Here is a 113268-nt window from a genome sequence, read left to right on the forward strand (position 1 = left end):
CCATGACGGGCGATTTGCGCAGAAGACCAAGGGGCGCGGCGTGCAATGGCAAGATTTGATCCACGAGCCGCTGATTGCCAACCCGCTTTGCGATCTGGTGGATCACCCCAGCGTGACCGAAGGATTGCAAGATTGCCGCATTGAGGCGCGCAATACCACGGCACTTTTGGCATTTGTGCGGGCGGGTATCGGGATCACGATTTTGCCCCAAACCGCAATGGCCGAAGCCGACCCCGCCTTGCGCTTCTTTGCCCCTAATGATCCGCATAGCCGCCGTGAGCTGTGTAAAATAAGGAACTGCGCCGCCCATCTTAGCCCTGTGGCGCAGTCATTTTGGGACTTGCTTGCACCCCCTGCGCCAAGCCCTTAGCCTTTGACAAAACGACCATAGGGAGGGCGGCCATGGCGCAAGTGGCGATCAGCGAGATTGAAACCGTGACCAAAGCCGCGCTCATGGCCCATGGGGCGGGCGCATGGCAGGCGGGGGAGGTGGCCCGCGCCACTGCCCATTCCGAGGCGCATGGCAATGTGATTTGCGGCCTGCAATATGTCGAAAGCTATTGTGTGCAATTGTCCTCTGGGCGTGTTGATGGGCAGGTCATGCCTGTTGTTAGCCGTCCAAAGGCGGCTGCGATCTTGTCGGATGCGCGGCTTGGTTTTGCCCAACCCGCCTTTGCCGCGGCCAAAGATCAATTCTGCGATCTGGTGGATGAAACAGGCGTGGCCATGCTGGCCGTGGCGCAAAGCCATACCTGCACCTCGCTTGGTTATTTTACCGAACAAATCGCGCAAGCGGGCAAGCTGTGCATCGGCTTTACCAACGCCTCGCCCGTTGTGGCGGCGCCAAATGGCAAGCGGCGCGTCATCGGCACCAACCCCATCGCCATGTCCGTGCCTGATGGGCAAGGGGGGCTGTCGGTGCATTTTGATTTCTCAACCTCGGCCGTGGCTTTGGGGAAAATCACCATGGCGAAATATGCAGGGGAGGAGATCCCATTGGGTTGGGCCGTAGATGCCGAAGGCCGCCCAACAACCGATCCCGAAGCGGCCTTGCAAGGCGCATTGTTGAGTGCGGGCGGCTATAAGGGGTGGGGGTTTGGCATTATGGCCGAGGTCTTGGCCGCTGCGATGACGGGCTCGGTCAATTCGTTGGATGTCGGGGGGCTGAAATTGCCAGATGGGCCGCCGCATAGATTGGGGCAATTCTATTTTGCGATGGATGCGAGCACATTTAGCGATCAGTTTGGCGCGCGGATCGCGCGACTGTTGGAGGCTGTGGCCGAAGAAGAGGGCGCGCGTGTTCCAGGCCAAGGGCGGGTGCGGGAGACATCGGTGGATGTGCCTCAGGCCCTTTGGGATAAGATCACAGGATTGGCAGCCTAGCGCGCCACGAGACAGGAAGAGAACCCATGGATTTAACAGTTTACCTTTCGGGCGAGATTCACACGACATGGCGCGAGGAGATCATCGCCGCCTGTGCCGAAGCGGGCCTGTCTGTTCGCTTTACCGCGCCCGTGACCGATCACGCCGCTAGTGATGATTGCGGCGTGGCCATTTTGGGAGCTGAGGATCAGAAATTCTGGCACGATCACAAAGGCGCAAAGATAAATGCCATTCGCACCCGTAAGGCGATTGCAGATGCCGATATCGTGGTTGTGCGCTTTGGTGAGAAATACAAACAATGGAACGCCGCCTTTGACGCGGGATATGCTGCGGCCTTGGGCAAGTCGCTGATTGTGGTGCATGGAGCAGATCATCAACACGCGCTAAAAGAGGTTGATGCGGCGGCCTTTGCCGTTACTGAGACGCCCGCACAGGTTGCGAAAATTCTGGCCTACGTGATTGACGGCACCCTTTAGATGCTTTTCTACGCTTGGCAGCGCCACGGTGCTTTCGTATATGGGCTCCAAAGTGACGCTCGTGCCGTGCACATTCCGTGACGGGGGCTGCGCATTTTCTGGAGTGAATAAATGGATTTCATGACGGCGGAATTCGCCATCGTGGCGGTAATGCTGCTTGCAGCGGGTGCAGTGACGGGCGTGCTCGCGGGGCTATTCGGCGTAGGTGGGGGCGCGATGATTGTGCCTGTGCTTTATGAGGTGTTTGGCTTCTTGGGCCTCTCAGATGAGGTGCGGATGCCGTTGGCGGTTGGCACCTCACTCGCCATTATCATTCCTACCTCAATCCGCTCTTATATGGGCCACCGGGCACGCGGAGCGGTAGACGAGGCGCTGTTGAAATCATGGGCGCTGCCCATTCTGGCAGGTGTGCTGATTGGCGCGGGTTTGGCCCGTTTTGCACCGCCATTCATCTTTCAGATCGTTTTTGTCGTGGTGGCGGGGGCCAATGCGATCAAGATGATCTCTGGTGCAAAGAAATGGGATTTGGGCGCTGATTTGCCCACGGGGGCCGGGCTTTATTCCTATGGTGGTTTGATTGGCCTTTTGTCGGCCCTGATGGGGATCGGTGGGGGTCAGATTTCGAATATGATCATGACATTGCATGGCCGCCCCATTCATCAGGCGGTGGCCACATCGGCAGGGATTGGGGTTTTGATCTCGGTCCCCGGCGCGATTGGCTATATGATCGCGGGCCTCGGCCAAGAGGGTTTACCGATGGATGCCATCGGATATGTCTCTTTCTTGGGGATGATCCTGTTTGTGCCAACCACCTTTCTGACTGCTAATTTGGGTGTGAAATTGGCACATAGCCTGTCGCGGCGGCATTTGGAATTGGCCTTTGGCCTCTTCCTTGCGTTGGTCTGTTTGCGCTTTGTTTATGCGATTGTAACGGGCTAATCGGGTACCACCAAGGGTAGCAGCAATGCAGCATAAATACGCTTCTATAAGATAGGTTGCAGATCTCATGCCCCTTGGCAGTGTTGAAAACGCTATCATATTCATAGAGTTGCGTATGGATGATTTCACTTGATAAGAAAATTCTATCTTGGTCTTTCTTATTGCATGGGTGACTTGGCCTAAGGGGCAAAAGCGGCGCAAATAGGCCATTAGAGGTCGCAGGGCGTGCATGATTTATCACAAAACCCCCGCAGCATAGATGGTAATCGCGATCACGCATGGGGCCCTTGGCCATGGAAGATGTGTTTGACTACACTATTGCACCTATTTTGGGGCGGCGTGCCGTGTTGGGCATGGTTGTGTTGCAATCCGATGAAACGCTAGAACACGATCTGCGCCGTATCTTGCCTCAAGAGGAAGTGGCCCTGTATATCAGCCGTGTCCCCAGTGCTGAAACCGTCAGTTCAGACAGTCTTGCTGCGATGGAGGGGCATCTAAGCGATGCCGCCGCCCTTATGCCGCCCGCTTTGGATTTTGATGTATTGGGATATGGTTGCACCTCGGCGACATCGGTGATCGGGGCGGGGCGGGTGGCTGAATTGCTGCGCAAAGGATGCCCCGCAACCCATGTGACCGACCCGCTTTCGGCGCTCGTGGCGGCCTGCCGTCATATGGGGATCATGCGCTTGGCGTTTTTGTCGCCCTATGTGCCCGAGGTCTCAAGCCGCCTGCGCGCCGCAGTCGCGGCACAAGGGATAAAAAGCCCCGTGTTCGGAACCTTTAACGAGGCGCGCGAACATGCAGTTGCGCTCATCGATGGCCCGTCTGTCACCCGCGCGGCAACGGCGCTGCTGCAACGGGGTGGGGCCGAAGCGGTATTTTTATCCTGCACGAATTTGCGCACCTTAGATGTCATTGATGCCATCGAGGCCGAGACAGGTGCCGTTGCCCTGTCGTCCAACCAAGTGATGGCATGGCATATGTGCCAATTGGCGGGGATTAGGCCCGCCTTGCGCGTGGGGCGCTTAATGGCTGAGCCCCTATTCGCCCGAAGTGCCGAATAGGGTGATCGCCCCACCCAGGAGGGCCATCGCAAAAAAGAACAGGCGCTTTGGCCAATTGCCCGCGCCTGCCGCCGCAATCGCGGCTTGCAGCGCGTAATAAAAGGCAAAGGCGCGGGAGGCATAGCCGATGATGGAAAACACATCGCCCACCCATGTAAGGATCAGCGCAACTGCGCCCAAAATGACATAGCCGTGGCGCGCACCGATGCGGTCGCGGGTCAATTCTGCCAGCAGCCCGCCTGATCCGCCCGTATCGGCCAAGGCGGCGCTGAACTGGGCACTCAGCGCTGCAATCATCAAAAGCGGAGCAAGGATTGGGGCCAAACGGCCCATCATGTCGATAATGGCTGTTTCAATGACAGCTTGCGGGGCGGGCGTAAAGATTAGGCTGAGGGGCAGAAGATAGGCCATATAGATCAGCGTGGCGATAAGCAGCGCCATATGCATGGCGCGGATCCGTAACGCGGGGGCATACTCTGCCCCCATATACCGCACCGTTTCGAAACCTTGCACGGTCACAATCAGCCCAAACACCAAAAACAGGGCTGCGGGGCCCGTTTCTGTCGCGGGGGATAGGATCACACCCTGCCCATCGAGCATATCTGTGCCAAGCGCCAACAATAGCGCGCCAGAGGGTCGATTTTGCCAAGGGTGGCCAGATCAACAGACCCGCAACAGCCAAAGCAATGATCAGTATAAGTGCCGTTTGCATGCGCCTAGGGCTAGCAGGCAGGTCTGGTCTGTAAAAGATAAAAAACGCGCGCCCTTTTGGGGCGCGCGCCTGTCTTTTCTTACCTGCCTGCTTTATGCGGCCGCGTCAAAGCGGTCTGCATTCATCACCTTTGTCCACGCAGCGGCGAAATCATGCACGAATTTCGCGGCATTATCGTCTTGTGCGTAAAGTTCGGCATAAGCGCGCAGGATTGAGTTTGAGCCAAAAACCAAATCCACACGGGTGGCTGTCCATTTTGTTTCGCCTGTTTTGCGAGACACGATGTTGTAGAGGTTCGACCCTGCAGGTTCCCACTTATAGGCCATGTCGGTCAGCGCCGCGAAGAAATCGGTCGACAATGTGCCAACACGATCCGTAAACACCCCATGCGCGCTGCCGCCATGGTTGGTGCCAAGCACACGCATACCGCCAATCAATGCGGTCATTTGGGGCGCTGTCAGACCCAAAAGCTGCGCACGATCCAACATCAGCTCCTCTGGTTGCACGGTGTAATCCGCTTTCAACCAGTTGCGGAACGCGTCATGGACGGGCTCTAGCACTTCGAAGCTGTCGATATCGGTTTGCTCTTGGTTGGCGTCACCACGGCCTGGCGTGAAGGGCAGGGTGATCTCGACACCTGCCGCTTTGGCCGCCTGTTCGACACCGACATTACCCGCCAGAACGATCACATCCGCAAGGCTTGCGCCCGTTTCCGTGGCGATGGGTTCCAATGCGGTCAGCACCTTTTGCAGGCGGGCAGGCTCGTTACCTTCCCAATCCTTTTGTGGGGCCAGACGAATGCGCGAGCCATTGGCACCGCCGCGCATATCAGACCCACGGAAGGTGCGCGCGCTGTCCCATGCGGTCGCGACCATCTCGGAGATGGACAGGCCCGTTGCCGCGATTTTCGCCTTGACCGCATCCACATCATAAGTCGTGGAGCCCGCAGGGATCGGGTCTTGCCAGATCAAATCTTCGGCAGGCACATCTGGCCCGAAATAACGCGCCTTTGGCCCCATATCGCGGTGGGTCAGCTTGAACCATGCGCGGGCGAAGGTTTCCGAGAAATATTCAGGATCGGCATAGAACTTTTCCGAAATCTTGCGATATTCGGGATCCATCTTCATCGCCATATCCGCATCCGTCATGATCGGGTTGTAGCGGATAGATGGGTCTTCGACATCAACGGGCTTGTCCTCTTCCTTGATGTTAACAGGTTCCCATTGCCATGCCCCTGCGGGGGATTTCTTCAATTCCCAGTCATAGTTCAGCAGCAAATGGAAATAGCCGTTATCCCATTTGGTGGGGTGGGTGGTCCAAGCACCTTCGATGCCCGAGGTGACAGTGTCGCGGCCCACGCCACGGGTGGTGTGGTTGTTCCAGCCAAGGCCCTGCTCATGCACATCGGCACCTTCAGGGTCAGCACCCAAATTGGCCGCATCGCCATTGCCATGCGCCTTGCCCACTGTGTGACCGCCTGCGGTCAGGGCCACGGTTTCTTCATCATTCATCGCCATACGGGCAAAGGTCACGCGCACATCATGCGCGGTGCGCAGCGGATCGGGCTGACCATTCACACCTTCTGGGTTCACATAGATGAGGCCCATTTGAACCGCCGCAAGCGGGTTTTCCAATGTCTCAGACCCGCGATCTTCGGCATAACGCTCAGACCCCAGCCAATCTTTTTCTGCGCCCCAATAGATGTCTTTTTCAGGATGCCAAATATCGGCGCGGCCAAAGGAATAGCCAAAGGTTTTGAGGCCCATGGATTCATAAGCAATGTTGCCTGCGAGGATAAACAAATCCGCCCAAGATACTGAATTTCCGTATTTTTTCTTGATTGGCCACAGCAGGCGGCGGGCTTTGTCGAGGTTGGTGTTGTCGGGCCAAGAGTTCAAAGGCGCGAAACGCTGGTTGCCAGTGCCGCCGCCGCCGCGACCGTCAGCGGTGCGATAGCTGCCCGCCGCGTGCCAGGCCATGCGGATCATCAAGCCACCATAATGGCCCCAATCTGCAGGCCACCAATCTTGGCTGTCGGTCATCAGCGCGTGCATGTCTTTCTTCAGCGCATCGATATCGAGCTTTTCCAATTGCTTGCGGTAATCAAAAGCCTCGCCCATCGGATCGGTCTTGCGATCATGTTGGTGCAAAATGTCGAGGTTCAACGCATTTGGCCACCAATCGGTAACAGTTGTGCCAAGCGCGGTTTGCGCGCCATGCATCATGGGGCATTTGCCAATGTTATTTCCATCCATGGGGGCAGTCTCCTTTTGGGTTGTCTCATGCAGGCCCCATCATCGGGGTGCGGTTCTTGGTGATCAGAGGGCCGTTGCACGGATTCGCATGCAAACGGCGCTTAGGCTTGTTTTAGCATCAGTGAGCGATTAGTTTAATTTTGATTTTCTGATGTAGGCGATCAGGTTTTGTTATGGCTAATATCACCTTGAAACAGTTGCGATATGCGGTCGCGGTGGCCGAGCATGGTCATTTTGGACATGCGGCCGCCGCATCCGCGATCTCGCAGCCCGCTTTGTCCATGCAAATTCAAGCCTTAGAGGATGGTTTGGGTCTGGCCCTGTTCGAGCGCGCCGCCCGCCATGTGCGACCCACCCCGTTTGGGGTTGGGTTCTTGGCGCGTGCGCAGCGGATATTGGCCGAGGTTGACGATTTGGGCGATAGCGCGCGTGCGGCGCGCGGTGATGATTTGGGCCGCCTGCGTCTTGGTGTGATCCCCACCATTGCGCCATATCTTTTGCCCCGTGTGGTGGGCTTGATGGGGCAGTATTACCCGCAGGCCAATTTGGCGTTGCGTGAAACGATCACCCCGCGCTTGATCTCGGGATTGTCCGAAGGGCGGTTGGACGCGGCGATTGTGGCCCTGCCCATATCTGAGCCCAGCTTTGAGGAGGTGGAGGTGTTTCAAGAAGATTTCATTCTTGTGCGGCCGCCCGAAGATGCGGGCAAGCCTGTGCCCGATGCCAATTCCCTGCGGGAAATGAAACTGCTTTTGTTGGAGGAGGGGCATTGCTTCCGCGATCAAGCCCTGTCTTTTTGCGCGCTTGGCGCAAATACCCCGCGCGAGGTGATGGATGGCTCATCACTGTCAACGCTTGTGCAGATGGTGGGGGCGGGGATTGGCGTGACGCTTATCCCTGAAATGGCTGTGCCTGTTGAGACACGCTCTGCGAGCGTGGCCTTGGCGCGGTTTCGCACCCCTGCGCCTGCGCGCAAAATCGGGGTTATTTGGCGGCGCACAAGCCCGCTTTCCAATCAGTTGCGCAAATTGGCCAATGTGGTGCGCGAGGCGGCAGAAACGGGCGCGTCCGAGGCCATGACAGGCGGGCTTATGCTCAAAATCGTATAACCAAAAAGAAAAAGGCGGGCCAAAGCCCACCTTTTCCAATCCAAACTGGATGAGGCTTATGCCTTAAACCAGCGTGATATTTACGGCGCTTTCGCGGCCATCACGGCCTTTTTCCAGCTCGTAAGTCACTTTCTGGTTGTCGTTGAGGCCTTTGAGGCCAGAACGCTCAACACCAGAGATGTGAACGAATACGTCTTTGCCGCCTTCATCAGGTGCGATGAAGCCGAAACCTTTGGTTGCATTGAACCATTTCACGGTGCCATTGGCCATTTCCGTGTCTCCTGTCATTATGCTGCCCACACCATGCGGCAGCTTGGCAATCGTCATGCGAGATAGGCTGCACTGTTGCCTTTAAAGAGGGACAGAAGAGCGATATCAGATAACTAGCGCGGCCCGTGTCGCATGAAATGGGCTTCGCGTAAAGATAAATCGTTGGGGGTAAAAGATGCTGTTCAAATTGTTCATATCCGTTGCAACGCTTTTTGGTATCGTAATTTTTGCGGCGGTGGCCTTTCGCGTGATGCCAATGGATGCCGCGCGCTATCATATTCGCCCCGCTTTGGCTGTGCCGCCATCAACCCCCAATTTCGCCCTAATGGTGGGGGATGAGGCCTTGGTGTTGCCGCGCAATCTGGCGGATGTGGCGGCAGATGTCGCGCTGAAGGCCGCCAGCGATGGCGCCGTTCTGTTGGCAGGCCAACCAGAGGATGGCTTTGTCACTTATGTCTATCGCAGCCGTTTGATGGGCTTTCCTGACGCGCTCAGCCTAACGCTTGATCCCACCGATGAGGGGGGGACGCGGGTTCAGATCTTCTCGCGGTCTAGCTTTGGTTATAGCGATTTGGGGGTGAATGCGGCACGCGTGGCCGATTGGGTCGCTGCGTTGCAGGCCGCGCGCTGATCAATCAGGCTTGACGCGCCCGCGCCGCTTCGCCAAACCCTGCCTATGTTGCCAGCAGAACCCCTTCGCCAAATTGTCGAGCGCTTCGAGTATCTCGAGGCGCAATTAAACGCAGGCCCCGCCGCTGATGCGATTGCCGCAATCAGTCGCGAATATGCGCAGCTGAAACCTGTCGTCACGCAGATTGACGAATATCAGCAGATCAAATCTGACCTTCAGGAGGCCGAGGCGATGTTGGCTGATCCTGAGATGCGCGCCTTGGCCGAAGAAGAATTGGCATGCCTGAAAATCGCGCTGCCTGAGGTTGAATATGCTTTGCGCATTGCGCTTTTGCCCAAAGATGCGGCCGATGCCCGCCCTGCCATTCTTGAAATTCGCCCTGGAACTGGCGGCGATGAGGCGGCCCTTTTTGCGGGCGACTTGCTGCGGATGTATCAACGTTACGCCGAGGCGCGGGAGTGGCAATTTGAATTGATCGAGCAGCAGCTCTCCGAGCTTGGCGGTGTGCGTGAAGTGACCGCACGGATAGTGGGCGAGGGAGTTTTTGCACGAATGAAATACGAGTCTGGCGTTCATCGCGTGCAGCGGGTGCCAGAAACGGAATCAGGCGGGCGTATCCATACATCCGCCGCGACTGTGGCTGTTCTGCCCGAAGCCGAAGATGTTGATATCAATATCCCCGCAACCGATATCCGTATTGATACAATGCGCGCCTCAGGCGCGGGTGGTCAGCATGTGAACACCACAGACAGCGCCGTGCGCATCACCCATTTGCCCACGGGGATCATCGTCACCTCATCGGAGAAGTCACAACACCGCAACCGCGAGATTGCAATGCAGGTCTTGCGCGCGCGGCTTTATGATCTGGAGCGGCAAAAGGCCGATGATGCCCGCGCTGCTTCGCGCAAAAGTCAGGTGGGAACGGGCGATCGTTCCGAGCGTATCCGCACCTATAATTTCCCCCAAGGGCGCATGACAGATCATCGGATCAATCTGACCTTGTATAAGTTGGATCAGGTCTTGTCGGGTGATTTGGACGAGATCATTGACGCGCTGACCGCCCATGATCAAGCCGCCCTATTGGCTGAGATGGACGGGTGAGCGCGCGCTATCGGGATCTTTACGCCGCCGCGCGCGCGCGTTTGTCTCAGCGCTTGCCCCAAGATGAGGCTGAGCGCGATGCACGCCTTTTATTGGCGCATGCCGCAGGCCTGTCAGGGGCGGGGTTGTCAGCCTGTCTCAATGATCTGGCCGCCCAAAATCACATCACTGATTTTGAGGCAGTGGTGGAGGCCCGCCTTGCTGGACAATCTGTGGCCCATATCATTGGGAAATCTGCATTCATGGGATTGGATTTCGCGGTTGGGGCAGGAGATTTGGCCCCGCGGCCTGATACGGAAACCTTGGTAGAGGCCGCACTCTCGCATGGCTTTACGCGTTTTCTTGATCTGGGCACAGGCACGGGTGTGATTGCAATCAGCCTGCTTGCCGCGCGGCCAGAGGCGCAAGGTGTTGCAACCGATTTGGACGGGGGGGCATTGGCCCGCGCGCGACAAAATGCAAAGACCCATGGCGTGGCGGGGCGTTTGCAGTTCTTCACGGGCCCATGGTTCGCGGCGCTGCCAGAGCCCGCGATGTTTGATCTGATCCTATCCAATCCGCCCTATATTGATCAGGCAACTTATGCAGGTCTACCCGAAGAGCTGCGCTTGCATGAGCGCGCTGCGGCGCTGACCGATGGTCATGATGGGCTGAGCGCATATCGCGTGATCGCTTCGCAGGCAGGCGCCTATCTTGCGCGCGATGGGGGGGTCATGGTCGAAATCGGCTATGATCAAGGCGAAACGGTGCTGCAAATCTTTGCTCAAGCAGGGTTTCGGTCTGTGCGCGTCATCCATGACTTGGCAGGCAAGCCGCGTGTTGTGGTGGCGCAAGCAATGCGTTCCTAGGCGAAAAAGCCGATAATTTCGCCGTTTTTGCAACTTTCCGCTTGTAAGCGCCCCTCAGCCATGGCAAGCGGGGATTACGGGAGAGGAATTATTAAGACATTCCCCCGAAATAACAGCCACGATATTCTGGACAAAGGCACAGATTGCACAGGCTGATCGTGGATATTGGCACGGACTTGGCATTAGGCCGCCTGACACCCTGCCGTGGATGGCTTCAACACTGGACTATATAAGAACAATGAGATCATCAAAGAACCGCTCGCGGTCAAAGGGCAATCGCAACCGCTCTGTTGGCAATATCATCAATCGGGTGTTTGACAGCTCTGGCCCAGAGGGCAAGGTGCGCGGCACACCGCAGCAGATCATCGACAAATATCAGCAATTGGCCCGTGATGCCCAGTTGAGCAATGACCGCGTGGCCGCTGAGAATTTCTTGCAGCACTCCGAGCATTATTCCCGCCTCCTAAGCGAGGCGCAGCGCGAGATGGACGCGCGCCGCGAAGAGCAGCAAAGCCATAATGGCGGCCAGAATGGCCATGATCGCCGTGGGTATTCGAACGAGTACGAGGCCGAGACTTCGCAGGATGCAGGCCACGAGGTCATGCCCAGTGAGACGGATGGTTTGGCGATGGCCGCCGATGGCGATGGGGAGGAGGCCAGCATCTTGGTCGACACGCCCGAAAGCAAACCTCGCGCGAAACGCGCGCCGCGTGGCCCCCGCCGCCCGCGCAAATCTGACGAGGCAGGCAGCGATGCCGCCCCAATGGTTGCAGCCCCAAGCGAGGCGCAAGGCGAATAATCGCGCGTGACCTTGTTGCATGACATTGCCCCCGTGCCATCCTTGGTGCGGGGGTTTTTCTTGCCTTAATCGGCCGCGACAGCGCGGGCGAGGGCGCAAAACCCCTCAAGGCTGACTGTTTCTGCGCGGTCAGTCGGGCGCAGCCCTGCGGCCAAGATGCGATCCTCAATATCTGGGCAAAGCCCCTTCAGCGCGGCGCGCAGCATTTTGCGGCGTTGATTAAAGGCTTTAGCAACCACGCGCTCCAGCACCTTTTGATCGGCGGGAAATTTCGGTGCCTCAAGTGCTGTTAAATGCACCACCGCAGAGCTGACCTTTGGCGGCGGGGTAAAGGCCTCGGGTGGCAGGTTCAGCGCAATCCGCGCCTCACAGCGCCATTGCGCCAAGACGGCCAAGCGGCCATAGGCCTTGCTGCCCTCGCGCGCCACAATACGTTCGGCCACTTCGCGTTGGAACATCAAGGTCAGGCTTGACCATTGTGGTGGCCAGACAGGCGGGATCAGCCAACGGATGAGCAATTCGGTGCCCACATTATAGGGCAGATTGGCGATGATACGGATCGGCGGTTTCAGATGCGCCGCCCAATCCACGGCCAAAGCATCGTCATTGAGAACGCTCAGGCGGTCGGGATAGGCGGCGGTGATTTCTGCCAACGCAGGAAGGCAACGCGCGTCTTTTTCAATCGCCACCACGCGCCGCGCCCCTTCGGCCAAAAGGCCACGGGTCAAACCACCAGGGCCAGGGCCGATTTCCAGAACATCACATTCGCTTAAATCCCCCGCGATGCGGGCGATTTTTGCGGTTAGGTTCAGATCAAGCAGGAAATTCTGCCCCAAGGATTTCTTGGCGCGCAGATCATGGGTTGCGATCACCTCGCGCAGGGGGGGGAGGGGATCAATCATGCCGCGCGCACCTGTGCCATTTGATCCGCCATGCGCAACGCCGCGACCAAGCTTGTGGCATCTGCGCGGCCCGTGCCCGCGATGTCAAAGGCTGTGCCATGATCGGGCGAGGTGCGGATAAAGGGCAGGCCAAGCGTCACATTCACCCCCCCTGAGAAATCAAGCGTCTTGATCGGGATCAGCGCCTGATCATGATAGGCGCAGATGGCCACATCATACCGCGCGCGCGCCTCAGGGTGGAACATCGTATCTGCGGAGAGCGGCCCCGCGATCTGGTAACCTTCGCCGCGCAACCCCTCCAGACAGGGGATCATCCATGCGATTTCCTCGCGCCCCATGGCGCCATTTTCGCCCGCATGGGGGTTGAGGCCCGCCACCGCAAAACGTGGGGACTGCAGACCGATATCACGCTGCATTGCGTCCGAGGTCACGCGGATCACATCGCGCAATAGATCGGGGGTAAAAGTCGCAGGAACCGCGCTGAGGGGGATGTGGATGGTGGCAGGCACAACGCGTAATTCTGCGCAGGCCAACATCATGACTACCTTCACCCCACCCGCCAAGGCCGCGAGATATTCCGTATGGCCTGGATAGGCAAAACCCGCGCCTTGTTGCAGGGCGTGTTTATGGATGGGCAGGGTGCAAATTGCGCGCGCCGCACCCGATTGGGCAAGCTCTACGGCCTCCGCGATTGCGTCAATGACGCCTTGCGCATGGGCGGCTTGGGGGTGGCCTGCCACACGGGCGGGGCCAAAGTCGCGGTGCAGAACTGGCAACCCATCGCCACAGGCGGCAAAGGCGGCACTTGCCTGAGATATTTTGATGATAGGTGCGCCATGCCCGTTGAAATGATCCGCATCCCCGATGACAAAAAAAGGAACCGCCCCCCGCAATTCATGCCACGCTTTTGCGGCAATCTCGGGGCCAATCCCCGCAGGCTCCCCACAGCTGAGCGCAATGGGGCCGGTCGTGCCCGCACCCATGGGATCAGTCCAAATCACGGATGATGGCGTCCGCGCGCAATTCCTCAAGATAGCCAGAAGCATAAGTCTCAAGGCGCTGCGAGAACAAGGCTTGGCGAATTTCCTCGCGCGCGCCATCTTCAAGCTCAACTGTGCGATTGCACAGCCAAACCATCAGAAGGTCGGCGCCATTGTTGCGGCGCAGGGCGGTCGAGCTTTCATTCGGGTCAAGCTTAGCAAGCTCTGCCGCAATATCTGCGGGCACTTCGGCGCGCGGGGCGCTGATCCGTTCAAACTGACCTTCTAGGGTGCCATAAAGATCATCGCAGCGGTCATTTTGCGCGGCGATCTCAGCGGCGCGCGCGGCGGCATCTGGCCCTGAAAGCAGAATGGTCGCGTAATCATAACTGCTCGGCGTTGGGAACTGATATCCCGCCTCTTCAAAGCCCAGCATTTGAAAAATCCCAATCCCAGGCCCCAAAGGGACGGGTTCGGTGACGTCACCTACATCCAAGGTGATCAACATGGCACTCAGGCCTTGGGGCAGGGATGACAAGGGGCGCCAATCCAACGCACCGCCATCCACCGCGGTAGGGGCGGCTGAACGGGCGCGGGCGGCATCAGCAAAAGCCGTCAGATTTCCATCCACATCTTCGGCAATCGTCAGCAATTCTGCGCGCAGTGTGTCAATATCGTTGCCTTCAATCGGCAGGATCAATTCCGCCAAACGAATTTGCGCCCCGCCCCCACTGGAGCCAAGCGCAAGTGCGCGGTTAATCTCAGCCTCAGAAACTTGGGCGCGTGCCCCAAACCGACTGCGCAATATCTCGCGCCATAAAAGGCCTGCATTGATAAAATCGCGTAGGGTCTCATAGGCGACCCCCTCGTTCTCAAGCGCATCAATCAACCCTTGGCCGTCCAAATTTGCGCGGGCGGCAAATTCGTCAATTCCGATCATCAACTGGTCTTGGGTGATTGTGATCCCCGCTGCTTGGGCGGCGGCCATTTGCAAGCGTTCCTTCACCAAAACATCGCGCGCGTGGGCCTGTAGGTCACCTGGTGCATTCAAGATGCCCAAAAATGTGGCGCGTTGATCCACCTCATATTGGGTGATCACGGTATCATTAACCGCAATTACAGGCGTGAAATCGAGCGATTGCGCGCGCATTTGTGCAGGTGCAAGCGCCAAGGCGCATCCCATGATCACACCAAAACACTGGTTGCGCGCGGCACGCGCGCCCAAGAATTTACCCAAGATTGGGGAAGATACGTGATGTGAACTCATCTTGTCCTTCTTCGGTCACTCTTGCGAGGGGCGGCGTGAGAGCGCCCGTTTTATATTTGTGCCAAGCCTACAAGAGGCGGGCAAGCGAAGCGAGGGGAAATTCATGCCCCCCGATGTATTGGGCCGATCCATCACTGTCTTAGCCATCTTCCATATGCAAAATCACCCCAAGCGCCAAAAGCGACCCCGCAAGGGGCGGTGTCCATGCAACGATAAAGGCGGAAAGCTGACCATTCTCACCCAAAACTTGGGCAAAGCTGCGCAGAAAATAGAGGCCAAAACCCAACAAAATAGCGGCGAGCACCAAAGGCCCCGTGCGGCCAAAACGGGTGTGACGCATCGTGAGGCTTGCACCGATCAAGACCATGCTCATCAGCATCAATGGGTTTGCCAACTGCATCTGGAACCAGACCCGATGCGACAGGCCCGCAAATCCCGCCTCCTGCAACTGCGTAATGAAATCGGGAAGGGCGTAAATCGAGATATTGCTCGGATCCCCAAAGGAATCGAGAATTTGTTCCCGCGTCAGCGTTGAAGGAACGGCATAGCTCTCAAAACTTTCTGCACTGGCCTCGGGGTTGGTTTGGGTTAAGTCCCAGATCTTGGTGCGGGTAAGATCCCATGATTGCAGTCCAAGGCGCGCTTCATCTGCGTCAATGCGCTGTTCAATTCGGCCAAATGTATCGAAATTATAGAAGGTGACGTCAAATAACTGCGTGCCATTGCTATTGGCGCGCAGCGCGTTGATGACGGTTTGCTTATCGCGCGTGCCTTGGCGCAGCCAAAGCCCTTCTTGCGTGATGGCCAATGTGCGTTCCTGTGCGCCACGCACCTGCGCCAACCTACGCTCATGCGCGATCTGTGTGTCGGCCACGATTGGGTTGATCACCAAAAGACCGATGATCCCGATGAGGGCGGCCACGCCAATTGGGGCCATCGTGGCCCGCAAAGCCGAGCGCCCCGATGCACGCACCACCACCAATTCCGAACTGCGTGCCAGTGACAGGAAAAAGACCAAGGTCGCCAGCATGACAACCAGCGGAAAGAGGGAATAAAGCGCTGACGGCATATTAAGCAGCGCAAGCGTGAGCGCATCGCCCAAATCCCCGCCGTTGAGCGCGATTTTTCGCATCTGTTCGGTCAAATCCACGACCATGTGGATCACCGCAAAGATCGCCAACACGGTGAGGAAGTTTTTGAAATAACGCTGCGCGAGGTAAAGTTGCAGGATCATGCGCCGCCCTCAACCAGATCAGGCTGCCGCATCAGGCGCCAATGTGCGGTTTTATATACGGCCAACAGCACCGCCCCGAACACCACGGCGCAGAGCAGTGGCTGCACATAGGCCAATGGTGCCAAATGCGGCGCGTTGATGACCTGAGCGCTCAAAAGGTTCTTGCTCATCTGCAACGGAATCACCAACCCTACGGCCAGCATGATCTGCGCCCATAACCCAAGCCGCGAAAAATTGCGCAGCATCAGGCAACTGGCCGCAATCAAAGGCACAAAAAACGCGAACATCGCCTGTGCGAAACGATAATGCAGTTGCCATTTGATACGATCTAGGGGAATGCCCGCGCGGTTGGCAAGATCTTGATCCGCCGCAATCAGCGCAGGCGTGGACATCCCGCGCTCGTTCTCGGGCTCTTCGTTACTGCCTGATCCAGTCGGGCTTTGTGCCTGTGTGATATCATAGTTCAATCGCTCAAAGCTGAGATCGCTCAGGCGGTTTGTGACCCGATCCAAGCTGATACTGCGCCCTGATAACAAGATCATCCGCGCGTTTTCCGCATCGCGCAAAAGATACCCGCGATCCGCGCGATAGGTCACTTCGCGGGTCTCGCTGCGCCGATCATGGATAAACAGACCCTGCAACTCACCTTCGGGTGAAATATCGCTGATGTAAATCGTGATGCCCGAGATCGGGGATTGGAACACCCCCGCGCGCATCAACTGAGCGACCAGATCATTGCCCAAAATGTTTGATCTTTTGCGAAATTGTGCTTCGGCCTGCGGGGCCAAACCATTGCTAAGGCCCGCAACCAAAAACGCCATAATCGCCCCGAAATAGAAAACGGGCCGTAACAGGCGCAGCGGCGAGATGCCGGCGGTCTGCAAAATCACCAATTCACTATCGGTGATCAGGCGGTTGAACACATAAAGGGTCGCCACAAACCCCGCCACAGGCAGCACCATCATGATAATCGGCGGCAGCGCCAATGTGGTCAGTTCGAGGAAGGCCAAAATGGTTTGGCCGTCTGAGATTAATTGTCCGAACAAATCAACCCCTTGGTTGATCCAATAGACGGACACCAAAACAAGCGCGAAGAAGCCAAAGAAACTGAGGCACATGAGCAAGATATAACGATCATATCGTGTCAAATTCGCAGCCTTTGTAAATTTGGCCCAATATCTTTGGGGTGCAAGCGGGCCTGATTGCCCACAAGTTCTTTTGGTTTTGGGGGTTTTTGGGGCTTAATGCAAGGCTTCCGCGCGAAGGGCACGGGTTCGTGTAATCGTCCATCTGGTCAAGCCGCAGTTTGCGCCCTAGTGTTGCCGGTAAATGACGCTTTCAACCAATGTGAGGATCTTCATGACCCGTCCATCCGCGACACAGTTTTGCGAAATTGATCTTGATGCGCTTAAGGGGCTTTCGGGAAAGATTGCCTGTTTGGCCACGCCAGAGGGTGGTTTGGATGCGGCGGGGCGGCGGTTGAACCGCCTGAGCAAAGGCGCAGTGGATCGGGCGCTTGGCAGCCCTGCATGGGAGGGATTAAACGCGGGCGATGTCATGGTCTTGGCCTATCCCGCGGGCATGTCAGCAGAGGCCGTGTTGCTCCTCAAAACAGAGCGCCGCGTCACCGCACAAGCGGCACGCCGCGCGGGCGCTAAATTGCGGGTCGCGGCGGGCAAATCAGAGTTGCATATATGTGCGGGCAATTTCGCACGCAGCGCGGATTTGGCGCTTGGGGTGGTCTTGCGGGGCTATGAATTTGGCGATCACAAATCCAAAACCCCCGAAAGCTATGGCAGCGTCACGCTCTATTGCAGTAAACCTGATGAGATTACCGCAAAGGCCGCGCCGCTTTTGGCGGTGGCGGAAGGGGTGTTTTTCACCCGTGATCTGGTCAACGCCCCTGCCAATGTTCTGACGACCACCAGTTTTGCCGAACAGCTCAGCGATTTGGCCGCGCTGGGCGTCAAGGTCGAGGTTCTTGATGAACCCGCGCTCGAAAAATTGGGAATGCGCGCCCTTTTGGGGGTTGGGCAAGGCTCGGAAAGCCCGTCCAAGGTTGTGGTGATGGAATGGATGGGCGCAGGTGATGCGCAGCCCTTTGCCCTCGTGGGCAAGGGGGTTGTGTTTGACACAGGCGGCATCAGCCTAAAACCCGCCGCAGGCATGGAAGATATGACCATGGATATGGGCGGCGCAGGTGTTGTTGCAGGGGTGATGAAAGGCCTTGCCTTACGCAAGGCGCGCGCCAACGTGGTTGGTCTGGTTGGCTTGGTTGAAAACATGCCCGATGGTCGCGCGCAGCGTCCTGGCGATGTTGTGGTATCAATGAAAGGGGACACAATCGAGGTTATCAATACCGATGCCGAAGGGCGCCTCGTTCTGGCGGATGTGCTGTGGTATGCCCAAGAACGCTTTGCCCCACGCGCGATGATAAATTTGGCCACGCTGACAGGCGCAATTATCATTGGTCTGGGCCATGACAATGCAGGCGTTTTTGCAAATGATGATGCGCTTTGCGCAGCCTTCCTAACGGCCGCGAAAGCCGAAGATGAAGGCGCATGGCCGATGCCATTGGATGACAGCTATGATGACCTGATCAAAAGCCGCACAGCCGATATTAAAAACACAGGCGGGCGGCCTGCGGGCTCGATCACAGCGGCCAAATTCCTGCAGCGTTTTGTCAAGAAAGGCATGCCTTGGATTCACCTCGATATTGCTGGCGTTGCTTCGATGGCAAAGGACAGCAAATACGCCCCTGCAGGGGCAACAGGCTGGGGCGTTTTGGCACTGGATCGGTTGATCCAAGATATGTTTGACGAAGGCTGATGTCCGAACTGTGGTTCTACCATCTGACCCGCTCGCGGCTTGAGCAAGTTTTGCCCATGCTGATTGAGCGCGCTTTGGCGCAAGGGTGGCGCGTGGCCTTGCGCGCGCCCGATGCGCAAAGCGTGGCGCGGATGGATGACCTTTTATGGGCTGCGCATCCGCCCGAGCGTTTTCTGCCCCACGGGGTTGAGGGCGGGGCGGATGCCGAGCTTCAACCCATTCTCATTGGCACAGGCGATCTGCGCGCCAATCGCCCCGATTATCTGGTGGCGATTGGCGGGGCCACGATCACACCTGAGGACTGCGCAGGCCTGACCCGCGCTGTTTTGGTTTTTGACGGCCAAGATGAGGCATCCGTCACCCATGCGCGCAACCATTGGCGCAGTTTTGCCGAGGCGGGCCTGCGTCTTCAATATTGGTCGCAGGCCTCAGGTGCGTGGAAAATCGAACGCGAACATCCACAACCTTCGACAAAAGATTGATGTTTCGATGAAAAACCAAATTGCTTTGACGAATTATTAGGACTCTATCCTCTAGAACCCTCGTCACCTTGGGCCATGATTGCGCGCCCATCAGTCGTTGAGGAGAGGGTCTGGCCCATGGTTGCCTATGAATTTGATCAACATCTGCCCGAATTCAATTTGGTCGGGGACGACCTAAACCTATTGGCCAATGTGGGCACGCTTATTGTGCCCGAGATTGATGCCGTTCTCTCGGAATTCTAAGCCCATGCCGCGGGTCAGCGCGACAAAGATCGGCGCCAAACCGATGGGATCAATAATGACAAAAAGCGCCACAAAAACGGGGATGAGGGTTGCGAATTCCATGCCCTATCCCTGACCTTTGAGGGGGCAAAGGTCAAATGAAATCGGGGGGAGGCGCTATTCTTGCAACGCCGCGTCAAGCCGCGCCTGTGCTGCGACCCAAAGCGCCTCGGCGCGCGCTAAACCTTCTTCGACTTCAGTGAACTTCGCTTGCCATTGTGCCAATTCAGATGCTTTGGCAGCCTCATAGAGCGCAGGATCAGCCAGTTTCACCGAAAGTTTCTCATGCATCTCCATAATCTTTTCGACCCGCGCTTCGGCACGGCGCAATTCGGCGCGTATATCTTTGATTTCATCATGGCTTGGGCGGGGCGCAGTTGGCGCGGGCTTGTCTTTGCTGGGTTTGTCTGGCCGCGCCCGCAAGAGGGTGGCGCGATATCTGTCCAAATCGCCCTCATAGGGGGCAACCCGCCCGTTTGCGACCAGCCACAACCGATCGGCCACTAGCCCCAAAAGGTGCATATCATGGCTGACCAAGATCACTGCCCCCGAATACGCCGAAAGTGCCTCGACCAAGGCCTCGCGGCTTTCGATATCCAGATGGTTGGTCGGCTCGTCCAAGATGAGCATATGCGGCGCGTCCAAAGTCGCGAGCAACAAGGATAAGCGCGCCTTTTGCCCGCCCGATAATTGGCCAACTTTGGTTTCGGCTTGCGCCGCCGCCAGACCAAACCCCGCAAGTCGTGCGCGGTGGCGTGTCGGCGTTTCCTCGGCGCGCGCGCGGCGCAGGTGGTCAAGCGGGGTTTCGTCCAAATGCAATTCGTCAACCTGATGCTGCGCGAAATACCCGACCCGCAACTTGGAGGAGGCGGTCACACTGCCTGCCATTGCCGCCAATTTGCCTGCAATCAATTTGGACAGGGTCGATTTGCCCTCGCCGTTGCGCCCAAGCAGAGCGATGCGATCATCTAGGTCAATGCGCAAATCCAGCTTTGACAGCACTGTACGCCCCTCATAGCCAACACTTGCCCCGTCCAGCCGCAAAATAGGCGGCGAGAGCGTCTCAGGTTCGGGGAAGGTGAAGACGGTGCGGGCTGCGTCTTCGGGGGCGCGGATGGGTTCCATCCGTTCCAGCATCTTAAGCCGTGCCTGTGCCTGCTTTGCTTTCGAGGCTTTGGCGCGGAAGCGATCCACGAAACTTTGCAAATGCGCGCGCCGCGCCTCTTGTTTTTTGGCTTCTGCCGATTGCAGCGCCCGCTGCGCCGTGCGGGTTTTGATGAAATCATCATAGCCGCCCGCGTAAAGGGTCAATTTTTGATCGCTTAAATGCAAGATATGCCCCACCGCGCGATTGAGCAGTCCGCGATCATGGCTGATGACAAGGACAGTGTGCGGATATTTGGCCAGATAGGCCTCAAGCCAGAGCGCCCCCTCAAGGTCGAGATAGTTGGTGGGTTCGTCTAAGAGCAGGAAATCAGGTTGCGAGAACAGAACGGCGGCCAAGGCCACGCGCATCCGCCACCCGCCCGAAAAATCGGAACAGGGGCGGGCGGTTTCCGCATCGGTAAAGCCCAAACCCCGCAGGATCGTGGCGGCGCGCGCCTCGGCCGACCAAGCATCAATATCGGCAAGCCGTGTTTGCACCTCGGCCATACGTTCGCCCGTTGCGGTTTCCGCCTCGGCCATGAGGGCGGCGCGCTCTGTATCGGCGGCCAAGACAGTGTCGAGCAGCGACACCGCGCTGCCAGGCACTTCTTGGCTGACGCCGCCGATGCGCGCGCGCGCGGGGATCTCAATCCTCCCCCCATCAAGCGATAATTCCCCCTTGATCAGGCGAAACAGCGTAGTCTTGCCCGCGCCATTGCGCCCGACAATGCCCACCTTATGCCCCGTGGGGATGGTCGCGCTGGCCCCATCAAACAGGGGACGACCCGCCATAGAAAAAGAGAGATCAGATATGCGCAACATGCGCGGCTCATGCACGGCTTGGCGCGTGCTGTCAATCGCGGCTTCCCTATTCTGATCCCTCATGTTATGGCCGCGCCAAATTCACCTTCCCATGGAGAGATCAATGGCCGTGCAACGCACATTTTCCATCATTAAACCCGATGCAACCAAGCGTAACTTGACGGGTGCAATCAACGCAAAGATCGAAGCAGCGGGCCTGCGCATCATCGCGCAAAAGCGCATTCACCTGACCCCCGCGCAGGCAGGCGTGTTCTATGCCGTGCATAAAGAGCGCCCTTTCTACGGCGAGCTGTGCGAATTCATGGCGTCTGAGCCCGTTGTTGTGCAGGTTCTGGAAGGCGAAAACGCGATTGCGAAATATCGCGAAGTCATGGGCGCCACTGATCCTGCTGAAGCGGCAGACGGCACAATCCGCAAAGATTTCGCGCTGTCTAAAGGCGAAAACTCCGTTCACGGGTCAGATGCCCCTGAAACTGCCGCGGAAGAGATTGCCTATTTCTTTGCAGGCTTGGAATTGGTCGGCTAAGCCGATCACCACAGTCCTTGAATGAGGGCCGCATAGCCAATCGGCTGTGCGGCTTTTATTTTGCGCGCAAGCCGAGAATATCCATTTGGCGTTCAAATTCGCTGTGGTCTGGATTGTGGTGGTCATTGCAAATCTGATTAAAACTTGCGCGCAATTTGACTTTTTCAGCCCCTTTGCAATCGTTCCAAGCGCGACCTTGAAGTGCCATATGCAGAACGTTATACATGATAAAATGGGGTGATACCCCTGAGTGTAACAGCGCGATATAGGCCTGATCTGCCCCCAGTTCGCGCAAATTTGAGGCGCTTTTGATCCCAGCCTTGCGCAGGCTTTGCGCCATATCGAAGACCGTCCCGCAGATCACAAAGCCCCCGTGCGCCCCGTGCCACGCGGCGCAGCCGGCCGCCGCTTGGTCGAACGCCACATCCGCAATCAAAAAGAATTGGTCATGCGCGCATAGGCTTGGGCACGGCTTTAGAACGCCGCCCTGCAACGCGTCTGCCAATTTAAATTTCAGGAAAAATTGGCTCCGGCGGTAGGGATCGAACCTACGACCAATTGATTAACAGTCAACTGCTCTACCGCTGAGCTACGCCGGAACACGATGGGCCGTATAGCAAGACGAATTTTGCGCGTCCAGTGCTTTGGGGCGAAAAAATCGTTCTTTGGATCAAATTCTGGAAAAACCTGACTCGGCGCTGAGGGGGCTGTCTGCTTTTGCCTGGTTTTCTTCAATCAATCCAATGAGATGCGCCAAAATGTTGCGCTCAGCCATCGGGTGTAGCAGGGTCTGAAGATCGGGGTAGATTTCCGCGCGCAGGCTGTTGAGACTGCGCGGGGTTGCTGTGAGGGCTGAAAGAATCTGGCCATGTCGCATCGCGCGATGGGCGCGCAACTCGGCACAGCGCGCGCGGGGGCTCTCAATCGCGGCCCCATGGGCGGGCAAAAGCCGCTTTGGCCCGCGCGCCTCGATCGCGGCGAGCGAGGTCAAATAGGCCCCCAAATGACCATCAGGCGGGGAAATCAAGGTGCTTGACCAATCCATGACGATATCGCCGCAAAATTCGACATCTTGCCATGCGACATTCATATGATTGCTCATATGGCCGGGGCTGTGATGGGCAGTGATGCGCCAGTCTTCTGTCTCGATCACGGCCCCATCGGGCAGGGCAATGTCGGGGATGAAGCCGTGATCGACCCCCTCGCCACCGCCCAGATCAGGCAGTGTGCTGCGCCCCATATCCCATGGGCCTGCCGCCAAAATGGGCGCCTGTGTCGCCGCGGCCAAGGGGCGGGCGAGGGCGCTGTGATCTAAATGCGCATGGGTGACAAAAATATGGGTGATCCGCCCGCCCTGCGGCACGGCTGCGAGGATCGCGGCCAGATGCTGATCTGATGCGGGCCCGGGGTCAATCACGGCGATAGAGGTTTCCCCCAGCATATAGGTCAATGTGCCCTCTGCCGTCATGGGCGAAGGGTTTGGGGCGCAGATGCTGCGCAAAAGTGAGCCATGCTCGGTCATCATCGGGCGTGTTTTTCCTTTGGCGCTTTGCGCGGGCCGCGGCTATAGATGGCCTATGTTTACGCGATTGATCAAGAAAATGCTGCCACGCGGCCTTTATGGGCGGGCTGCGCTGATCATGCTTGTGCCGATTTTGACGATCCAGCTTGTGGTTTCTGCGGCGTTTTTGCAGCGCCATTTTGACGGGGTGACGCGTCAGATGATGGAGGGGTTGGCGGTTGAGCTGCGCTTTATCATCCAAGAGATTGAGCGCGGTGGGATTTGGGCAGGTCGCAGTGTGGCCGCCCCGCTTGAGATCAGCCTTTTTGAGGGTGGGGACAAGCCATTTGAGGGCGACGGACTGGAGGCGCGCGCCTTTTATGACCTATCGGGGCGCAGTGTGATTGAGGTTTTGCGCCGTGCGGTGCCTGAGGTGACATGGATTGATCTGATCACCGATGATAGCAAAGTGATGATCGGGCTGCGTCTTGCCGATGGCACGCGCGTGGATGCCGAGATTGCACGGCGGCGTGTATCGGCCTCGAACCCGCATCAATTGTTGGTCTTGATGGTGTTTACGGGCATTTTGATGACCACTGTGGCGTTTCTCTTTCTGCGCAACCAACTGCGCCCCATTCGCCGCTTGGCGCGGGCGGCTGAGGATTTCGGCAAAGGCCGCATCGTGGATTACAGCCCCGCAGGGGCATTGGAGGTGCGCAGTGCGGGCCGCGCCTTCCTCGATATGCGCAATCGCATCGAAAACCAGATCGAGCAGCGCACCATGATGCTCTCAGGTGTCAGTCACGATTTGCGCACCCCGCTGACGCGGATGAAATTGGGTCTCAGTGTCATGGAGGAAAGCGAAGATGTGACGGCCCTGCGCCGTGATGTCGAGGAGATGGAAACCCTGCTCGAGGCGTTTCTTGATTTCGCCCGTGGCGATGCGTTGGATGATTTGGCGGAATTGGATATTGATAAATTCCTGCGCGAGATTGTCTCGGATGCCACGCGGTCAGGGGCGCAGATCAGCTTTGCCCATTCTTCGAACAGTGGGATGCTTCAGGATTATACGGCCACATTCCGACCTGCGGTGCTGCGTCGTGCGCTTGGCAATTTGATTTCAAACGCGCAGCGATATGGCAGCGAGGCGCGTGTGACCTTGTCGCTTACGCCGCGTCAATGGCGCATTTCTGTGGAAGATGACGGGCCAGGCATCCCCGCAGATCAGCGCGAGGAGGCGATGCGCCCCTTCGTGCGGTTGGATGTGGCGCGAAACCAAAATCGCGGCTCGGGCGTTGGATTGGGTTTGGCAATTGCGCAAGATATCGCACGGCGGCATGGCGGGCGGCTGACTTTGGGGCAAAGCGCCGATCTGGGCGGATTAAAGGCAGACATTATTCTGCCGCGATAGCCGTGCTGGGGGGAAATGGTAGGCCCGGCAGGACTTGAACCCGCAACCAAAGCGTTATGAGCGCTCTGCTCTAACCAATTGAGCTACAGGCCCCCGTAGGGCTTGAGTTACTGCGCCAATGCGAGGGGGTCAAGTATTGGATCACTCGCTTATGGACGAAGGCGGCGAAGATCGGTATCAGGGCGGAAAATCACGCCCCCTGAGGAAAGGCCCGATCAATGCCCGCAGATGCGCAAGCGCCCAAAAACAGTCTCACCTATGCCCAAGCGGGTGTTGATATTGATGCGGGCAATGCGCTTGTTGATCGGATCAAACCTGCCGCTGCCGCAACTGCGCGGGTGGGGACGATGTCGGGACTGGGCGGTTTTGGGGCTTTGTTTGATCTCAAGGCCGCAGGATATCATGACCCGATTTTGGTCGCCGCCACCGATGGGGTTGGCACCAAGCTGCGCATCGCGATTGATACGGGCGCGGTGGACACCATCGGCATTGATCTGGTGGCGATGTGCGTGAATGATCTGGTCTGCCAAGGGGCGGAGCCTTTGTTCTTCCTTGACTATTTTGCCACGGGCAAATTGGCGGTGGATCAGGCTGCGCGGATCATCGAAGGGATTGCCGAGGGCTGTGCGCAATCGGGCTGTGCTTTGGTTGGGGGGGAAACCGCCGAAATGCCTGGTATGTATGACGCAGGCGATTTCGACCTTGCGGGCTTTGCCGTTGGCGCGATGGAGCGTGGCGCAAGCCTGCCTGCCAATGTCACGGCGGGCGATGTGATCCTTGGCTTGGCCTCCGATGGGGTGCATTCAAACGGCTATTCTTTGGTGCGCCGCATTGTTGATCTGTCGGGTCTGGCATGGTCTGACCCCGCGCCCTTCGCCCCTGAGACAAGCCTTGGCGCCGCGCTTTTGGCCCCAACACGGCTTTATGTGAAGCCTATTCTTGAGGCGATCCGCGCAGGCGGGGTGCATGGGTTGGCCCATATCACGGGCGGTGGTTTGACCGAGAACCTGCCCCGTGTCCTGCCTCAGGGGCTTGGCGCGCGGATTGATTTGGGCGCTTGGGGTCTGCCACCCGTGTTCCAGTGGTTGGCCGAAACAGGCGGGATAGCGACGCGCGAGATGCTCAAGACCTTTAACGCAGGGATTGGGATGTGCGTGGTAGTCGATGCGGCTGAGGCCGATGCCATTGCGCGGCTCTTGGTGGCTGCGGGTGAAACCGTGACACGGCTTGGCGTGGTTGAGGCGGGCTCTGGCGTGACCTATGAGGGGGCGCTTTCGTGAAACGGGTCGCCATCCCGATTTCAGGGGGCGGTTCCAATATGGTGGAACTGCTCAAGTCAATGACGGGGGATCACCCTGCGCGGGCCTGTGTGGTTTTGTCGAATATCCCTGATGCGGGCGGTCTGGCCAAGGCAGAGGCTGCAGGCGTGCCAACAGTGGTGGTGGATCACAAACCTTTTGGGGCTGATCGCGCGGCTTTTGAGGCTGAGATGGCCAAGGCGCTTGACCAATATCAGCCTGATATCATCGCGCTTGCGGGTTTTATGCGGGTTTTGACGGCTGAATTTGTGGCCCGCTATCAGGGGCGGATGCTGAATATTCATCCCTCGCTATTGCCCAAATATCGCGGCCTGCATACCCATGCCCGCGCGATTGAGGCAGGGGATGACATCGCAGGCTGCACAGTGCATGAGGTGACCGCGGATTTGGATGATGGCCCGATCTTGGGGCAGGCACGCGTCCCAGTGGTGGCGGGGGATACGCCCGAAACCTTGGCCGCGCGGGTTTTGGTGCAGGAGCATCGCCTTTACCCTGCCGTATTACGCCGCTTTGCTGCGGGGGATCGCAGCCCGCTGATCTTTGAGGATGCTGAGCCCTGATCTAGAGGGGGGCTTTCCTTTTCCTGCGCCTTTTCGTAAATCCGTGTATCGCGGAAAAATTGAAGAAGTAACGCCCTTGCCGAAGACGCTGACAACCACATCCGAATTGGCCGAATTTTGCGAGGCCGCCGCACAGCACCCTTATGTGACCGTTGACACCGAATTCCTGCGCGAGCGCACCTATTACGCGCAGCTGTGTCTTGTTCAATTGGCGATGCCGGGCACGGATGACAGTGGCGCGGTTTTGGTTGACCCGCTGGCCGAAGGCATGTCGCTTGAGCCGCTTTATGAGCTGTTCCGCAATCCTGATGTGGTCAAGGTGTTCCATGCTGCGCGGCAGGATCTCGAGATCTTTCATGTCGAGGGCGGGCTCGTGCCTGCGCCACTCTTTGATACGCAAGTGGCCGCAATGGTCTGCGGATTTGGCGATCAAGTAGGATATGAAACTTTGGTGCGCAAAATTGCCAAGGCCGCGCTTGATAAATCCTCACGCTTTACCGATTGGTCGCGGCGTCCTCTATCCGATGCGCAAAAAACCTATGCCTTGGCCGATGTCACGCATCTGCGCCAGATTTATGAATATCTGTCCGCGCAACTGGCCCGATCTGGGCGCAGTGCATGGATGGAGGAAGAATTGGCGCAGCTGACCAATGCGGACAGCTATATCGTAAATCCAGATCACGCGTGGATGCGGATCAAAATGCGCTCAAGCTCGGGAAGGCTTTTGGCGGTTGTGCGCGAATTGGCCACATTCCGTGAGGCCTATGCGCAGGAACGTAACATCCCGCGCTCGCGCGTCTTCAAGGATGATGCCTTGATGGAATTGGCCTCGACCAAGCCGCGCTCTTTGGCGGATTTGTCGAAATCGCGCCTATTGCTGCGCGAGGCGCGGCGGGGCGATATTGCGGAAGGTATTATTGCGGCGGTCAATCGCGGCATGGACACGCCGCCCGAAAAATTCCCCAAATTGCCAAATGGGCCAGATCGCAGCGACCTTAACCCTGCCTTGGCGGATTTGCTGCGTGTCTTGCTCAAGGCCAAGGCCGATGAGGCGGGCGTTGCACAAAAGCTGATCGCGTCCAGCGCGGATTTGGACAATATCGCTTCTGGCCATTTGGATGGCCTGTGGTGCGAAGGTTGGCGCGGCAAGGTCTTTGGCGAGGACGCATTGCGCCTTGTTCAAGGCGATGTGGGCCTTGGTGTCAAAGGCAGCAAAGTGGTTTTGTTCGAACTTTAACGCGACACTGTGCGGCGATTATTGGCCCCATGCACGCTGATCCGTGTGACACCGCGCAGTTCATTCGCGCTGCGGAACGTGCCGACCAGAATTTCGCGAGTGCGCGGCGCACCTTCTGCCGTGTCATCCCGCGGGGGAACCAAGCGGAATTCGAACAGCATGAGCCCGTCCTCATTGGAAATCTCGACCAGTTCGGCCTCCCAATATCCTTGACGTTCTGCGCGTCCTACGGCGCGGATGATGGCGCCGCCGTCAACTTGATCCGCTTCAAGCGAGATGACATCTGCGACAAGCGGGCGTGGATCGACAAATTCCTCGACCTGCACAACCTCGATCCGCTGCTCTTGGCGGTCATTTCCGAACCAGTTGAAGGGGTTCAGCCGCGTGGAACAGCCCGCAAGCCCCAAGATCATCGCAGCAAAAATGGCAGTGCGCAGCATATTGGCCCCTCTTGGCAAAGCATCACCCTTTGAGTGCTACCCTATCAGGGCGGTTTTGAAAAGCGCCTCTGGACGAATGGGGGGCTGCGCTTTAGGTCAGGGGGAGGTGACAAAAGGATGAGGGCAGAATGGCCAGCGAACGCTTTGAGGAAATCGCAGACACATTCGAATTTTTGGACGATTGGGAAGACCGCTATCGCCATGTGATCGAATTGGGCAAAGCGATGGAGACCTTACCCGAGGCGATGCGCGTTCCCGCCACCAAGGTGGATGGTTGCGCCTCGCAGGTCTGGATCATGCCGCGGATCGAAGGGCAGGGGCCAGAGGCGCGGTTCGACTTTCAAGGTGAAAGTGACGCGATGATTGTGCGCGGCTTGATTGCGGTTTTGCACGCGCTTTATGCGGGCCTGAGCATTGCCGAGGTTCTGGCGGTTGATCCACGGGCAGAATTGGCGCGGTTGGGGTTGAATGACCACCTCTCCGCGCAGCGCTCAAACGGGTTGCGGGCCATGGTCGAACGCATCCACTTATTGGCGGCAGAAGCGCGGAGTTAATCCCCCCATTTTTTCAGGGCCGTTTCAAGATCACCATAGCCCGTAAAGCGGCGTTCAAAAGCAAGGCCGAGAAAATCGGCACAGGCCTTGGCTTTTTCGGTTAGGGCGGCGTCATCTGTCTGCGCCTGATAAACCAGCTTTTCGTAATTGCCAAAATAGATATCCCGCAATTCGGGGTGTTTATCGAGGCCAAGAGGGCGGGTGACAAAAGCGTCAAACTGACGGGTAAGGAAATCCGTCAGGTAAAAGGCAGTGACCTCGCCCAAGTCTTCAAAGCGGGCATTGCCCTCGAAAAAGCTGTAGCAATGTGGGCCTTCGAGCATTTCAAGGCCAAGCGCGGCGCAGCGCGCGGCCAAAGCCCCGCCTGTGCCGCAATCGGCATAAAGCACATAGATACTGTCGTAATCCCCACGCACCCGCGTGGCCGCAGCTTCAACCGCGTCAGGGATCAATTCGGGGCGATTGTGCAGAATGGCGGGAAGGCATTGCAGGTCGAGATGGTCAAACCCATTGGCCGCCTTGATCGCCAAAACCTCATGCGCCAAAGCCCCGCAGGCCAAAAGCAAAACCCGCCCCCTGCCAGATGCTGAAACGCCGCTATCGCGTAACGTGTCGTCATCTGGTAGATGCAGGGCGGGCTTTGTCATAATCGCTTAATGCGCGGCCATTTGGTTGTGTTTGCGCAGAACGAACTCCTTGGCGGTTTCCACGGCCACGGCCGCGTCACGGCAATAAGCGTCTGCGCCAATCGCGCGGCCAAATTCTTCGTTCAAAGGTGCGCCACCGACCAACACGATGTAATCATCGCGGATGCCTTGCTCTTTCATCGTGTCGATCACGACCTTCATATAGGGCATGGTCGTTGTCAAAAGTGCGGACATCCCCAGAATGTCGGGGGTCTCTTTTTCCAAGGCTTCAAGATAGGCTTCGACCGCGTTGTTGATGCCAAGGTCAACCACTTCAAAACCTGCGCCTTCCATCATCATGGTGACGAGGTTCTTGCCGATATCATGGATATCGCCCTTTACCGTGCCAATCACCATTTTGCCGATACGGGGGGCGCCTGTTTCCGCCAAAAGCGGCTTAAGGATGGCCATGCCACCTTTCATCGCGTTTGCGGCCATCAGAACCTCGGGCACAAACAAAATGCCGTCACGGAAATCGTGACCCACAATGGTCATACCACCCACCAAGGCCTTGGTCAGGATGTCGTAGGGGGCCCATCCGCGCTCAAGCAGAATGTTAACCGCCTCTTCGATTTCTTCTTTTAGACCATCGTAGAGGTCATCGAACATTTGTTGGACAAGTTCGTCATCGTCCAGTTCTGAGAGGATGATTTCATCATTTTCGTCAGACATCTCAAGCGTCTCCTGAAGCGGCACTCAGCCAATAGCGTTTGGACGATTACCTAAGCTCTTCGCGCCACCAGACGCGCAAATTTACGACATCACGACCGCCGCAGGCGACCTTTGCCCATGCGATTGCATACCAAATTAGCTGCGGCGGCGGCCTTTGCGCTCGCGGCGCTGCGGGCCATTGCCATCCGTGCCATCCGATCCTGAGGAAAAGCCGCCCAATGCTTCGGCGATCTGTTCAAGGCTTGGAACCGCGCCGCGCGGGGTCTCTTCCAGCGCCTTGCGCATTGCCGCAAGATGGACAGGTTGGGTGCCGCAACAGCCCCCGATGATCTTGGCCCCTGCATCGCGGGCCAGAACCGCGTAACGGGCCATCAACTCGGGGGTGCCATCGTAACGGATATGGCCATCAACGTATTTGGGGATGCCTGCATTGCCCTTGGCAATCACGGGGCGCTCGTTGCCCGAGGCACGAAAGCCCAGAACCGTGCGCATCAAATCTGAGGCCCCAACACCGCAATTTGCACCATAGGCCAAAGGTTTGTGATCCAGTTTCTCAACCAAATCCGACATCGCGGCGGAGGTGACACCCATCATCGTGCGCCCTGCCGTGTCAAAGCTCATGGTGCCGCACCATGGCATACCTGCTAGTTTGCAAGCTTCGGCTGCGGCGGCGTATTCTTCGGGGGCTGAGATCGTCTCAACCCAACATACATCCGCACCGCCTGCCTTAAGCCCTTCGGCCTGTTCATGGAACATCTCCACGGCGGCCTCGTGGGTCAAAGGCCCCATTGGCACCATGATCTCACCCGTTGGCCCCATGGACCCTGCAACGACCACCTCGCGGCCAGAGGCATCAGCGACTTCGCGGCCAATCTCTGCGGCAATTCGATTTAGGTCAAAGGCGCGATCTTGGGCATCATGCAATTTCAGCCGTGCGCGCGTGCCACCAAAGGAATTGGTCAAGAAGACATCGGAACCCGCATTGACGGCCCCGCGATAGAGTTCGGCAATGCGGTCAGGGTGATCTTCGTTCCACAATTCTGGCGCATCGCCCGATTGCAGCCCCATGTTAAAGAGGGTCGTGCCCGTTGCGCCATCGGCCATCAGCCAATCGCGGGTTTCCAAAAGGGTCTGCAAACGGTTCGACATAATAAAATTCCTTGTGTCACATCAGCTGCGACATGGCCCCTCTGGGGCAATGATGCAAGCCCGAAAATCCACATGATCTTTATGAAAAATCTGCGAGGTCAAAAAAGAAACACCCCGCGCAACAGATGAACGGGGCGCGCAGAATTGGGGCAGGGGTGGTGATTAATTCTCGTTCACCAATTGGGTCTTGGCCTCGATCAAGAGCGCGTCAAATTTTGCGCGCAGCTCATCTTCCGAAACTTTATCGCCCAAATCCGCCTTCAGCTTGCCGATGACATCCTCGTGGCCTGCTTCTTCGAAATCAGCGCGGATCACCCCTTTTGCATAGGCCTCGGCCTCATCGCCCGTTTTGCCCAAGATTTCGGCGGCCCATAGGCCCACCAGTTTATTGCGGCGCGCTTCAAGCTTGAACTTAATTTCTTCATCATGCGCGAATTTTGCTTCGAACGCGTGTTCACGGTCGTCAAATGTGCTCATTAATCTGTCTCCTTGGACGGTGAGCTTGCGGTTTATCCCTGTGATAGCCTTAGCAGGGTTTTGGCCGCAAGCGGTGATTGGCAATCCAACTTGCGACACAGCGCGCTTTGGTCTATTGCGCGGACAAGAGAGAGCGGGGCGCAGCATTGGTTTGGGCCAGATGCGGCGTTGCAGCACGCCCCCGATCTCAGACCACCACCTGCCTCCCGCAGATCAGGGATTGGAGACATCATGGCACGGCGCAAAAAAATCTACGAAGGCAAGGCGAAAATCCTATATGAAGGCCCCGAGCCAGGCACATTGGTGCAATATTTCAAGGATGACGCGACCGCCTTTAATGCGGAAAAGCGCGCCACGATTGACGGGAAAGGCGTGTTGAACAATCGTCTGTCCGAATTTTTCATGTCGGGTCTGAATGCAATTGGCGTTCCAACCCATTTCATTCGCCGCCTGAATATGCGCGAACAGCTGATCCGCAGCGTTGAGATCATCCCGCTTGAGGTGGTGATCCGCAATGTCGCCGCGGGTTCGATTTCCAAGCGATTGGGGATTGAGGAGGGCACAGCCCTGCCGCGCCCGATTGTTGAATTTTACTACAAGGATGACACGCTGGGTGATCCTTTGGTGGCTGAAGAACATGTCATTACCTTTGGCTGGGCCAGTCAGCAAGATTTGGACGATATGGTCGCCTTGGGCTTGAGGGTGAATGATTTCCTGTCTGGCCTGATGATGGGTGTCGGCATCAAATTGGTGGATTTCAAAATCGAAATTGGCCGCATTTGGGAGGGCGATTATATGCGCCTGATCGTGGCCGATGAAATCAGCCCCGATAGCTGCCGCCTGTGGGATATGAAAACGGGCCAGAAGTTGGACAAAGACGTCTTCCGCCGTGATTTGGGCGATTTGGCAGATGCCTATACCGAGGTGGCCAAGCGCCTTGGCGTTTTGCCTGATCAGGGCACGGTGTCAGGCCCGACATTGGTGAATTAAGCGAAGCCCCGCTTCGCAGATAGAACGTAGACAGAAAGGCAAAAGTAATGCGCGCAACCGTGACCGTGATGTTGAAGCAGGGGGTTCTTGATCCACAAGGCGAGGCGGTGCGCCATGCGCTGGGCGCTTTGGGCTTTGAGGGTGTTTCGGGTGTGCGTCAGGGTAAAGTGATCGAACTTGATCTGGCCGATGGCACAACCGAAGACCAAATCCGCGAGATGTGCGAAAAGCTTTTGGCCAATACCGTGATCGAAAGCTACCAAATCGCGATCAGCTAAAGGGGTTTGTCGATGCGTGCTGCCATCCTGCGTGAATATAACAAAGACCTGTCGATTGAGACTGTGTCAGACCCTCAATGCCCCGAAGACGGGGTGATCCTCAAAGTTCTGGCTTGTGGCGTTTGTCGCTCTGACTGGCATGGTTGGGTGGGGGAACACCCACGCATCAAACCCGGTCAAATCGGCGGGCATGAATATTGTGGCGAAGTGATCGAAACAGGACCGCGCGCCACCTATAAAAAGGGGGATCGTTTGGTTGCCCCCTTTATTCTCTCCTGCGGCTCTTGCCCGACCTGTCAATCTGGCGCGGGTCATACCTGCCCTAATCAACGCTTGCCGGGCTTTACTGAGCCGGGCGCCTTTGCCGAATATGTCGCCGTTCCATTTGATCATAATCTTGCGCGCTTGCCCGAAACTCTGTCACCGACTGTTGCGGCGGGGCTAGGGTGTCGTGTGACCACATCATGGCACGCGCTAACGGGGCGCGCGGCCGTGCAGGCGGGGGAATGGGTCGCGGTGCATGGCACGGGCGGCATTGGCCTTTCCGCCGCGATTTTGGCCAAGGCGCTTGGGGCTTTTGTGGTTGTCGTAGATGTCGTGCAGGAAAAGATCGACCATGCCCTGTCTTTGGGCATTGATGCAGGGGTGAACGCCCGTGACGGCGATGTCGCAGCCAAGATCATCGAAATCACCAAGGGCGGCGCGCATGTCAGCATCGAGGCCCTCGGGATCGAGGCTACGGTTGCGGGCTCTATTGGATGTTTGCGCCCCTTGGGGCGTCATGTGCAGGTGGGCATGCCCGTTGGGCATACGGCCCAGATGCAGATTGATATGAACACGGTCTATATGCGCAATCTGGCCCTTTACGGAACGCGCGGCATGCCCTCTTGGCGGTATCCAAGCCTGTTGGGTCTGATCGAGGCGGGGCGGGTGGATATGTCCCCCCTGATTGCGCGGGAAATCCCGCTTTCGCAAACAGGGGCCGAGCTTGCCGCATTCAATGGCCCAACACCGCCCGGTGTGGCGGTCATCACTGATTTTACGTCCTGACGAAAGGAACCCCCAAAGATGAAAGCCGCCGTTCTTGTGTTTCCCGGATCGAATTGTGACCGCGATCTGAAGCGCGCCTTTGAACAGGCGGGCTTTTCCGTGGATATGGTTTGGCACAAGGACACCAAACTGCCTGAAGGGGTGGATTTGGTCGGTGTTCCGGGTGGGTTTTCTTATGGCGATTATTTGCGTTGCGGCGCGATTGCCGCGCAATCGCCCATCTCAGGCGCGTTAAAATCCCATGCGGATCGGGGCGGGTATGTGTTTGGGGTTTGCAACGGGTTCCAAATTTTGACGGAAACCAAATTGCTGCCCGGTGCGCTGCTGCAAAATATGTCGACCCGCTATATTTGCAAAACAGTTGGGTTGCGCGTGGAAAACACGCAAAGCGCCTTCACCACCGCCTATGAACAGGGCGCTGTGATCGAGGTGCCAATCGCGCATCATGAGGGAAATTATCAAGCCGATTCAGAGACGCTTGCGCGCTTGAACGGCGAGGGGCGGGTGGCATTTCGCTATGTCGAAAACCCCAATGGCGCGGTCGAGGATATTGCCGGCATCCTATCAGAAAACCGCCGCGTTTTGGGGATGATGCCGCATCCCGAGCGCGCCTGCGAGCCATTGCATGGCGGCACGGATGGTGCGGGCGTTTTTGCTGGTTTGGCACAGGCCTTGGTTGCGGCCTAGCGCGGCTCTGCCATCGGCAAGACATCGCGCAAGCGTGATCTAATCTTCTTGTCTGGCCTGCAGGGCGCGCGTAGGTTTGCGCCATGAGCCTAAACACACGCCCCACTCTTGAACCCCGCCGCTTGCGTGCCTTACCACGCCTGAGTGGCGTTTGGGTTTTACGCCTGTTCTTGGCGCTGTTCTTGGTGGGCTTTATCGTCACGATCTGGGCGACAAACCTGTTTTTGACCGAGCGCCTGACCGAAAGCACCCGCAACCGCGCAGAAATTCGATTGGCGCTCTATTCTGGCACGATCATGTCAGAGCTACAGCGCAGCTCTGTCGTGCCGCTGTTGTTATCGCGCGACCCTGTCCTCATCACCGCGTTGCGCGAGGGGGAATTTACGGCCACCTCACAACGCCTGATTTCTTATTTGGATGAAATCGGGGCGGCCTCTTTTGTGCTGCTGAACCGCTCGGGCCGTGTTGTTGCTGCGACCGACCGCGCGCGGCTTGGGGAATTGCGCGCAAGCGAGCCCTTTTTTGTGCAAGCGGTGCGCAGCGCAGATACGGTCTTTACCTCAAACGAACCTGCCACTGGGCGGTATGACTTTACCTTTTCGCGCCATATCACTGATAACAATCAGCTTTTAGGCGTGATCATGGTCGAGGTGAACTTGGCCCGTGTGGTCGAACAATGGCGCGGGGCATCCGAGGCTGTGTTCATCACCCAAGGGTCAGGCGAGATCATTTTGGCAACCGAACCCCGTTGGCGTGGCTTGATTGAGGCGGATGCCTTGGCCCGCCAAGATGCCCCATCGGCCATTCGCCGCGCCATTGAGAATGCGGGCGATTGGGCCTTTGGCGAGGAGGGTTATGTGTTTGGTGATGACACGCTGCGCCTTGCCCAAGATATGCCCTTTCGCGGGTGGGAAATCGTGTCCTACACTGCCTATGCATCGGTGCGTGAGCGGGTGAACGGGGTATTGGCCCTTTTGACAATGGGCTTTGCCCTTGTGCTTGCGGGCGCGTTTTACCTGTTGTCGCGCCGCGCGCGGTTGCAAACGGCCGTGTTTCAGCGCGAAAGTGCGGAATTGCGCCGCTTGAATGATCGCCTCAGCCGCGAGATTGCCGAGCGCGAAAAAGCGCAGCGCGATTTGGAGCAGGCCGAATTGTCGCTAGCGCAGAGCCAGAAATTGGCCGCTTTGGGGGAAATGTCCGCTGCTGTCAGCCATGAGTTGAACCAACCGCTTGCGGCCATGAAAACCTATCTGGCAGGGGCGAAATTGCTGTTGCAGCGCCGCCGCCCTGATGAGGCGATGTCCTCCTTTCAGCGCATTGACGATCTGATTGAACGTATGGGGGCGATCACGCGGCAGCTCAAATCCTATGCCCGCAAAGGCGGCGACAGTTTTGCCCCCGTTGATCTGCGCGATGCGATCACAGGCGCGATGACCATGATAGAGCCGCAAATGCGGCAGATGAAGGTGGAAATTGCACAAATCATCCCCAACCAGCCTGTGATGATCTTGGGCGATATCGTGCGGCTGGAACAGGTGATCATCAATCTGTTGCGCAACGCCCTTGATGCGATGAAAGGCCAAGAGACGCGGCGCATTGAAATCCTTTTGGCCGAAGGGGATGAGGCGGTTCTCTCGGTGCGTGACAACGGGGCAGGGATCGAAGATTTAGATCAACTCTTCGAGCCGTTTTACACCACCAAGAAGCCCGGTGAAGGGGTGGGGCTTGGCCTTGCGATTTCTTCGGGCATTGTCACTGATTTTGGGGGCCGCTTGCGCGCACGCAACAGCGACACAGGCGGCGCGGTATTTGAAATCAGGCTACCGTGTCATCAGATAAAGGGTGCCGCAGAATAGGCGGCGAAAGGATCGGGTTGGAATGAAAGTTGTGATTGTCGATGACGAGCGGGATATGCGCCAATCGATCAGCCAATGGTTGGCCCTTTCTGGGTTTGAAACCGAAACCTATGGCAGCGCGGAAGAGGCGCTCAAAGAGATCACATCCGATTTTGCGGGTATTGTTATCAGTGACATTCGTATGCCGGGCATGGATGGGATGGCGTTTCTTAAACGGCTGAATTCTATCGATCACAGCCTGCCTGTGATCATGATCACGGGCCATGGCGATGTGCCAATGGCGGTCGAGGCGATGCGCATCGGCGCTTTTGATTTTCTCGAAAAACCCTTCGATCCCGAAAAGATGAGCAGCCTTGCCAAACGCGCGATCCAAGCGCGGCGTTTGACCCTTGATAATCGCTCGCTCAGGCGAGAACTCAGCGATGGCACAGGGATCATGCGCCGCTTGGTGGGCACAAGCCCCGCGATGGAACGGCTGCGCGAGGATATTCTCGACCTTGGCCAAGCCGATGGTCATGTCCTGATCACGGGCGAGACGGGCACGGGCAAAACCCTTGTCGCCCATGCCCTGCACGCGGTCGGCCCCCGTGCGGGCAAACCCTTTGTCACCGTCACCTGTGGCGCGCAGGACGAGGCGCAGTTGCGCAGCCTGATCTTTGGCGCAGAAGAAAACGATCTGGCCCGCCCCGCCCTAGAGGCCGCACGCGGCGGCACATTGGTGCTTGAGGATGTCGAAACCCTCAGCGATGCGCTGCAGGCGCGGCTGCTGTCGGCTTTGGACGAGGCGCAAAGCGCGGGCCGCGATCTGCGCATCATTGCCATTTGTAACGGGGCCGAAGGGGCCGCGGGGTGTGAGGCGGCGCTCAGGCCCGATCTGTTTTTCCGCTTGGCCGCGATGCGCATCGCGCTGCCCCCCTTGCGGCAGCGGGGCGAGGATGTGCTGACACTGTTCGCACAATTCGCTGAAAATTACGCCGAAGAATACGGCACCGAGCCAATCCACCCCAATGCCCAAGAGGCCGCGCAAATGTTGCAGGCCCCATGGCCTGGAAACCTGCGTCAATTGCTGAACTTGGCTGAACGCTCCACGCTGCAAGCCCGCCGTGGCGCGGCTTCGATCACGGCACTGTTGATGAACGACACAACCGAGGTGGTGCCGCAGGATATGGGCGAGGGTAAACCCCTCAAAGAATATGTCGAGGCGTTTGAGCGGATGCTGATCGACAACACCATGCGCCGCCACCGCGGCTCCATCGCCGCCGTGATGGAAGAACTCAGCCTACCAAGACGCACCCTGAACGAGAAAATGGCGAAATACGGGTTGAGTAGGTCGGATTATTTGTGAGGGGGGGCAAAGGGCTCTATGGGCGGATTGCAGCCATGCGGCGGCGCTGCATGGAAAGCTCGGGGGTGGAGAAAGCGGTCATTCTTAGCGCGTGTTCGGGCGCCATGCCTTCGGACGCGAAAATCCCATAGACGAAGCCGCTCGCGGCATTGCAGAGTGCGGGTGGCAAGTTGTCCACCTTCGGACGACCTGATCCAAGCCGCAGTTGATGTTGTAGGCGCAACTTTGCGCGTATACGTGGCGATCTAATTTTTTTGTTTACACTCCGTTGGCTAAGCTCACATAGTGAAGCCCGGAGGCAGAGAGGAGCACGGGATGACACAGGTAGCAATATCTCCTGACGTCCTAGAGTGGGCGCGAGAGCGCGCAGGCATGCCGCTTGAAACCCTAGCTAAGCGATTCAAGAAACATCCATTTTAGCTGGACGGGCGAGGCGGCCCGACGTTCCAGCAGCTCGAAACCCTTGCCAGCATCCTACACTTACCGATGGGGATGTTTTTCCTCCCCGAGCGACCGGAGGAGGAGATGCCTCTTCCAGACTTCAGGCGCATGGCGGACGGCGGGGTTCGAAAACCTAGCCCTGAGTTGATTGATACGATCCAAATCTGCCAGCAGCGACAGAGGTGGTACCGCGAATATGTTGTTGGTTCTCGTAGCGACACTCTTCCCTTCGTCGGCGCAGCCGATGTGGGTGATCAACCCGCGGTAGTAGCTGGGCAGATCCGGACAGTCTTGAAGCTCGAAGTCGGAAGCCGCAACGAAGCGGCGACCTGGGAGGAGTTCTTACGTCAGTTCATCGCACTCGCGCGCGAGGCAGGCGTTCTGGTGATGATCAACGGGGTGGTTGGAAATAACACGCATCGTCCCTTGAACCCCCGAGAGTTCAGGGGATTTGCGATTGCTGATCCCTTCGCCCCGATGGTGTTAATCAATGGTGCCGATACCAAGTCCGGGCAAATCTTCACGCTCGCGCACGAGCTGGCCCATATCTGGATCGGCAAGGACGGCGTGAGCAATAGCGCCGCCGACGACCTGCCTGAGCAGCTTGGTCCCGACTTCAAGGTGGAACGCTTCTGCAATGCGGTTGCGGCTGAGGTTCTTGTTCCGATGGCGCAGCTATCCAACATGGAGCTGCCGCAAGATGTCGACCAGGCAAAGGCGATGATTGCCCGGTCCTTTAGAGTAAGCACGCTAGTTGCACTTCGCCGCATAAAGGATATTGGACGGCTGTCTTATGATGATTTCCAGGGTGCCTATTACGCCGAGCTGGACTTTCTCAAGAGGAAAGCCAAACAGAAGAAATCCTGCGGCGGAGATTTCTACAATACGATGGGCGCGCGAGTTGACCCCCATTTCGCATCTGCGGCGCTCGAAGGTCAGACGCTCATGGGCGATGCCTTCGAACTTCTCAATATCAAGAATTCGACCACCTTCCGGAAGGAAGCTCGGCACCTTGGAGTGGCAAGTTGACCCTGCTTCTGGACTCCAACGCGTTCCTAACACCCGCAATGACGTATTATGCTTTCGATATTTAAGGCAGCTACTGGTCGTGGATCGCTAGTGCGGCAGCCAAGCGTGACGTTAAAAGCATTTCACCGGTGAAGCGGGAGCTTCGAAAGAAGGACGATCAAATCCGGAACTGGATCGACTTGCATGGTTCCGACATTTTCATGCCTGATAACTCTGCGGTTAGAAACACTATGGCGCAGGTCGCGACATGGGCAGGCTCCAATGGGTATACCACTGCGGCGGCCGCTGAGTTCCTGGGCAAGGCCGACTCCTATCTGGTGGCGAACGCTATGCTTGGAGGTCATCAAATAGTTACGCTCGAAGTCGGAGCTCCGGCGGCGAAAACCGCGATAAAGATCCCAGACGCTGCCAACGAGCGTGGGATTTCGACGATAAGTCCCTATCAGATGCTCCGGCAGCACGACGTAAAGTTCTGAGCGGAATTCAAAAAGACGTCGGGTTCATCTGGTCATCGCCGAGCCGGATTGTCGCGGTGCCGGCATCGTCAAACACGCCCTGTGTGTGCATGGTTGCCGCGTTGCCGCACTTCTGACATCTGTCCGCTGATCTTGCTGCGCCAGAAAATAACCGGCCGCTTCAAGAAAGCTGCGCTGCGGCATGGACGCGATCACGATTGGCGGCCTTGGGCCGATCGCCGACCAAAATGATTTCATCTAAATACATCGTTGCCCATCCCCCCCCAAAAAAACCCATTGCCCTCTTCCCCGCTCTGCCTCTATGGTAAACGCGATGATCTGGCGGTTTGAGCCAGCTGGACATCTGCAAAGTTTATCTGCCCCCTTCTTGAAGCGCGTCCGAAAACCCGCGCGGGAGAGAGGGCAGGATGCCAAAGCCTGACCGCCGCCCTTGTGCTGCCCTCAGGCCCATCTAACCCCCGCGCAAGCGGGACATAATGGGAGAGGCGCGGGCGAGTGCACGCGCAGCTTCGGAGATAAATCGCGATGAAACGCGTGCAGATCAGCCAAGTGAGTGACGGGTTGGCCCATGCCGCGCCCGCCCATCCTGCTGTCCGCGTCATCGCCCTTTCAGGACAATATCCCCCTCTCACGCGACCCTCTGGGGTGCGCGCAGCGCAGGGATGTGCAAGGAAACCATGGCAAAGAAAATGCTTATCGATGCCACCCACGCGGAGGAAACCCGCGTTGTTGTGGCAGATGGAAACAAGGTCGAGGAATTCGATTTCGAGTCGCTGAATAAGCGACAACTGGCAGGAAATATCTATTTGGCAAAGGTGACGCGGGTTGAGCCCTCGTTACAGGCGGCCTTTGTGGATTATGGCGGCAATCGTCATGGTTTCTTGGCCTTCTCGGAAATTCATCCCGATTATTACCAAATCCCCAAAGCGGATCGTGAGGCGCTTTTGGCCGAGGAGCGGGAGTTGGCCGCTGAGGCCGAAGCCGATGAGGAGGAGAAATCCGCTCCCAAACGCCGCCGCTCGCGCCGCCGCAAATCCTCGGGCACTCGTGCAGAGGCCGCCGCAGGTGATGCGATTGCCACAGGCGAGGTTAGCACGCCCTCGGGTATGGATTTGATTGATCTGGACGCTGAGGCTGAATCTGAGGCGGAGGCGGAGGCAGATGAGGCGCTTGATGCGGCCCTCACTGACACGGCCGCCCCTGAGAGCGCTGCCGATACTGAGGTTGAGGCCGATATCGAAGATTGCGCATCTGACGAGGACGCCACCGCCCCCGCCGAGGCCGAAACCATCGCCGATGATGATGATCACGAAGATATTCGTCCTGCCCGCGAACCGCGCGCGCGCAAATATAAAATCCAAGAAGTGATCAAAGTGCGCCAGATTATTCTGGTGCAGGTCGTCAAAGAGGAACGCGGCAATAAAGGCGCGGCCCTGACCACCTATCTCAGCCTTGCTGGGCGCTATTGTGTTTTGATGCCCAATACCGCGCGCGGTGGCGGGATCAGCCGCAAGATTACCAATATTGCGGATCGCAAAAAGCTAAAGGAAATCGCGCAATCGATGGAGGTGCCGCAGGGCGCGGGTCTGATCATCCGCACCGCGGGCAGCCAACGCACTAAGGCCGAGATCAAGCGCGATTACGAATATTTGCAGCGCCAATGGGAACAGGTGCGCGAATTGACCCTGCGCTCGATTGCGCCTGCGCCAATTTATGAGGAAGGTAATCTGATCCACCGCTCGATCCGCGATCTCTATAATCGCGATATTGACGAGGTGCTGGTTGAAGGCGAGGCGGGGTATCGCCAAGCCAAGGACTTCATGAAAATGATCATGCCGTCCCATGCCAAAAACGTGAAACATTATGCGGACAGTCTGCCGCTTTTTGCGCGCTATCAGGTCGAGGGTTACTTGGCCGATATGTTCAACCCTGTCGTGCAGCTCAAATCGGGCGGCTATATCGTCATCGGCATCACCGAGGCTTTGGTTGCGGTTGATGTGAACTCGGGGCGCGCGACCAAGGAAGGCTCGATTGAGGAAACCGCGCTCAAGACCAATCTTGAGGCTGCCGAAGAGGTGGCGCGCCAAGTGCGTCTGCGCGATTTGGCGGGTCTGATTGTGATCGACTTCATCGATATGGATGATCGGCGCAACAATCTGGCAGTGGAAAAGCGGCTGAAAGATCGCCTCAAAACCGACCGCGCGCGCATTCAAGTTGGGCGTATCTCAGGCTTTGGCCTGTTGGAAATGTCGCGCCAACGTCTGCGCCCTGGGATGTTGGAGGCCACGACACAGCCCTGCCATCACTGCCACGGCACGGGGCTTGTGCGTTCTGATGACAGTCAGGGCCTATCGATCCTGCGCCAGTTGGAAGAGGAAAGCACCCGCCGCCGCTCGCGCGAGTTGTTGTTGACTGCGCCCGTGGGCATTGTGAATTTCATTATGAACCAAAAGCGCGAATATCTCGCTGATCTCGAGGCGCGCTATGGGGTTTCGATCCGTGTCGAGGCCGATCCTTCGATGATCACGCCCGATTATCGGATTGAAAAATTCAAAACAGCCACCCGCCGCATCGCTCCTGCAAGCCCTGTTGTTTCGATGGATGCAGGGCTGATGGAGGAAATTGAAGCCGCTGAAGCCGAGGCTGTGGATGAGATTGATATCACCGAGGCACCTGAGGCAGACCGCCCCGAGGCACAAGGCGAAGAGGGCGAGGGCAAGAAACGCCGCCGCCGCCGCCGTGGTGGCCGTGGCCGCCGCCGCAATCGGGGCGAGGGGGACGAGGCCCGCATAACCGAGGAGGGCACTGAGGCCCCAGAGGTTGCAGAACAGAGTGCAGGCGCGTCTGAGGCTGATGCCTTGCCCGCAGCGGAGGCAGACGCCACCCCCAAAGTTGAGGAAAAGCCAAAGCGCCGCCGCAGTCGCAAGCCGACCAAATCTGACGCATCGGCGGAGACGGTAGCCGCGCCAGAACCATCTGATCCCACTGCAGAAGCACCTGCAGAAGCAGCGGCAGATGCAGCGGTGGAAGAGGCCCCAAAACCAAAGCGCCGTGGTCGCAAAACCAAGGCCGAAAAAGCCGCTGAAGAGGCCGCTGCGGTAACGGGATCGGTGGCTGAGGCCGAAAAGGCCCCAGAGCCTGCGGAAGAGGCACCGAAGCCCAAGCGGGCCACGCGCAGCCGTAAAACCCCTGCGAAAAAGGCCGAACCTGTGGCTGAGGTGCCATCTGCGCCAGATGTGGATGTCGCGGCGGTGTCTGCGCCACAGGCCGCAGAACCTGCGCCTGAGGGACCAAAGAAGCGCGGGTGGTGGTCACGCGGCTAACCGACCCGATCAAGATAAAACGGGCAGGGAAAACCCTGCCCGTTTTTCATTTTCAGGCTAAGCGTTTGTTCAGTTTGCGTTGCGCTCAGTTGCAATCGCCGCCTCAATCTGGTCGCGCGGCAAGGCCCCGCGCAAGAGCCCCGTTTCCAGCACAAAGGTTGGCGTGCCAGAAATATTCAGCGCACGGGCCAATTCGTAATTGAGGCTGATTGTTGCATCGATTTGCGGGTTGTTGATTTCGGCCACGATGGCCGCGTGATCAAGACCCAGCCCTTCGGCGGTGGCCTGCAATGACCCTTCGCTGACCTCGGCCCGCATCACCATCATCGCATCATGAAGCGCGCGATAGGCTTCATCCCCCAATGCGATTTTGGCCGCAATCGCATAGCGTGAGGCCAAGAGCGAGGCATCGCCCAAAATCGGAAACTCTTTGACGATAAAGCGGATGTTCCCATCTGCCTCAAGCATGGCTTCGATATCGGGGAAGGCACGTTTACAATAGCCACAGCGATAATCAAGAAACTCGACTAGGGTCACATCACCCTCGGGGTTGCCGCCAACATAATCATAGGTTGAGGCGAAAATCGCGCCAGAATTGGCCGCGATAATCTGGAATTCAGCCTGCGCCTCTGCGGCCGCTTGACGCTCGTCTAGAATGTCGAAGGCCTCCATCAGCACTTCGGGATTATCCAGCAGATAGGCGCGCATTTCCGCGCGAAACGCTGCGCGTTCTGTCTCGCTCATGGCATCGATGTCAAATGCTGTAGCGGGATTGAGGGCGCCAAGTGTTAGGCCAAGCGCCAAGATCAGGCTTTTCGGGGAAGGGGTCATCGCGCATCCTGTCAGTCGTTTTTCGTTTCAGCCACACGTAACACATCTTGCGCCCGAAGCCACCCGCTTGACCCTTGGGGCAAGAGGCCTGTGGCACGGCGGGCATGAAGGGCGGCGGTTTCAAAATCTCCCTCTAAGGCCGCGCGTTCTGCGGTGGCCCATGCGGCCATACCATCTTGGCCATCGCGCGCATAGGCCATAGCCAAATCTCGCATAAGCCGCGCGTTGCGCCGTTCGCGGTCCAAGGCGGCCTCTAGCGCCGCCAAGGCCTCGGCATTGCGCGCGGGGCTGTCGGGCGCAAGAAGGGCACGACCATATCCCGCTAAAATCAGACCTGCATCAGGGGAAATCTGGATGGCCCGTTCATAGGCCACAATCGCCGCGTCATACCGGCGGTTTTCAAATAGAACCTGTGCATATAGCTCTTGGTAATAGGGGTCTGCGGGGTGGTTTAGGATCAACCGCTCTAACTCACGCAAGGCGGCATCGCCTTCGGAATTTCGGTGATAGGCCACTGCGCGGCGCATTGTTGCGATCTCTGAGGGGTCACTTCCCACCTGCGCAAATGTCCAAGAGGGTGGGTTCAGAAAGGCTGCTAATTTCCCCTTGCTACGATCAAACCAATATTGCGCTTCGCTGTCAGGGGGTGGGGCCGTGCCGCCGTCAAAATTTGCGACCAATCGCAGACGATCACGGGTCAGCGGGTGGGTGCGCACATAGGGGTCTTGGCGGTCAGTTGAGAGTAACTCTTGGCCTGCAAAGCGATCTAGGACGCGCGCCATTGCGGTGGGGTCAACGCCTGCGCGCTCGAGATATCTAAGGGCGGCGGCATCCGCGCTCGCCTCTTCGGCGCGGGTATGTGAGAAAAAGACGCGCTGCGCGCTTGAGGCCATACCTGCCGCAACGCCCGCGCCTGCACCCGCATCCCCCGTGACGCCTGCGGCCAGCAGACCTGCCACCAAACCCAGCCGCGATGCACCGCTCATCGTGTCGGCATTCTCGGGGCGGCGGGCCAAATGCCCGTTGGCAATATGCGCGGCCTCATGGGCCAAAACGGCCCGCAATTCGGCAGGCTCGTCCAAGGCCATCATCAGCCCCGAAGTGACAAAAATCGTGCGTGCATCGCGAACAAAGGCGTTCATCCGCGGATCATTGAGCAAAATCACGCGGATAGATTGCCCCAATCCTGCCGCCTCGAGAATGGGCATCAGCAGGTTGCGTAAACTTGCCTCAATCTCGGCATCGCGGATCGTGGATTGCGCCAAGGCCCCTTTGGGCGCAAGGCCAAGGCACAGGCCCAAGATCACGGCAAAAAGAAAGGATCGCATCTGTGATTGACCTTTTCGGGCTGGGCTGTTTCAAACCGATGCATCCAGTCTAGCGAGGAAGCAATGCGTTATTCAAGCCGTGGTCAGGTTGATCCCTTTATTGTGATGGACGTCATGGAGGCCGCCCGCCGTCTTGAGGAGGAGGGGCGCCACATCATCCATATGGAGGTCGGCCAACCCGGCACAGGCGCGCCACGCGCCGCGCGCGAGAGGCTGGCGCGCGCAATGGAAGAAGACACGCTAGGCTATACTGTGGCGCTCGGGCGTCCTGATCTGCGCGCGGGGATCGCAGCCCTTTATGGCGAATGGTATGATATCGACCTTGATCCTGCGCGCGTGGTGATCACCGCGGGGGCATCGGGCGGGTTTTTATTGGCATTTTCCGCGCTTTTTGATGCGGGCCAAAAGGTTGGTATGGGGCTTCCCTGTTACCCGTCTTATCGGCAAATCCTTAAGGCAATGAGTTTGGACGTTGCGGGATTGCGCACCGATGCCAGCAGTGGGTTTCAGCCGCGCCCCGACCAGATCACCGAAGATCTCGCAGGTCTGATCTTGGCAAGCCCTGCAAACCCGACAGGCACGATGATCCAAAAGCCCGCACTTGCGGAACTGGCGGCTGCCTGCGCCGCGCGGGATGTGGCCTTGATCAGTGACGAAATCTATCACGGGCTGCATTACGAGGCGCGCGCCGTCAGCGCGCTTGAGGTGACCGATCAGGCCTATATTATCAACTCCTTTTCTAAATATTTCTCGATGACAGGATGGCGATTGGGGTGGATGGTCGTGCCCGAAGATCACCTGCGCGTGGTCGAGCGTTTGGCGCAAAATATGTTTATTTGCGCGCCACATGCGGCACAAATCGCAGCCCTAGGGGCCTTGTCGCCTGAAGGGCGTGCGGAACTGGATGAGAACCGCGCGATCTATGCCAAAAACCGCATGATCTTGTTGCATGGGCTGCGCGCGGCGGGATTTGAGCACCTCGCGCCCGCAGATGGTGCGTTCTATGTCTATGCCGATATCAGCGCCTTTGATTGGCCCGCGCAAGATATGGCGCGCGCAATGTTGGAGGAGGCAGGGGTTGCCGTCACCCCAGGCTTTGATTTTGATCCCGAAGAAGGCACGCGCGCCTTGCGGTTCTCCTATGCCCGCAGCACGGCCGATATCGAAGAAGGGGTTGCACGTATCACGGCCTTTATGGCTGTACATACAAAATAGATTGTAAATCTAAATATAGATTTTGTATCTTTATGACGCGGATAAGAGCAGAAAGACAACCCTATGCCGCAGGTCGTGTTTCGCAGTATTTTTGCGATTCTGTTTTTGTGGATTGGCCCCATGGTTTGGGCCGAAACACCTGTGCGCCTTGATCTAGGCGAAAGCTATGTCACGGATCGAGGCCAAGGGATTGAGGTGCAGCTTCGCCTTAATCGTGCCACCGCCTATGGGCTGCGTTTGCGCGACAATCCGATGCGGTTGATTGTTGATTTGGCAGGGGTAGAGGCGCAAAATCTGCCCAATGGGTTTGATCGAGCGGATCGCGCACAGGCGGTCACGCTTGGCCCCGCACCGCGTGCAGGTTGGGGGCGGTTGAGCCTGAATTTGACCGCGCCCATGGTGATAGAGCGCGCGGTGATGGATACAGGGCATCCTGACGCGGTGCGTCTCACCTTGCTGCTGCGCCCCGCAACGGCGCAAGAATTTGCTACCCATCTCACCCCAGCAAGCGCAGATGAGCCACCTGAAGCGGTGATTGCTGAACCCGCGCCGCCACTGCGCACACGGCCCTTGATTGCCCTTGATCCGGGCCATGGTGGGATTGATCCGGGCGCAGAGCGCGATGGCTATAGCGAAGCGGATTTGGTTTTGCTCTTCGCGTTAGAGTTGCGCGAGATGCTGTTGCGTGATGGAATCGTGGATGTGTTCATGACGCGCGAGCGGGATGAATTTATCCCCCTGCCTTATCGGATGTCGCGCGCGCATGGCGGGGGCTGATCTTTTCATTTCAATTCATGCCGATGCCTTGGCCGCAGGCGATGGCATGGCGCCTGGGGTGACTGTTTATACCTTGTCCGAGACAGGCTCTGATGCGGCCTCAGCGGCGCTTGCCGCGCAGCATGACCGCGCCGATCTATTGGCGGGCGTGGATTTGGGCCAATCCGATGATGTTGTCGCAGATTTGCTCATGCATTTGGCGCGTCTTGAAACCGATCCGCGCAGTGATGCCTTGGCCGATGCCTTGGTGACGGGCCTTGAGGGAGCAGGGGTTGAATTGCACAGCCGCCCGCGTCTTGAGGCAAATTTTACGGTGCTGAGCGCGCCTGATTACCCCTCTGTCCTCTTGGAAATCGGTTTTATGTCCGAAGGTGGGGATTTGGAAAATATCCTTGACCCTGTTTGGCGGTCGCGGGCGCAAGGCGGGATTGCGCGGGCCATCGAGGCATGGTTGGCCGAAGACAATCTGCGCCGCAGCCTTATGCGGCGATAATCTTGTGTGATCTCACTATGAAGTGAAGGTTTAAGCTTTTGACGCGCGCGCGGCTGCGCCCTATAAGCGGACACGCGCTTGGGGTAAGGCTTTTTGGGGAAGTGACACGCATGAGCCAGATCATCCGTTTTGTGATGGGTATTTTCGGCGGGCTCTTTGCCTCGGCGATCATGGCGGTAGTGTTTGGTGCCATTATTGTTGGCGGCGTGATTTGGGTTTTTGCGCGCGATTTGCCCAATTACGAAACGCTGTCGCAATATACCCCTGCCACAATCAGCCGTATCTATTCGCGCGAAGGCCGTATCATTGACGAATTCGCGCAAGAGCGCCGTGTTTTCGTGCCAGCCGAAGAAATCCCTGATCTGGTGGCTCATGCCTTTATCAGCGCCGAAGATCGCAATTTCTATCAGCATGCGGGCTATGATCCGCGCGCGATTGCATCGGCCCTTGTGGATGCGGTGCGTTCGCGCGGGCAGGATGTGCGTGGCGCCTCCACCATCACGCAGCAGGTGATGAAGAATTTCCTTCTCGATGGCAGCCGCACGATTGAGCGCAAGGTGCAGGAAATCATTTTGGCCGCACGGATTGAGCGATCCATGAGCAAGGAACGTATCCTTGAGCTGTATCTGAACGAGATTTTCCTTGGTCAAAATTCCTATGGTGTTGCCGCCGCTGCGCAGACCTATTTCAACACGGCGCTGTCCGATTTGACCCCTGCGCAAGCTGCCTATTTGGCCGCTCTGCCGCAACGGCCTGCGCGTCTGCATCCTGTGCGCGATTACGATGATGCGGTTGAGCGGCGCAATTATGTGCTGCGCGAGATGTTCGAGAATGGCTATATCACGCGCGAGGTGATGGAAGATAGCCAAGCCTCAGAGCTTGAGACGGTGCAGCGGGGGGATATTGCGCCTTTCCGCTCTAGCCTGCCGCCACGGGGCTATTTTACGGATGAAATTCGCCGCCAATTGTCGACCCAGTTTGGCGAAGAAGAATTCTTCACAGGCGGGTATGCCGTGCGCGCAACGATGGATGAAAATCTTCAAATCGTGGCACAGCGCGCGTTGCGCAGCGCGCTTGAAACCTATGATCGCGGGCGCGGAGTTTGGCGGGGGGCCTTGGCGCAACTGGATGTAGCGGCCCTTGAGGATGCGGCCAGTTTGGCCGAGGCGCTTTCGGTTGCGGAAATTCCGCGCGATGTGGATCAGTGGCATGTGGCTGCTGTGACGGGGTTCGAGGGCGGTGATGCGCTGATTGCCTTTGAGGATGGCGAAACGGGTCGCATCTTGGCGGAGGATGTCAATTGGGCGCGCCCTTTGCGCGAAGATGGCACAACAGGCAGCGCGGCCAATTCTGCCGATGACCTGCTTGCGCGCGGGGATGTGATCCATGTTCTGCCTGTTGAGGATGACACAGGGGCAGGGCATTATTCCTTGCGCCAAATCCCCGAGGTGCAAGGGGCCTTTATGGCGATGGATGTGAACACGGGCCGCGTTTTGGCGATGCAAGGCGGCTTTTCCTATCAATATTCGGTGTTTAACCGCGCCACCCAAGCTACGCGGCAGCCCGGCTCAAGCTTTAAGCCATTTGTGTACGCGGCGGCGTTGGACAGTGGCTATAGCCCCAACACCATTGTGATCGATGCGCCCATTCAGGTGGAAACGCCCGAGGGTCTTTGGCGTCCAACCAATGCCTCGGATCGGTTTTATGGCCCTGCGCCCATTCGCACAGGGATTGAACAATCGCGCAACTTGATGACCATCCGCTTGGCCCAAGATGTGGGGATGGAGACCGTTGCGCGCTATGCTGAACGCTTTGGCGTTTATGATGAGATGCAGCCATTTTTGGCCAATTCCTTGGGGGCGCAAGAAAGCACGCTTTACAAAATGGTCGCGGCCTATGCGATGTTTGCCAATGGCGGTGAGCGGGTGGAGCCTACCCTTGTTGACCGTGTCCAAGATCGGTTTGGACAAACTGTGTATCGCCATGATCAGCGTATTTGCGAAGATTGTTTGAGCGACACATTGCCCGCAGGCTTGGGGCCGCGGATCGTATCCAACCGCGCCCGTGTTATGGATCCAATTACCGCCTTTCAACTCACCTCGATGCTTGAGGGGGTTGTCGAGCGCGGAACAGCCGCGCGCGCGGTGAACCTGCCTGTGCCTGCTGCTGGGAAGACGGGCACAACCAATGACGCCCGCGATGTTTGGTTTGTTGGCTTTACCTCCAATATCGTGGCGGGGTGCTATATCGGCTATGACCAACCGCGGTCGCTTGGCCGCGCCTCCGGCGGTGGGACTTGTGCGCCCGTGTTCCAAGAATTTATGCAAGAGGCCGTGGCCGAATATGGCGGCGGCCCGTTCCGTGTGCCCGAGGGCGGTGTGTTCGTGCCAATTGATCGCTTCTCTGGCGAACGTCTGGCCGATGGGGAAAGCGGCGAAAACGTGGTTTATGAATATTTCCGCGCCGCAGAAGTGCCCGCTGTTGGTGCGCGTTCGGCCATTGTGGATGGTGGGTTTGCTATGGCCTCGGATTTGCCCGTCTTTGGGCCGGGTGAGGTTGATGGCGCATTGCAGGAAGAGGGCGCAGATGTGCGCACCTCGTCAGGCGAAACAGTGCGGGTTCCCACCGATACGGGCTTTGGCACGATCAGCTCAGGTGGGCTCTATTAAACCCCATCGGGGATTGCAGCCACGCCGCCGCTGGTCTAGATCACCGCGACCAGATGATTTCTTGATGCAATTGGAGCAGGTATCCGATGCGGGCCGAAACCCAATCCAATATCGACAAAATTCGCCGTTCTCTTGATTTGCTCGGGCAGCGAATGGATTTGACCACCGCCAAGCACCGCTTGGAGGAGTTCAACGCCCGTGTCGAGGATCCAGACCTGTGGAACGATCCCGAAAAGGCGCAAAAGCTGATGCGCGATCGTCAGGTGTTGCTTGATAAAATCGGCACCTATGACGCGATCAAATCGGGACTGGACGATAATATTGGCCTCATCGAATTGGGCGAGGAAGAAGGTGACAGCGCCATCGTGACAGAGGCGGAAGCCGCCCTGTCTGCCTTGGTCGAGACCGCCGCCGCAAAAGAGCTTGAAGCCCTATTGAACGGCGAGGCGGACGCCAATGACAGCTTCCTGGAGATCAATGCGGGCGCAGGCGGCACGGAAAGCTGTGATTGGGCCTCTATGTTGGCACGCATGTATGTGCGTTGGGCCGAAAAACAGGGACATGAGGTTGATCTTCAATCCGTCTCTTACGGGGAAGAAGCGGGGATCAAATCCGCCGTTTACAAAATCTCTGGCCATAATGCCTATGGCTGGTTGAAATCGGAATCGGGCGTGCATCGTTTGGTGCGCATCTCGCCTTATGACAGTTCGGCGCGGCGGCATACGTCCTTTTCTTCGGTTTGGGTCTATCCTGTGGTTGATGACAATATTGAAATCGAAGTGGCCCCAAATGAGATCCGCATCGACACCTATCGCTCGTCAGGGGCGGGGGGGCAGCACGTCAACACCACCGACTCTGCCGTGCGTATCACCCATATTCCAACGGGGATCGTGGTCACGAGTTCGGAAAAATCTCAGCACCAAAACCGCGATATCGCGATGAAGGCGCTGAAATCGCGCCTCTATCAGATGGAGCTTGACCGCCGCAATGCCGAGATCAACGCAGCCCATGAGGCCAAAGGTGAGGCGGGTTGGGGCAATCAAATTCGCTCTTATGTTTTGCAGCCCTATCAAATGGTTAAAGACCTGCGCACAGGGTTTGAGACCTCTGACACCCAAGGTGTTTTGGATGGTGAAATTGATGAGTTGATGGCCTCGGTTTTGGCGCTGGATGTCTCTGGCAAAAGCCGTGCCGATGCACAGGCCGAAGATTGACGCCTGAGACGCAAGCACGCAGCGATGCGGCGCATTCGCGTCTTGCACTGCAGCCTTTGGTTGATTACTTCTACTGACATTCTCGGGGCGGGGTGAAATTCCCCACCGGCGGTGACAGCCCGCGAGCGCCTTGGTTTCACGACCAAGGGTCAGCAGATTTGGTGAAATTCCAAAGCCGACGGTTATAGTCCGGATGAAAGAGAATGAGCCGTGTTTCGCGGTTGCGCGGGGGCGTGTCCCTAGTGCAGGCGCGGGCGCGTGTTCACGATCGCCTTGGGCACCTTGGTCTTTAGAAAGGATGACCCAAATGACGAAAACACTGAATATCGCTTTTATTAAAGCAAATTGGCACAGCGACATTGTCAACCAAGCCTTGGTTGGCTTCGAAGCGGATATGAAAGCATCAGGTCAGGCGTATAACCTGATGACCTATGATGTGCCCGGCGCCTTTGAAATGCCGCTCTTGGCAAAGAAACTGGGCGCGTCTGGTAAGGTTGATGCGATTGTCTGCGCCGCATTGGTGGTGGATGGGGGCATTTACCGCCATGATTTTGTGGCCGCTACTGTGGTTGATGGTCTGATGCAAGCACAGTTGGACACAGGGATTCCCACCTATTCCGTATCACTGACCCCGCATCATTTCCACGAGCATGCGGTGCATCACGATTTCTATCATGATCATTTCGTCAAGAAAGGCGCAGAAGCAGCGCAAGCCTTGCGCATGGTCGCAAGTATCGAGGTTTGATCCTGATGGCGCACGCCCTGAGCTTTGAGTTTCTCACCGCAGGTCATATTCAATTTGGTCGCGGGAAGGTCGGGGCGGGGCTTGCGCCGCAGATTATGACTTTGGGGGTGCCCGTGATGGTGATCACGGGCGGCTCTGGTCTGCGTCACACAGGAACGCGTGCTTTGGTTGATGCTCTTGCGCCCGTGCTGCAGGTGGCGATTGCGGCTGAACCCGATTTGAAAACCATCGAGGGCGCGGTGATGCGCGCGCGCGGGGCAGGGGTTGCCTGCGTTGTGGCGATTGGCGGGGGGGCTGTCATTGATGCAGGCAAGGCCATAGCCGCCTTGATCCCTGCACCGCATCCCGCCCTTCGTTATCTTGAGGTTGTCGGTGAGGGGCGCGCGCTTGATGCCGCGCCTTTGCCTTTTGTGGCCATTCCCACCACAGCGGGCACAGGGGCCGAGGTCACCAAAAACGCGGTGATTTCTGTGCCCGAACACCAGCGCAAAGTATCTTTGCGTGATGCGAGGATGCTGCCAGATTTGGCCATTATTGACCCAAGTTTATGTGACGGGATGGGGCGCGCGCAAACCATGATGAGCGGGCTTGATGCCCTGACCCAAGTGATCGAGCCTTATCTGTGCACCCGCGCCAACCCGTTCACCGATGCGCTGTGCAGGGATGCCATTCCGCGGGCCGTGTCGGGGCTGCGCCGCCTATCTGATGCCTTTGATCGGGGCGGCGATGATCCGATGGCGCGCGATGATATGGCCTTGGCATCGGTGATTGGCGGTCTTGCCTTGGCCAATGCGGGTTTGGGGGCGGTGCATGGCTTGGCGGGGCCTGCAGGCGGCTATCTGGCGCAACATGGCCTGATTTGCGCCCGTTTATTGGTGCCTGTTCTTTTGGCCAATGAGGCTCGCGCCGAAAGCCCCGCATTGCGTGGACGCTTTTCTGATCTGCGCGCTTGGATGGGCGATGCCTTTGGCGTCAGCGCCGAGATGGCCTTTGAGGCCTTGGCGCGATTTATCGAGGGGCAAAACCTGCTGCGATTGGGGCAAGCGGGTCTGCCTGCCGACAAGATCGACCAGATTGCACAAGCGGCGGCAAGCTCGTCTTCGATGAAGGCGAATCCAGTCGATTTGACCGCGTCTGATTTGACCGAAATTCTGCGCGCAGCCTTATAACCCGAGCCCCAATATACCCGTTGCAATTGCAGCAATGGCCTCGATTCCCACCAAAGTTCTTAAGATCTCTTTAATACCTTGAGCTGAGCTTTAGAGAGCGTGAACCAGATTATCGGGCCCTGGTGGCCGATATTGCCGATAGCGTGGCTTCCTTGGCACCCCATATCGACACAGGCGCATCTGATCTGCGGGTATGAAAAAAGCGGCGGGCCTATGGCCCCGCCGCTTTTCAAAATCGGTATGAACTTGCCTTAAAGAATGGTTTGGCCCGTTGCGGCCCAATCTTTGGTGAATTGCTCAAGGCCCTTATCGGTCAAGACGTGCTTGGCAAGACCCTTGATCACTGCGGGTGGAATGGTCGCCACATCTGCACCAACCATCGCGGCATCTTTCACATGGTTTGCCGTCCGAATTGACGCCGCCAGAATTTCAGTCTCAAATCCATAATTGTCGTAAATCTCGCGGATTTCTGCGATCAATTCCATGCCATCGAGGTTGAGGTCATCCAAGCGCCCGATGAAGGGGCTGATATAGGTTGCACCCGCCTTGGCCGCCAAAAGCGCCTGATTGGCCGAGAAGCACAAGGTCACATTGGTCTTTATGCCTTTATTGGTGAAATGGCGGCAGGCCTTTAGGCCATCCAAGGTCAAAGGCAGCTTGATCACGACATTATCGGCGATTTTTGCCAAATGCTCGCCCTCGGCCACCATGCCCGCAAAATCGGTTGCGGCGACTTCGGCGGATACGGGCCCATCGACCAACGCGCAAATTTCAGCGATGACCTCTTTGAAATCGCGGCCTGATTTTGCGATCAGCGAGGGGTTCGTGGTGACCCCGTCCAACAGACCATAATCGTGCAATTCACGGATTTCATCGACCACGGCAGTATCGACAAAGAATTTCATAGATAGCTCTCCTTGATGTTTATTCGCGCGGGGCAGGCGAGGCCTGATACGAATGGGTTGCTTGGCGCTTCGATAACCTTGTGAGACGAATTCTGCAAATTGCAATTTTCTTACGACCGCTTGAAAATAGTCTGCGGCACGGGGATTCGCGTGGCGATCTCCGCAAACAAGGTGCGCGGTATTCGCGCCGCACAGACCCATGACACCTATTCAGCTGAGCGTGCCGCGCTGTCGAATAATGCGCAGATCATCACGATGGGCGCGCGGGTGATTGGCGCAGAATTGGCGAAATCCATTGCCGAGGCCTATTTGCCACAAAGTTTTGACCCCAATGGCCGCAGCGCCAGCAATTTTGCCGCGATTGATGCGCTAGGCGGATAGCGCGGTCTGCCAAATTTCCCTTGGCGGCGCGTGGATCGGGGGCTTAACCTATTCCTGACGGAAGAAGGGAGGGCGCAATATGAACGACCGCGTGCAGCTCGAGTGGCCATCGCCCCTGCCGCCATTGGCAAAATGGGATTGGGCGATATTTGGGCGGCATTTGGCGCAGGGTGGTGCGATTTTCGCCAAAAGCCGATGATGGGCCTGTTCTTTGCCCATATCTATGTGGTGGGGGGGCTGGTTGATCTATGGCAGCCTTTCGATCCTGGATATGGGGTGGTTGGCTATTCCGATTACGGTTGGCTTTCCCCTCATAGGGCCTTTCTTGGCGGTTGGCCTTTATGAGGTTTCCCGCCGTCTTGAGGCTGGGGATCGGGACTTTCGCCGCAATGATATCTTCAGCGTGATCTGGCGGCAAAGATTGCGCCAATTGCCGTCTATGGCATGGGTGATCATCGTGTATTTTCTATTTTGGTCTTTCTTTGCGCATATGTTGTTCGCCCTGTTTATGGGGCCATCTGCGCTGATGAATGTGACCTCAAGCTATGCCTATCTGCTTCAGCCCGAAGGCTTGATTATGCTGTTGGTGGGCTCAGGCTTTGGTGCGGTTTTTGCGTTGGTGTTATTTTGCCTCACGGTGATTTCGCTGCCCCTTTTGTTGGATAAAGAAGTGGATTTTGTCACCGCCATGCTCAAAAGCATTGCGGTGGTCAAAGCCAACCCGAAGGTGATGCTGATCTGGGGCGCGCTGATCGCAAGCCTGACCTTTTTGGCGATGCTGCCTGCACTGTTGGGGTTGTTTTTGGTCTTGCCCGTTTTGGGTCATGCCTCATGGCATATTTATCGCCGCGCCTTTGTGCATGAGGCGATATGATGACAAAGAAAAACCCCCGCGCGCGGATGCGGGCGGGGGTGCATTTTAAGTAAATCGCGCCTGCGCTTATTTCTTTTCTGGCTCTGCGGTGGCTGCGGCAGGTTTTGCGGCTGGGGCAGGGGCCGATTTCGCACCGCTAGACAGCGGGTCTTCTTGACGCTGAACCGTGCCTTCAAAATGCGCACCAGATTCAATCGCGATGGTCTTATGAATGATGTCGCCCTCAACTCGCGCGCTTGAGGTGAGGCGCACTTTCAAGCCACGAACGCGGCCTTTGACATAGCCGTTCACGACCACATCATCGGCAAGAACCTCGCCATCAATGCGTGCGCTTTCACCAACAGTCAGTGAATGTGCGCGGATGTCACCCTTGACGGTGCCTTCGATTTGAATGTCGCCTGAGGTTTTCAGATTGCCCGTAATCACCAAATCCGAGCTCAGCAAAGACGCAGGCGGCTTTGGCTTGGCAGGGGCAGCAGATGTGCTGGGGGCCACCGGTGCCGAAGGCGCGCTTGGCGCTGTCGCGGCAGGGGCCGCGCTTGGCACTGTTGTTTCTTTTGGTCCAGGTTCGTTGATTTTTGATTTAGAAAACATTTCGTCCTGCCGTGATAAAAGTCATCGGGTTGGTTGGGTTGCCATTCTGACGCACTTCGTAATGCAAATGGGACCCGGTCGAGCGTCCAGTATTTCCCATATCACCAATTCTGTCGCCGCGCGACACTCTTTCGCCCCGTGTCACGCGAATACGCGATAAATGTGCGTAGCGTGTTGTATATCCCATAGCGTGGCGAATTTCTATCATATTGCCATAGGCGCCGCGGCGGCCCGCGAAAACCACAGTGCCATCTGCGGCAGCAACAATCGGGGTTCCAACGGGGCCCGCAAAATCTTGGCCCTCATGCATCCGCCGCCCCCCTTGGATCGGATCATTGCGATAGCCATAGCCCGAGGTGCGCCGCGCAGCGCCCTGCACAGGATAGCTGAAGGGCAGGCTCTCTGCGGCAATACGATAGAGGTTCACCGCATCGAGATCTTCCAACACCTCATTGGCGCGCAGCGAAACAGGGTCGGGTTGGCCGTTGGAGGTGGAAAAGGTAATTGGCGTCAAAGGCCCACCTTGGCCTGAATAGCCACGGCGCACCGTCTCAAGAATGCTGTCGGTGGGCAGGCCTGCCGCACGGAACATCGCATCAAGTGGCTCAAGCGACATCGCGACCGCGTCTTCGATTTGAGTAAAGATGCGTTCATTGCGCTCGGCGGAAAGGGCAGCTTGGAATTCCAAGTCTTGAATCTGCGCGCGCGCCTCGGCGATCAGATCATGGGTTGTATCGCGCCCTTCGGCTGTTTCATGCAGCGCCTCGGTCAATAGCGCCAAAACCTGCTCTAGATCTCGTTGACGGCTTGCGGCGGATTGCAGGCTGCCATTCTCATCGGTCATCTCGGCGGTCAATTGTGCCACCTCTTCAAGCGCGTCATCGCGTTCACTGATGGTGCGGCGCAAGGTGCTTTGGATCACGTTGACCGCGGTTTCCAATTCGCGGCGGCGTTCTTCTGATGCCAGAAGCTGCGATTGCATGGCAGAGACTTGGGCCATCGCAACGCCAAATCGTTCATGGGCGGCTTGTGCCTCAAGGGCGCGGCTGTCGCGTTCGCTGGACATTGCATTGAGGCGATGTTGATAGGCCTGCGAGGCGCGCGCGACCTGATCGCGATGAGAGCCTGCATTGATGGCATCGATGAAAAACACCGCTGAAACAATCGCCGTCCATGTGACCAGAAGCCCTGTCGTGGCAATGATAGCGGCCTGCGTCAGGGGCCTCAGGCGCACAAAGCGCGTGCTTGTATCGGATTTCAGAAACAGCCGTTTTTCAGGCAAATGCCGATCCAATGCGTGGTTTGTGCGCTCAATCAATCGCGATTTCAATGCCAAGTCCCCTGTTTTGTCGTTCGGGCGCTTTGCTCTGCGCCTCTCGTCACCACCCCATCACAGCGTCCCCAGACCAATTGGGGGGCGCGAGGATTGGATAGGACATTGAGCGGGGCGGCTCAATATTTTTTGCGCCATTTAGACGGAAAATTGAGGTCCTCCCCGCAATTTGGGCGAGATTTCGCCGATAGATGGCCTAGCGTTCAGAGAGAGGCCAGTAAAAATCGGGTGGAAGGCCCGCTTCGGCGCGCTTTTCTTCGTTAAAGGGTGGCTTCAATGCGCCGTGGAAATAGCGTTGCACCAGTTCGTGAAACGCATCCTTTGGATCAAGGTTTTCGCGGCCACAGAGGAAATGAAACCATTTGCTGCCATAGGCCACGTGATGCACCTCTTCGGCATAGATCACGTTTAGCGCATCGACTGCTGCACTGGCGGCAGGGTCATTTTTCGGGCGTTTGAAAATCTCGATCATGGAGGGCGTGACATCAAGACCGCGCGCCTCGAGAACCATTGGCACCACCGCCAAGCGGCCCATGAAATCAGTGGCCGTATCTTCGGCGGCGCGCCACATCCCCGAATGTGCGGCAAGCGCGCCATAATGACAGCCCATTTGTTCAAGGCAATCTGACAATAGGTTGAAATGTTTGGATTCTTCGTCGGCCGATTTGACCCAATCATCGTAGAATCCGATGGGCATGGGCGTCTCGGCAAAGCGGGGGATAATGTCCCAATGTAAATCCACCGCATTAAGTTCGATATGCGCCACCGCGTGCAAAATCGCGATCCGACCCTCGGCTGTGCCACGTTTACGCTTTGGCACCTCGCGCGGATCAAGCAATGCGGGTTGTGCAGGGCGCGCGGGTTGATCGGGCGGTGTGGCGCGGCCAAGGGGCAAGGGCCTGCCTGCTGCCCGCGCCGCAAACCATTTCTTGGCACAAGCGCGCGAAAGTGCGCATTTCTCCTTGGCATTGGCGGTGGTCAAAACCGCCACCGCCATTTCGGCCAAGGTCTCGGGTATTTGTAAATCACTCATGGGGCGGTGAATTAGTCCAAGGATTTCACCGCGTCCAGCACGGCATCAACATGGCCTGGCACCTTTACCTTGCGCCAAATCTGGGAAATTTTCCCATCGCCATCAATAAGATAGGTGCAGCGTTCGATGCCCATGTACTTCGTGCCATACATGGATTTCTCCACCCATGCGCCATAGCGTTCGCAGACATCACTGGTTTCATCCGAGGCAAGGACCACCCCAAGATCATATTTGGCGATGAATTTATCGTGCTTGGCCACGCTATCTTTGGAGACACCAATCACCACAGTGCCTGCTGCGGCAAAGGCGTCTGCCGCTTCGGTGAAGCCCTGCGCCTCTTTGGTGCAGCCTGATGTGTCATCTTTGGGATAGAAATAGAGAACCACTTTCTTGGGCTTTTGAGCAGATAGCGTCACTTCGCCACCGCCATCGCGGGGAAGGGTGAAATCTGGGGCGGGGCTGCCGATCTCAAGCATGGGCTTCATCCTTTATTCATTCATTTGCGCGGAAACTCGCCACATCGTGATCCAATGCGGCGAATATTTGCGCGGGGCCAGTTGCAGGGTTTTGTTATGTGTGATTGCAAGCTAGGGGATTTACGGCAAAGATAAAGGGCGGCATCCGAAATCGCTACTCTCTTCGTGCCGCGCCCGACCCGTAAACAGCCCCGTGACCAACCTCGTGACCAGACAGATTATAGATTGACCGCTTCCCGTGACCTCCAAAGAAAACGCCGAGTCCAAACCTAAACCACAGCCTGCCAAATCGCGCAGAGGGCGGTGGGTCTTGGCTGTGGTTTTGGGCCTGTTTGTGACCATTTCAGCGGTGCTTGGTGGGTTTTACCTGCGACTGTCTCAGGGGCCCGTTTCGCTGCCTACCGCATGGCAGGCGCGTATTATTGCGCAGATGCAGGCGGGTATGGTGCGCGATGAGTTAAGCATTGCAGATATGTCCATTGCCCTTGATGAGACGGGGCGCCAAGCCCTTTTGGTCATCACCGATGTCACGGTGCGCGATGAAACTGGCCTGCGTGCGGCGTTTCCGCAGCTTGGCTTTGCCTTCGATGCAGGCGCCTTGCTGATGGGGCAAATATCCCCCATCCGCGCCGAAATGCGCGGCGCCAGTCTCTTGCTTGAACGGGACACAACTGGTGGTATCGATTTGGCTTTCACAACCAATCAAGACGCCGCGCGCGCTGATTTGGCCCAAACCATGGCCGCCTTTGACAGAATGTTTGCCGATCCGCGTTTTGCCAATTTTCAAGAGGCCATTGGCCGCGAGATTACGATTTCTCTGCGCGATGCCACCACAGGACGGGCCTTATCTATTGAAAACGGGCAAATGCGTCTGGCCCGTCAGGGCCAAGATTTGGTTTTGGCGGTTACCGCAGGTCTAGAGGCCCACGCGGAGGGGGCGGCAGATCAGGCGGGGCGTCTTTCCTTTGTGGCGACCCGCACCGATGCCGCGCGTGAGACCGAATTACGCTTCCAATTTCAAGGGATACCTGCAAATAACCTTTCTGTTGCATCGCCTGCCTTCCGGTGGCTTGATCTGATCTCTGCGCCATTGTCGGGCAGTCTCAGCACGAAATTGCGCGATGCCGAAGGCGTTGGTGATCTTGAAGCCCGCCTTGATTTGGGGCCAGGGGAATTGGCCCTTGAAGGCGCAGAGCGCCCCCTAAGCTTTAGCGAGATCTCAGCGCGATTTCGGTATGAGGCCGCCACAGGGCGCGCGGCGCTGGATGAGCTGTTGGTTGATGCGCGCAACCTAGATTTTACCGCAACGGGTGATGCGCTGATTTCGCCCGATGGCACGCAAATTGACGCCACGCTTGATCTTAATGATCTATTGGTGAACCCCAATGCGATGTTCGAGGCGCCCTTGCTGTTCTCGCAGGGGTGGTCTGAGTTTCGGATCAGTTTGGGGGAGGAGCCGCGCCTCGATCTTGATCGTGTTTTGATCCGCACAGATGCGTATGAGCTGACCCTTTCAGGCTATGGGGTTGCGCGCTCTGATGGCACGGAACTGGCGATTGATGGGAGTATTGCGCAAATGGTGCTGCGCGATGCCCTGATTTATTGGCCAAATGAGTTTGTCTCTAAAACGCGTGACTGGATTGATCGCAATCTGCACGAAGGGCAGGCGCAAAACCTCGTTCTGAGCTTGCGTAAGGCGCCGCAAGATGCCCGTGCGCAGGCGGCCTTGGGGTTTGATTTTAGCGCGCTCGCGCTCAGCCCCATTAGCGATGTGCCGCCTTTGCGGGATCTGCAGGGCCAACTGCGCCTAGAGGGGCCGCGGCTGACCATTGTGGCGCAAGATGGTTTGATGCGCGCGCCCACGGGCCAAGATATCGTGATGCATGAAGGCAGGCTCACTGTGCCCAATGTGGCGATGCGTGGCCCTGCCGCCACCCTTGACTTGGATGTGTCTGGAGAAATCCCTGATCTTTTGACCCTATTTGCAGGGCCGCCCCTAAACCTATTTCCCGAAGACGGGCGTCTTGACCCCGCCACCTTGGCCACAGGGCAAGCAGAGCTGTCAGGGCAAATCGGTCTGAATTTGGTGCAGCGCCCACCCATTGGTGAGATGAGCCTCGATATCACGGGCCGTCTGACAGATGTGCGCTCAGACACATTGGTTCCCAATCGCGATCTGCGTGCAGAGGCGCTTGATTTGGCGATTACCTCCGAGGCAGGCGTGATGATTTCTGGCGCTGCCACAATGTCAGGTCAGCCCCTCACGGGCCGTTGGGTTCGGCCTGATCTTAACCGTGATGCCCCGCAATCTTATGTCGAAGGGCAGGCGCGTTTGACCCCTGAAAGCCTTGCGGCCTTTGGTGTCATTTTGCCTGATGGCATGGTGCAGGGCGATGCAGGACTGGATCTGCGGCTTGATCTTGCGGGGCGCGGTGCAGCCCCAGAATTGCGTCTCACATCACCGCTTGAGGGCGTTGCGCTGTCCTTTGCCGCGTTGGCGTGGACGAAACCCGCAGCGGCAGCAGGGGATTTAGACGTCACGCTGATCCTTGGGCCTGACCCAAGCCTGCGCGCATTCCGCCTATCAGGGGCGGGCCTATCTGCACAGGGTTCGGGGGATCTCGGCCCCGAGGGCCGTCTTGAGCTGTTGCGCATAGAAGGCTTTACCATTGATGACTGGTTAGATGTGACAGGCACGCTGACGCCGCGTGGGGAGGGTTTGGCACCTGCACTTGCGATTGCTTCGGGGCGGTTGGATGTGCGGGGCCTGCCGCAGGGCGGCGCACAGGCGCAAACGGCACGCGCCCCCCTGTCGGTCAATTTGGACGAGCTGCGCATTGGCGCCACGATTGCGCTCAGCGATCTGCGCGCGGATCTCAGTTCTGGCGGTGGCGGGTTGGCGGGGGCGTTTCGCGGCAATCTTAACGGCGCCGTTCCGCTAGAGGGCGCGATTGCCCCGCGTGAGGGCGGGGGCATTGATATTCGACTTCATGCTGATGATGGCGGGGCCGCCATGCGCAGCGCGGGCATCATGCGCAACCTTTATGGTGGCGCGCTGACCCTTCAATTGCAGGGCGCGACTGGCGCGCGCAGCTATGAGGGCCAGTTGCAAATCACCAACCCCAGACTACGCGATGCCCCCGTTATGGCCGAATTGCTCAACGCTGTCTCCGTGATTGGATTGATTGAACAATTGTCGGGGGACGGGATCAATATGGGCGAGGTGAATGCGCGCTTCACGCTCGATCCGTCACAGATCACTGTGCATCAAGGCACCGCCATTGGCCCGTCTTTGGGGATCAGCATGGATGGGTTCTATAACACATCTGCGCGGAATTTGGACTTTCGTGGTGTGCTGACGCCCATTTATGCGCTCAACGGCGTTGTCGGGCGGCTGTTTGCGCGGCGTGATGAGGGGTTGTTTGGGTTTAATTTCACCCTGAACGGCCCGCCCGATACGCCGCAGGTGCGGGTCAATCCGCTCTCCATCCTTGTGCCAGGCATTCTGCGCGACTTGATGCGTCCGCAGCTTGATACAAATTCCCAATAATCCGCCCGTTTCTGTTAGGTTTACGATGCGTCTTGATGATTTCGATTTTCACCTTCCCGAAACCCTTATTGCGACCCGTCCGGCAAAGCCGCGTTCTTCGGCGCGGCTGCTATATGCGCAGGGGGGGCAGATCACCGATGCGATCGTGCGCGATCTGCCGCAATTCTTGCGCAAGGGGGATCGGTTGATCCTGAACGACACCCGCGTCATTCCCGCCCGTCTGCACGGCCAAAGGTGGCGTGACAGCGCGCAAGGCCGCGTGAGCGCACAGATTGAGGTGACCCTTCTCGAGTCACAGGCCGATGGCACATGGTCGGCCCTTGCCAAGCCGATGAGGAAACTGGCCTTGAGCGAGGTGGTGGAGTTTACCCCTAATTTTCACGCCGAGGTGGCAAGCCTTGAAGGGGGGCTGCGTCTGCGGTTTAATCTTGGGGGGGATGATTTTGACGCGGCATTGAATGCCGCAGGTGCGATGCCCCTGCCGCCCTATATTGAGGCCAAGCGCCCCTCCGATGCCCAAGATCGGGAAGATTACCAAACCATTTGGGCCAAGCGCCAAGGGGCGGTGGCCGCCGCAACCGCAAGCTTGCATTTTGACGAGGGGCTGATGGCAGATTTGCGCGCCCATGGGGTGACGTTCAGCTTTGTCACCTTGCACGTTGGTGCAGGCACGTTTCTGCCCGTGACGGTGGAAGATGTCACCACCCACAAAATGCATGCCGAATGGGGCGAGGTTTCGCAAAGCGCGGCGGATGAAATCAACGCCACCCGCGCCGCAGGCGGGCGGATTATCCCCGTGGGCACAACAGCATTGCGGTTGATTGAAACTGCGGCAAACGAAACTGGCGAGATGCGCCCCTTTGAGGGGGATACCGATATTTTCATCTACCCCGGGTATCGCTTTAAAATCACTGATGGGTTGATGACTAATTTCCACCTGCCCAAATCGACCCTGATGATGCTGGTTTCGGCCCTGATGGGGGCAGATCAAATTCGCACGATCTATGACCATGCAATCACGCAGAACTATCGTTTTTTCTCCTACGGGGATGCTTCGCTATTAATCGGGTCGCAGACGTGACAGGATAGGGCGTGAACGCGGCATTAGTTTGGTGCCGTGCAGCGTAAGGATCGCGCATGTTATTGGTGTTGCGAAATTCATGGGCCTTGCTTTTGGGTATCATGCTTCTGATGGTCGGGAATGGCCTTCAGGGCACGCTTCTGGGTGTGCGCGGCGAAATTGAGGGTTTTTCAACCTTTGAGATGTCCGTGGTGATGTCTGCCTATTTTGCGGGGTTCCTGATCGGCTCGCGTATGGGGTCTGAAATGATCCGCCGCGTGGGCCATATCCGCACCTTTGCTGCGCTGGGCTCGGTCATATCGGCGGTGCTGATCCTCTATCCTGTGCTGACGGATCCCATTGCATGGACAGTGTTGCGCCTGATTATTGGGGCCTGTTTTGCCGCCGTCTATGTCACGGCAGAATCATGGCTGAACAATGCCGCGACCAATGAAACCCGTGGTCAGACGCTATCAGTCTATCTGGTGGTGCAGATGGTCGGCATTGTTGCCGCGCAAATGCTGCTGAACCTTGGGGATCCGTCCGACTATTTCCTCTTTGTGGTGCTGTCGGTTCTGGTTTCGCTAAGTTTCGCGCCGATTTTGCTGTCGGTTACCCCCACGCCGGCATTTGAAACCGCCAAGCCGATGAGCCTGATGGAGGTCTTAAAAATCTCGCCATTGGGTGTGATTGGCACATTCCTTATGGGCGGTGTCTATTCGGCCATGTTCGGCATGGCGGCCGTTTTCGCAACGCAGGCAGGGCTGCCTATTGCGCAATTGTCCATTTTTGTATCGGCCTTTTACGTGGGCGGCTTGGTTCTGCAATTCCCCATCGGATGGATTTCTGATCGGATGGATCGCCGTCTGTTGATCATGATCTTGGCGGCCATTTGTGGCGCAGCCGGCCTGTTGGGTGCGCTCAGTTCTGGCATCTTTTCGATCTTGGTGATTTCGGCCTTCTTCATAGGTGGCATGGCCAACCCGCTTTATGCGTTGTTGATTGCCTATGTGAACGACTTTCTTGAGGTCGAACAAATGCCTGCCGCAGGGGGGCGTCTGTTGTTTGTGAACGGGGTCGGGGCGATTTTCGGCCCGATTGTCGTGGGCGGCATGATCCAGGCCATTGGCCCCTTGGGGTATTTCTATTTCATCGGCGGCTTGGTCACGGTTTTGGCACTGTATGCGGCCTATCGTATGACGGTGCGCCCCGCACCTACAGTGGAAGATACAGGCAGCTATGCGCCTGTTTTGCCCTCAGCCTCGCCCGTTGTGGTGGGCTTGGCGCAAGAGGTTTTCGCGGATGCGGCCTCTAATGATGGGGATGACGTGCAAGGAACGCTTCCTCCTGCCGCGTGATCGTGGAAGTCTCTCTTTGACAATGGTCTAAAGGGGGAAGATCGGATGACAGACCCACTGGCGCAAGAAATCACAGAGTTCTGGATCGGGGCAGGGCCCGAGGCGTGGTATCGCCGCGATGATGATTTTGACGCTGAAATTCGCGCCCGTTTTGGCGCGGCATGGCAGAGGGCGGCAGCAGGCGCGATGGATCATTGGATCAATGCCGCCCCGACCGCCTTGGCGCTGATGATCCTGTTGGATCAATTCCCGCGCAATATGTTTCGCGCCGACCCGCGGGCCTTTGCCACCGATGCAAAGGTTTTGGGATTGGCCAAGGACGCGCTAGAGATGGGCCATGATCTGAGCGTCCCAGAGCCTGAACGTCAGTTTTTCTACTTGCCCTTCATGCATTCTGAGGATTTGGCAGATCAAACCCGCGCGATTGAATTGATCGAAACGCGGATGCCGCAGACGGGGCAGGGCAATGTGACCCATGCCCGCGCCCATGCTGAAATCATCCGCCGATTTGGCCGCTTTCCCTATCGAAACGCGGATTTGGGGCGGGATATGACCGCAGAAGAACAGGCGTTTCTAGGCGCGGGCGGTTATGGTTCTGTGCTGCGCAGTCTGCAGGAATCTTAGATAGATTGCAGCGCGATCAGAGATGGTTTAGAGATAGTTTAACGTTGAACAATTCCGAATCCCGCCGCCCCTGCGTGGCCCGAATTGCAGGAGAACTGCTATGTCCAACCAAGATTTCGATGTAATCGTCATAGGTGCAGGCCCCGGGGGCTATGTGGCCGCGATCCGCGCCAGCCAATTGGGGCTGAAAGTTGCGATTGTCGAGCGAGAACATATGGGCGGGATTTGTCTCAATTGGGGCTGTATCCCAACCAAGGCCATGCTGCGCTCGTCCGAAGTTTTCCACCTGATGCACCGCGCTAAGGAATTTGGTCTGTCTGCGAACGGGATTTCTTATGATTTGGATTCGGTCGTGAAACGCTCGCGCAATGTGGCCAAACAGCTGAATTCGGGCGTGGGCCATCTGATGAAAAAGAACAAGGTCACAGTTGTGATGGGCGCGGCCACAATTCCCGCGAAAGGCAAGGTCGAGGTGAAGGCGGAGGATGGTGTGAAAACCCTGACCGCCAAACATATCATTCTGGCCACAGGCGCCCGTGCCCGCGAACTGCCGGGCCTAGAGGCGGATGGCAAGCGCGTATGGGCCTATAAATCGGCGCTCACCCCCCCGCATATGCCTAAGAAATTGCTTGTCATTGGGTCGGGTGCGATTGGGATTGAATTCGCAAGTTTCTACAACACGCTGGGCGCTGAGACGACAGTTGTCGAAGTGATGGATCGCATCCTGCCTGTGGAAGATGCCGAGATTTCCGCCTTTGCCAAAAAGGCCTTTGAAAAGCAGGGGATGAAAATTCTGCAAAAGGCGGTGGTCAAGAAACTGGATCGTGCGGCTGATAAGGTCACAGCGCATATCGAAATGGGCGGCAAGGTTGAGACGCAAGAATTCGACACAGTCATTTCCGCCGTTGGTATTGTCGGCAATGTCGAAGGCTTGGGCCTAGAGGGGCTTGGGGTCAAAATAGACCGCACCCATGTTGTGACGGATGAATATTGCCGCACAGGCGTGGACGGGCTTTATGCAATTGGCGATGTCGCAGGCGCGCCATGGCTTGCGCATAAGGCCAGCCACGAAGGCGTGATGGTTGCCGAGATGATTGCAGGGCGCAAGGTTCACGCGGTGAAACCTGAAAGCATTGCAGGCTGCACCTATTGCCACCCGCAAATTGCCTCGGTCGGTTTGACCGAAGAAAAGGCAAAAGCCGCAGGCTATGCCGTAAAAGTGGGCCGCTTCCCCTTTATTGGCAATGGCAAGGCCATCGCCTTGGGCGAGCCTGAAGGGCTGATCAAAACTGTGTTTGATGCCAAAACGGGTGAGCTTTTGGGCGCGCATATGGTGGGCGCGGAAGTGACCGAACTGATCCAAGGCTATGTGGTGGGCCGCAAGCTTGAAACCACTGAAGAAGACCTGATGGAGACCGTTTTCCCGCATCCAACCTTGTCAGAGATGATGCATGAGGCGGTTCTTGATGCCTACGGGCGAGCGATCCATATCTAGAGGGCGCGCGTCTCAGGTGTCTGGGTTATGGGGGCAGGGGCAACCTTGCCCCTTTTGCCGTTCTGGCGCCATGCTTGACAGGTTTGCGCGTTTCGGTTTTGTTCTCGCCATCCTGACCCTTGCTTTGTGGCACTGGCGCAGGCACAGGATCGCCCTAGCTTGTGGCGCATCAATATAGGATCGGGCGGTCAGATGGCGGAGTTAAAGAAAATCGAAGTGCGCGGCGCACGCGAGCATAATTTGAAGAATATCGATGTCGACATTCCCCGCGACCAACTGACTGTGATAACGGGCCTATCGGGATCAGGGAAATCGTCACTGGCCTTTGACACGATCTATGCCGAAGGGCAGCGCCGCTATGTCGAAAGCCTCAGCGCCTATGCGCGGCAATTCCTTGACATGATGCAAAAGCCCGACATGGATCACATCTCGGGGCTGTCGCCCGCGATTTCCATTGAGCAGAAAACCACCTCGAAAAACCCCCGTTCCACGGTGGGAACCGTGACCGAGATTTACGACTATATGCGCTTGTTGTTTGCGCGGGTCGGCACGCCCTATAGCCCCGTAACAGGTCTGCCCATTGAGGCGCAGCAGGTTCAGGACATGGTCGACCGCATTATGGGCATGGAGGAGGGAACCCGCGCCTATCTCTTGGCCCCGATTGTGCGCGACCGCAAAGGTGAATATCGCAAAGAGATGTTGGAACTGCGCAAGCAGGGGTTTCAGCGGGTCAAGGTAGATGGGGCGTTTTACGAATTAGAAAACCCGCCAAGCTTGGACAAGAAATTTCGCCACGATATTGACGTTGTGGTGGATCGCATTGTTGTGCGTGCGGGCAGTGAGACGCGTCTGGCCGATAGTTTGCGCACGGCGCTTGATCTGGCCGATGGGATTGCCATTCTGGAGACTGCGCCAAAGGACGGCGACCCCGAGCGGATTACGTTTTCCGAGAATTTCGCCTGTCCTGTCTCGGGCTTTACCATTCCCGAAATTGAGCCGCGCTTGTTCTCGTTCAATGCGCCCTTTGGGGCGTGCCCGTCTTGTGATGGGTTGGGGCATGAGCTGTTTTTTGATGAACGGCTGATGGTGCCTGATGTCACGCTTAGCCTTGCCGATGGGGCCATTGCGCCATGGCGCAAGGGGAAGTCACCCTATTTCCTGCAAACCATCGAAGCGATCGCCCGTCACTACGGTTTTGATCCTAAGGCGCAATGGAAAGACCTGCCTGAGGCAGTGCAAGATGTGTTCTTGCGCGGCTCTGGCGAGGAAGAAATCGCCTTTCGTTATGACGAGGGCGGACGAGTTTATCAGGTTTCCCGCGTGTTTGAGGGGGTGATCCCCAATATGGAACGCCGCTATCGCGAAACCGATAGCGCGTGGATTCGCGAGGAATTTGAACGCTATCAGAACAATCGCCCCTGTGGTGCGTGTGGCGGGCACCGCCTGCGGGCTGAGGCGTTAGCGGTGAAAATCGGCGGCCTTCATGTGGGCGAGGTGGTGCAAATGTCCATCCGTCAGGCCTATGATTGGATCGACACTGTGCCAGCTGCCTTGAGTGCCCAAAAAAATGAAATCGCCCGCGCAATTCTGAAAGAGATCCGCGAACGCCTCGGGTTTCTGAACAATGTGGGCTTGGATTACCTGACGCTGTCACGCAATGCAGGCACCTTGTCAGGTGGTGAAAGCCAACGTATCCGTTTGGCAAGCCAGATCGGCTCGGGCCTCACGGGGGTGCTTTATGTTCTTGATGAACCCTCAATTGGTTTGCATCAGCGCGATAATTCCCGCCTTCTGGATACGCTGAAAAATCTGCGCGATCAGGGCAATACCGTCATCGTGGTTGAACATGACGAAGAAGCCATTCGGGAGGCGGATTACGTTCTAGATATCGGCCCCGGTGCAGGGGTGCATGGCGGCCAAGTTGTGGCCTCTGGCACGCCGCGTGAGATCATGGAAAACCCCGCCTCAATCACGGGGCAATATCTGTCGGGCAGCCGCGAGATTGCTGTGCCCCAAGAGCGGCGCAAGGGCAAAAAGGGCGGCAAGTCCGTTACCGTGGTCAATGCGACGGGCAACAACCTGCAGGGGGTGACAGTGGATTTCCCGCTCGGGAAATTTGTCTGCGTCACGGGTGTTTCGGGGGGGGGCAAATCCACCCTGACGATTGAAACCCTGTTCAAAACAGCCTCAGCGCGGCTGAATGGGGCGCGCCAGACACCTGCGCCTTGCGAGACGATCAAAGGGCTAGAGCATCTCGATAAGGTGATCGATATTGACCAACGCCCAATTGGGCGCACGCCCCGCTCGAACCCTGCGACCTATACAGGCGCCTTTACCCCAATCCGTGATTGGTTTGCAGGCCTGCCCGAGGCCAAGGCGCGCGGCTACAAGCCTGGGAGGTTCAGCTTTAACGTCAAAGGCGGTCGCTGCGAGGCCTGCCAAGGCGATGGGGTCATCAAGATCGAGATGCATTTCTTGCCCGATGTTTATGTGGAATGTGAAACCTGCAAAGGAAAGCGCTATAACCGCGAAACCCTTGAGGTGACGTTCAAAGGTAAAAGCATTGCCGATGTATTGGACATGACTGTCGAAGACGCGCAGGAGTTTTTCAAAGCGGTGCCATCCATTCGCGAGAAGATGGACGCGCTGATGCGCGTGGGGCTCGGCTATATCAAGGTGGGCCAGCAAGCGACCACCTTGTCGGGTGGCGAGGCGCAGCGTGTGAAACTGTCCAAGGAATTGAGCAAACGCGCCACGGGCCGAACCCTCTATATTCTGGATGAACCCACCACGGGCCTGCATTTCGAAGATGTGCGCAAATTGTTGGAAGTGCTGCATGAATTGGTTGATCAGGGCAACTCAGTTGTAGTGATTGAGCATAATCTTGATGTGATCAAAACCGCCGATTGGCTGATCGACATTGGCCCCGAAGGCGGTGATGGCGGGGGGCAGGTCGTGGCGACAGGCACGCCCGAGGATGTCGCGGGCGTTGCCGCATCGCATACGGGACGTTATTTGGCCCCGATGCTGCCCGCGGCCCGCGTTACGGCTGCGCAATAGATTTGCCCCCTCACGCAAATTTTTTCCCGTTCGGCGCTGATTGCGTCTAAGCTTGGCGTGACGGATGCAGCATAAATAGGGGTTGACCAATGTCGGCACGTATGTCTTTTGCCTTGTCACTGGGGCTGTTTGCGGCAAGCAGCCCTGCCTTTGCGCAGGATTTTTGTGGGGGAATGGGGGCCATGGGTCTTTGGGCCAATGGCACCGAGGCCGCCTCTGACCTCAGCCAAGCAAGCACGGCCTTTGATCTGACGGGTCTTGGCCTGTCTGCGGGCAATCAGGCGGTCGGGCTGTTCACATTATCGCAATCTGCAAATCTGCGCGTTGAGGCGGTGGGGCAGGGTGGGGTTGATCCCGTTTTAGACCTCTATGACGAAACGGGCCGTTTGATCTTGAATGATGACGATAGCGGCGGAAACCTTGCTGCGCGCGGTGAGATCAACTTGGCGGCGGGGCGCTATTGCGTTGCGGTGCGCGATTTTAGTGGAACCGCTGGCGCAGTTGACCTGCGTATTGGCCTCAGTGATCGCGATCCTGCGCTGACGATGGGTTTGGATGCAGGAACAGGCAGCTTTGCAGGGGTTACGCCCTGCACGGCGGATACGCCCGCCACGGTTTTGGGGGCGGGGGCCTTGAGCCAAGCTGAGCTGAGCGCAGGTATCAGCCAAACAGGCAGCGTGGCAAGCACGCCCTATTATCGCTTTGGCCTTTCGACCCCAACGGCGGTGACCATTCAAGCCGAAAACAGTGCGGCTGATCCCTATATCTATCTCTATGGGCCAGATGGGCGGCTCTTGGCGGAAAATGACGACCATATGGGTCTTGATAGCCAGATTGACATGGCTGACCCGCTGCCTGCAGGCAGCTATTGTATCGCGATGCGCGCCTTGTCAGATCAAAACGCGCCTGTGACAGTGACCTTGCGCGATTACGACCCAATGCGTGCCATGCAGCAGATGTATGAGGCGCTAGAGGCCAGCCCCCCTATCGGTGGCAGCTATCCTATCACGGATTTGGGCGCAATTTCGGGGCAGTTCGTGCGCGATGTCAGCGTATCAGGCAAGGCGCAATGGTTCCTCGTGTCTATGCAAGAGGATGGGCTTTTGCTGATTGATGCGGTTGGCATGGGCAATTCTGACCCAATTCTGGCCCTTTACGATCCAGTGGGCCGTGAGCTTGCCTATAATGACGATAGCGGGTCTGGATATGACAGCCAAATCGCGCAGCCTCTTGGCGGGGGCAGCTATTTGGTGGGCTTGCGGCAATATGATAACAGCGCAGGCATGGTGCGTCTGGTGATCCAGCGCTTTGTGGCGGCCAATTAAGCGCGTTCAGGCCCCGTCTGATGCGGCCAATGCCGTGATGATGGGGCCAAAATCCTGCGCCTTCAGAGAGGCCCCCCCCACCAAAGCACCATCGACATTTTCCAATGCGAAAATCTCGGCGGCATTGGTTGGCTTGACTGATCCGCCATAGAGCAGCGGCACGCTTTTTGCGGCATCCGCGCCGTAGCGGGCAGCCAGATTAGCGCGCATGGCATCATGGATTTCGGCAATATCACCCAGTTCAGGAACAAGCCCCGTGCCAATCGCCCAAATCGGTTCATAGGCTATTACAAACGCGCCTTGATCGGGGAGTGAGGCGTCAAGCTGTGCTTCAACAACCGCGCGGGCATGGCCCGCGCGCCGTTCTGCCTCGCTTTCACCTAAGCAGATAATGGGATTCAGCCCCGCCTCCAATGCCGCTTCTGCCTGCGCGCGCACTTGGGCGTTGGTTTCGCCGTGATCAGCGCGCCGCTCGGAATGGCCCACAATCACATAATCCGCCCCTGCGTCCTTCAGCATGGGTGCGGAAATATCGCCCGTATGCGCCCCTGCCGTTGCGGTATGGCAATATTGCCCCCCGAGCGCGATGGCGCTGTCGCGGCACTGTGCGGCAATGGCACCCAGCAAGGTCGCGGGCGGACAGATCAAAATATCGACTGGCTGCGGTGCAGGGAATGCCGCAATCAGGCTTTGCACTTCGGCCATATTCGCCAAAAGCCCGTTCATCTTCCAATTTCCTGCGGCAAGTTTTCTGCGCATCGCGCTCTCCTCTTTATCTTTGGTTTTATGGGTGGCAAGGATGCAGTCAAGGGTCAAGCCAATATGGGGTAAGAATCGTGATGATACCGCGAATTGATTTTCAGAAAATGATCGCAGGTGATGCCGAGACCCTTGAGACTATCGCTTATGGCGCGCGTGACGTTGGGTTTTTGACGCTTCAGAATACACCGATTTCGGGCGAGGCTGTTCAAGAGTTAATCGCGCTCTATCGCCGTTTTTTCAAAATGGATGATGCGGCCAAAGCGGCCGTGGATATGGTGCGCACAGGGGCCAATCGCGGGTGGGGTGCCTCCAAATCCGAACAGGTCGATCCCAAGGCAAACCCTGATTACAAACAAGTGTTCGACTGTGGCTTGCCGGTGCCCGATGGCGATCCAATGGCGCATTTGCCTGTTTATGCGCCAAATCTTTGGCCCGAAGCCCCTGAAGGTTTTCAAGAAACAGTCGAGCAGTATTTTGCGCAAGCGCGTGCTGTGTCCTTGGCCCTGCTTGCGGCGATTGCACGGGCAATTGGCAAGGACGGGGATTATTTTGCCGATAAATTCGACCGCCCCATGGCGCTGTTGCGGGCAAATTTCTATCCACCCCGTCCAGATTGGGCGGGTGAAAAGGATTTCGGCATCGCGGCCCATACCGATTATGGCTGCCTCACCCTTTTGGCCACGGATGGGCAGGCAGGCCTTGAGGTGGAGATGCGGGATGGTTCATGGCTGCCTGTCGCGGTTGAGCCGGGTGTCTTTGTCATCAATTTTGGCGAAATGCTCGAGATGTGGAGCGAGGGCGGGGTGAAGGCCACATTGCACCGCGTCTCAGGCGGTGCGGAGGAGCGCATTTCCATCCCGCTGTTTTTCAACCCTAATTATGATGCCAATGTCGCACCCGCAGGATCAGATCAGGTGATCCGTGCAGGCGATCACCTCAGCCGCCGCTACGCAGAAACCTATCTGCATATGAAAACCGCCTAAGCGGCCATCAGCGCGGCAAAGATTTCTGCGCGGCTTTCCTCAATCTTTTGCGGGGTTTTTGTGGTTGAGTGGCCGCTTGTTGTCGTGCCCCATAACTGTCTGCAAAACGGGTGCTCGGGGCCCTCATAGCGCCATCCGCGGAAATGTTCCGGCACGAACATATAGGCGGGATACACATAAAGGCCCCGCGCCAAATCCCGATGCCGCTTGAAAAACTGTCGCAACCTAAAATTTCCTGATCCTTTCCATGGCTTTGGCAAAGTGGCTGGATCTGATTGTGACAGTTCTTCGATCAAAGCGGCGAGAATTGGATGGCCCTTGGGGCTGCCCAGAATGGGGCAAAGCAGGCCCTTTTTGCGCGGCATTCCGTGGGTATCGCATACTTCATTTTCCACCTCACGGCAGGTGAACGGGCCTTGATGGTGAAGAAGGTCATGGACGGGGCGCAGGTAGATGGAATCCGTTTCAGGAATGATCCCGCCAAATTCATAGAGAATTTCATAGCGCATCAAATCTGATACGCCCGCATATTCCCCTTGCCGAAAATATTCAGTGATCTGCGCATGGCATTTGAATTTGCGTCCCGTCAAAAACTGATTGTCATATAGGGTATAGTCCCAGTCAGGGTGCATATCGCGCCAAGTTTTCATCCACTGAAGCGGTGGATCAAGCGGGCCAATCCAGATTTGCCCAAGCCGTTTGTCGACCGTTTGCGAAGCAGACATCAGAGGCCTTTCATCTCTCAGTGACCCATTTTATCGCGTCATGGATTATTCGGGCGCGGCTGTGATTTTATTATCCTTGTGGTGAAACAGATAATCAGTGCGGCCAAACCGATAGGCCAGTTCATATCCGATTTCCTTCAAAGCCTCGGTCGCAGGGGCCACTTCGTCAAAGCGGGGGATCAATTCGATCCACATCGGAGGTTTGAACCTGTCCAAGGTTTTATGCGCCCTCGCAATCACCTCAAGGGCCATGCCTTCGACATCAATTTTGATGAAATCAATCGTCTTGAGTTTGGCTTTGGCGCAATAGGAATCCAGTGACTGCACCTCAAATGTTCCGCCGTCAGACAGTTCAAATCGGGTTGCACCGTAATTATTGGGATCAAACCGCGTGATTTGCATTTTCGCGGCTGCGCGTCCAAGGCCCATCAACTCAAAGCGCACACCGCTGAGATTGTTTTCTTGAACATTGCGTTCGAAAATACGCTGGCAATGGGGTTGAGGATTAAAGGCGATGACCTTTGTGGCCTTCATCACTTTTGCAAAAAATAGGCTTTGATTTCCGATATTGCAGCCAATATCCAGAACCGTGCCGCCCGCGGGGATCAGTTTGTCATGATACACACCCGTCAGATGGTTCATTTCGAAAAAGCTGCCTGTGGTGGCGATCAGGCCTTGGATCACATCTTGGGCCACATCAGGCAAATACATTCGGATCGTCTCGCCAAAGGCGTTGAATGTGAAAATGCCCTCTGCATCCAACAGCGCCTTGCGCCCCTGCGCCGCAATTTGCGCATTGAGCGAAATCAAGCTGTCGATTTTTTTCGACAGCGCCTCAAATTCTTCTGATTGCACGGATCAACCCCTTGTGCCCGTCCCAAGTTTAGCGGGTTCACTATAGGGGGCAGAAATCGCGCTTCGCAAGCGATGCGGTGCGTCAGCCCTCGCGTTCTGCGTTGAGTTCTGAGACATCCTTGAACTTGATCGATTCACCACAACCACAGGCATCGGCCACATTGGGGTTGTTGAATTTGAACCCTGCCTCAAGAAGCGAGGTTTGATAATCGATCTCTGTGCCAAAGAGGAACATTTGCGCCATGGGCGCAATCATAACGCGCGCGCCTTCGACCTCGACCACCTCGTCATGGGGGTCAATCTCCGCAGCGTAATCCATCGTATATTCCATGCCCGCGCAGCCGCCCTTTTTCACCCCGATGCGCAGCCCCTGATGCCCGTCACGCGTCATCAGTTTCTTGATCTGCCCAATCGCAGCGGGGGTAAGGGTTACTGCCGCTTTTCCTGGAATGCCGAACATCTTACATGAACCCTAGCTCAAGCCGGGCTTCATCGCTCATCATATCCATGCCCCATGGGGGTTCCCATGTCAGCTTGACATCGACCTGCTTGATCCCTTCGAGCGGCTCGATTGCATCTGCCACCCATCCAGGCATCTCGCCCGCAACCGGACAGCCCGGTGCGGTTAGGGTCATGATTACCTCGACTGCGTTCTCAGCATCGATATTGATCGTATAGACCAAGCCCAGATCATAAATATTCACTGGAATTTCAGGGTCGTAAACAGTGCGACAGGCCTCGACCACCGTGTCGTAAAGCGGGTGGTCCGTGCTAGAGGGCGCAATCAAAGGCGCCCCTTCAAGCGTTTCTTGCGGCATCGGATCGGGAGTGCTGGTCATCTTGGGCCATATCCTTTGCGGGACGAATTCCTGACTAAACATATAAGGAAAGGGTGGGCCAAGGGCAAGGGTAAGTGACGCTCATCACCGCGGCGGGCGGCGTTTGATGGGGGCAGGGCGCACATGTTTTTCGATGGCGCTATAAAGATGGGCAGCGATGTTTTTGCCAGTGACCTCCTCGATGTCCTCAAAGCCCGGCGAAGAGTTGACCTCAAGCACCTTAGGCCCGTCAGCGCCACGCAGCATATCGACCCCCGCAATCCCAAGGCCAAAGGCGCGCGCAGATCGAATGGCGGTTTCGCGTTCCTCGCGGGTGATGCGCACGCTGACCGCCGTGCCGCCACGATGCAAGTTCGAGCGGAAATAATCCGCCGCCCCCACACGTTTCATCGCAGCCACCACTTTGCCATCAATGACAAGGCAGCGAATATCCTCGCCTGCGGCCTCTTTGACAAAATTTTGCACAAGGAAATTCGCAGATAGGCCGCGAAAGGCATTGATCACTGATTGCGCGGCTTTCTTGGTTTTGGCCAAGACCACGCCCTTGCCTTGGCTCGATTCCAACAATTTCACCACCAACGGGGCATTGCCCACCAAGGTGATGAGGTTGTTGGTGTCCTTTGGGCTTGCCGCAAAGGCCGTTTGGGGCATGCTAATGCGGTGGCGCGACAGAATTTGGTGGGCGTGCAGCTTGTCACGGCTTGCGGTGATGGCGGCGCTGCCATTCAGGCAATAGACGCCAAGCGTTTCAAATTGCCGTAAAATCGCCGCACCATAGGCCGTAATCGAAGGGCCGATGCGGGGAATAACCGCATCATATTTTGGCAATTCTTGCCCGTTATAATAAACCGCAGGCGTCATGGCATTTAGCGCCATATAAAAACGGGTTGTGTTGATCACTTCAACGACATGACTGCGCGCCTCGCCCTCGGCCTGCAATTTTTGTGTGGTGTAGTTTTGTTCGCGACTCAGAACGGCAATGCGCAGCGCGCGTTTGGGCGCGGTCTCTTTGACCGCAGCGGTGTGATAGACCTCGTAACTGCGTTGCGGCTGACAGAAACTTTCTGAGGGGGTGATGATCCAATCTGCCCCAATCGCCTGCCGCCCCAGAAGCATCCGATAGCTCATATTCGCGCGATCGGTGAGCGTGATTTCAATTTCTTGCCGCAACGGGCCGATCTCGAGCGGGCTGAGGATCACATAGCGCGCCTCTGTATCACCATTGGAACTGGTCACATTGCGGCGGTCATGGATGGTTGCAGAACAGGCAATCGCCAAATCGGGGCGGGCAGGAATTGGATTGATCAAAAACCGCACTTTCGGCTTAGTAGCGGGGCCAAAGAGTTCGATATCAAAGGCGTGCAGCGCCGAGGTGCGTGCGCCTGTGTCCACCTTAGCCTTCAGCGCAGGCAGCCCCAATTGCGGCAAGCCAACCCATTCTTCCCAACCAAGTTTAAAGACTTGATCCATGCGATACCCCATCTGGTGAAATCATTCTCGGGCCTTGGCATTGGCGTAGAATCGCCTATGAACAGAGGCCCAATCTGAGCGAGGCTTTATCCCGTGCCCAAAGAGTTTGCATTTGAATTATTACACCAAGATGGCAAGGCGCGCCGTGGCGTGATTTCGACCCCGCGTGGGCAAATCCGCACGCCCGCCTTCATGCCTGTAGGCACGGCTGCAACGGTCAAGGCAATGATGCCCGAAAGTGTTGCAGCCACAGGTGCAGATATTCTTTTGGGCAACACCTATCACCTCATGCTGCGCCCCACCGCTGAGCGGGTTGCGCGTTTCGGGGGCCTGCACAAATTCATGAATTGGCAGAAGCCTATCCTTACCGATAGCGGCGGGTTTCAAGTGATGAGCCTGGCAGATCTGCGCAAGCTGACGGAGGAAGGGGTTGCCTTCCGCTCGCATGTGGATGGGTCAAAACATATGTTGACGCCCGAGCGCAGTATGGAAATTCAGGCGCTGCTGGGGTCGGATATTGTCATGTGTTTCGATGAATGCCCCGCTTTGCCTGCGGATCGACATCGCATTGCGGCCTCGATGGAGTTGTCCATGCGATGGGCAGCGCGCTCGAAAGCTGCGTTTGGCGAGAGGCCGGGTCATGCGCTTTTTGGTATCATGCAAGGCGGGCTAGAGCGCGATTTGCGACAGGCAAGCGCCGAAGCGCTTTGTGATATTGGCTTTGACGGTTATGCGGTCGGTGGTCTCGCCGTTGGCGAGGGGCAGGCGGCCATGTTTGATTGCCTCGATTACGCCCCTGATTTCTTGCCCCAAGATCGCCCCCGTTATCTGATGGGGGTGGGCAAGCCCGATGATATCGTGGGGGCTGTGGCGCGTGGGATTGATATGATGGATTGCGTGCTGCCTTCGCGCTCGGGGCGCACGGGGCAAGCATGGACGCGGCGGGGGCAGGTGAATATCAAAAATGCCCGCCACCAAGATGATCCGCGCCCCTTGGATGAAAATTGCACCTGTCCCGCCTGTCGCAATTATTCGCGCGGCTATCTGCATCATGTGTTCCGCGCGGGCGAGATTATTTCTTCGATGCTGCTGACATGGCATAATTTGCATTACTACCAAGAACTTATGGAAGGGATGCGCGGGGCCATCGAGGCGGGGCAATTCGCCCAGTTTAAGGCGGGCTTCCACGCTGCCCGCGCAGAGGGCGATATCGAGCCGATATAACCCTGATTTTCGGCTTGTCACTGCCCGCGCCCTAGTGCAGCATTGCATGAAATGCAGCCGCAAGACGCGTCAAGATTGGCAGGGGCGCAATATGGCACGCAGATTGAAGGCGCGGCCCTGATGCGTAAACCATAGATTAACTTCCCCGCTTGAAATGCGTCTCAAGGCTGCCCAAATGTAGCTGCTCCATGAGGAGAGAGCCAAATGATTGCCAAAGATGGGATCGCGCGCTCTCTTGCCACGAAGAAAAGGAAGGCATGATGCCAGAAATTCACGAAACCTATCCAGTTCTGCCGCTGCGCGACATTGTCGTGTTTCCCCATATGATTGTGCCGCTTTTTGTGGGGCGCGAAAAATCGGTGCGCGCGCTGGAAGAGGTGATGCAGGATGATCGCCAGATCCTGCTGTCCAGTCAAATTGACCCCGCCATTGATGACCCTGAACCAGAAGGAATTTATTCGGTGGGTGTCTTGGCCTCGGTTCTGCAATTGCTGAAATTGCCCGATGGCACAGTCAAAGTATTGGTCGAAGGAAAATCCCGCGTCAAAATCAAGAAATTCACCAAAACGGACGAGTTTTTTGAGGCAGAGGCCGCGCCGCTTGAAGAAAAATTGGGCGATGAGGCGGCAACAACGGCCTTGTTGCGGTCGGTGGCAGACGAGTTTGAGCGCTATGCCAAGATCAAGAAAAACATCCCCGAAGATGCGCTGACCTCGGTTTCTGAAACCCAAGCGCCACAAAAACTGGCCGATCTGGTCGCGGGGCATCTCGGCGTTGATGTCGCGCAAAAGCAAGATTTGCTTGAAACGATTGACGTCTCCGAGCGCCTTGAAAAGGTCTATGGCCTGATGCAGGGCGAAATGTCCGTGCTGCAGGTTGAGAAAAAGATCAAAACCCGCGTGAAGTCGCAGATGGAGCGCACGCAGCGCGAATATTATCTGAACGAACAGATGAAGGCCATTCAGCGCGAGTTGGGGGATGGCGAAGACGGCGCCAATGAGGTGGCCGAACTAGAAGAAAAAATCGCCGCCACCAAACTGTCAAAAGAGGCGCGCGACAAGGCCGATGCAGAGCTGAAAAAGCTGAAAAATATGTCGCCTATGTCCGCCGAGGCGACTGTGGTGCGCAATTATCTCGATTGGATCGTCTCGCTGCCTTGGGGCGTGAAAAGCCGTGTGAAAAAGAACCTCACCCGCGCCGAAGAGGTTTTGGATGCGGATCATTACGGGCTTGAAAAGGTCAAAGAGCGCATTGTCGAATATCTTGCGGTGCAGGCGCGTTCGACCAAGGTGAAGGGGCCTATCCTTTGTCTTGTGGGCCCTCCGGGTGTTGGGAAAACCTCGCTTGGGAAATCGGTGGCGAAGGCCACGGGGCGCGAGTTTATTCGCATCAGTCTGGGTGGTGTGCGGGACGAGTCCGAAATTCGGGGCCATCGCCGCACCTATATCGGGTCGATGCCTGGCAAGATCATTCAGGCGATGAAAAAGGCGAAAACCACCAATCCGCTGATCCTGCTCGATGAGATCGACAAGATGGGTCAAGATTTCCGTGGGGATCCTGCCAGTGCGATGTTGGAGGTTCTCGACCCCGAACAAAACGCCACATTTGTGGATCACTATTTGGAGGTTGAATATGATCTCTCGAACGTGATGTTCCTGACCACGGCGAACAGTTATAACATGCCTGCGCCGCTGTTGGATCGCATGGAGATCATTTCGCTCTCGGGTTACACCGAAGATGAAAAACTGGAAATTGCGACACGGCATCTGCTGCCAAAGCAGGTGAAAAACCACAATCTCAAGGCGCGGGAATTCGCGGTCGAGCCTGAGGCGCTGACCGATGTGATCCGCTATTATACCCGTGAGGCGGGTGTGCGGAACCTAGAGCGCGAAGTTGCGAAACTTGCCCGCAAGGCCCTGACCGCGATCCTCAAGGGCGGCGAGAAATCGGTGACAGTCACCCGTGAGCGCCTTGAAGAGATGCTTGGTGTGCGCCGCTATCGCTTTGGTCTGGCGGAATCGGATGATCAAATCGGTGTTGTCACAGGGCTGGCTTGGACAAGTGTGGGCGGTGACCTGTTGTCGATTGAGGCGCTGCGCCTGCCGGGTAAGGGGCGTATGAAAACCACGGGTAAGCTTGGCGATGTGATGAAGGAATCCATCGATGCGGCCAGTTCCTATGTGCGTTCTATCGCGCCCAAAATCGGCGTGCAGCCCCCGAAACTGGACGGTTGGGATATCCATGTCCACGTTCCAGAAGGGGCAACCCCGAAAGATGGCCCCAGTGCAGGGATTGCGATGGTGACGTCTATCGTGTCGGTTCTGACCCAAACGCCCGTGCGCCGTGATATTGCTATGACGGGCGAGGTGACGCTGCGCGGCAATGTCTTGGCCATCGGTGGCCTTAAGGAGAAGCTGTTGGCCGCGTTGCGGGGGGGGATCAAAACCGTGTTGATCCCGCAGGAAAATGAAAAAGACCTGCCCGAAATCCCTGACAATGTGAAAGAGGGATTGGAAATTATCCCTGTGTCCCATGTCAGCGAGGTTCTCGCGAAGGCCTTGACGCGTCAGCCCGAACCGATTGATTGGGATGAGGATGCAGAGGCCGCCGCCGCCGCACAGCGCGCGCTTGAGGCTGCAAAAGACAGCAGCGCCACAACCCATTAACGTGGCGCATTCCGCGAAATTGCCCCCGTCATATTCATGGCGGGGGTTTTGCGGGTGCTGGAAAATAAAAATATATATCTTTCATACATAATATGTCCCGATACTATGCGGCTTAGGTAGGATTGGCCAAATGGGGCGCACATGGCACCAAAATCACCAAGATCCACAACGGATAAGGCGGCAGCGAAACCAAAACCTGCGGTGGCCTCGGTCGCGGCGGTGATCGCGCCCAAATCAAAGGCGGCGGCAAAAGCAACAGCAAAGCCGTCTGACAAGCCTGCGCTCAAGGCCGTGACCGCCCCCAAATCTGACAGCAAACCCAAAGCGAAGATTGAGGCTCTGAAGCGCCGCGCCCTGCTTGAGGCGGTTGCGATGCGCGTGGGTTTCAAACGTACGGATGCGCGCGACGTCATGGATGCGGTTCTGGTCGAGATGGCCGAAGCCCTAGATCAAGGGCGCGACCTGATCCTGCCGCCATTTGGCAAGGTCATGTTGCGCAAAGATAAGGATGGTCAGGATGGGCGCCCGATGGTGGCGCGGATAAAACTGATCGAGGCTGATAAACGCGGCGCAAGCGCCGAGGAAACCGACCAAGACTAAACCCTTGCGCAGTGGGGCGCGGCTGACTAGAAGAACCCCGCGCAGAACGGGTGATTAGCTCAGTGGTAGAGCGCTTCGTTCACATCGAAGATGTCGGGGGTTCAAATCCCTCATCACCCACCATCTGGCCTATTATTGAGGCAGGGCCGGTCTGTGACCCACGGGCGAGGTGATCTTTGTGATGCGGCGAAATTTTCCGATATATTTGCTGCGCCATGGGGAAACCGAATGGAACAACGAACATCGGTTTCAAGGTTGGCTCGACTCTGCGCTTACCCCCAATGGGGTTGCGCAGGCGCAGACGCAAGGTCGTTTGTTGCAGGAAATGATTACCCGTCAAGGCTATGACGCGGTGACAGATTTCCGAACCAGTCCACTTGGGCGCGCGGCACGCAGCGCGCAGTTGATTGCGCGGGCCTATCCCGATTTGCCGACCCTCGTGCAAGACGCGCGTCTGCGCGAGGTGAATATGGGGCAATGGCATGGGCTTACGCGGGCCGAGGTGCAGGCGAATTGGCCTGTGTGCTTTGACACCGAGGCACAGGTCTATCGTCATTCTCTCTTGACCCAAGGGGGCGAAACGCGCGCGGCCCTTGAGGCGCGTCTGCAGGATCTTGTGGCTGATTTGAAGGGGCCAAGCCTATTGGTCAGCCATGGTGTTGTGATCCAAACCTTGCGCGGCCTTTTGCGCGGGCTAGACCCTGACCAAACGGCACGTTTGGGCCATGCGCAGGGCGGGGTTTATGTGATTACCGCCAATGGGGGTGAGATGAAGATTGGGTTTTGAGAAAACTTTGCGCCTTTGGGGCAAAATTCTTTGCAGATCGGGCTTGCATATCCCCGCATCATGCGGCTAATACGCCTTCACGCGTTGGCGAGGGTGATTAGCTCAGTTGGTAGAGCGCTTCGTTTACACCGAAGATGTCGGGAGTTCGAGTCTCTCATCACCCACCACGCGCTTCCCTCCCCAATCCTCAATCTGATTGATGCAAAGGGCGCACGCGATCATTTCGCCGTGTAAAGCAGGGCCGTAATGCGGTCGCGGATATTGCCCGCGTCACCAGTATCCCCAATCCGATGCACATGGATGAAATACAGCTGATTGTTGTAACATTTCATGGTCACAAAAATATTGCCGTTGATTTGATACCACAAATATTCCGCGCCATCGCCGCCCGAAAAATCGACCCAAGAGACGACTTGGTTCACGGCGCGGTCAGAGGCGGTGACGCAGGCATAATTGCTGCTAAAGCTGCGTTCATCCACGGCAAAAGCCACCTCATCGGCCCGGGCAATAGGGGCAAGGCTGCATAGGGCAAGAGCGGCAAGAATTGATTTACGGGTCAATGGGCACTCATCATATTCATCGGTCATATGAATTGGCCGCACAATCATCACTGTGCGGCCAAATTTGATCAGAAACTTTCGATTTCCAAACGGGCGTTGCAATAGGCCCCATCATAGGTGCCAACCCAAATATCAATCGGCCCGTCTTGCGGGTTGGTTAGGATGATACGGGGGTCAAGATTTCCGTTATCGTCATCATCATAATACCAAGTTGCCGATGCGGTATTGATCAAAAGGGCCGCGTCACATTCGCTGACCACGCGAATATGCAACTCGTAAGCCGCCATGCCCGTGACGTTGAATCGGAAATCTGGTCGATCTGGGAAAAATCCCGGACCGACATCTGTGGCCGGTCGGATATGGCTGCATTTCGAGAGCGAATAATCACCCCCAGCGACAATATTATAATAGCGAGGCGTGTAAAAATAGCTTCCGCTGCCGCTATATTGCTCTGCCGCTTGAAAGTTCCAATTTGGACACGCGTCCGCTGATGTGGTGAAGAATGACCCCGCGACAAGCGCCGCTGAAAGCAAGATTTTTCGCATCTGTTTGTCCCTTATTTCCTTTATTTATTGGAATAAACCTAGCTCAAAATATAAATTTGTCTAATGTTTTGCGGATAAAGTGAATATCGACATTGCAGTGGAACGGGTGCAGGATAACTTGGGATGAGCGAGAGGCAGATGAATGACAGGTGATCCAAGTTTGGACGGGTTTCTGGCGACCTATGCGATTGTGATTGTCGCAGCGTTCTTCTTTCCAACCCTCGTTGCGATCCTCCGTGGCCATAAGCGCACCATTGGTGTCTTCATTCTGAACATCGTGGTGGGATGGACGGGATTGGGCTGGATTTTACTGCTGGCCTACGCGTTATTGAGCGAGGCAAAAGCGCAGCCAAGGTAAGGTCGGAACTTTCCCTGCGCATATGCGGTCAAACGCAAATTTGCTTTTGCGCATTTTTTGCGTCAATCGCGCCAAAGGAGGCCTTGACGGGGCAGGGCGCGCAGCATAGACACCCTGCACGCTACAGGGTTGCCTGTGGCCGATGGTGAGCGGTTGTAGCTCAGTTGGTTAGAGTACCGGCCTGTCACGCCGGGGGTCGCGGGTTCGAGCCCCGTCAACCGCGCCACCACCATCGCGCCCCAAAGCTCCTGTTCGTCTGCGCGGTTGTAGCTCAGTTGGTTAGAGTACCGGCCTGTCACGCCGGGGGTCGCGGGTTCGAGCCCCGTCAACCGCGCCACTTCTTCCCTAGATCCACGAAAAATGCGCGGGCTGTTTACCCTTTATGGATCCATCCACCGCCAAAGATTCGACTGCTGTTCTCATCATAAAAGACACAGGCTTGACCTGGGCTGACACCTTCCTCAGCGGTCAGCAATTCCACCATCGCCGTTGTCGGGGATGTCGGATGGATCAGGGCCGCGCGTGGCGGGCGGGTTGAGCGGATTTTGACCGCAACCTCGCGGGTTTTTTTGCTGTCAAAGCGCGTATCACCCAACCAGTTGATTTCGCGCACGGGGATATGGCGGGTCGCCAAGGCCTCCTTGGGGCCGACCACGACATGACGCGCCTCTGGATCAAGTTTGACCACATATAACGGGTCAGCCAGCCCCCCAATACCAAGGCCGCGGCGTTGGCCGATTGTGTAATGGATCACGCCACTATGTTGGCCCAAAACACGGCCTTCCATATCCACGATATCGCCCGGATCCGCCGCGCCGGGGCGCAATTTTTCAATCACACTGGCATAGTCGCCATTTGGCACAAAGCAGATATCTTGGCTGTCTGGCTTATCAGCCACGGGCAGCCCATATTTATGGGCCAGTTTGCGGGTTTCTTCCTTAGACGACAGATGACCAAGAGGAAAGCGCAGGAAATCCAATTGCGCTTGCGTGGTCGAAAACAAGAAATAGGACTGATCGCGTGTTGCATCCGCGGCGCAATGAAGCTCTGCTTTCTCAGCCCCCATTTTGCGCTGAATATAATGCCCCGTGGCCATGCAATCGGCCTCGAGTTCTTGGGCGGTGGCAAGCAGATCTTTGAATTTCACGCGCTCGTTGCAGCGGATGCAGGGCACAGGCGTGGCCCCTGCGAGATAGGCATCGGCGAATTCGTCAATCACCGCATCCTTAAAGATATTTTCGTAATCAAGGACATAATGCGGAAAGCCCATATTTTCGGCCACACGGCGCGCATCGTGAATATCGCGCCCTGCACAGCAGGCCCCTTTTTTTGCCAAGGCCGCACCGTGATCATAAAGTTGCAGGGTGACGCCCACCACATCATAGCCTTCTTCGGCCAATTGGGCCGCCACAACCGAGCTATCCACCCCCCCAGACATAGCCACAACAACCCGCGTCTCCTGCGGGGGTTTGGCAAAGCCAAGCGAGTTGAGCGGCGCATTGGGGCGGTCAAGGGGCATGTCGATCTCCAGATGATAGGGCGGAATATAGGAAAATCTTATCTATTCACAAGGGGCTGAAGGCTTGGACGCTTACCTTGCCTTAAGGCTCGGGGGTTAGCCCTAGGCCTGCGTTCGTGAATAAGGATAAGGTTATGTATATCCGCAAACCCAAAGGCCCTGTCAGTGTCACGCTGCCTAATGGTCAGCAGATGACCCGTGCAGATTTGCCTCCCGCAGATACCACCCGCTGGGTCGCAAGCCGAAAGGCCTGCGTTTTGCGGGCGATTGCCACGGGCCTTATTTCACGGGACGAGGCACTCAGCCGTTGGGATCTTTCGGCGGAGGAATTGGACACTTGGCTTGCCAAGGCCAGCCGCTATGGTGAGGCGGCACTGAAGGCCACAGCGGTGCAAAACTATCCACGCGAGCAGGGCGAAAAATCACCCACCGCTGGCTCTGCCGCGCGCCCGCCATCAGGCGAGCAAAGATTGAGTTGGCCGCAGTCAAAATAAATAATATATGTAATTTATACATATTTTGCATTAAAGCTAAATTAACCTTTTGACGCGATTGTCCTCTTTAAGCGAGTATTAGGAGGTTAGAAAATGCGGCTTCTCTTGGTTGAAGATGATCCAACCACCGCGAAAAGCATCGAAAGGATGCTGCGGCATGCCAATCTGAATGTCTACTGCACCGATTTGGGTGAGGAAGGCATCGATCTGGCCAAGTTATATGATTACGATCTGATCCTTTTGGATCTGAACCTGCCTGATATGACGGGCCTAGAGGTGCTGCGCCAATTGCGTATGGCGCGGGTTGATACGCCGATCCTGATCCTGACAGGGGCAGATGATACGGATAGCAAACTCAAAGGATTCGGGTTTGGCGCTGATGATTACCTCACCAAACTCTTCCATCGTGAGGAACTGGTGGCGCGCATCCATGCTATTATCCGCCGCTCAAAGGGGCATGCGCAATCGATGATCAAAACCGGTGAGATTTGCGTCAACCTTGATGCCAAAACGGTCGAGGTGGCGGGGCGCGCGGTGCATTTGACGGGCAAAGAATACCAAATGCTTGAGCTGCTATCGCTGCGCAAAGGCACGACATTAACCAAAGAGATGTTCCTCAATCATCTTTATGGCGGCATGGATGAGCCAGAATTGAAGATCATTGACGTTTTTATCTGTAAATTGCGCAAAAAACTGTCTGAGGCTTCGGGCGGTCAGAACCATATTGAAACGGTTTGGGTCGTGGTTACGTGCTGCGTGACCCGCATCCAAAGGCCGCTTTGGCTGCTACGGCTTGATCTGCGCTAGACCTCTGCCGCTGCTGCCCATATCTATAGGGCAGCAGTCAGGCGAGGCGGTCTATGTCAGAAGAAGATCAAAACACGGGCGCAGGGGTATCCCTCTTAGGGCGCGATCAGGCGGCACAGCGTTTGGCCGAATTGGCCGATATTTTGGCGCGCGCCAATAAGGATTATTTCCAAGAAGACGCGCCCACCCTCAGCGATGCGGAATATGACCGCCTGAAACGCGAAAACGCGGATCTTGAGGCGCGGTTTCCCGATCTAATCCGCGGCGATAGTCCAAGCGCACAAATCGGCGCCAGCCCTGCCGAGGGCTTCGGCAAAATCACCCATGCCGAACGTATGATGTCCTTGGCCAATGCCTTTGACGAGGCCGATGTCGCGGAATTTATCGCGGGCATTCAGCGCTATTTGGGCCTGTCTGATACCACGCCCTTGGTCTTTACCGCCGAGCCAAAAATCGATGGGCTGTCCCTGTCTTTGCGCTATGAAAACGGCGTTTTGGTGCATGCCGCCACGCGCGGCGATGGGGAGACGGGCGAAAACGTCACTGCCAACGCCCGCACGATTGCCGATATTCCGCAGGCCATCCACCACCGCGATTGTCCCGATATTCTCGAAGTGCGCGGTGAAGTTTACATGAGCCACGCAGATTTCGCCGCGCTCAACGCGCGCGTCGAGCAGGCAGGGGGCAAAACCTTTGCCAATCCACGCAATGCGGCCGCAGGATCGCTGCGCCAATTGGATGCTGAGATCACCCGCGCGCGCCCGCTGCGGTTTTTTGCCTATGCGCTTGGGGTTGTCTCCGCTCCGCTTGCAGACACGCAATCTGGACTGATTGCGAAATTGCGTGATTTTGGATTTCAGACCAATCCCTTGACCATTCGCTGCGAGAGCCGTGAGGCGATTATCGCCCATTATCAGGCAATTGCCCATGATCGCGCGGGTCTGGGCTATGATATTGATGGGGTGGTCTACAAACTCGATGATCTGGCCTTGCAACGCCGCTTGGGGTTGCGCGCCACCACCCCGCGTTGGGCCATTGCGCATAAATTCCCCGCTGAACTGGCATGGACGCGGATCGAGGCGATTGACATTCAAGTGGGGCGCACAGGCGCGTTGTCGCCCGTGGCGCGGCTTGCCCCCGTGACAGTGGGCGGTGTGGTTGTCTCGAATGCAACGCTGCATAATGAGGATTACATCGCAGGCCGCAACAACACAGGCGAGGCGATCCGTGCCGGGCGCGATATTCGGGTGGGTGATTTGGTTCAGGTCTATCGCGCGGGTGATGTGATCCCCAAAATCGCAGATGTGGATGTCACTCAGCGCCCCGCGGGTGCGCAGCCCTATATCTTTCCCACCACATGCCCCGAATGCGGATCAGAGGCGCATCGTGAGGAGGGCGATTCCGTGCGCCGCTGCACGGGCGGGCTGATCTGCCCTGCCCAAGCGGTCGAGCGCCTCAAGCATTTCGTCTCGCGCGCGGCCTTTGACATCGAGGGTTTAGGGGCGAAGCAAGTCGAACAATTCAACAAAGACGGATGGATCACCGAGCCTGCCGATATTTTCACGCTTGAGGCACGCTATGGCAGCGGTATCCAGCAGCTGAAAAACCGCGAGGGGTGGGGGGATAAATCTGCGCAAAATCTTTTCGCGGCGATTGCAGAGAAACGTCAAATCCCCCTTGGCCGTCTGATCTTTGCCTTGGGCATCCGCCATGTGGGCGAAGTGGCGGCCAAGGATTTGGCCGAACATTTCCGCAGTTGGGCCGCCTTTAATGCAGCCATTCATGCCGCCCGCCTTGAGCCTGCCGCAACAGCGCCTGACGCCAAATCGCGCAAAAAATTGCTTGAGGACAGTCCCGCATGGGCCGAAATCACGGGGATTGATGGCATCGGGGATACAGTTGCCACAGCGCTCTGCGAGGCATGGGCGCAGCCGCGTGAATATGCGTCAATCGAACGGCTTGTGGCCCATCTTGAGATCCAATCGCCCGCTATTCGTGATGTGTCGGGCAGCCCCGTCATGGGCAAGACAGTGGTATTCACGGGCAGTCTCGAAAAGATGACCCGCGCAGAGGCCAAATCGCGCGCCGAAAGTTTGGGGGCCAAGGTCGCAGGTTCGGTTTCTGCCAAAACCGACCTTTTGGTTGCAGGGCCTGGGGCAGGATCAAAGGCCAAAAAGGCCGCAGAATTGGGCATTGAAACCATTGACGAAGATGCGTGGTTGGCCCTCATCGGGGATCTTTAACCCATGGCCGCGCAGGGCCGACCAGAGGTTTTGTTCGGGCTCTTCTCGCGCCTTGAGGGCCTATCTGGTATCGGCCCCAAAGCTGCGCAGGCCTTAGGGCATCTTCATATCGAAACCCCGAAAGATCTGATTTACACCTTGCCCGTGGGGGTGGTGGATCGCCGCCCCGTAACGCGCCTCGCCGAAATCACCCCACCGCGCATTGCCACGTTAGAGGTTGAGGTGATCCGTCACCGCCCACCCCCGTCCCGCGGGCGTGGGCCCTATCGGGTCACGGTCACCGACAGTCAAACCGCCTTTGATCTGGTATTTTTTCACGCGCGCGCGCCCTATCTGGAAAAGCTCTTGCCCATAGGCGCGCGGCGTCTGATCTCAGGCAAGGTAGAGCTTTTCGATGGGATTGCGCAAATCGTGCATCCCGATCACATCCTGCCTGTTGAGGAGGCGGAAACCCTCCCTAAATTCGAGGCGATTTATCCGCTTGGGCAAGGGTTGACGCAAAAGATCATGGCGCGCGCGATTGCTGATGCCGTGCAAGCCGTGCCTGACCTGCCCGAATGGATTGATCCCGCCCTCAAGGCGCGCGAGGGGTGGCCCGATTGGGCCACTGCGATGCGGGCACAGCACCATGTGCAATCGCCCAGTGAGGCCGCCCCCAATGCCAAGCCACGGCTGCGTCTAGCCTATGACGAATTGTTTGCCCATCAATTGACCCTTGCCCTTGCGCGGGCGCGGGCCAAGCGGCGCAAAGGGCGGATCAGCCATGGTGATGGTGCGCTGCGGGCCAAGGTTCTGCAAAGCTTGCCCTACAGCCCCACGGGCGCACAGACCCGCGCGATTGCGGAAATCGTGGCCGATATGGCCGCGCCTGAACGGATGAGCCGCCTGTTGCAGGGCGATGTTGGGGCGGGCAAAACCCTTGTTGCCTTGATGGCGCTTTTGGCTGCGGTCGAGGCGGGTGGGCAGGGGGTGATGATGGCGCCCACCTCGATCCTTGCGCAACAGCACGCCGCCAATCTGCGCCCGTTGGCCGAAGCGGCAGGTGTCGTGCTTGAGGTTCTCACTGGGGCGGATAAGGGGCGCGAGCGGGCCGCAAAACTGGCCGCCCTTGCGCGCGGCGATATCGCGATCTTGGTCGGCACTCATGCCGTGTTTCAAGAGGATGTTGAATTTGCCGATCTGCGTTTGGCGATTGTGGACGAGCAGCACCGCTTTGGCGTGCGCGAACGCCTGCGATTGGGGGAAAAGGGCGCTTTGGCGGATATGTTGGTGATGACGGCCACGCCCATTCCCCGCACGCTGAGCCTTGCGCAATATGGCGATATGGATCTGTCGATCTTGGATGAAAAACCCGCCAATCGTCAAAAGATCACCACGGCCTTGGTGTCCGAGGCGCGGATGGATGAGGTGGTGGCACATCTGCAAAAGGCGGTGGCAGAGGGTCAGCAAGCCTATTGGATTTGCCCATTGGTTGAGGAATCCGAAGTTTACGAGGCCACCGCCGCTGAAGAACGCTTTAAATCCTTGCGCGCACGACTGGGCGAGGGGGTGGTGGGCCTTGTCCATGGGCAAATGAGCAGCCCTGAAAAAGATGCGGCCATGACCGAATTCAATGAAAATCGCACCAAGGTTCTGGTGGCCACCACGGTGGTTGAGGTGGGGGTGGATGTGCCAAATGCCAGCATTATGGTGATTGAACAGGCCGATCTTTTTGGCATGGCGCAGCTCCATCAATTGCGGGGGCGGGTGGGGCGCGGCAGCCGTGCATCGACTTGTGTGCTGCTTTATCGCAATGGCCTGACAGAAGCGGCCAAGCGCCGTTTGCATGTCCTGCGCGATACGGACGATGGCTTTGTCATCGCAGAAGAAGATTTGGCCATTCGCGGCGCAGGCGATGTGATTGGCACGGCGCAATCTGGTCTGCCGCGGTTTCGCGTGGCCGATCTGGAACAACATGGCGGCTTGATGGCGATGGCGCAAAGCGATGCGCGCGCGCTTTTGGCGCTTGATCCATCGCTAGAGGGGCCGCGCGGTCAGGCCGCACGCACCCTGTTATGGTTGCTTGAGCAAGATAAGGCTATTCGCCTGATTTCGGCGGGCTGACCCGTTTTGTTCACAAATGTTCTTAAAAAGTTCTTGACGATTCGCGTCAGGGTATGAGAACAATCAGGCAACATTAACGGGAGATGACCCATGTTGTCAGATGTAAAAACGATTATCACGCGTTCATCCACCACGCTTTTGGCCGATCTGTGCGGGGCGATGTCCCTTGTTGTTTTGGCGATGGGGCTGCTGCATCTGCCGCAATTTTTCTAAGTTTTCTGCCTGCGGTTCAGGTTTCGGGGGTATGCGCCCCCTTGGCATCATGATCCTTGCCTCGGATCTGTCCCCAATGCCGATAGGCCGCGCGATCCCCCAATCGCACGTTTGAAACGATACACCGCATCACTATGACCGCCCCTTTGCATTGCCCTGCAGGGGCGTTTTTTTAGGGATCTTCGGCGCGCTCTATCGCCTCAAGGGTCGCTTCGAGTGACAGCATGATAGAGGCGTGGCGATTGCGATAATCGCGGGCGGGGGTCAGCACCTCATAACCCTCAAATGGGGCCTCTGGCCCGTTCCCCTCACCTTTGAGCATGGCGGCAAGCGCGTCTCGGGCGGCGGCAATTTCGGCGCGGCTGCGGCCCAGAATATGGGCACCCATCAATGCCGCGGAGGCCTGACCGAGCGCGCAGGCCTTTACATCTTGGGCAAAGCGGCTGATCCGCCCCTCGGCGACATCCAAATCCACTGTAACGGTTGATCCGCAGAGCGGGGCGCGCCGCTTTACACTGGCCTGAGGCGCCTCAAGCCGCCCGTGATGCGGAATATCCGCCGCCAATGCCAGAATTCGCTGCGAATATAGCTGCACCAAATCGGATTTTGTGTCGCTCATCTCAGCCATGCGCGTCTCGGCCCCTTCCATGATCTCCCCCCAAGAGCTAGTGTGAATATGACCATTTGGAAAGGGCGGGATGTGGAAATGACGGGTGCTGCGGAATTTGACCCAGATAGCCTGCGCTATAATGAGGCGGGTCTGATCCCTGCGATTGCGCAATGCGCCGAGACGGGCGATGTGCTGATGATGGCATGGATGAACCGCGCCTCTCTCGTAAAAACCCTAGAAACAGGCAAAGTCACCTATTGGAGCCGCTCGCGCGCGGCCTTTTGGGTTAAGGGTGAAAGCTCGGGCCATGTGCAGGATCTTGTTGATCTGCGTGTGGATTGTGACCGCGATTGTCTTTTGCTCGTGGTTCGGCAAACGGGGCCTGCCTGCCACACCAATCGCCGCAGTTGCTTTTACACCGCGATCCGCGAGGGGGACGAGGTCGAATTGATGCAACCCGAGGGCTAAAGCCCGACCATTGCACGAATATCAGCAGGGGTTTTTCCTGCATCCCGATAAAGGGCAATAGCGCGCGCATCATCGCGCTTGGCCAGACGTTTGCCCTGCTCATCACGGATCAAGGCGTGATGATGATATTGCGGCACGGGGTAGGCCAACAGATTTTGCAAAATCACATGGATTGCGGTTGCCTCAAATAAATCTTCACCGCGAATGACATGGGTTACGCCTTGGGCCGCGTCATCAACCACCACGCTGAGGTGGTAAGAGCTGCCCATGTCTGGCCGCGCCAATACAGGGTCGCCAATATGGGCCAGCGCGGTATCGCGCGTGATCTCATGCCGCCCCTGATGGCGCGGCCCTGTTTCTGTGAAACGCATTTGCGCAAGGCGCTCGAAGGCGCGCGCCAGATCAAGGCGTAAGGCCGCCCCTTCGGCCTCGGCGACACTGGTCACAGACTGGCCGCGACAGGTGCCAGGATAGATGCGCCCATCTGGCCCGAATGTGGGGGCCCCTTCCTGCGGGGCGGCACTGGCCGCCTCGATATCCCGCCTGCGGCAGGTGCAGCGATAAATCAGGCCCTGTTGCGCCAATTGATCCAAAGCGGCGCGATAGCGGGCCATCTGCTCGGATTGCCGCATCGCGGGCAGGGGCCAAGACAGCCCCAACCATGTCAGATCATCATAAATTTGCGCCTCCCATTGCGGGCGGGCGCGGGATTGGTCGATATCCTCAATCCTGAGCAGAAATTGCCCCTGCGTCATTCGCGCCATGTCATGGGCCAGACACGCACTATAGGCATGGCCCAAATGCAAAGGCCCCGTGGGGGACGGGGCAAATCGGGTGACACAGCCCTTAGGCAGGGAAGGCATCAAGCCATGCGCGCCAATCGGTCTTGGCGCGATCCGTATAGGCCTTATAGCGGTCTTTGCGTCCACGCCGCCCCGATTTCAGGCCTTCGACCGGGGGAAAAAGACCGAAATTCACATTCATCGGCTGAAAGGTTTTCGCCTCCGCCCCGCCTGTGACGTGATGGATCAAGGCCCCCATCGCGGTGGTATTGGGCAAATCGGGCGGGGTGAGGCCGCGTAATTCTACCACCGCGTAGCGCCCCGCAAGCAGCCCCATTGCCGCCGATTCAACATAGCCCTCAACCCCCGTGATTTGGCCCGCAAAACGGATATGCGGCATGGATTTCAACCGCATTTGCGCATCGAGAAGCGTGGGGGAATTGATGAAGGTGTTGCGATGAATGCCGCCAAGACGAGCAAATCGTGCCTCCTCCAAACCCGGGATCATACGCAACACTTCGGTCTGTGCGCCGTATTTCATTTTGGTTTGAAAGCCCACGATATTGTAAAGCGTGCCCAGTTTATTGTCGCGGCGCAGCTGCACCACAGCCCAAGGTTTCACATCGGGCTGATGCGGGTTGGTTAAGCCCACAGGTTTCATAGGCCCGTGGCGCAGGGTTTCGCGGCCCCGTTCTGCCATAACCTCAATCGGCAGGCATCCATCGAAATAGCCCGCCGTTTCGCCTTCGTGAAACTCGGTTTTTTCGGCAGCCAGCAGGGCATCGATAAAGGCCTCATACTGGTCGCGCGTCATGGGGCAGTTTAGATAAGCGCGCTGCTCTTCCTCGGTTTCGCCCTTGTCGTAGCGCGACTGCATCCACGCCCGCGACATGTCGATACTCTCGGCATAAACGATGGGGGCGATGGCATCGAAAAAGGCAAGGCTGTCTTGACCTGCCTCTTGGGCAATGGCCTGTGCCAACGCGCCTGATGTCAACGGGCCTGTTGCTATGATCCAATGGCCTGTTTCGGGCAGGGTGCTGATTTCGCCTTCCTCAATCGTAATGTTGGGATGCGCGTGCAGCCGCGCTGTGACGGCTTGGGCAAAAGCATCACGATCCACCGCCAATGCGCCCCCTGCTGGCAGGCGGTGGTGATAGGCCATTTCCATAATGAGGCCACCTGCCGCGCGCATTTCCCAATGCAAAAGGCCGACCGCGTTTTGTTCGTGATCATCCGAGCGGAAGGAGTTGGAACATACCATTTCCGCCAAATGCCCAGTTTGATGGGCAAATGTGCCAATCTTTGGGCGCATCTCATGGATGACGACCTGTTGACCAAGCTCTGCGGCCTGCCAAGCGGCCTCAGAGCCCGCCATGCCGCCGCCAATGATGTGAAGCGCGTTATCTAACATGGGCGCTTCTTAGATCAAAAGCGGGGCAGGGTGAAACGGGTTTTTTGGGAGGCGTTACAGGCCGCGAGCCACCACAGGCAGGAATGGGTCTGCAAAGGGCAGGGGCGTGTAAACAGGGCGTTTTCCCAAGGCGATCTCGACCCCAAGACGGAACTGGCCTCTATCGCGCAAAGCGGGGTTGGAGAATTCTTCAAAACCATAGCTTGCCGTCACCGCAACTGCACCGCTGTGATCCAGCCATTGCACACCAATTTCGCCAGTGATCTGAGTTGTGGACAGGCGCAATTCGTCAAATTCGGCAAGTCCGATTTGCGCAAAGCCCTGCCATGAGGGGCCTAGATCAAGACGGATCTCACCACCTACAAAAAGCACATCTGCATCCCCAAGGGGGCGTGTCGCCATGGCGCTGTCGCGCAGGCCAAACCCGCCATAAGCCCCTAACGTAAGCCCTGCAATTGCACGGCGCCCTTGAATGCCAATCCCACCCCAGCGTCTGCTTTCATTGTTGAGATCGGCCTAATAGGCAAAAAGACCATAGCCCCGATCAGCGGCGGGGCTGAGGTGTAGGCCTGCCCGAACGGTGCCAATGGTGCCGATTTCGGTATCCGCCAGATCAAAATTCACCTCAAACCCGTGATGCGCGGTAATCGCGTAATCAAGATTGAGATGCGCCCCATTTTGGTCAGCACCAGTGCTGTTAAGCCCAAGCGTTGCGGCACGCAGGCCCAAATTATTGGCGTGTGCCATATCCGCAGCCAAAGAGGCCAGACCGAGGCAAAGGCAAAATTGCGAGATTGGTGCAGCCATCAGAACGCGCTTTCAACAAAGGTTCCTTTGCAAATGGCGCATGGTGAAGAAAAATATATATGAATTTTATCATATGGTTAATGGCTGCAATTTATCTAAAATCTTAAGGGCCGCACGCGCCTTGGCGGTGCGGCCCTTGATGTGGGTCGTAAATTTTTGGTTTGAGCGGGCCTGAGATTTAGGTGTCTGCGTTGGCCTCGGCCGCATCTGCATCCGCCGTGGCGGTGTCCTCGTCATCACCTTCAACGATGCGCGCGACTGACACAACGGTTTCGCCTGCCTTGGTGTTAAACACCTTCACCCCACCTGCCGAGCGTGAGCGGAATGAGATGCCCTCAACAGGCACGCGAATAGATTGACCCGTTGATGAGGCGAGCATGATCTGATCGGTCATCTCGACAGGGAAGGCTGCCACCAATGGCCCGCCGCGCATCGCCTTGTCGATGGCCATAACCCCCATGCCGCCACGGCCCCTGACAGGGTAATCATGGCTTGAAGATAATTTTCCAGACCCGCTTTCTGTGATGGTTAGGATCAAATCCTCTGAGGCACGCATTTCGGCAAAGCGTTCAGGGCTAAGGGTGCTTTCGGCCACCACGCCCTCATCCTCGTCCGTTTCAACCTCATCTTCGGGCGCACCTGCCAAGGCGCGGCGCTTTTTGAGATAGGCGGCGCGCTCAGCAGGGTCAGCGGTGAAATGGCGGATCACGGCCATAGAAACCACAGATTCCCCATCACCCAAACGGATGCCGCGCACGCCTGTGCTGTCGCGGCCCTTAAAGACGCGGACATCGGTGCAAGAGAAGCGGATCGCGCGACCCCCTTCGGTGACCAACATCACATCGTATTCCTCGGTGCAGATGCGCGCATTCACGAGGCTGACTGACCCATCTTCGGGCAATTTCATTGCAATCTTGCCGTTTGATTTCACATTGGTGAAATCCGACAATTGGTTGCGGCGCACATCGCCTGCGGATGTGGCAAAGATGATTTGTAGATCGCCCCAATCTTCCTCGGGGCGGTCAACGGGCATGATCGCCGCAATCGTAACCCCCACAGGAATGGGCAGGATATTCACAATGGCCTTGCCTTTTGATGTGCGGCTGCCAAGCGGCAAACGCCATGTCTTGAGCTTGTAGACCATCCCATCTGTGGTGAAGAACAAAAGCTGGGTGTGGGTATTAGCCACAAAGAGCGATGTTACGACATCGTCTTCCTTGAGGCTGCCGCCCGATAGCCCTTTGCCGCCGCGTTTTTGTGCGCGGAATTCAGCCAAGGCCGTGCGCTTGATATAGCCACCTGCGGTGACGGTCACGACCATGTCTTCGCGTTCGATCAGGTCTTCGTCATCCATGTCGCCAGACCAATCGACAATCTCGGTGCGGCGCGGCACGGCGAAGGCTGTTTTCACCTCGGCCAATTCTTCCGAGATGATCGCCATGATCCGATCACGGCTGGCGAGGATGGCAAGATATTCTTTGATCTTACCTGCGAGTTCCTCCAACTCATCCGTCACTTCCTTTACGCCAATCTGGGTCAGGCGTTGCAGGCGTAGTTCCAAAATCGCGCGCGCCTGCGCCTCGGAGAGGTTATAGGTGCCGTCCTCGTTCATCGTATGGGTCGGGTCGTCAATCAGACGGATATAGGCGGCAATATCCGCCGCAGGCCAGCGCCGTGTCATCAAGGCTTCGCGCGCCGCGGCCGCATCTGCGGAGGCGCGGATCGTGGCCACAACCTCATCGACATTGGAGACGGCAACCGCCAAACCACACAGAATGTGACTGCGTTCGCGTGCTTTGTTCAACTCAAACGCGGTGCGGCGCGCCACGACCTCCTCGCGGAAGGCGATAAAGGCGGTCAAAAAGCCCCGTAAATCCAACTGCTCGGGCCGCCCGCCATTCAGCGCCAACATATTGCAGCCAAAGGAGGTCTGCATCTGGCTAAAGCGGAACAATTGGTTCAGCACCACATCAGGGGTGGCATCGCGTTTCAACTCGATCACAACGCGCACGCCGTTGCGATCAGATTCGTCCGCCACGCCTGAGATGCCTTCGACCTTTTTCTCGCGCACCAATTCTGCAATGCGTTCGATCATCGAGGCCTTGTTCACCTGATAGGGGATCTCATCAATAATGATGGCAAAGCGGTCTTTGCGGATTTCCTCAACATGGGTGCGCGCGCGAATGACCACGCTGCCGCGTCCCTCGGTATAGGCCCGCCTTGCGCCAGAGCGGCCCAAGATGATCCCGCCTGTGGGAAAATCGGGGGCAGGGATAAACTCGATTAACTGTTCCGAACTGAGGTCGGGATCTTGGATCAAGGCCTGACAGGCATCAATCACCTCGCCCAAATTATGGGGTGGGATATTGGTGGCCATGCCAACCGCAATGCCGCCCGCACCATTGACCAACATATTGGGAAAGCGCGCAGGCAGAACGGTGGGTTCCTTTTGCTTGCCATCATAATTGTCTTGGAAAGTGACCGTGTCCTTGTCGATATCGGCCAAAAGATAGGCGGCGGGTTTGTCCATGCGCACTTCGGTATAGCGCATGGCGGCGGGGTTATCGCCATCCATAGAGCCGAAATTGCCCTGACCATCTAGCAGGGGCAGGGACATCGAAAAGGGCTGCGCCATCCGCACAAGCGCGTCATAGATCGCACTGTCGCCATGCGGGTGATATTGGCCCATCACATCGCCCACGGGGCGCGCAGATTTCCGATAGGCCTTTTCATGCGTGTTGCCCGTTTCATGCATCGCAAACAAAATGCGGCGATGCACAGGTTTGAGGCCATCGCGCAAATCGGGGATCGCGCGGCTGATGATCACCGACATCGCATAATCGATGAAGGATGTTTTCATCTCATCGGCGATATCAATCGAAGGGCCAGAATGCGGGTGCCGCGCGGGGGGCGTGGCGGGGTCATTCTCGGGGGTTTCGGGCGTATCTGTCACTGTGCGGGCCTGCTGTCTTTTCGATCTTGTTCTGCGATGATATGCTGCACCCCTTGGCACAGCTATATTTTGTTATTCAACACTATAGACCCCCGCGATATAGGGCGCAATGCTCCTGTCAGGTGAATTGGGCGCTTACCGCCTGCCGCCTGTTGTCAGCCGCAGCAATATGCTGCTAATGCATTGTTTTTGTTGACTTTTAATTTGCATTTGCAATCATCAGGCACCATGAACCAAGCAAGGGTAGGTGCAGATGACTTGGGGGTCTCGCAACAGTGATGAAACCGCAACGGGGCTGATGCTTGAGGGGTATGGGCTGACCACGGCGGAATTTTACTATCGGATGCCTGATTTTCGTAATGTTATCAACGTGTTCATCTGGCAGGATTACGATCTCGCACCAGATTATCCGCGCATTTTCGGCTTTATTGATTTCTGGAAGCGCGAGATTGAGGCGCCGTTGCATTCTGTGCGTTTTGCACATCGGCGGCTGATTTCTGACGGGTCATGGCGCAATGTCGTTGAGGAGATTTCCTATCCCTAGCCCGCGGGACAGGCGTGGGGCTACAGTTTGGCCGCTGCGGCCTTGGCCCAGATTAGGAATAGGGCCAAGCAAATCAGGCCATTCCATGAGGCCATCGACAGGCCCGCAAAGGCCCATGCCACCTCGTCACACATAACAATCGCAGGCGCGGTGTCTGTTGACAGCAGCTCATTCGCCGAAAGCGACAGAATATCTTCTGCGCCCCCCGTGCAGGAGGTGGGGCCTTGCCACCACCCGCGCTCAACCCCTGTGTGATACAGCGCGATCCCTGCATTCATCAGCATCGCGCCCGCCCCGATCAGGGTCAAACCGCGCGCCAATTTGGGGGCAATGGCGGCAATGATTACGATGAACAGCGCACCCAGTGCAGCGCCCGCATGGGGCCATCGTTGCCACAGGCACATGGCGCAGGGCGCAAGCCCGCCAAGATACTGAAACCCAAAAGCGCCCGCCAATGTCGCGGCAGACCCAAGACCCGCGAGGGCCGATAATTTTGGCAAATCCAGATCCCGCATCATCCCATGAACCTCACAGCATAAAACCCGCCAAGCAAGATGACGATGAACAATGTAAACATCAGCCCCAGACGGCGCTCGATGAAATCGCGTAAAGGGGCACCGAATTGGCGCAGCAATGCCGCGATGACAAAGAAGCGAATCCCCCGCGCGATGATCGAGGTGACAATGAATGTCCCCAAAGGCAGGCCTGTCCACCCCGACATGATGGTGATGACCTTATAGGGGAAGGGGGTTAGCCCCGCGATCAATACGGGCCAAAAGCCAAGATCATTGAAGCGCGCGTTAAACTCGGCCATTGCATCGGCCTTGCCAAGGGCCGCCAAAATCGGCGCGCCGATTTGGTCATAGAACAGCGCCCCAATCGCATAGCCTGCAATCCCCCCCAAAACTGAGGCGATTAAGCAGACAGAGGCAATTAAAAAAGCCCGATTGGGCCGCGCAAGGAGCATTGGGATCATCAAAATATCTGGGGGAATGGGAAAGATTGAACTTTCCGCAAAGGACACAATCGCCAAGGCCCACAGGGCGTGTCGATGACCCGCCAAACCCATTGTCCAATTATAGAGCCCGCGCAGCATCGCATTTATCCTAATATCGCCCCAATGCCAGAGGCGATGCCCGACAGGGCGGAAAAGGTCAAGCCAAAGCCAGGTGACATGAGTGTGACAAAACTCTTGACGGATCGTTGCAAATGATAAAGTGTCGCAGGCACATTGAATACGCGCGAGCCCCGAAAGGGAGTTTCACGTCGCGTTGAGGCTCAAGCGGAGGGGAGGCCGCTTGAGCCTTTTTCATTTTACGCCGTGCCACAGCACGTGAAAATCTGCCCCGCCGCTTTGCCAAATCGTCAGGCTCTGCTAGACTTTGGGTTCGAGATTGGCTAAGCCCGCCTCAGCTTTCGTTAGCGCTAACGTAAATCGCGGCCAAAGGCGGCAATAACCTGTGAATTTCCCAAAGAATTTGGGTCAGATGCAGGGCAAAGGAGAGAAAATGGTTTCGCGCGTCATTCCAGTTGAAGATTTTGATCTGGTAATTTTTGGGGCGACAGGGGATCTGGCGCGGCGCAAAATCCTGCCTGGACTTTATCGGCGCTTTCATGACGGGCAAATGCCGCCCGAGGCGCGGATCATCGGCGCGGCGCGCACATCCCAAGATGATGCTGCCTTTCGTGATTTTGTCCGCGCGGCTATTGCCGAATTTACCCCCGAAGCCAGACGCGATGAAACCAGCCTTGCCGCGTTTTTACAGCGTTTGAGCTATGTTGCCATTGATGCGCGCGGCACGGATGGATGGGCCGATCTCGAGGGCACAATGCGCGATGGTGTCGTGCAGGCCTTTTATTTCTCGGTCGCGCCAGCCTTGTTTGGCGATCTGGCCGAACGTCTGCACACCCATAAAGTTGCGCGCTCTGATGCGCGGATTGTGGTGGAAAAGCCCTTTGGTCATGATCTGGCCACCGCCAAGGCCTTGAACGCAACACTGGCCGAGCATTTTGACGAAAGCCAGATTTACCGCATCGACCATTATTTGGGTAAAGAAACGGTGCAAAATCTGATGGCGATCCGCTTTGCGAATATCCTGTTCGAGCCGCTGTGGAACGCCCAATATGTCGACAATGTGCAAATCACTGTGGCCGAAGAGGTCGGTGTTGGCGGGCGGGGGGGCTATTACGATAAATCAGGCGCGATGCGTGATATGGTGCAAAACCATTTGATGCAGCTTCTGTGTTTGACCGCGATGGAGCCGCCCAATCATTTTGACCCTGACGCCGTGCGCGATGAAAAGCTTAAGGTGATCCGCGCGCTTGATCCTGTGCGCCCCGAGGATATTGTGCGCGGCCAGTATAAAGCAGGCGATAAGACCGCGTCTTATTTGGACGATGTCGAAGACCCCAAAAGCCGCACAGAAAGTTTTGTGGCCATGAAGGTGCATATCGCCAATTGGCGTTGGAATGGCACGCCATTCTATTTGCGCACAGGCAAACGGATGCGCGCGCGGATGTCCGAGATTGTGATCCATTTCAAAGAGCCGCCCCATTCCATTTTTGATGAGGATGCAGGGACGAAGCCCAATGTTTTGTCTATTCGCCTGCAACCTGATGAGGGCATTGATCTCAGCGTCACGATCAAAGAGCCAGGCCCAGGGGGGATGCGTTTGGTCGATGTGCCGCTTGATATGACCTTTGCCGAGGCGCTTGGGGCGGATGCGGCCGATGCACCCGATGCCTATGAGCGGCTGATCATGGATGTGATCCGTGGCAATCAAACGCTGTTCATGCGCGGCGATGAGGTTGAGGCAGCTTGGCGTTGGACGGATCCAATCATCCAAGGGTGGCAATCGCGCAATGAACGCCCCGTGCCCTATCAGGCCTTTAGCACAGGGCCAGAAGATGCGCTGATGTTGTTGCATCGCGATGGGCGCCGTTGGCGTGAGGTGGGCTGATCCCATGGAATTGATCACCTATCCCGACCGCGATTTATTGATGATGTCCTTGGCGGATCGTACCGCCTCGGAATTAGGGCAGGCCTTGCGCGTGGCGGGGCGCGCCTCGCTCTGCGTTCCGGGCGGCACGACACCGGGCCCTGTGTTCAAAACCTTGGCCGAAGTGGATTTGGCGTGGCGTGATATTGCAGTCTTTCTCAATGATGAACGCTGGCTTGGCGAGGATAGCCCGCGCTCTAACACAAGGCTTTTGAAAGAAAAACTATTACAATCAAAGGCATCGGAGGCAAAGTTAATACCCCTATTTAACGGCGCCAACACGCCAGAGGAGGGCATCCCCGATCTGACAGACGGGCTGTTGCCGCATTTGCCGATCACGGTTTTGCTGTTGGGGATGGGCGCAGATATGCATACCGCAAGCCTTTTTCCCGATGGGGATAATCTCAACGCAGCCCTCAGCGCAGATGCGCCGCCCCTGATGGCGATGCGGGCCGCAAACGCGGGCGAGCCGCGGATCACCTTGACCGCCCCTGTGCTGAAAGCCGCGCTGCATTGCCATATCTTGATCACAGGGCGTGAAAAGCGCGCGGCACTTGAGCGGGCCGCAGACTTGCCTGAAGATCAAGCACCAATTGCCACTGTTTTAAAGACCGCCACCATTCATTGGGCTGAGTAAATCATGACCATCTGGACAGAGCTTTCCACCGCGTGGGATCACCTGCGCAGCACCCCTATGTCGCAGCTTTTTGATAATGATCCTGCCCGCGCTACGCGGTTTTCGGCCAAGACGGGCGATATGATGTTCGATTTTTCTAAGACACATATCACCAATGAGGTGCTGTCACTCTTGGTGGAATTAGCCCGCAAGGCGAATGTCGAAGAAAAACGCACGGCGATGTTCGCGGGCGAAAAGATCAATGAAACCGAAGGTCGCGCGGTGCTGCATACCGCCTTGCGTGCGCCCTCTGGCCCGATCATGGTGGATGGGGTGGATGTTCTGCCTGCCGTTCAAGAAACCCGCGCCCGTATGGCACTGTTCGCCGATGATCTGCGCGCAGGCCGCTATCAGGGGCAGGGCGGCAAGATCACGGATGTGATCAATATCGGGATTGGCGGGTCTGATCTGGGCCCCGCGATGGCCACGCTTGCGCTGGCACCTTATCACGATGGGCCGCGGGTGCATTATGTGTCAAACGTGGATGGGGCACATATCAACGACACGCTGCAAGGGCTTGATCCAAGAACAACTTTGGTCATTGTTGCCTCGAAAACCTTTACCACGATTGAAACCATGACCAATGCGCAAACGGCGCGCGATTGGATGGCGCATGCGGTCAGTGAGCCTGCCGCGCAATTCGTGGCCTTGTCCTCTGCAACGGATAAAACAGCGGCCTATGGTATTGATCCGTCCCGCGTGTTTGGGTTCGAGGATTGGGTCGGTGGGCGCTATTCCCTCTGGGGGCCAATTGGCCTTGGGGTGATGCTGGCCATTGGGCCAAAACAGTTTGAGGCATTCCTCGCGGGTGCGGCGGCCATGGATGCCCATTTCCGCGAGGCTGATCTTCCCGAGAATATGCCGGTATTATTGGCCTTGATCGGGCTGTGGCACAATCAGGTTTGCGGTCATGCGACCCGCGCGGTGTTGCCCTATGACCAACGCCTGTCGCGTCTGCCCGCCTATTTGCAGCAATTGGAAATGGAATCGAACGGCAAGGGCGTGTCTATGGACGGGCAGGATTTGCCCTATCATTCAGGCCCGATTGTTTGGGGGGAGCCGGGCACGAATGGGCAACACGCGTTTTATCAGCTGATCCATCAGGGCACGCGTGTTGTTCCGTGCGAATTTATGGTGGCCGCCGCAGGGCATGAGCCTGAATTGGCGCATCACCATACCTTGCTCTTGTCGAATTGCTTGGCGCAATCTCAGGCCTTGATGCAGGGCCGTAGCCTTGAGGTGGCGCGCGGCATGATGGCTGCAAAAGGCCTGTCTGGTGCGGAATTGGAACGCCAAGCGCGGCATCGCGTTTTCACGGGCAATCGTCCGTCAACCACGCTGATCTATCCGCGCCTGACCCCGTTCACATTGGGGCAGATCATCGCCCTTTATGAGCATCGGGTTTTTGTGGAAGGGGTGATCTTGGGGATCAATTCCTATGACCAATGGGGTGTGGAATTGGGCAAAGAACTGGCTTTGGCCCTGCAACCCGCCGTTGAGGGCGCGGCGGGGGCAGAGGGGTTAGACCCCTCTACCGCAAGCCTGTTGCGCTATATCCACGCGCATCGTTAACCAAGCGCCACCGCGCCCACCCACATTCCAAGGCCAAAGACAGTGTGGGCCATAAGGCCTAAAACCCGCCCCTTCCATGGGGCGGCGGTTTTCGCAAGCGCCCATCCAAGCCCGAGGCCAGGATGCAACAAAAACCATCCCGCCCCGATGGTCAGGATCGAGAAAATCCAAAGCGGCAGGAAATTGGGCGCGCTTAACCACGCTTGGCCCATGATCCCCAAAAACAGCGCGCCATAGACCGCACCGACCGCATAGTGGAAAACCCAACCAATCATTCGTTCGCGGGCCACAGGGGCGCTGGTATTGATATCAGCGTGAAACACTGTCCCGCGCCCCAAATGGGCAACCCAACGGCCCACATTGCCCCAATTGGGCGTAGGGATGCCCGCAATCCGTGTCAGGATCACCGCCCAGATATCCATCGCAACAGTGCCACAGATGCCCATGATGAGTCCCAGTGTGATGACGCTCATTTTATCTTCTCCCCTGCTTGCAGGTTCAGGTCACGCGGACGCTCAATGTGCCCAGACCTGCAACCTTTCCTTCCATCACATCGCCGCGCGCCACGGGGCCAACCCCCGCAGGCGTGCCCGTCAGGATCACATCCCCTGCCGCCAATTCAAAATATTGCGACAGATAGCGGATGATTTCAGGCGTTTTCCAAATCATTTGCGCCAAATCCCCCTCTTGGCGCAGCGCCCCATTCACATGCAGCGTGATCTCTCCTGTGCTGGGATGGCCCACTTGGGATACGGGCAAAAGTGGGCTTATGGGGGCGGAGTGCTCAAAGGATTTACCGATCTCCCAAGGGCGGCCTAATTTCTTGGCCTCGCCCTGCAAATCGCGCCGTGTCATATCAAGCGCCACGCCATAGCCCCATACATGGGACAGCGCATCTTCAAGTGCGATATCGCGCCCGCCTGATTTCAGCGCCACCATCATTTCGATCTCATGATGCAAGTCAGATGTGCCAACAGGGTAGGGCATCTCGCCGGACGCATCCAAGCTATCTGGATTTTTCTGAAAGAAGAACGGCGGCTCGCGGTCGGGATCATGACCCATTTCAATCGCATGGGCGGCATAATTGCGCCCGATGCAATACACACGGCGGACTGGAAATACGCCCCCTCCCTCCACGGGAATCATGGGGTGCGGGGGGGCAGAGATCACAAAATTATCTTGGTTCATTTGGGTTATTTTCTTTTTCGGCTCTCACGCGACTGCCACGCTAGGGGCTTGGGGTTCGCTTGGCAATTGGAGAAAAATTTAAGGAGATTTTACAAATTCTTCATCTATCAGCTTCGCGGTTTGCTTTTTTTCTAGGCAAAATTTCTGGATCTGCCTAATCTTTAACAGGCCTTCGTCATGGCGCGCCGTCTTGCCCATGCCGCGGATTGACCGCAGGCGGGTGGGATCATGAGGTGGCCTCACAGTGCCGCATTGGATTGGAGAATAAGCCGTGCTTCATAAAACACTACCACTGATCGCCGCAGGGATGATTGCAACCACCCCTGCCTTCGCCCAAACCGACATCCCCTTTACGCTCGATTGGCGGTTTGAGGGGCCATCTGCACCTTACTTCTTGGCAATTGATAATGGCCATTTCGCAGATGCAGGCCTTGATGTTGAGATTTCTGCAGGTGAAGGGTCGCTCGATGCGATCCCTAAGGTTGCCACGGGTGCATTTCCCATTGGGTTTGCTGATATCAACTCATTGATCCGCTTCCTAGATCAAAACCCTGGCGCCCCTGTGACTGCCGTTATGATGATCTATGACAGCCCACCTTTCTCGATTGTGGGTCGTAAAAGCCTTGGGATTAACGGGATTGAAGATCTCGAAGGCTCTACCCTTGGTGCACCGCCCCCTGACGGGGCATGGGCGCAATTCCCGATTTTGGCAGCCGTAAATGGTATCGATGTCAGCACAATTACGGTCGAGCCTGTTGGCTTCCCCACGCGCGAGCCGTCTTTGGCCGAAGGCACAGTGGACAGTGTGACGGGCTTCAACTTTAGCTCCTATCTCAGCGCCGCACGTTTGGGCGTGCCTGAGGATGATCTGACCACGATCCTTTTTGCGGATCACGGCGTAAAGCTTTATGGCAACGCAATCATCGTGAACACGGATTACGCTGCCGCGAACCCCGAGGTTGTGACCGCGTTCTTGGGTGCGGTTGTTGATGGTGTGCGCGATGCTCTGGCTGACCCTGCCGCAGGGGCGGCTGCCGTAATTGCGCGCAACCCCGCAGGCGATGTTGATTTGGAAACGCGGCGTCTGCAAATGGCACTCGATGCAAATATCGCAACCGCTTATGCGCTTGAAAACGGCATGGGCGATATTGACCCTGCCCGCATGGCTGAGGCGCTTGAGCAGATGACCATCGTTTACGATTTCCAAAACGCGCCTGACGCATCGCTTTATTTCACCGATGCCTATCTGCCCCCCGCTGAGGAGCGCAGCTTGGCCCAATAAAGCCAAACGATAAGACAATAAGGGCCAGCGCGACCTGATCTCGCTGGCCCAATTTTTCGAGGATAGAGGCACAGATGGCGTTTCAAATAGAATTAAAAGGGGTCACCCATACCTATCGCACGGCATCGGGGCCTTTGCCTGTTCTTGATGATCTGTCCTTGCAGATCGAAGAACATTCATTTTGCGCGGTGGTTGGGCCTTCGGGCTGTGGGAAATCCACGCTGACGCGATTGGTGTCGGGGCTGATGCGCCCTGACCAAGGCGAGGTCTGGTTGTCAGGTCAAAAGGTAACAGGGCCACGCCCCACAGTGGGGATGGCGTTTCAAAACCCCGTTCTGTTGGAATGGCGCACGATTTTGGAAAACGTGCTTCTGCCCTTGGAGATTGTCAAAACCCCAATGACCCGCGCCGAGGGCGAGGCCCGCGCGCGCCATTTGTTGGAATTGGTGGGGCTCAAAGGGTTTGAGGGCAAGAAACCCTCCGAGCTTTCAGGGGGAATGCGCCAACGGGCCTCCTTGTGTCGCTCTATCATCCATAAGCCCGATGTGCTGATCTTGGATGAACCCTTTGGTGCGCTTGATGCCTTCACTCGCGAAGACCTGTGGTGCACCATGCATGATCTGCGCGCGGAAGAGCCCTTTACCTGCCTGTTGATCACCCATGATCTGCGCGAAAGCGTGTTTTTGGCAGATCAAGTGGTGGTTCTCTCGGGTCGTCCCGCCCATGCCCAGCACATTTTGCAGGTTGATTTGCAGGGCAAGCGCAGTCTCGAAGACCTCTACAGCAAAAAAGCGGTCGATATGCTGGCCGTGCTGCGCCACCAAATTCAACTAGCGCAAGGTCGCGTTCCTCAGGAGGGCGCAGCATGAATGATAAGTTTCTTAAAATCGGCGTGCCGATCCTGTTCATTGCGGCTGTGATTGCCATCTGGGAATGGTTGGTCTGGTTCTATCAACTGCCCAATTATCGCATGGCTTCACCTTCGGATTTGATCCCAAAATTTTGGCAATTCCGCGAGTTATTCGTTGTGGCCTCGTGGGAAACGCTTTGGCGCACAGTGGTGGGTTTGGCCTTGGCTGTGGTGTTTGGCACAGGGTTGGGGATGATCATGGGCTTTTCGCGCATCGCGCGCGAGGGGTTATACCCGCTCTTGGTTGGCTTCAACGCAATCCCCAAGGCGACAGTGGTGCCGATTGTGGCGCTGATCTTCCTGGGTCAGCATGATTTCAACACCGTGCTCATTGCCTTTATGATCTCGTTTTTCCCGATTGCGGTCTCTGTCTCAATCGGATTGTCCACACTAGAACCTGAATATCGCGATATTTTGCGCGCGCTTGGTGCCTCGAAATTCACGATTTTCTGGAAAATCGCATTGCCAAAAACCCTGCCCGAATTTTTTGGGGCGTTGAAGGTTGCCGTCACCTTGGCCTTTATTGGCACAAATTTGATGGAAATCGTCAGCCCGCATGGTCGCGGCCTTGGGGCATTGTTCGATTCAGGGCGAATTAGCGCAGATTATCCATTGATGTTTGCGGTGCTGTTCATGTTGGCCGCCCTTGGTATCTTGCTGTTCTATGTGGTTGTGGCGCTTGAGCGTATCTTTGCAGGATGGGCAGAGCGCGCGCCAAACTGATCCGAGGGATTTGGCCCCCGCAGACACGCGCCGTGGGGGCTTTTCATTTCGCGCTATTTTTGAGCGCGGATAAAAATTTCGATTAAAATTTAATCAATCATCCGCAGGGGCCAGTTGGGGCCAAGCGCGCCTCTTTTCCTTGCTGCCCCAGAGGGAAATCGTGGGCGTGACGTGCAATCCACCATCAAGGCCGCCTCCGCGTGACTGAAACTTTGCCCATATCGCCACCATGCGCCCCCCCGCGTGCAAAGGGGGCTTTGCATGTGGCCTTGGGGCCCTCGGGGCGATTACAGAATTTTCGGGCCGAAGGATCATTGCGCGCGCTGTTTCCGCGCCGCGAAGGCACCGTTGAGGCGGTGATGATCAACACCGCAGGCGGCATCACAGGCGGGGATCGCTTCGCTATTATGGGCGATGTGGCGGGCGGGCATCTGACCCTGACCACGCAATCGGCCGAACGCATCTATCGCGCTGCAACGGGCCGTGGTCAGGTCAGCACGCAGTTAACCATTGCAGCGGGGGCTGCGCTGTCATGGCTGCCGCAAGAGGTGATCTTGTTTGATGGCGGCGCGCTGCGGCGGCGCCTCTGCGTAGAGATGGCCGAAGACGCGTATCTATTGGCCGCCGAAAGCGTTATCCTTGGTCGCGCCGCGATGGGCGAGGTGGTGCGAGAGGGCTATCTGCAGGATCACATCAGCATCACCCGCGCAGGGCGCCCCCTCTATCGCGATGCGCTGCGGATGGAGGGTGATCTTCACGCCCATCTTGCGCGTGCGGCCATCGGGCAGGGTGCTGCGGGATTTTCCACAGTGACATGTGCTGCGCCTGACGCCTGCGCCAAGCTTGAGATGATCCGCACCCTGTTGCCCCAAACCGCTGCCGTCTCAGCCCCGCAAGCGGATTTATTGCTCGTGCGCATTCTTGCCGAAGATGGGTTTGGTCTGCGCCGCGCCTTGGTGCCCGTTTTGTGCGCCTTGTCCCCCCATGATCTTCCCCGTTCTTGGAGCCTGTAAGAGATGAACCTCACCCCCCGTGAAAAAGATAAACTGCTAATCTCGATGGCCGCTGAGGTGGCCCGCCGCCGCCTTGCGCGGGGGGTGAAGCTGAACCATCCCGAGGCGATCGCGCTGATCACCGATGCGGTGGTCGAAGGGGCCCGTGATGGCCGCAGCGTGGCGGATTTGATGCAGGCAGGCGGCCATGTCATCACGCGCGATCAATGTATGGAAGGCGTGGCTGAGATGATCCACGAGGTGCAGGTCGAGGCCACATTTCCCGATGGCACAAAGCTGGTCACTGTCCATAACCCTATTCGTTGAACATAAAGGAATAAATTTATGAAAAATATGATCCTTTCCGCCCTGTCCCTCATGCTTGCTGGCCCCGCAATTGCGCATGACGGTCTGCATCTTCACCCGCATGGGGTCGAACCTTGGGCGGTGGCGCTTGGCGCGCTTGGCGCAATTGGATTGGCCGCTTTGATCATTGCGGAGCAGCGGAAATGATCCCGGGCGAGGTGTTTGTTGCAGAAGGGGATTTGACCCTGAATGCGGGTGCCGCGGCGGTGTCGGTCATGGTTGCCAATACGGGCGACAGGCCTGTGCAAGTGGGCAGTCATTATCATTTCGCTGAAACCAACCCCGCGCTAGAGTTTGACCGTGTGGCCGCCCACGGAATGCGCCTTGATATTGCCTCAGGCACATCGGTGCGGTTCGAGCCCGGTCAGCGCCGCGAGGTCACTCTGATCCCGATTTCTGGGGCGCGGAGGGTCTTTGGCTTTAACGCCGCAATCATGGGGGATTTGTGATGCCTGCCTCAATTTCGCGCCGCGATCATGCAGGGATGTTTGGGCCGACCACAGGCGACCGACTGCGCCTTGCCGATACAGATTTGATTATCGAGGTCGAGCGTGATCTCACAGGCCCCCATGGGGAGGAGGTCAAATTCGGCGGCGGTAAGGTGATCCGTGATGGCATGGGCCAATCGCAACTGACCCGCGCTGAAGGGGTGATGGACACAGTCATCACCAACGCCTTGGTGGTGGATTACACAGGGATTTATAAAGCGGATATTGGGCTGAAGGACGGGCGCATCGCCGCCATCGGCAAGGCGGGCAATCCCGATACGCAACCCAATATCACCATCCCCATCGGCGCAGGCACCGAGATCATCGCGGGCGAGGGGCGCATCCTGACCGCAGGCGGGTTTGACAGCCATATCCATTACATCTGCCCGCAGCAAATCGAAGATGCGCTGCATTCGGGCCTGACCACGATGCTGGGCGGGGGCACGGGTCCAGCGCATGGGACGCTTGCCACCACCTGCACGCCTGGGCCTTGGCATTTGGGGCGGATGTTGCAGGCGGCGGATGCCTTTCCCATGAACCTTGCTTTCGCGGGCAAGGGCAATGCCAGCCTGCCCGCCGCCCTTGAGGAACAGATTTTGGGCGGGGCTTGCGCGCTGAAACTGCACGAAGATTGGGGCACCACGCCCGCGGCGATTGATTGCTGCCTCAGCGTGGCCGATGCGATGGATGTGCAGGTGATGATCCATACCGACACGCTCAACGAGTCGGGCTTTGTCGAACATACGATCAAGGCGCTGAAGGGCCGCACGATCCATGCCTTTCATACCGAAGGGGCGGGGGGCGGTCATGCGCCTGACATCATCAAAATCTGCGGCGAGGCCCATGTGATCCCGTCCTCGACCAACCCCACACGGCCCTTCACAGTGAATACGGTCGAGGAACATCTAGATATGTTGATGGTCTGCCACCATCTGGACAAATCCATCCCCGAAGATATCGCCTTCGCCGAAAGCCGCATCCGCCGCGAAACCATCGCCGCCGAAGACATCCTGCACGATATGGGCGCGTTTTCGATCATTGCGTCTGACAGTCAGGCAATGGGGCGGGTGGGCGAAGTGATCATCCGCACATGGCAGACCGCCGATAAGATGCGCAAACAACGCGGCCGCCTGCTCGAGGAGACGGGCGAAAATGACAATTTCCGCGTCCGCCGCTATGTCGCGAAATACACTATCAACCCCGCCATTGCGCATGGAATTTCGCATGAGATTGGCTCGATTGAAGTCGACAAGCGCGCCGATCTGGTGCTGTGGTCACCTGCCTTTTTTGGGGTCAAGCCTGAGATGGTCTTAATCGGCGGCACGATTGCCATGGCGCAAATGGGCGATCCCAATGCCTCAATCCCGACCCCGCAGCCCGTCTATTCGCGGCCCATGTGGGGGGCTTATGGGCGTTCGGTTGAACGGGGGTCGGTCAGTTTCGTATCCGAGGCCGCGCAATCGCGCGACATCAAATCCGCGCTTGGTCTTGCCAAAGCGACCCTTGCTGTGCGCAACACCCGCGCCATCGGCAAGGCAGATATGAAGCTGAACACCGCCACCCCAAAGGTCGAGGTGGACCCTGAAACCTATGAGGTGCGCGCAGATGGCGAATTGTTGATCTGCGAACCTGCCGAGGTGCTGCCAATGGCACAGCGCTATTTCCTATTCTGAAAAAAGGGGGGGAAGGATGACTGATCTACCCTTGTGCCATGAGGTGATGCGCGGGCCCGTCACGGGCGTGGCCCTTTCCTTTGACACGATCACGCTGGACTACGAGGCGCGGTTTCTACGCCGCAAGCGCCTCATCAGCGATGGTGGACGGGCGTTTTTATTGGCTTTGGCGCAGACCACATCGCTGGACGCGGGGGATGTTTTGGTGCTGACCGATGGCCGCCGCATTGCGGTGCGCGCCGCCCCTGAGGCGGTGTTGGTCATCCGTGGTGAAAACTTAGCGCGGCTCGCGTGGCACATTGGCAATCGCCACACCCCTTGCGAGATTGGGCAGGGCTGTCTGATCATCCGCCGCGACCCCGTGATCGCACACATGTTGGGGCAACTTGGGGCGGATTTGGTGGAAGAAACCCGCCCCTTCACCCCCGAGGGTGGGGCCTATGGTCATGGGCGCACCCATGCCCATGAACATGGCGCAAGCGCGCATATGCCCCATGCGCATTGATGCCGATTATATCACACTGGCGCAGTGGGTTTCGCCTGCGTTCCCTGTGGGGGGCTTTGCCTTTAGTCATGGGATTGAGGCCGCCATTCAAGACGGGCTGATCACATCTGCCGCTGATCTTGAGGATTGGTTATGTGACCTGCTGCATCATGGAACGGGGCGCAATGATACGATTTGGATCGGGCTTGGCGCTAAGGCCGAGGGGCATGACACCTTGATCGCACTCCAAGATGAGGCCCGCGCATGGCAGTTCGCGGCCCCCCGTCTGCGCGAGGCGCAAAATATGGGGGCCAGTTTCAGCGCCTTGATGCGCGATGTTTGGGGGCAGGAGGGCCTGCCTGATCTGTTTGTGCCAATCGCGCTAGGCTTTGTGGCCGCACAGCGCGGGATTGCGCCCGCCGATGCGGCGGCCCTCTATCTTCAGGGGTTCTTCGCAAATCTTGTCGCTGCGGCGCAACGCTTGATGCCCTTGGGGCAGGTGGCGGCACAAGGGATATTGGCGCGACTTTCGTCCCA

At 57.2% G+C, this 113268-nt stretch carries 109 protein-coding genes, 6 tRNA genes, 4 pseudogenes and 1 riboswitch (2 of these 120 cut by a window edge); of the genes and pseudogenes, 74 read left to right on the forward strand and 45 right to left on the reverse strand.

Annotation, left to right across the window (positions count from 1 at the left end):
- The 5 genes from AAC622_RS03515 to AAC622_RS03535 form a co-directional block, all read left to right on the forward strand.
- Positions 1–370, forward strand: partial view of a LysR family transcriptional regulator gene (locus tag AAC622_RS03515; protein WP_340255853.1) — the 3' portion only. Its footprint begins 518 nt before the window's first position; only the last 370 of its 888 coding nucleotides appear in the window; its start codon lies off the left edge, out of view; its stop codon occupies positions 368–370.
- 32 nt (positions 371–402) lie between these two features.
- Complete coding sequence (locus AAC622_RS03520) at positions 403–1383, forward strand: Ldh family oxidoreductase (RefSeq protein ID WP_340260341.1); 981 nt, start codon at positions 403–405, stop codon at positions 1381–1383.
- 26 nt (positions 1384–1409) lie between these two features.
- Positions 1410–1859, forward strand: a complete 450-nt coding sequence (locus AAC622_RS03525; protein ID WP_340260342.1) for a YtoQ family protein — start codon at positions 1410–1412, stop codon at positions 1857–1859.
- A 111-nt stretch (positions 1860–1970) separates the two neighbouring features.
- Positions 1971–2798, forward strand: coding sequence for a sulfite exporter TauE/SafE family protein (locus AAC622_RS03530; protein ID WP_340260343.1), 828 nt, complete (start codon positions 1971–1973; stop codon positions 2796–2798).
- A 293-nt stretch (positions 2799–3091) separates the two neighbouring features.
- Complete coding sequence (locus AAC622_RS03535) at positions 3092–3862, forward strand: maleate cis-trans isomerase family protein (RefSeq protein ID WP_340260344.1); 771 nt, start codon at positions 3092–3094, stop codon at positions 3860–3862.
- Here the strand turns inward: AAC622_RS03535 and AAC622_RS03540 are convergent.
- Both AAC622_RS03540 and katG read right to left on the reverse strand, forming a co-directional pair.
- The gene (locus tag AAC622_RS03540) at positions 3839–4480 is read right to left on the reverse strand and encodes a hypothetical protein (protein ID WP_340260345.1); all 642 of its coding nucleotides are present in this window, start codon (positions 4478–4480) and stop codon (positions 3839–3841) included. The two genes, AAC622_RS03535 and AAC622_RS03540, sit on opposite strands and share 24 nt — an antisense overlap.
- 186 nt (positions 4481–4666) lie before the next feature.
- Positions 4667–6829 carry a catalase/peroxidase HPI gene (katG, locus tag AAC622_RS03545; protein ID WP_340260346.1) on the reverse strand — a complete coding sequence of 721 codons (2163 nt, stop codon included), beginning with the start codon at positions 6827–6829 and terminating at the stop codon, positions 4667–4669.
- Between the two features lie 173 nt (positions 6830–7002).
- On the opposite strand from katG, the gene AAC622_RS03550 reads away from it, so the two are divergent.
- A complete protein-coding gene (locus AAC622_RS03550) occupies positions 7003–7938 on the forward strand; it encodes a hydrogen peroxide-inducible genes activator (RefSeq protein ID WP_340260348.1) in 936 nt (311 codons plus the stop codon).
- Positions 7939–8001: 63 nt separating this feature from the next.
- Here the strand turns inward: AAC622_RS03550 and AAC622_RS03555 are convergent, their stop codons facing one another.
- The gene (locus AAC622_RS03555; protein ID WP_317655813.1) at positions 8002–8208 is read right to left on the reverse strand and encodes a cold-shock protein; all 207 of its coding nucleotides are present in this window, start codon (positions 8206–8208) and stop codon (positions 8002–8004) included.
- A gap of 175 nt (positions 8209–8383) precedes the next feature.
- On the opposite strand from AAC622_RS03555, the gene AAC622_RS03560 reads away from it, so the two are divergent.
- The 4 genes from AAC622_RS03560 to AAC622_RS03575 all read left to right on the forward strand — a co-directional run bounded on the left by AAC622_RS03560 (position 8384) and on the right by AAC622_RS03575 (position 11587).
- Entirely contained in the window at positions 8384–8839 is a 456-nt protein-coding gene (locus AAC622_RS03560; protein ID WP_340260349.1) for a DUF1499 domain-containing protein, read from the forward strand.
- Positions 8840–8884: 45 nt separating this feature from the next.
- A complete protein-coding gene (gene prfA, locus AAC622_RS03565; RefSeq protein ID WP_340260350.1) occupies positions 8885–9940 on the forward strand; it encodes a peptide chain release factor 1 in 1056 nt (351 codons plus the stop codon).
- Complete coding sequence (prmC, locus tag AAC622_RS03570) at positions 9937–10788, forward strand: peptide chain release factor N(5)-glutamine methyltransferase (RefSeq protein ID WP_340260352.1); 852 nt, start codon at positions 9937–9939, stop codon at positions 10786–10788. Before prfA ends, prmC begins: the two co-directional genes overlap by 4 nt.
- 238 nt (positions 10789–11026) lie before the next feature.
- Positions 11027–11587 carry a DUF4167 domain-containing protein gene (locus AAC622_RS03575; RefSeq protein WP_340260353.1) on the forward strand — a complete coding sequence of 187 codons (561 nt, stop codon included), beginning with the start codon at positions 11027–11029 and terminating at the stop codon, positions 11585–11587.
- A gap of 65 nt (positions 11588–11652) precedes the next feature.
- Here the strand turns inward: AAC622_RS03575 and rsmA are convergent, their stop codons facing one another.
- The 5 genes from rsmA to lptF form a co-directional block, all read right to left on the reverse strand.
- Positions 11653–12489 carry a 16S rRNA (adenine(1518)-N(6)/adenine(1519)-N(6))-dimethyltransferase RsmA gene (rsmA, locus tag AAC622_RS03580; RefSeq protein WP_340260354.1) on the reverse strand — a complete coding sequence of 279 codons (837 nt, stop codon included), beginning with the start codon at positions 12487–12489 and terminating at the stop codon, positions 11653–11655.
- Complete coding sequence (gene pdxA / locus AAC622_RS03585; protein ID WP_340260355.1) at positions 12486–13472, reverse strand: 4-hydroxythreonine-4-phosphate dehydrogenase PdxA; 987 nt, start codon at positions 13470–13472, stop codon at positions 12486–12488. The genes rsmA and pdxA overlap by 4 nt, the downstream gene beginning before the upstream one ends.
- A 4-nt stretch (positions 13473–13476) precedes the next feature.
- Entirely contained in the window at positions 13477–14736 is a 1260-nt protein-coding gene (locus tag AAC622_RS03590) for a peptidylprolyl isomerase (RefSeq protein WP_340260357.1), read from the reverse strand.
- Between the two features lie 139 nt (positions 14737–14875).
- The gene (lptG, locus tag AAC622_RS03595; protein ID WP_340260359.1) at positions 14876–15970 is read right to left on the reverse strand and encodes an LPS export ABC transporter permease LptG; all 1095 of its coding nucleotides are present in this window, start codon (positions 15968–15970) and stop codon (positions 14876–14878) included.
- The gene (lptF, locus tag AAC622_RS03600) at positions 15967–17118 is read right to left on the reverse strand and encodes an LPS export ABC transporter permease LptF (protein WP_340260360.1); all 1152 of its coding nucleotides are present in this window, start codon (positions 17116–17118) and stop codon (positions 15967–15969) included. Before lptF ends, lptG begins: the two co-directional genes overlap by 4 nt.
- Positions 17119–17329: 211 nt before the next feature.
- Between lptF and AAC622_RS03605 the strand changes: the two genes are divergently transcribed.
- The 3 genes from AAC622_RS03605 to AAC622_RS03615 all read left to right on the forward strand — a co-directional run bounded on the left by AAC622_RS03605 (position 17330) and on the right by AAC622_RS03615 (position 19524).
- Positions 17330–18799, forward strand: coding sequence for a leucyl aminopeptidase (locus tag AAC622_RS03605; RefSeq protein ID WP_340260361.1), 1470 nt, complete (start codon positions 17330–17332; stop codon positions 18797–18799).
- Positions 18799–19281, forward strand: a complete 483-nt coding sequence (locus AAC622_RS03610) for a DNA polymerase III subunit chi (RefSeq protein ID WP_340260363.1) — start codon at positions 18799–18801, stop codon at positions 19279–19281. Before AAC622_RS03605 ends, AAC622_RS03610 begins: the two co-directional genes overlap by 1 nt.
- 117 nt (positions 19282–19398) lie before the next feature.
- Positions 19399–19524 carry a hypothetical protein gene (locus AAC622_RS03615; protein WP_340261516.1) on the forward strand — a complete coding sequence of 42 codons (126 nt, stop codon included), beginning with the start codon at positions 19399–19401 and terminating at the stop codon, positions 19522–19524.
- A gap of 3 nt (positions 19525–19527) precedes the next feature.
- Here the strand turns inward: AAC622_RS03615 and AAC622_RS03620 are convergent.
- A pseudogene (locus tag AAC622_RS03620) lies at positions 19528–19626 on the reverse strand (MarC family protein); the annotation flags it as partial.
- Positions 19627–19680: 54 nt separating this feature from the next.
- A complete protein-coding gene (locus tag AAC622_RS03625) occupies positions 19681–21531 on the reverse strand; it encodes an ABC-F family ATP-binding cassette domain-containing protein (RefSeq protein WP_340261408.1) in 1851 nt (616 codons plus the stop codon).
- 103 nt (positions 21532–21634) lie between these two features.
- On the opposite strand from AAC622_RS03625, the gene ndk reads away from it, so the two are divergent.
- Positions 21635–22057, forward strand: coding sequence for a nucleoside-diphosphate kinase (ndk, locus tag AAC622_RS03630; RefSeq protein ID WP_213675270.1), 423 nt, complete (start codon positions 21635–21637; stop codon positions 22055–22057).
- Between the two features lie 55 nt (positions 22058–22112).
- Here ndk and AAC622_RS03635 read toward each other — a convergent pair whose 3' ends face one another.
- The 3 genes from AAC622_RS03635 to AAC622_RS03645 all read right to left on the reverse strand — a co-directional run bounded on the left by AAC622_RS03635 (position 22113) and on the right by AAC622_RS03645 (position 23582).
- Positions 22113–22562: a TfoX/Sxy family DNA transformation protein gene (locus tag AAC622_RS03635; RefSeq protein WP_340260365.1), complete on the reverse strand. Its 450-nt coding sequence runs from the start codon at positions 22560–22562 to the stop codon at positions 22113–22115.
- Positions 22563–22581: 19 nt separating this feature from the next.
- Positions 22582–22656 (reverse strand) — tRNA-Asn (locus tag AAC622_RS03640).
- Between the two features lie 71 nt (positions 22657–22727).
- Positions 22728–23582, reverse strand: a complete 855-nt coding sequence (locus tag AAC622_RS03645; RefSeq protein ID WP_340260366.1) for an MBL fold metallo-hydrolase — start codon at positions 23580–23582, stop codon at positions 22728–22730.
- A 52-nt stretch (positions 23583–23634) separates the two neighbouring features.
- Between AAC622_RS03645 and AAC622_RS03650 the strand changes: the two genes are divergently transcribed.
- Positions 23635–24969, forward strand: a complete 1335-nt coding sequence (locus AAC622_RS03650; protein WP_340260367.1) for an ATP-binding protein — start codon at positions 23635–23637, stop codon at positions 24967–24969.
- A gap of 16 nt (positions 24970–24985) precedes the next feature.
- Here the strand turns inward: AAC622_RS03650 and AAC622_RS03655 are convergent.
- A tRNA-Ile gene (locus AAC622_RS03655) sits at positions 24986–25062 on the reverse strand.
- Between the two features lie 125 nt (positions 25063–25187).
- Here AAC622_RS03655 and purM point away from each other — a divergent pair.
- The 3 genes from purM to rnd all read left to right on the forward strand — a co-directional run bounded on the left by purM (position 25188) and on the right by rnd (position 28085).
- Positions 25188–26249: a phosphoribosylformylglycinamidine cyclo-ligase gene (gene purM / locus AAC622_RS03660; protein WP_340260369.1), complete on the forward strand. Its 1062-nt coding sequence runs from the start codon at positions 25188–25190 to the stop codon at positions 26247–26249.
- Positions 26246–26848 (forward strand): phosphoribosylglycinamide formyltransferase, encoded by a 603-nt coding sequence (gene purN / locus AAC622_RS03665; protein WP_340260370.1) that lies wholly within the window; start codon positions 26246–26248, stop codon positions 26846–26848. Before purM ends, purN begins: the two co-directional genes overlap by 4 nt.
- Before the next feature lie 76 nt (positions 26849–26924).
- On the forward strand, positions 26925–28085 hold the full coding sequence (gene rnd, locus AAC622_RS03670) for a ribonuclease D (protein ID WP_340261410.1): 1161 nt from the start codon (positions 26925–26927) through the stop codon (positions 28083–28085).
- Here the strand turns inward: rnd and AAC622_RS03675 are convergent.
- Positions 28082–28525, reverse strand: a complete 444-nt coding sequence (locus tag AAC622_RS03675) for a hypothetical protein (protein ID WP_340260372.1) — start codon at positions 28523–28525, stop codon at positions 28082–28084. The two genes, rnd and AAC622_RS03675, sit on opposite strands and share 4 nt — an antisense overlap.
- Before the next feature lie 128 nt (positions 28526–28653).
- Between AAC622_RS03675 and AAC622_RS03680 the strand changes: the two genes are divergently transcribed.
- A complete protein-coding gene (locus AAC622_RS03680) occupies positions 28654–29079 on the forward strand; it encodes a SufE family protein (RefSeq protein ID WP_340260374.1) in 426 nt (141 codons plus the stop codon).
- Here AAC622_RS03680 and AAC622_RS03685 read toward each other — a convergent pair.
- The 4 genes from AAC622_RS03685 to AAC622_RS03700 all read right to left on the reverse strand — a co-directional run bounded on the left by AAC622_RS03685 (position 29076) and on the right by AAC622_RS03700 (position 32063).
- Positions 29076–29726 carry a DUF1638 domain-containing protein gene (locus tag AAC622_RS03685; protein WP_340260376.1) on the reverse strand — a complete coding sequence of 217 codons (651 nt, stop codon included), beginning with the start codon at positions 29724–29726 and terminating at the stop codon, positions 29076–29078. The genes AAC622_RS03680 and AAC622_RS03685 overlap by 4 nt on opposite strands.
- Positions 29727–29732: 6 nt before the next feature.
- The gene (locus tag AAC622_RS03690) at positions 29733–30437 is read right to left on the reverse strand and encodes a corrinoid protein (RefSeq protein WP_317655041.1); all 705 of its coding nucleotides are present in this window, start codon (positions 30435–30437) and stop codon (positions 29733–29735) included.
- Positions 30438–30572: 135 nt separating this feature from the next.
- Positions 30573–31586 carry a betaine--homocysteine S-methyltransferase gene (bmt, locus tag AAC622_RS03695; RefSeq protein WP_340260377.1) on the reverse strand — a complete coding sequence of 338 codons (1014 nt, stop codon included), beginning with the start codon at positions 31584–31586 and terminating at the stop codon, positions 30573–30575.
- 162 nt (positions 31587–31748) lie between these two features.
- On the reverse strand, positions 31749–32063 hold the full coding sequence (locus tag AAC622_RS03700) for a DUF1476 domain-containing protein (protein WP_340260378.1): 315 nt from the start codon (positions 32061–32063) through the stop codon (positions 31749–31751).
- Between the two features lie 231 nt (positions 32064–32294).
- Between AAC622_RS03700 and purC the strand changes: the two genes are divergently transcribed.
- The 9 genes and pseudogenes from purC to AAC622_RS03745 all read left to right on the forward strand — a co-directional run bounded on the left by purC (position 32295) and on the right by AAC622_RS03745 (position 43538).
- Complete coding sequence (purC, locus tag AAC622_RS03705; RefSeq protein ID WP_340260379.1) at positions 32295–33053, forward strand: phosphoribosylaminoimidazolesuccinocarboxamide synthase; 759 nt, start codon at positions 32295–32297, stop codon at positions 33051–33053.
- Positions 33054–33100: 47 nt separating this feature from the next.
- A complete protein-coding gene (purS, locus tag AAC622_RS03710) occupies positions 33101–33331 on the forward strand; it encodes a phosphoribosylformylglycinamidine synthase subunit PurS (protein WP_317655037.1) in 231 nt (76 codons plus the stop codon).
- A 12-nt stretch (positions 33332–33343) separates the two neighbouring features.
- Positions 33344–34381, forward strand: coding sequence for a zinc-binding dehydrogenase (locus AAC622_RS03715; protein WP_340260380.1), 1038 nt, complete (start codon positions 33344–33346; stop codon positions 34379–34381).
- Positions 34382–34399: 18 nt separating this feature from the next.
- Positions 34400–35068, forward strand: coding sequence for a phosphoribosylformylglycinamidine synthase subunit PurQ (gene purQ / locus AAC622_RS03720; RefSeq protein ID WP_340260382.1), 669 nt, complete (start codon positions 34400–34402; stop codon positions 35066–35068).
- An 83-nt stretch (positions 35069–35151) separates the two neighbouring features.
- On the forward strand, positions 35152–36924 hold the full coding sequence (locus AAC622_RS03725) for an ATP-binding protein (protein ID WP_340260384.1): 1773 nt from the start codon (positions 35152–35154) through the stop codon (positions 36922–36924).
- A 22-nt stretch (positions 36925–36946) separates the two neighbouring features.
- Positions 36947–38269: a sigma-54-dependent transcriptional regulator gene (locus AAC622_RS03730; protein ID WP_340260386.1), complete on the forward strand. Its 1323-nt coding sequence runs from the start codon at positions 36947–36949 to the stop codon at positions 38267–38269.
- Between the two features lie 525 nt (positions 38270–38794).
- Positions 38795–39739 (forward strand): ImmA/IrrE family metallo-endopeptidase, encoded by a 945-nt coding sequence (locus AAC622_RS03735; protein WP_340260387.1) that lies wholly within the window; start codon positions 38795–38797, stop codon positions 39737–39739.
- A gap of 80 nt (positions 39740–39819) precedes the next feature.
- Positions 39820–40215, forward strand: a pseudogene (locus tag AAC622_RS03740) (DUF4411 family protein); the annotation flags it as partial.
- Between the two features lie 677 nt (positions 40216–40892).
- Positions 40893–43538, forward strand: a complete 2646-nt coding sequence (locus AAC622_RS03745; RefSeq protein ID WP_340260388.1) for an Rne/Rng family ribonuclease — start codon at positions 40893–40895, stop codon at positions 43536–43538.
- Between the two features lie 69 nt (positions 43539–43607).
- Here AAC622_RS03745 and AAC622_RS03750 read toward each other — a convergent pair whose 3' ends face one another.
- Both AAC622_RS03750 and AAC622_RS03755 read right to left on the reverse strand, forming a co-directional pair.
- The gene (locus tag AAC622_RS03750; protein ID WP_340260389.1) at positions 43608–44369 is read right to left on the reverse strand and encodes a DsbA family protein; all 762 of its coding nucleotides are present in this window, start codon (positions 44367–44369) and stop codon (positions 43608–43610) included.
- A gap of 11 nt (positions 44370–44380) precedes the next feature.
- The gene (locus AAC622_RS03755) at positions 44381–45697 is read right to left on the reverse strand and encodes a M48 family metalloprotease (RefSeq protein ID WP_340260390.1); all 1317 of its coding nucleotides are present in this window, start codon (positions 45695–45697) and stop codon (positions 44381–44383) included.
- A 63-nt stretch (positions 45698–45760) separates the two neighbouring features.
- On the opposite strand from AAC622_RS03755, the gene AAC622_RS03760 reads away from it, so the two are divergent.
- The 6 genes and pseudogenes from AAC622_RS03760 (at position 45761) to AAC622_RS03785 (ending at position 53979) form a co-directional block, all read left to right on the forward strand.
- Complete coding sequence (locus tag AAC622_RS03760; RefSeq protein WP_340260391.1) at positions 45761–46912, forward strand: aminotransferase class I/II-fold pyridoxal phosphate-dependent enzyme; 1152 nt, start codon at positions 45761–45763, stop codon at positions 46910–46912.
- 417 nt (positions 46913–47329) lie between these two features.
- A pseudogene (locus AAC622_RS03765) lies at positions 47330–48182 on the forward strand (N-acetylmuramoyl-L-alanine amidase family protein).
- A 119-nt stretch (positions 48183–48301) separates the two neighbouring features.
- On the forward strand, positions 48302–50851 hold the full coding sequence (locus AAC622_RS03770; protein ID WP_340261412.1) for a penicillin-binding protein 1A: 2550 nt from the start codon (positions 48302–48304) through the stop codon (positions 50849–50851).
- A gap of 86 nt (positions 50852–50937) precedes the next feature.
- Positions 50938–52065, forward strand: coding sequence for a peptide chain release factor 2 (prfB, locus tag AAC622_RS03775; RefSeq protein ID WP_340260392.1), 1128 nt, complete (start codon positions 50938–50940; stop codon positions 52063–52065).
- A gap of 74 nt (positions 52066–52139) precedes the next feature.
- Positions 52140–52274, forward strand: a riboswitch (FMN riboswitch).
- Between the two features lie 98 nt (positions 52275–52372).
- Positions 52373–52810 carry a 6,7-dimethyl-8-ribityllumazine synthase gene (locus AAC622_RS03780; RefSeq protein WP_340260394.1) on the forward strand — a complete coding sequence of 146 codons (438 nt, stop codon included), beginning with the start codon at positions 52373–52375 and terminating at the stop codon, positions 52808–52810.
- A gap of 5 nt (positions 52811–52815) precedes the next feature.
- A complete protein-coding gene (locus AAC622_RS03785) occupies positions 52816–53979 on the forward strand; it encodes an iron-containing alcohol dehydrogenase (RefSeq protein ID WP_340260395.1) in 1164 nt (387 codons plus the stop codon).
- Positions 53980–54230: 251 nt separating this feature from the next.
- Here the strand turns inward: AAC622_RS03785 and fsa are convergent, their stop codons facing one another.
- Positions 54231–54884 carry a fructose-6-phosphate aldolase gene (fsa, locus tag AAC622_RS03790; RefSeq protein WP_340242504.1) on the reverse strand — a complete coding sequence of 218 codons (654 nt, stop codon included), beginning with the start codon at positions 54882–54884 and terminating at the stop codon, positions 54231–54233.
- Positions 54885–55004: 120 nt separating this feature from the next.
- On the opposite strand from fsa, the gene AAC622_RS03795 reads away from it, so the two are divergent.
- Genes AAC622_RS03795 through AAC622_RS03805 form a run of 3 tightly spaced genes read left to right on the forward strand, consistent with a single transcriptional unit; the run spans position 55005 to position 56139 of the window.
- A complete protein-coding gene (locus tag AAC622_RS03795; protein ID WP_340261414.1) occupies positions 55005–55265 on the forward strand; it encodes an RpiB/LacA/LacB family sugar-phosphate isomerase in 261 nt (86 codons plus the stop codon).
- Positions 55266–55295: 30 nt separating this feature from the next.
- Positions 55296–55610 carry a hypothetical protein gene (locus AAC622_RS03800; protein WP_340260396.1) on the forward strand — a complete coding sequence of 105 codons (315 nt, stop codon included), beginning with the start codon at positions 55296–55298 and terminating at the stop codon, positions 55608–55610.
- Entirely contained in the window at positions 55591–56139 is a 549-nt protein-coding gene (locus AAC622_RS03805) for a DUF2189 domain-containing protein (RefSeq protein ID WP_340260397.1), read from the forward strand. Before AAC622_RS03800 ends, AAC622_RS03805 begins: the two co-directional genes overlap by 20 nt.
- Positions 56140–56205: 66 nt before the next feature.
- On the opposite strand, the gene AAC622_RS03810 is transcribed toward AAC622_RS03805, so the two are convergent.
- From AAC622_RS03810 to AAC622_RS03825, 4 genes are all read right to left on the reverse strand, one after another.
- Positions 56206–56733, reverse strand: coding sequence for a bactofilin family protein (locus AAC622_RS03810; RefSeq protein WP_340260398.1), 528 nt, complete (start codon positions 56731–56733; stop codon positions 56206–56208).
- Positions 56723–58063, reverse strand: a complete 1341-nt coding sequence (locus AAC622_RS03815; protein ID WP_340260399.1) for a M23 family metallopeptidase — start codon at positions 58061–58063, stop codon at positions 56723–56725. Before AAC622_RS03815 ends, AAC622_RS03810 begins: the two co-directional genes overlap by 11 nt.
- A gap of 199 nt (positions 58064–58262) precedes the next feature.
- Positions 58263–59063 carry a ferritin-like domain-containing protein gene (locus AAC622_RS03820; protein WP_445322614.1) on the reverse strand — a complete coding sequence of 267 codons (801 nt, stop codon included), beginning with the start codon at positions 59061–59063 and terminating at the stop codon, positions 58263–58265.
- Positions 59064–59110: 47 nt separating this feature from the next.
- Entirely contained in the window at positions 59111–59575 is a 465-nt protein-coding gene (locus AAC622_RS03825; protein ID WP_340260401.1) for a peroxiredoxin, read from the reverse strand.
- A gap of 316 nt (positions 59576–59891) precedes the next feature.
- Between AAC622_RS03825 and AAC622_RS03830 the strand changes: the two genes are divergently transcribed.
- From AAC622_RS03830 to AAC622_RS03860, 7 genes are all read left to right on the forward strand, one after another.
- Complete coding sequence (locus AAC622_RS03830) at positions 59892–63125, forward strand: YhdP family protein (protein WP_340261417.1); 3234 nt, start codon at positions 59892–59894, stop codon at positions 63123–63125.
- 25 nt (positions 63126–63150) lie between these two features.
- Positions 63151–64206, forward strand: a complete 1056-nt coding sequence (queA, locus tag AAC622_RS03835) for a tRNA preQ1(34) S-adenosylmethionine ribosyltransferase-isomerase QueA (protein WP_340260402.1) — start codon at positions 63151–63153, stop codon at positions 64204–64206.
- Positions 64207–64262: 56 nt separating this feature from the next.
- Positions 64263–65543, forward strand: a complete 1281-nt coding sequence (locus AAC622_RS03840) for an MFS transporter (protein ID WP_340260403.1) — start codon at positions 64263–64265, stop codon at positions 65541–65543.
- Between the two features lie 45 nt (positions 65544–65588).
- Entirely contained in the window at positions 65589–66167 is a 579-nt protein-coding gene (locus AAC622_RS03845) for a DUF924 family protein (RefSeq protein WP_340260404.1), read from the forward strand.
- Positions 66168–66267: 100 nt separating this feature from the next.
- Complete coding sequence (gene lpdA / locus AAC622_RS03850; protein WP_340260405.1) at positions 66268–67662, forward strand: dihydrolipoyl dehydrogenase; 1395 nt, start codon at positions 66268–66270, stop codon at positions 67660–67662.
- A gap of 192 nt (positions 67663–67854) precedes the next feature.
- A complete protein-coding gene (gene uvrA, locus AAC622_RS03855) occupies positions 67855–70722 on the forward strand; it encodes an excinuclease ABC subunit UvrA (protein WP_340260406.1) in 2868 nt (955 codons plus the stop codon).
- Positions 70723–70811: 89 nt separating this feature from the next.
- Positions 70812–72047 carry a DVUA0089 family protein gene (locus AAC622_RS03860; RefSeq protein WP_340260408.1) on the forward strand — a complete coding sequence of 412 codons (1236 nt, stop codon included), beginning with the start codon at positions 70812–70814 and terminating at the stop codon, positions 72045–72047.
- A 6-nt stretch (positions 72048–72053) separates the two neighbouring features.
- On the opposite strand, the gene tpiA is transcribed toward AAC622_RS03860, so the two are convergent.
- Positions 72054–72806, reverse strand: coding sequence for a triose-phosphate isomerase (gene tpiA / locus AAC622_RS03865; RefSeq protein WP_340260410.1), 753 nt, complete (start codon positions 72804–72806; stop codon positions 72054–72056).
- Positions 72807–72886: 80 nt separating this feature from the next.
- Between tpiA and AAC622_RS03870 the strand changes: the two genes are divergently transcribed.
- Complete coding sequence (locus tag AAC622_RS03870) at positions 72887–73792, forward strand: isopenicillin N synthase family dioxygenase (RefSeq protein ID WP_340261419.1); 906 nt, start codon at positions 72887–72889, stop codon at positions 73790–73792.
- Here AAC622_RS03870 and AAC622_RS03875 read toward each other — a convergent pair.
- The 5 genes from AAC622_RS03875 to rimK form a co-directional block, all read right to left on the reverse strand.
- A complete protein-coding gene (locus tag AAC622_RS03875; RefSeq protein ID WP_340260411.1) occupies positions 73789–74517 on the reverse strand; it encodes a glycosyltransferase family 32 protein in 729 nt (242 codons plus the stop codon). The genes AAC622_RS03870 and AAC622_RS03875 overlap by 4 nt on opposite strands.
- A 45-nt stretch (positions 74518–74562) precedes the next feature.
- A complete protein-coding gene (locus AAC622_RS03880; RefSeq protein ID WP_340260413.1) occupies positions 74563–75372 on the reverse strand; it encodes an FkbM family methyltransferase in 810 nt (269 codons plus the stop codon).
- 82 nt (positions 75373–75454) lie between these two features.
- A complete protein-coding gene (locus tag AAC622_RS03885; RefSeq protein WP_317654984.1) occupies positions 75455–75832 on the reverse strand; it encodes a HesB/IscA family protein in 378 nt (125 codons plus the stop codon).
- A 1-nt stretch (position 75833) separates the two neighbouring features.
- Positions 75834–76211, reverse strand: a complete 378-nt coding sequence (locus AAC622_RS03890; RefSeq protein WP_317654983.1) for an SUF system Fe-S cluster assembly protein — start codon at positions 76209–76211, stop codon at positions 75834–75836.
- A gap of 84 nt (positions 76212–76295) precedes the next feature.
- Complete coding sequence (gene rimK, locus AAC622_RS03895; protein ID WP_340260414.1) at positions 76296–77681, reverse strand: 30S ribosomal protein S6--L-glutamate ligase; 1386 nt, start codon at positions 77679–77681, stop codon at positions 76296–76298.
- Between the two features lie 93 nt (positions 77682–77774).
- On the opposite strand from rimK, the gene tgt reads away from it, so the two are divergent.
- The 6 genes from tgt to AAC622_RS03925 all read left to right on the forward strand — a co-directional run bounded on the left by tgt (position 77775) and on the right by AAC622_RS03925 (position 83125).
- Positions 77775–78905 (forward strand): tRNA guanosine(34) transglycosylase Tgt, encoded by a 1131-nt coding sequence (tgt, locus tag AAC622_RS03900; protein ID WP_340260416.1) that lies wholly within the window; start codon positions 77775–77777, stop codon positions 78903–78905.
- Between the two features lie 257 nt (positions 78906–79162).
- Positions 79163–81571 (forward strand): endopeptidase La, encoded by a 2409-nt coding sequence (lon, locus tag AAC622_RS03905; RefSeq protein ID WP_340261421.1) that lies wholly within the window; start codon positions 79163–79165, stop codon positions 81569–81571.
- A gap of 141 nt (positions 81572–81712) precedes the next feature.
- Complete coding sequence (locus tag AAC622_RS03910) at positions 81713–82171, forward strand: HU family DNA-binding protein (protein WP_340260417.1); 459 nt, start codon at positions 81713–81715, stop codon at positions 82169–82171.
- A gap of 48 nt (positions 82172–82219) precedes the next feature.
- Positions 82220–82294, forward strand: a tRNA-Val gene (locus tag AAC622_RS03915).
- 58 nt (positions 82295–82352) lie between these two features.
- Entirely contained in the window at positions 82353–82958 is a 606-nt protein-coding gene (locus AAC622_RS03920) for a histidine phosphatase family protein (RefSeq protein ID WP_340260418.1), read from the forward strand.
- Between the two features lie 91 nt (positions 82959–83049).
- A tRNA-Val gene (locus AAC622_RS03925) sits at positions 83050–83125 on the forward strand.
- A 51-nt stretch (positions 83126–83176) separates the two neighbouring features.
- Here the strand turns inward: AAC622_RS03925 and AAC622_RS03930 are convergent.
- Together AAC622_RS03930 and AAC622_RS03935 are read right to left on the reverse strand one after the other, a co-directional pair.
- Positions 83177–83566 carry a hypothetical protein gene (locus tag AAC622_RS03930; RefSeq protein WP_340260419.1) on the reverse strand — a complete coding sequence of 130 codons (390 nt, stop codon included), beginning with the start codon at positions 83564–83566 and terminating at the stop codon, positions 83177–83179.
- 20 nt (positions 83567–83586) lie between these two features.
- Positions 83587–84063, reverse strand: coding sequence for a hypothetical protein (locus AAC622_RS03935; RefSeq protein WP_340260420.1), 477 nt, complete (start codon positions 84061–84063; stop codon positions 83587–83589).
- A 142-nt stretch (positions 84064–84205) separates the two neighbouring features.
- On the opposite strand from AAC622_RS03935, the gene AAC622_RS03940 reads away from it, so the two are divergent.
- From AAC622_RS03940 to AAC622_RS03950, 3 genes are all read left to right on the forward strand, one after another.
- A complete protein-coding gene (locus AAC622_RS03940) occupies positions 84206–84421 on the forward strand; it encodes a superinfection immunity protein (RefSeq protein ID WP_340260421.1) in 216 nt (71 codons plus the stop codon).
- A 149-nt stretch (positions 84422–84570) separates the two neighbouring features.
- Positions 84571–84647, forward strand: a tRNA-Asp gene (locus tag AAC622_RS03945).
- A gap of 34 nt (positions 84648–84681) precedes the next feature.
- Positions 84682–84758, forward strand: a tRNA-Asp gene (locus tag AAC622_RS03950).
- Between the two features lie 36 nt (positions 84759–84794).
- Here AAC622_RS03950 and mnmA read toward each other — a convergent pair.
- Positions 84795–85940 carry a tRNA 2-thiouridine(34) synthase MnmA gene (gene mnmA, locus AAC622_RS03955; RefSeq protein ID WP_340260423.1) on the reverse strand — a complete coding sequence of 382 codons (1146 nt, stop codon included), beginning with the start codon at positions 85938–85940 and terminating at the stop codon, positions 84795–84797.
- Between the two features lie 134 nt (positions 85941–86074).
- Here mnmA and sciP point away from each other — a divergent pair, with 134 nt between their 5' ends.
- From sciP to AAC622_RS03980, 5 genes and pseudogenes are all read left to right on the forward strand, one after another.
- A complete protein-coding gene (gene sciP, locus AAC622_RS03960; protein WP_340260424.1) occupies positions 86075–86434 on the forward strand; it encodes a CtrA inhibitor SciP in 360 nt (119 codons plus the stop codon).
- Positions 86435–86527: 93 nt separating this feature from the next.
- Positions 86528–87231, forward strand: a pseudogene (ctrA, locus tag AAC622_RS03965) (response regulator transcription factor CtrA).
- Between the two features lie 63 nt (positions 87232–87294).
- Complete coding sequence (gene ligA / locus AAC622_RS03970) at positions 87295–89484, forward strand: NAD-dependent DNA ligase LigA (RefSeq protein WP_340260425.1); 2190 nt, start codon at positions 87295–87297, stop codon at positions 89482–89484.
- A gap of 3 nt (positions 89485–89487) precedes the next feature.
- Positions 89488–91587 carry an ATP-dependent DNA helicase RecG gene (gene recG / locus AAC622_RS03975; protein WP_340260426.1) on the forward strand — a complete coding sequence of 700 codons (2100 nt, stop codon included), beginning with the start codon at positions 89488–89490 and terminating at the stop codon, positions 91585–91587.
- Positions 91588–91677: 90 nt separating this feature from the next.
- Entirely contained in the window at positions 91678–91800 is a 123-nt protein-coding gene (locus AAC622_RS03980) for a hypothetical protein (RefSeq protein ID WP_317654970.1), read from the forward strand.
- 172 nt (positions 91801–91972) lie between these two features.
- Here the strand turns inward: AAC622_RS03980 and AAC622_RS03985 are convergent, their stop codons facing one another.
- A complete protein-coding gene (locus AAC622_RS03985; protein WP_340261424.1) occupies positions 91973–92419 on the reverse strand; it encodes an iron-sulfur cluster assembly scaffold protein in 447 nt (148 codons plus the stop codon).
- A gap of 87 nt (positions 92420–92506) precedes the next feature.
- On the opposite strand from AAC622_RS03985, the gene hisI reads away from it, so the two are divergent.
- Positions 92507–92878, forward strand: coding sequence for a phosphoribosyl-AMP cyclohydrolase (gene hisI, locus AAC622_RS03990; protein WP_445322615.1), 372 nt, complete (start codon positions 92507–92509; stop codon positions 92876–92878).
- Here the strand turns inward: hisI and gluQRS are convergent.
- The 5 genes from gluQRS to gyrA form a co-directional block, all read right to left on the reverse strand.
- Complete coding sequence (gene gluQRS / locus AAC622_RS03995) at positions 92875–93741, reverse strand: tRNA glutamyl-Q(34) synthetase GluQRS (RefSeq protein ID WP_340260428.1); 867 nt, start codon at positions 93739–93741, stop codon at positions 92875–92877. The genes hisI and gluQRS overlap by 4 nt on opposite strands.
- Positions 93725–95074, reverse strand: coding sequence for a methylenetetrahydrofolate--tRNA-(uracil(54)-C(5))-methyltransferase (FADH(2)-oxidizing) TrmFO (gene trmFO / locus AAC622_RS04000; protein ID WP_340260429.1), 1350 nt, complete (start codon positions 95072–95074; stop codon positions 93725–93727). The genes gluQRS and trmFO overlap by 17 nt, the downstream gene beginning before the upstream one ends.
- A 54-nt stretch (positions 95075–95128) precedes the next feature.
- Positions 95129–95476 (reverse strand): hypothetical protein, encoded by a 348-nt coding sequence (locus AAC622_RS04005; protein ID WP_340260430.1) that lies wholly within the window; start codon positions 95474–95476, stop codon positions 95129–95131.
- Positions 95477–95590: 114 nt separating this feature from the next.
- Positions 95591–95881, reverse strand: coding sequence for a hypothetical protein (locus AAC622_RS04010; protein ID WP_340260431.1), 291 nt, complete (start codon positions 95879–95881; stop codon positions 95591–95593).
- 178 nt (positions 95882–96059) lie between these two features.
- Entirely contained in the window at positions 96060–98834 is a 2775-nt protein-coding gene (gene gyrA, locus AAC622_RS04015; protein WP_340260432.1) for a DNA gyrase subunit A, read from the reverse strand.
- Between the two features lie 253 nt (positions 98835–99087).
- Here gyrA and AAC622_RS04020 point away from each other — a divergent pair, with 253 nt between their 5' ends.
- Positions 99088–99378 (forward strand): usg protein, encoded by a 291-nt coding sequence (locus tag AAC622_RS04020; protein WP_340256069.1) that lies wholly within the window; start codon positions 99088–99090, stop codon positions 99376–99378.
- A gap of 20 nt (positions 99379–99398) precedes the next feature.
- On the opposite strand, the gene AAC622_RS04025 is transcribed toward AAC622_RS04020, so the two are convergent.
- Entirely contained in the window at positions 99399–99896 is a 498-nt protein-coding gene (locus AAC622_RS04025; RefSeq protein ID WP_340260434.1) for a disulfide bond formation protein B, read from the reverse strand.
- Complete coding sequence (locus tag AAC622_RS04030; RefSeq protein ID WP_340260435.1) at positions 99893–100474, reverse strand: YqaA family protein; 582 nt, start codon at positions 100472–100474, stop codon at positions 99893–99895. Before AAC622_RS04030 ends, AAC622_RS04025 begins: the two co-directional genes overlap by 4 nt.
- A gap of 412 nt (positions 100475–100886) precedes the next feature.
- Between AAC622_RS04030 and zwf the strand changes: the two genes are divergently transcribed.
- The 3 genes from zwf to pgi are packed head-to-tail and all read left to right on the forward strand — an operon-like array spanning position 100887 to position 104625.
- Positions 100887–102338, forward strand: coding sequence for a glucose-6-phosphate dehydrogenase (gene zwf / locus AAC622_RS04035; RefSeq protein ID WP_340260436.1), 1452 nt, complete (start codon positions 100887–100889; stop codon positions 102336–102338).
- Positions 102339–102342: 4 nt separating this feature from the next.
- Positions 102343–103014, forward strand: a complete 672-nt coding sequence (gene pgl / locus AAC622_RS04040; RefSeq protein ID WP_340260438.1) for a 6-phosphogluconolactonase — start codon at positions 102343–102345, stop codon at positions 103012–103014.
- Positions 103015–103017: 3 nt separating this feature from the next.
- Positions 103018–104625, forward strand: coding sequence for a glucose-6-phosphate isomerase (gene pgi / locus AAC622_RS04045; protein WP_340260439.1), 1608 nt, complete (start codon positions 103018–103020; stop codon positions 104623–104625).
- On the opposite strand, the gene AAC622_RS04050 is transcribed toward pgi, so the two are convergent.
- Both AAC622_RS04050 and AAC622_RS04055 read right to left on the reverse strand, forming a co-directional pair.
- On the reverse strand, positions 104622–105098 hold the full coding sequence (locus AAC622_RS04050; RefSeq protein ID WP_340260440.1) for a DUF2938 domain-containing protein: 477 nt from the start codon (positions 105096–105098) through the stop codon (positions 104622–104624). The genes pgi and AAC622_RS04050 overlap by 4 nt on opposite strands.
- Before the next feature lie 25 nt (positions 105099–105123).
- Positions 105124–105813, reverse strand: a complete 690-nt coding sequence (locus tag AAC622_RS04055; RefSeq protein WP_445322594.1) for a fumarylacetoacetate hydrolase family protein — start codon at positions 105811–105813, stop codon at positions 105124–105126.
- Positions 105814–106084: 271 nt separating this feature from the next.
- Between AAC622_RS04055 and AAC622_RS04060 the strand changes: the two genes are divergently transcribed.
- From AAC622_RS04060 to AAC622_RS04105, 10 genes are all read left to right on the forward strand, one after another.
- Positions 106085–107095 (forward strand): ABC transporter substrate-binding protein, encoded by a 1011-nt coding sequence (locus AAC622_RS04060; protein WP_445322595.1) that lies wholly within the window; start codon positions 106085–106087, stop codon positions 107093–107095.
- 74 nt (positions 107096–107169) lie between these two features.
- Positions 107170–107964 carry an ABC transporter ATP-binding protein gene (locus tag AAC622_RS04065; RefSeq protein WP_340260441.1) on the forward strand — a complete coding sequence of 265 codons (795 nt, stop codon included), beginning with the start codon at positions 107170–107172 and terminating at the stop codon, positions 107962–107964.
- A complete protein-coding gene (locus AAC622_RS04070) occupies positions 107961–108728 on the forward strand; it encodes an ABC transporter permease (protein ID WP_340260442.1) in 768 nt (255 codons plus the stop codon). Before AAC622_RS04065 ends, AAC622_RS04070 begins: the two co-directional genes overlap by 4 nt.
- A 263-nt stretch (positions 108729–108991) precedes the next feature.
- The gene (locus AAC622_RS04075; RefSeq protein WP_340260443.1) at positions 108992–109741 is read left to right on the forward strand and encodes an urease accessory protein UreD; all 750 of its coding nucleotides are present in this window, start codon (positions 108992–108994) and stop codon (positions 109739–109741) included.
- 3 nt (positions 109742–109744) lie between these two features.
- Positions 109745–110047: an urease subunit gamma gene (locus tag AAC622_RS04080; protein WP_340260444.1), complete on the forward strand. Its 303-nt coding sequence runs from the start codon at positions 109745–109747 to the stop codon at positions 110045–110047.
- 18 nt (positions 110048–110065) lie between these two features.
- Positions 110066–110233 carry a peptidase M23 gene (locus tag AAC622_RS04085; protein ID WP_340260445.1) on the forward strand — a complete coding sequence of 56 codons (168 nt, stop codon included), beginning with the start codon at positions 110066–110068 and terminating at the stop codon, positions 110231–110233.
- Positions 110230–110535, forward strand: coding sequence for an urease subunit beta (locus AAC622_RS04090; RefSeq protein WP_340260446.1), 306 nt, complete (start codon positions 110230–110232; stop codon positions 110533–110535). The genes AAC622_RS04085 and AAC622_RS04090 overlap by 4 nt, the downstream gene beginning before the upstream one ends.
- Positions 110535–112247 (forward strand): urease subunit alpha, encoded by a 1713-nt coding sequence (ureC, locus tag AAC622_RS04095; protein ID WP_340260447.1) that lies wholly within the window; start codon positions 110535–110537, stop codon positions 112245–112247. The genes AAC622_RS04090 and ureC overlap by 1 nt, the downstream gene beginning before the upstream one ends.
- Before the next feature lie 16 nt (positions 112248–112263).
- Entirely contained in the window at positions 112264–112752 is a 489-nt protein-coding gene (locus tag AAC622_RS04100; RefSeq protein ID WP_340260449.1) for an urease accessory protein UreE, read from the forward strand.
- Positions 112706–113268: the 5' portion of an urease accessory protein UreF gene (locus AAC622_RS04105; RefSeq protein WP_340260450.1), read on the forward strand. 124 nt of this gene lie beyond the right edge of the window; only the first 563 of its 687 coding nucleotides appear in the window; the start codon lies at positions 112706–112708; its stop codon lies beyond the right edge, outside the window. The genes AAC622_RS04100 and AAC622_RS04105 overlap by 47 nt, the downstream gene beginning before the upstream one ends.

It is taken from the genome of Roseobacter sp. HKCCA0882 (assembly GCF_037805225.1).
In the GTDB taxonomy this organism is placed as follows: domain Bacteria; phylum Pseudomonadota; class Alphaproteobacteria; order Rhodobacterales; family Rhodobacteraceae; genus M30B80.

Coding starts and splice junctions, on each gene's coding strand:
- AAC622_RS03520 (WP_340260341.1), top strand. CDS start 403: ATGGCGCAAGTGGCGATCAGCGAGATTGAAACCGTGACCAAAGCCGCG.
- AAC622_RS03525 (WP_340260342.1), top strand. CDS start 1,410: ATGGATTTAACAGTTTACCTTTCGGGCGAGATTCACACGACATGGCGC.
- AAC622_RS03530 (WP_340260343.1), top strand. CDS start 1,971: ATGGATTTCATGACGGCGGAATTCGCCATCGTGGCGGTAATGCTGCTT.
- AAC622_RS03535 (WP_340260344.1), top strand. CDS start 3,092: ATGGAAGATGTGTTTGACTACACTATTGCACCTATTTTGGGGCGGCGT.
- katG (WP_340260346.1), bottom strand. CDS start 6,829: ATGGATGGAAATAACATTGGCAAATGCCCCATGATGCATGGCGCGCAA.
- AAC622_RS03550 (WP_340260348.1), top strand. CDS start 7,003: ATGGCTAATATCACCTTGAAACAGTTGCGATATGCGGTCGCGGTGGCC.
- AAC622_RS03555 (WP_317655813.1), bottom strand. CDS start 8,208: ATGGCCAATGGCACCGTGAAATGGTTCAATGCAACCAAAGGTTTCGGC.
- AAC622_RS03560 (WP_340260349.1), top strand. CDS start 8,384: ATGCTGTTCAAATTGTTCATATCCGTTGCAACGCTTTTTGGTATCGTA.
- prfA (WP_340260350.1), top strand. CDS start 8,885: ATGTTGCCAGCAGAACCCCTTCGCCAAATTGTCGAGCGCTTCGAGTAT.
- AAC622_RS03575 (WP_340260353.1), top strand. CDS start 11,027: ATGAGATCATCAAAGAACCGCTCGCGGTCAAAGGGCAATCGCAACCGC.
- rsmA (WP_340260354.1), bottom strand. CDS start 12,489: ATGATTGATCCCCTCCCCCCCCTGCGCGAGGTGATCGCAACCCATGAT.
- pdxA (WP_340260355.1), bottom strand. CDS start 13,472: ATGGGTGCGGGCACGACCGGCCCCATTGCGCTCAGCTGTGGGGAGCCT.
- AAC622_RS03590 (WP_340260357.1), bottom strand. CDS start 14,736: ATGAGTTCACATCACGTATCTTCCCCAATCTTGGGTAAATTCTTGGGC.
- lptG (WP_340260359.1), bottom strand. CDS start 15,970: ATGATCCTGCAACTTTACCTCGCGCAGCGTTATTTCAAAAACTTCCTC.
- AAC622_RS03605 (WP_340260361.1), top strand. CDS start 17,330: ATGACCCGTCCATCCGCGACACAGTTTTGCGAAATTGATCTTGATGCG.
- AAC622_RS03610 (WP_340260363.1), top strand. CDS start 18,799: ATGTCCGAACTGTGGTTCTACCATCTGACCCGCTCGCGGCTTGAGCAA.
- AAC622_RS03615 (WP_340261516.1), top strand. CDS start 19,399: ATGGTTGCCTATGAATTTGATCAACATCTGCCCGAATTCAATTTGGTC.
- AAC622_RS03625 (WP_340261408.1), bottom strand. CDS start 21,531: ATGTTGCGCATATCTGATCTCTCTTTTTCTATGGCGGGTCGTCCCCTG.
- ndk (WP_213675270.1), top strand. CDS start 21,635: ATGGCCGTGCAACGCACATTTTCCATCATTAAACCCGATGCAACCAAG.
- AAC622_RS03645 (WP_340260366.1), bottom strand. CDS start 23,582: ATGATGACCGAGCATGGCTCACTTTTGCGCAGCATCTGCGCCCCAAAC.
- AAC622_RS03650 (WP_340260367.1), top strand. CDS start 23,635: ATGTTTACGCGATTGATCAAGAAAATGCTGCCACGCGGCCTTTATGGG.
- purM (WP_340260369.1), top strand. CDS start 25,188: ATGCCCGCAGATGCGCAAGCGCCCAAAAACAGTCTCACCTATGCCCAA.
- AAC622_RS03675 (WP_340260372.1), bottom strand. CDS start 28,525: ATGCTGCGCACTGCCATTTTTGCTGCGATGATCTTGGGGCTTGCGGGC.
- AAC622_RS03680 (WP_340260374.1), top strand. CDS start 28,654: ATGGCCAGCGAACGCTTTGAGGAAATCGCAGACACATTCGAATTTTTG.
- AAC622_RS03685 (WP_340260376.1), bottom strand. CDS start 29,726: ATGACAAAGCCCGCCCTGCATCTACCAGATGACGACACGTTACGCGAT.
- AAC622_RS03690 (WP_317655041.1), bottom strand. CDS start 30,437: ATGTCTGACGAAAATGATGAAATCATCCTCTCAGAACTGGACGATGAC.
- bmt (WP_340260377.1), bottom strand. CDS start 31,586: ATGTCGAACCGTTTGCAGACCCTTTTGGAAACCCGCGATTGGCTGATG.
- AAC622_RS03700 (WP_340260378.1), bottom strand. CDS start 32,063: ATGAGCACATTTGACGACCGTGAACACGCGTTCGAAGCAAAATTCGCG.
- purC (WP_340260379.1), top strand. CDS start 32,295: ATGGCACGGCGCAAAAAAATCTACGAAGGCAAGGCGAAAATCCTATAT.
- purS (WP_317655037.1), top strand. CDS start 33,101: ATGCGCGCAACCGTGACCGTGATGTTGAAGCAGGGGGTTCTTGATCCA.
- AAC622_RS03715 (WP_340260380.1), top strand. CDS start 33,344: ATGCGTGCTGCCATCCTGCGTGAATATAACAAAGACCTGTCGATTGAG.
- purQ (WP_340260382.1), top strand. CDS start 34,400: ATGAAAGCCGCCGTTCTTGTGTTTCCCGGATCGAATTGTGACCGCGAT.
- AAC622_RS03725 (WP_340260384.1), top strand. CDS start 35,152: ATGAGCCTAAACACACGCCCCACTCTTGAACCCCGCCGCTTGCGTGCC.
- AAC622_RS03730 (WP_340260386.1), top strand. CDS start 36,947: ATGAAAGTTGTGATTGTCGATGACGAGCGGGATATGCGCCAATCGATC.
- AAC622_RS03735 (WP_340260387.1), top strand. CDS start 38,795: ATGCCTCTTCCAGACTTCAGGCGCATGGCGGACGGCGGGGTTCGAAAA.
- AAC622_RS03745 (WP_340260388.1), top strand. CDS start 40,893: ATGGCAAAGAAAATGCTTATCGATGCCACCCACGCGGAGGAAACCCGC.
- AAC622_RS03750 (WP_340260389.1), bottom strand. CDS start 44,369: ATGACCCCTTCCCCGAAAAGCCTGATCTTGGCGCTTGGCCTAACACTT.
- AAC622_RS03755 (WP_340260390.1), bottom strand. CDS start 45,697: ATGCGATCCTTTCTTTTTGCCGTGATCTTGGGCCTGTGCCTTGGCCTT.
- AAC622_RS03760 (WP_340260391.1), top strand. CDS start 45,761: ATGCGTTATTCAAGCCGTGGTCAGGTTGATCCCTTTATTGTGATGGAC.
- prfB (WP_340260392.1), top strand. CDS start 50,938: ATGCGGGCCGAAACCCAATCCAATATCGACAAAATTCGCCGTTCTCTT.
- AAC622_RS03780 (WP_340260394.1), top strand. CDS start 52,373: ATGACGAAAACACTGAATATCGCTTTTATTAAAGCAAATTGGCACAGC.
- AAC622_RS03785 (WP_340260395.1), top strand. CDS start 52,816: ATGGCGCACGCCCTGAGCTTTGAGTTTCTCACCGCAGGTCATATTCAA.
- fsa (WP_340242504.1), bottom strand. CDS start 54,884: ATGAAATTCTTTGTCGATACTGCCGTGGTCGATGAAATCCGTGAATTG.
- AAC622_RS03810 (WP_340260398.1), bottom strand. CDS start 56,733: ATGTTTTCTAAATCAAAAATCAACGAACCTGGACCAAAAGAAACAACA.
- AAC622_RS03820 (WP_445322614.1), bottom strand. CDS start 59,063: ATGGCGGTGGCGGTTTTGACCACCGCCAATGCCAAGGAGAAATGCGCA.
- AAC622_RS03825 (WP_340260401.1), bottom strand. CDS start 59,575: ATGCTTGAGATCGGCAGCCCCGCCCCAGATTTCACCCTTCCCCGCGAT.
- queA (WP_340260402.1), top strand. CDS start 63,151: ATGCGTCTTGATGATTTCGATTTTCACCTTCCCGAAACCCTTATTGCG.
- AAC622_RS03840 (WP_340260403.1), top strand. CDS start 64,263: ATGTTATTGGTGTTGCGAAATTCATGGGCCTTGCTTTTGGGTATCATG.
- AAC622_RS03845 (WP_340260404.1), top strand. CDS start 65,589: ATGACAGACCCACTGGCGCAAGAAATCACAGAGTTCTGGATCGGGGCA.
- lpdA (WP_340260405.1), top strand. CDS start 66,268: ATGTCCAACCAAGATTTCGATGTAATCGTCATAGGTGCAGGCCCCGGG.
- uvrA (WP_340260406.1), top strand. CDS start 67,855: ATGGCGGAGTTAAAGAAAATCGAAGTGCGCGGCGCACGCGAGCATAAT.
- AAC622_RS03860 (WP_340260408.1), top strand. CDS start 70,812: ATGTCGGCACGTATGTCTTTTGCCTTGTCACTGGGGCTGTTTGCGGCA.
- tpiA (WP_340260410.1), bottom strand. CDS start 72,806: ATGCGCAGAAAACTTGCCGCAGGAAATTGGAAGATGAACGGGCTTTTG.
- AAC622_RS03870 (WP_340261419.1), top strand. CDS start 72,887: ATGATACCGCGAATTGATTTTCAGAAAATGATCGCAGGTGATGCCGAG.
- AAC622_RS03875 (WP_340260411.1), bottom strand. CDS start 74,517: ATGTCTGCTTCGCAAACGGTCGACAAACGGCTTGGGCAAATCTGGATT.
- AAC622_RS03885 (WP_317654984.1), bottom strand. CDS start 75,832: ATGTTCGGCATTCCAGGAAAAGCGGCAGTAACCCTTACCCCCGCTGCG.
- AAC622_RS03890 (WP_317654983.1), bottom strand. CDS start 76,211: ATGACCAGCACTCCCGATCCGATGCCGCAAGAAACGCTTGAAGGGGCG.
- rimK (WP_340260414.1), bottom strand. CDS start 77,681: ATGGATCAAGTCTTTAAACTTGGTTGGGAAGAATGGGTTGGCTTGCCG.
- lon (WP_340261421.1), top strand. CDS start 79,163: ATGATGCCAGAAATTCACGAAACCTATCCAGTTCTGCCGCTGCGCGAC.
- AAC622_RS03910 (WP_340260417.1), top strand. CDS start 81,713: ATGGCACCAAAATCACCAAGATCCACAACGGATAAGGCGGCAGCGAAA.
- AAC622_RS03920 (WP_340260418.1), top strand. CDS start 82,353: ATGCGGCGAAATTTTCCGATATATTTGCTGCGCCATGGGGAAACCGAA.
- AAC622_RS03930 (WP_340260419.1), bottom strand. CDS start 83,566: ATGATTGTGCGGCCAATTCATATGACCGATGAATATGATGAGTGCCCA.
- AAC622_RS03935 (WP_340260420.1), bottom strand. CDS start 84,063: ATGCGAAAAATCTTGCTTTCAGCGGCGCTTGTCGCGGGGTCATTCTTC.
- AAC622_RS03940 (WP_340260421.1), top strand. CDS start 84,206: ATGACAGGTGATCCAAGTTTGGACGGGTTTCTGGCGACCTATGCGATT.
- mnmA (WP_340260423.1), bottom strand. CDS start 85,940: ATGCCCCTTGACCGCCCCAATGCGCCGCTCAACTCGCTTGGCTTTGCC.
- sciP (WP_340260424.1), top strand. CDS start 86,075: ATGTATATCCGCAAACCCAAAGGCCCTGTCAGTGTCACGCTGCCTAAT.
- ligA (WP_340260425.1), top strand. CDS start 87,295: ATGTCAGAAGAAGATCAAAACACGGGCGCAGGGGTATCCCTCTTAGGG.
- recG (WP_340260426.1), top strand. CDS start 89,488: ATGGCCGCGCAGGGCCGACCAGAGGTTTTGTTCGGGCTCTTCTCGCGC.
- AAC622_RS03980 (WP_317654970.1), top strand. CDS start 91,678: ATGTTGTCAGATGTAAAAACGATTATCACGCGTTCATCCACCACGCTT.
- AAC622_RS03985 (WP_340261424.1), bottom strand. CDS start 92,419: ATGAGCGACACAAAATCCGATTTGGTGCAGCTATATTCGCAGCGAATT.
- hisI (WP_445322615.1), top strand. CDS start 92,507: ATGACGGGTGCTGCGGAATTTGACCCAGATAGCCTGCGCTATAATGAG.
- gluQRS (WP_340260428.1), bottom strand. CDS start 93,741: ATGCCTTCCCTGCCTAAGGGCTGTGTCACCCGATTTGCCCCGTCCCCC.
- trmFO (WP_340260429.1), bottom strand. CDS start 95,074: ATGTTAGATAACGCGCTTCACATCATTGGCGGCGGCATGGCGGGCTCT.
- AAC622_RS04005 (WP_340260430.1), bottom strand. CDS start 95,476: ATGGCGACACGCCCCCTTGGGGATGCAGATGTGCTTTTTGTAGGTGGT.
- AAC622_RS04010 (WP_340260431.1), bottom strand. CDS start 95,881: ATGGCTGCACCAATCTCGCAATTTTGCCTTTGCCTCGGTCTGGCCTCT.
- AAC622_RS04020 (WP_340256069.1), top strand. CDS start 99,088: ATGACTTGGGGGTCTCGCAACAGTGATGAAACCGCAACGGGGCTGATG.
- AAC622_RS04025 (WP_340260434.1), bottom strand. CDS start 99,896: ATGATGCGGGATCTGGATTTGCCAAAATTATCGGCCCTCGCGGGTCTT.
- AAC622_RS04030 (WP_340260435.1), bottom strand. CDS start 100,474: ATGCTGCGCGGGCTCTATAATTGGACAATGGGTTTGGCGGGTCATCGA.
- zwf (WP_340260436.1), top strand. CDS start 100,887: ATGGTTTCGCGCGTCATTCCAGTTGAAGATTTTGATCTGGTAATTTTT.
- pgl (WP_340260438.1), top strand. CDS start 102,343: ATGGAATTGATCACCTATCCCGACCGCGATTTATTGATGATGTCCTTG.
- pgi (WP_340260439.1), top strand. CDS start 103,018: ATGACCATCTGGACAGAGCTTTCCACCGCGTGGGATCACCTGCGCAGC.
- AAC622_RS04050 (WP_340260440.1), bottom strand. CDS start 105,098: ATGAGCGTCATCACACTGGGACTCATCATGGGCATCTGTGGCACTGTT.
- AAC622_RS04055 (WP_445322594.1), bottom strand. CDS start 105,813: ATGAACCAAGATAATTTTGTGATCTCTGCCCCCCCGCACCCCATGATT.
- AAC622_RS04065 (WP_340260441.1), top strand. CDS start 107,170: ATGGCGTTTCAAATAGAATTAAAAGGGGTCACCCATACCTATCGCACG.
- AAC622_RS04070 (WP_340260442.1), top strand. CDS start 107,961: ATGAATGATAAGTTTCTTAAAATCGGCGTGCCGATCCTGTTCATTGCG.
- AAC622_RS04080 (WP_340260444.1), top strand. CDS start 109,745: ATGAACCTCACCCCCCGTGAAAAAGATAAACTGCTAATCTCGATGGCC.
- AAC622_RS04085 (WP_340260445.1), top strand. CDS start 110,066: ATGAAAAATATGATCCTTTCCGCCCTGTCCCTCATGCTTGCTGGCCCC.
- AAC622_RS04090 (WP_340260446.1), top strand. CDS start 110,230: ATGATCCCGGGCGAGGTGTTTGTTGCAGAAGGGGATTTGACCCTGAAT.
- ureC (WP_340260447.1), top strand. CDS start 110,535: ATGCCTGCCTCAATTTCGCGCCGCGATCATGCAGGGATGTTTGGGCCG.
- AAC622_RS04100 (WP_340260449.1), top strand. CDS start 112,264: ATGACTGATCTACCCTTGTGCCATGAGGTGATGCGCGGGCCCGTCACG.